Origin of the sequence: Pseudomonas sp. JL2, from assembly GCF_031570495.1 — a bacterium.
GTDB classification, from domain to species: Bacteria; Pseudomonadota; Gammaproteobacteria; order Pseudomonadales; family Pseudomonadaceae; genus Aquipseudomonas; species Aquipseudomonas rhizophila.
Genome location: NZ_JAKUDH010000025.1, coordinates 1 through 88164, shown reverse-complemented (window position 1 = coordinate 88164; position 88164 = coordinate 1). Strand labels below are relative to the sequence as shown.

General features: G+C 59.3%; 75 protein-coding genes, 2 tRNA genes and 2 pseudogenes. 38 read left to right on the top strand and 41 right to left on the bottom strand.

The genetic code is table 11. The features are described from left to right. Positions 1 to 79 (bottom strand): annotated as a pseudogene (locus MKS85_RS29075) (helix-turn-helix domain-containing protein); the annotation flags it as partial. Positions 80 to 613: 534 nt separating this feature from the next. On the opposite strand from MKS85_RS29075, the gene MKS85_RS24725 reads away from it, so the two are divergent. Next, positions 614 to 955, top strand: a complete 342-nt coding sequence (locus MKS85_RS24725; protein ID WP_139048866.1) for a DUF6124 family protein — start codon at positions 614 to 616, stop codon at positions 953 to 955. An 83-nt stretch (positions 956 to 1038) separates the two neighbouring features. Here MKS85_RS24725 and mdoH read toward each other — a convergent pair whose 3' ends face one another. The 17 genes from mdoH to hutC form a co-directional block, all read right to left on the bottom strand. Next, entirely contained in the window at positions 1039 to 3609 is a 2571-nt protein-coding gene (mdoH, locus tag MKS85_RS24720; protein ID WP_188251794.1) for a glucans biosynthesis glucosyltransferase MdoH, read from the bottom strand. After that, positions 3602 to 5341: a glucan biosynthesis protein G gene (locus tag MKS85_RS24715; protein WP_218277732.1), complete on the bottom strand. Its 1740-nt coding sequence runs from the start codon at positions 5339 to 5341 to the stop codon at positions 3602 to 3604. Before MKS85_RS24715 ends, mdoH begins: the two co-directional genes overlap by 8 nt. Positions 5342 to 5691: 350 nt before the next feature. Further along, a complete protein-coding gene (gene dtd, locus MKS85_RS24710; RefSeq protein ID WP_188251793.1) occupies positions 5692 to 6129 on the bottom strand; it encodes a D-aminoacyl-tRNA deacylase in 438 nt (145 codons plus the stop codon). Further along, positions 6126 to 7097, bottom strand: a complete 972-nt coding sequence (gene pip / locus MKS85_RS24705; RefSeq protein WP_092401505.1) for a prolyl aminopeptidase — start codon at positions 7095 to 7097, stop codon at positions 6126 to 6128. The genes dtd and pip overlap by 4 nt, the downstream gene beginning before the upstream one ends. A 105-nt stretch (positions 7098 to 7202) precedes the next feature. Further along, entirely contained in the window at positions 7203 to 8117 is a 915-nt protein-coding gene (locus MKS85_RS24700) for an alpha/beta hydrolase (RefSeq protein ID WP_188251792.1), read from the bottom strand. A 104-nt stretch (positions 8118 to 8221) separates the two neighbouring features. Beyond that, on the bottom strand, positions 8222 to 9169 hold the full coding sequence (locus MKS85_RS24695) for a choline ABC transporter substrate-binding protein (RefSeq protein ID WP_188251791.1): 948 nt from the start codon (positions 9167 to 9169) through the stop codon (positions 8222 to 8224). 208 nt (positions 9170 to 9377) lie between these two features. Next, positions 9378 to 10181 (bottom strand): N-formylglutamate deformylase, encoded by an 804-nt coding sequence (gene hutG / locus MKS85_RS24690; protein ID WP_188251790.1) that lies wholly within the window; start codon positions 10179 to 10181, stop codon positions 9378 to 9380. A gap of 11 nt (positions 10182 to 10192) precedes the next feature. After that, the gene (hutI, locus tag MKS85_RS24685; RefSeq protein WP_188251789.1) at positions 10193 to 11395 is read right to left on the bottom strand and encodes an imidazolonepropionase; all 1203 of its coding nucleotides are present in this window, start codon (positions 11393 to 11395) and stop codon (positions 10193 to 10195) included. A 126-nt stretch (positions 11396 to 11521) separates the two neighbouring features. Further along, on the bottom strand, positions 11522 to 13054 hold the full coding sequence (hutH, locus tag MKS85_RS24680) for a histidine ammonia-lyase (protein ID WP_047226936.1): 1533 nt from the start codon (positions 13052 to 13054) through the stop codon (positions 11522 to 11524). 115 nt (positions 13055 to 13169) lie between these two features. Next, positions 13170 to 14693: a histidine ammonia-lyase gene (gene hutH / locus MKS85_RS24675; RefSeq protein WP_188251788.1), complete on the bottom strand. Its 1524-nt coding sequence runs from the start codon at positions 14691 to 14693 to the stop codon at positions 13170 to 13172. Positions 14694 to 14863: 170 nt separating this feature from the next. Beyond that, positions 14864 to 15694, bottom strand: coding sequence for a glycine betaine/L-proline ABC transporter ATP-binding protein (locus tag MKS85_RS24670; RefSeq protein WP_052915294.1), 831 nt, complete (start codon positions 15692 to 15694; stop codon positions 14864 to 14866). Beyond that, positions 15691 to 16542, bottom strand: a complete 852-nt coding sequence (locus tag MKS85_RS24665) for a proline/glycine betaine ABC transporter permease (RefSeq protein WP_047226934.1) — start codon at positions 16540 to 16542, stop codon at positions 15691 to 15693. Before MKS85_RS24665 ends, MKS85_RS24670 begins: the two co-directional genes overlap by 4 nt. 70 nt (positions 16543 to 16612) lie before the next feature. Further along, positions 16613 to 17581 carry an ABC transporter substrate-binding protein gene (locus MKS85_RS24660; RefSeq protein ID WP_047226933.1) on the bottom strand — a complete coding sequence of 323 codons (969 nt, stop codon included), beginning with the start codon at positions 17579 to 17581 and terminating at the stop codon, positions 16613 to 16615. Between the two features lie 69 nt (positions 17582 to 17650). Continuing rightward, a complete protein-coding gene (locus MKS85_RS24655; RefSeq protein WP_188251787.1) occupies positions 17651 to 19117 on the bottom strand; it encodes a cytosine permease in 1467 nt (488 codons plus the stop codon). Between the two features lie 145 nt (positions 19118 to 19262). Next, positions 19263 to 20951, bottom strand: coding sequence for a urocanate hydratase (gene hutU / locus MKS85_RS24650; protein ID WP_047226931.1), 1689 nt, complete (start codon positions 20949 to 20951; stop codon positions 19263 to 19265). A gap of 430 nt (positions 20952 to 21381) precedes the next feature. Further along, positions 21382 to 21951 carry a HutD family protein gene (locus tag MKS85_RS24645; protein ID WP_139048869.1) on the bottom strand — a complete coding sequence of 190 codons (570 nt, stop codon included), beginning with the start codon at positions 21949 to 21951 and terminating at the stop codon, positions 21382 to 21384. After that, positions 21951 to 22661, bottom strand: a complete 711-nt coding sequence (hutC, locus tag MKS85_RS24640; protein WP_171061303.1) for a histidine utilization repressor — start codon at positions 22659 to 22661, stop codon at positions 21951 to 21953. Before hutC ends, MKS85_RS24645 begins: the two co-directional genes overlap by 1 nt. Positions 22662 to 22805: 144 nt before the next feature. Between hutC and MKS85_RS24635 the strand changes: the two genes are divergently transcribed. Then, positions 22806 to 24170, top strand: coding sequence for a formimidoylglutamate deiminase (locus MKS85_RS24635; protein ID WP_076383358.1), 1365 nt, complete (start codon positions 22806 to 22808; stop codon positions 24168 to 24170). Positions 24171 to 24284: 114 nt separating this feature from the next. Here the strand turns inward: MKS85_RS24635 and MKS85_RS24630 are convergent, their stop codons facing one another. After that, the gene (locus MKS85_RS24630; protein WP_047226927.1) at positions 24285 to 24854 is read right to left on the bottom strand and encodes a lipocalin family protein; all 570 of its coding nucleotides are present in this window, start codon (positions 24852 to 24854) and stop codon (positions 24285 to 24287) included. 31 nt (positions 24855 to 24885) lie between these two features. Further along, positions 24886 to 25140 (bottom strand): lipoprotein, encoded by a 255-nt coding sequence (locus MKS85_RS24625; RefSeq protein ID WP_047226926.1) that lies wholly within the window; start codon positions 25138 to 25140, stop codon positions 24886 to 24888. Between the two features lie 283 nt (positions 25141 to 25423). On the opposite strand from MKS85_RS24625, the gene MKS85_RS24620 reads away from it, so the two are divergent. Next, complete coding sequence (locus MKS85_RS24620; protein WP_223194484.1) at positions 25424 to 27316, top strand: methyl-accepting chemotaxis protein; 1893 nt, start codon at positions 25424 to 25426, stop codon at positions 27314 to 27316. 114 nt (positions 27317 to 27430) lie between these two features. On the opposite strand, the gene MKS85_RS24615 is transcribed toward MKS85_RS24620, so the two are convergent. From MKS85_RS24615 to MKS85_RS24595, 5 genes are all read right to left on the bottom strand, one after another. After that, positions 27431 to 28027, bottom strand: a complete 597-nt coding sequence (locus MKS85_RS24615) for a DUF924 family protein (RefSeq protein ID WP_188251785.1) — start codon at positions 28025 to 28027, stop codon at positions 27431 to 27433. Between the two features lie 3 nt (positions 28028 to 28030). Continuing rightward, positions 28031 to 29041, bottom strand: coding sequence for a class 1 fructose-bisphosphatase (locus MKS85_RS24610; RefSeq protein ID WP_047226923.1), 1011 nt, complete (start codon positions 29039 to 29041; stop codon positions 28031 to 28033). 251 nt (positions 29042 to 29292) lie between these two features. Beyond that, positions 29293 to 30660 (bottom strand): DUF3999 domain-containing protein, encoded by a 1368-nt coding sequence (locus MKS85_RS24605; RefSeq protein ID WP_139048855.1) that lies wholly within the window; start codon positions 30658 to 30660, stop codon positions 29293 to 29295. Next, on the bottom strand, positions 30657 to 34238 hold the full coding sequence (locus MKS85_RS24600) for a DUF2339 domain-containing protein (RefSeq protein WP_310663152.1): 3582 nt from the start codon (positions 34236 to 34238) through the stop codon (positions 30657 to 30659). The genes MKS85_RS24605 and MKS85_RS24600 overlap by 4 nt, the downstream gene beginning before the upstream one ends. 287 nt (positions 34239 to 34525) lie before the next feature. Next, positions 34526 to 36976, bottom strand: coding sequence for a glycogen/starch/alpha-glucan phosphorylase (locus tag MKS85_RS24595; protein WP_047226920.1), 2451 nt, complete (start codon positions 36974 to 36976; stop codon positions 34526 to 34528). A gap of 254 nt (positions 36977 to 37230) precedes the next feature. On the opposite strand from MKS85_RS24595, the gene MKS85_RS24590 reads away from it, so the two are divergent. After that, positions 37231 to 37668 carry a YkgJ family cysteine cluster protein gene (locus MKS85_RS24590; protein WP_047226919.1) on the top strand — a complete coding sequence of 146 codons (438 nt, stop codon included), beginning with the start codon at positions 37231 to 37233 and terminating at the stop codon, positions 37666 to 37668. Positions 37669 to 37892: 224 nt separating this feature from the next. Here the strand turns inward: MKS85_RS24590 and typA are convergent, their stop codons facing one another. Next, a complete protein-coding gene (gene typA, locus MKS85_RS24585) occupies positions 37893 to 39713 on the bottom strand; it encodes a translational GTPase TypA (protein WP_047226918.1) in 1821 nt (606 codons plus the stop codon). 138 nt (positions 39714 to 39851) lie between these two features. Beyond that, entirely contained in the window at positions 39852 to 41306 is a 1455-nt protein-coding gene (gene thiI / locus MKS85_RS24580) for a tRNA uracil 4-sulfurtransferase ThiI (protein WP_047226917.1), read from the bottom strand. 328 nt (positions 41307 to 41634) lie between these two features. Between thiI and glnA the strand changes: the two genes are divergently transcribed. The 6 genes from glnA (at position 41635) to ntrC (ending at position 47843) form a co-directional block, all read left to right on the top strand. Then, positions 41635 to 43041 carry a type I glutamate--ammonia ligase gene (gene glnA / locus MKS85_RS24575; protein WP_014336114.1) on the top strand — a complete coding sequence of 469 codons (1407 nt, stop codon included), beginning with the start codon at positions 41635 to 41637 and terminating at the stop codon, positions 43039 to 43041. 122 nt (positions 43042 to 43163) lie between these two features. Beyond that, positions 43164 to 43721 carry a chorismate mutase gene (locus tag MKS85_RS24570; RefSeq protein WP_173406453.1) on the top strand — a complete coding sequence of 186 codons (558 nt, stop codon included), beginning with the start codon at positions 43164 to 43166 and terminating at the stop codon, positions 43719 to 43721. 233 nt (positions 43722 to 43954) lie between these two features. Next, positions 43955 to 44473, top strand: coding sequence for a DUF4124 domain-containing protein (locus MKS85_RS24565; protein WP_047226964.1), 519 nt, complete (start codon positions 43955 to 43957; stop codon positions 44471 to 44473). Beyond that, positions 44470 to 45093, top strand: a complete 624-nt coding sequence (locus MKS85_RS24560; RefSeq protein WP_047226915.1) for a DUF4124 domain-containing protein — start codon at positions 44470 to 44472, stop codon at positions 45091 to 45093. Before MKS85_RS24565 ends, MKS85_RS24560 begins: the two co-directional genes overlap by 4 nt. A gap of 231 nt (positions 45094 to 45324) precedes the next feature. Continuing rightward, a complete protein-coding gene (glnL, locus tag MKS85_RS24555) occupies positions 45325 to 46410 on the top strand; it encodes a nitrogen regulation protein NR(II) (RefSeq protein ID WP_047226914.1) in 1086 nt (361 codons plus the stop codon). Next, on the top strand, positions 46407 to 47843 hold the full coding sequence (ntrC, locus tag MKS85_RS24550) for a nitrogen regulation protein NR(I) (RefSeq protein ID WP_047226913.1): 1437 nt from the start codon (positions 46407 to 46409) through the stop codon (positions 47841 to 47843). The genes glnL and ntrC overlap by 4 nt, the downstream gene beginning before the upstream one ends. Before the next feature lie 505 nt (positions 47844 to 48348). Here the strand turns inward: ntrC and MKS85_RS24545 are convergent. After that, positions 48349 to 48789, bottom strand: coding sequence for a hypothetical protein (locus MKS85_RS24545; RefSeq protein WP_188251783.1), 441 nt, complete (start codon positions 48787 to 48789; stop codon positions 48349 to 48351). Here MKS85_RS24545 and trmL point away from each other — a divergent pair. Beyond that, positions 48788 to 49243, top strand: coding sequence for a tRNA (uridine(34)/cytosine(34)/5-carboxymethylaminomethyluridine(34)-2'-O)-methyltransferase TrmL (trmL, locus tag MKS85_RS24540; protein WP_188251782.1), 456 nt, complete (start codon positions 48788 to 48790; stop codon positions 49241 to 49243). The two genes, MKS85_RS24545 and trmL, sit on opposite strands and share 2 nt — an antisense overlap. A 139-nt stretch (positions 49244 to 49382) precedes the next feature. On the opposite strand, the gene secB is transcribed toward trmL, so the two are convergent. The 3 genes from secB to MKS85_RS24525 are packed head-to-tail and all read right to left on the bottom strand — an operon-like array spanning position 49383 to position 50573. Further along, entirely contained in the window at positions 49383 to 49865 is a 483-nt protein-coding gene (gene secB, locus MKS85_RS24535; RefSeq protein ID WP_047226910.1) for a protein-export chaperone SecB, read from the bottom strand. Between the two features lie 38 nt (positions 49866 to 49903). After that, the gene (gene grxC, locus MKS85_RS24530) at positions 49904 to 50158 is read right to left on the bottom strand and encodes a glutaredoxin 3 (RefSeq protein WP_047226909.1); all 255 of its coding nucleotides are present in this window, start codon (positions 50156 to 50158) and stop codon (positions 49904 to 49906) included. Between the two features lies 1 nt (position 50159). Further along, positions 50160 to 50573, bottom strand: a complete 414-nt coding sequence (locus MKS85_RS24525) for a rhodanese-like domain-containing protein (RefSeq protein WP_047226908.1) — start codon at positions 50571 to 50573, stop codon at positions 50160 to 50162. Positions 50574 to 50725: 152 nt separating this feature from the next. Here MKS85_RS24525 and gpmI point away from each other — a divergent pair, with 152 nt between their 5' ends. From gpmI to MKS85_RS24505, 4 genes are all read left to right on the top strand, one after another. After that, positions 50726 to 52255 (top strand): 2,3-bisphosphoglycerate-independent phosphoglycerate mutase, encoded by a 1530-nt coding sequence (gene gpmI, locus MKS85_RS24520; protein WP_139048850.1) that lies wholly within the window; start codon positions 50726 to 50728, stop codon positions 52253 to 52255. Between the two features lie 227 nt (positions 52256 to 52482). Further along, positions 52483 to 53769, top strand: coding sequence for a murein hydrolase activator EnvC (locus tag MKS85_RS24515; protein WP_047226906.1), 1287 nt, complete (start codon positions 52483 to 52485; stop codon positions 53767 to 53769). A 32-nt stretch (positions 53770 to 53801) separates the two neighbouring features. Beyond that, positions 53802 to 55118 carry a S41 family peptidase gene (locus tag MKS85_RS24510; RefSeq protein WP_047226905.1) on the top strand — a complete coding sequence of 439 codons (1317 nt, stop codon included), beginning with the start codon at positions 53802 to 53804 and terminating at the stop codon, positions 55116 to 55118. Position 55119: 1 nt separating this feature from the next. Then, a complete protein-coding gene (locus MKS85_RS24505) occupies positions 55120 to 55902 on the top strand; it encodes a divergent polysaccharide deacetylase family protein (RefSeq protein WP_107323052.1) in 783 nt (260 codons plus the stop codon). Between the two features lie 352 nt (positions 55903 to 56254). Here the strand turns inward: MKS85_RS24505 and MKS85_RS24500 are convergent, their stop codons facing one another. Further along, positions 56255 to 57010, bottom strand: a complete 756-nt coding sequence (locus tag MKS85_RS24500; protein WP_076383350.1) for an ABC transporter substrate-binding protein — start codon at positions 57008 to 57010, stop codon at positions 56255 to 56257. Between the two features lie 216 nt (positions 57011 to 57226). Here MKS85_RS24500 and MKS85_RS24495 point away from each other — a divergent pair, with 216 nt between their 5' ends. Further along, a complete protein-coding gene (locus MKS85_RS24495; protein WP_310663151.1) occupies positions 57227 to 58744 on the top strand; it encodes a serine protease in 1518 nt (505 codons plus the stop codon). A gap of 24 nt (positions 58745 to 58768) precedes the next feature. Here the strand turns inward: MKS85_RS24495 and hisF are convergent, their stop codons facing one another. The 6 genes from hisF to MKS85_RS24465 all read right to left on the bottom strand — a co-directional run bounded on the left by hisF (position 58769) and on the right by MKS85_RS24465 (position 63806). After that, on the bottom strand, positions 58769 to 59539 hold the full coding sequence (gene hisF / locus MKS85_RS24490; protein ID WP_047226901.1) for an imidazole glycerol phosphate synthase subunit HisF: 771 nt from the start codon (positions 59537 to 59539) through the stop codon (positions 58769 to 58771). Between the two features lie 9 nt (positions 59540 to 59548). Next, entirely contained in the window at positions 59549 to 60286 is a 738-nt protein-coding gene (gene hisA, locus MKS85_RS24485; RefSeq protein WP_047226900.1) for a 1-(5-phosphoribosyl)-5-[(5-phosphoribosylamino)methylideneamino]imidazole-4-carboxamide isomerase, read from the bottom strand. Positions 60287 to 60385: 99 nt separating this feature from the next. Next, positions 60386 to 60640 (bottom strand): DUF2164 domain-containing protein, encoded by a 255-nt coding sequence (locus MKS85_RS24480; RefSeq protein WP_047226899.1) that lies wholly within the window; start codon positions 60638 to 60640, stop codon positions 60386 to 60388. Then, entirely contained in the window at positions 60640 to 61278 is a 639-nt protein-coding gene (hisH, locus tag MKS85_RS24475) for an imidazole glycerol phosphate synthase subunit HisH (RefSeq protein ID WP_047226898.1), read from the bottom strand. Before hisH ends, MKS85_RS24480 begins: the two co-directional genes overlap by 1 nt. Then, a complete protein-coding gene (gene hisB / locus MKS85_RS24470; RefSeq protein WP_003186751.1) occupies positions 61278 to 61871 on the bottom strand; it encodes an imidazoleglycerol-phosphate dehydratase HisB in 594 nt (197 codons plus the stop codon). Before hisB ends, hisH begins: the two co-directional genes overlap by 1 nt. A gap of 273 nt (positions 61872 to 62144) precedes the next feature. Continuing rightward, positions 62145 to 63806 carry an OFA family MFS transporter gene (locus MKS85_RS24465; protein ID WP_047226897.1) on the bottom strand — a complete coding sequence of 554 codons (1662 nt, stop codon included), beginning with the start codon at positions 63804 to 63806 and terminating at the stop codon, positions 62145 to 62147. A 261-nt stretch (positions 63807 to 64067) separates the two neighbouring features. Here MKS85_RS24465 and panM point away from each other — a divergent pair, with 261 nt between their 5' ends. From panM to MKS85_RS24355, 22 genes and pseudogenes are all read left to right on the top strand, one after another. Then, positions 64068 to 64466 carry an aspartate 1-decarboxylase autocleavage activator PanM gene (gene panM, locus MKS85_RS24460; protein ID WP_047226896.1) on the top strand — a complete coding sequence of 133 codons (399 nt, stop codon included), beginning with the start codon at positions 64068 to 64070 and terminating at the stop codon, positions 64464 to 64466. A gap of 139 nt (positions 64467 to 64605) precedes the next feature. Next, complete coding sequence (locus MKS85_RS24455) at positions 64606 to 66843, top strand: AsmA family protein (RefSeq protein ID WP_188251779.1); 2238 nt, start codon at positions 64606 to 64608, stop codon at positions 66841 to 66843. After that, positions 66840 to 67907 (top strand): A/G-specific adenine glycosylase, encoded by a 1068-nt coding sequence (gene mutY / locus MKS85_RS24450; RefSeq protein ID WP_047226894.1) that lies wholly within the window; start codon positions 66840 to 66842, stop codon positions 67905 to 67907. Before MKS85_RS24455 ends, mutY begins: the two co-directional genes overlap by 4 nt. Then, on the top strand, positions 67904 to 68176 hold the full coding sequence (locus MKS85_RS24445) for an oxidative damage protection protein (RefSeq protein WP_047226893.1): 273 nt from the start codon (positions 67904 to 67906) through the stop codon (positions 68174 to 68176). Before mutY ends, MKS85_RS24445 begins: the two co-directional genes overlap by 4 nt. A 102-nt stretch (positions 68177 to 68278) precedes the next feature. Further along, positions 68279 to 68354, top strand: a tRNA-Phe gene (locus MKS85_RS24440). Between the two features lie 193 nt (positions 68355 to 68547). Next, a complete protein-coding gene (locus MKS85_RS24435; protein ID WP_047226892.1) occupies positions 68548 to 68955 on the top strand; it encodes a hypothetical protein in 408 nt (135 codons plus the stop codon). Between the two features lie 209 nt (positions 68956 to 69164). Beyond that, positions 69165 to 69442, top strand: a pseudogene (locus MKS85_RS24430) (DUF1016 domain-containing protein); the annotation flags it as partial. A 94-nt stretch (positions 69443 to 69536) separates the two neighbouring features. Then, positions 69537 to 70142: a biliverdin-producing heme oxygenase gene (locus tag MKS85_RS24425; protein WP_188251778.1), complete on the top strand. Its 606-nt coding sequence runs from the start codon at positions 69537 to 69539 to the stop codon at positions 70140 to 70142. Continuing rightward, on the top strand, positions 70139 to 72373 hold the full coding sequence (locus MKS85_RS24420; RefSeq protein WP_310663150.1) for an ATP-binding protein: 2235 nt from the start codon (positions 70139 to 70141) through the stop codon (positions 72371 to 72373). The genes MKS85_RS24425 and MKS85_RS24420 overlap by 4 nt, the downstream gene beginning before the upstream one ends. Before the next feature lie 40 nt (positions 72374 to 72413). Beyond that, positions 72414 to 72860, top strand: coding sequence for a hypothetical protein (locus MKS85_RS24415; RefSeq protein ID WP_047226889.1), 447 nt, complete (start codon positions 72414 to 72416; stop codon positions 72858 to 72860). A 350-nt stretch (positions 72861 to 73210) separates the two neighbouring features. Continuing rightward, complete coding sequence (locus MKS85_RS24410) at positions 73211 to 73984, top strand: ABC transporter ATP-binding protein (RefSeq protein WP_188251776.1); 774 nt, start codon at positions 73211 to 73213, stop codon at positions 73982 to 73984. 13 nt (positions 73985 to 73997) lie between these two features. Next, entirely contained in the window at positions 73998 to 74765 is a 768-nt protein-coding gene (locus tag MKS85_RS24405) for an ABC transporter substrate-binding protein (protein ID WP_188251775.1), read from the top strand. 78 nt (positions 74766 to 74843) lie between these two features. Next, complete coding sequence (locus tag MKS85_RS24400; RefSeq protein WP_076383342.1) at positions 74844 to 75539, top strand: ABC transporter permease; 696 nt, start codon at positions 74844 to 74846, stop codon at positions 75537 to 75539. Then, positions 75536 to 76225: an ABC transporter permease gene (locus tag MKS85_RS24395; protein ID WP_047226885.1), complete on the top strand. Its 690-nt coding sequence runs from the start codon at positions 75536 to 75538 to the stop codon at positions 76223 to 76225. The genes MKS85_RS24400 and MKS85_RS24395 overlap by 4 nt, the downstream gene beginning before the upstream one ends. Next, positions 76206 to 77438 carry a methyltransferase gene (locus MKS85_RS24390; protein WP_188251774.1) on the top strand — a complete coding sequence of 411 codons (1233 nt, stop codon included), beginning with the start codon at positions 76206 to 76208 and terminating at the stop codon, positions 77436 to 77438. Before MKS85_RS24395 ends, MKS85_RS24390 begins: the two co-directional genes overlap by 20 nt. A gap of 331 nt (positions 77439 to 77769) precedes the next feature. After that, a complete protein-coding gene (locus tag MKS85_RS24385; protein WP_188251773.1) occupies positions 77770 to 78594 on the top strand; it encodes an FkbM family methyltransferase in 825 nt (274 codons plus the stop codon). A 75-nt stretch (positions 78595 to 78669) separates the two neighbouring features. Next, positions 78670 to 78745, top strand: a tRNA-Thr gene (locus tag MKS85_RS24380). Between the two features lie 172 nt (positions 78746 to 78917). Further along, positions 78918 to 80240, top strand: coding sequence for an integrase arm-type DNA-binding domain-containing protein (locus tag MKS85_RS24375; RefSeq protein ID WP_310663149.1), 1323 nt, complete (start codon positions 78918 to 78920; stop codon positions 80238 to 80240). A gap of 909 nt (positions 80241 to 81149) precedes the next feature. Continuing rightward, a complete protein-coding gene (locus tag MKS85_RS24370) occupies positions 81150 to 82130 on the top strand; it encodes an integrase domain-containing protein (protein ID WP_310663148.1) in 981 nt (326 codons plus the stop codon). Beyond that, positions 82127 to 82387 carry a hypothetical protein gene (locus tag MKS85_RS24365; protein WP_310663147.1) on the top strand — a complete coding sequence of 87 codons (261 nt, stop codon included), beginning with the start codon at positions 82127 to 82129 and terminating at the stop codon, positions 82385 to 82387. Before MKS85_RS24370 ends, MKS85_RS24365 begins: the two co-directional genes overlap by 4 nt. 185 nt (positions 82388 to 82572) lie before the next feature. After that, positions 82573 to 83277: a hypothetical protein gene (locus MKS85_RS24360; RefSeq protein WP_310663146.1), complete on the top strand. Its 705-nt coding sequence runs from the start codon at positions 82573 to 82575 to the stop codon at positions 83275 to 83277. Between the two features lie 100 nt (positions 83278 to 83377). Continuing rightward, positions 83378 to 84013, top strand: coding sequence for a hypothetical protein (locus MKS85_RS24355; RefSeq protein WP_310663145.1), 636 nt, complete (start codon positions 83378 to 83380; stop codon positions 84011 to 84013). Between the two features lie 584 nt (positions 84014 to 84597). Here the strand turns inward: MKS85_RS24355 and MKS85_RS24345 are convergent. Genes MKS85_RS24345 through MKS85_RS24335 form a run of 3 tightly spaced genes read right to left on the bottom strand, consistent with a single transcriptional unit; the run spans position 84598 to position 87769 of the window. After that, the gene (locus MKS85_RS24345; RefSeq protein ID WP_310663144.1) at positions 84598 to 84810 is read right to left on the bottom strand and encodes a KTSC domain-containing protein; all 213 of its coding nucleotides are present in this window, start codon (positions 84808 to 84810) and stop codon (positions 84598 to 84600) included. 15 nt (positions 84811 to 84825) lie between these two features. Next, a complete protein-coding gene (locus MKS85_RS24340; RefSeq protein WP_310663143.1) occupies positions 84826 to 86586 on the bottom strand; it encodes a helicase HerA-like domain-containing protein in 1761 nt (586 codons plus the stop codon). Beyond that, complete coding sequence (locus MKS85_RS24335) at positions 86576 to 87769, bottom strand: SIR2 family protein (RefSeq protein WP_310663142.1); 1194 nt, start codon at positions 87767 to 87769, stop codon at positions 86576 to 86578. Before MKS85_RS24335 ends, MKS85_RS24340 begins: the two co-directional genes overlap by 11 nt. Positions 87770 to 88164 lie beyond the last annotated feature (395 nt).

Here is an 88164-nt window from a genome sequence, read left to right as displayed (position 1 = left end):
TAAAGCTGTGCTTTTCAGACAGATACTCAGCGATGAACATCACTTTGAGGCCCATAGGTTTCAGCTCTCTCCAGGGCATGGTCAGATCCTCGCGAAATCGACCCTGCCAGTTAAAAACTGTTACCTATGTGCGTGAACTGATTTGTAACCCATGTGGGTGAGTCATACCCATAAAGCGTTTTGCTTACTTTTGCGCTTCTCAAAAGTGAGCCGCTGTAAGAGCGGAACCGTCAGCAGCCGTTACCTAAATAACGGATATACATACAAAAATACCTGCGCCCCACAATCCGTCATCCCAAGGCTACGGAGCCTTGCACCATTGCCTACAACTACGCCGGAATCCGCCGGCTTGTGCGCCTGGGGCCTGGGCTCTAACGTTTGCAGGCGCTGTCAGTTCAGCGATCGTGTTTAGCAGCCCGGACAATCCTAGACGTACGCTCCCACATGCGTGAGCAGGTTTCAGTGCCTGTACATTTATGTCATGGCGGTTGTGCGTGGGAGACCTACGGGTCTGCCGGGTTCTAGGGTCCCGGTCTGCTAACCCGCGTACAGCTGCCACCCTTCTCGTTTAGCAGCGATAGCTGGCGGCTCCACTACCCTAGGAGCGTCAACCATGTACAAGGTCACACCCAACCCACCAGCACCAGAAACCGACCCCAGGAAAATCCAGGAAGCCACCGATCGCGCGCTCGACTTCTACCTGAACCCCAAACAGACCAGCCCCGAAGACGAACAGCCACCGGGCCAGCTCTTCAAGGTAGTGGATGGCATCGACACCGAAAGCCTGCTCGCCAACCTCAGCGAAACCCTGGCTTCAGCCGATGCAATGGTCAGCGACCTGGCATTCGACCTGAAAGGCTCACGGCGCCATATCGCCCTTGGCATTCAGCAACTGATCGAGTTGAGTGGCTTGTTGGCGAGTCGAGTGCTGGATAAGGTCAATACACAACCCTGACCGCACCACGGGCAGTACTCACATACTCAAACAGCCCCCAACAAAAAGCCCCGCTTCCTTTCAGAAGCGGGGCTTTTTGCGTATCAGGCCAGTTGAGGCTGTGCGCTCATGGGCTGAAGCGGCAGTAGCGGTGCGTGAGGATCGGCCTTGACCGATGCACGCCACGCCGCCAGCCATTCGGTATGCCCCTCGCTCCAGACCTGCTCATGCAGGCGGGACAGGGCCACCGGGTCGCTCAGCAGCGCCAGTCGCTCGCTGTTGTTCAGGCCCGCCGGACCAACCTTGAGGGCATGACGAACCCGTTCGATCCGCAGCCATTCGATCGGCTCGGCCTGGCCGTGACGCGAGGTGGCCAGCGCAAAGGCCAGGGCGTTCTGTTGCGGATCGACCACTGCGCGGATGAAACCGTCGTTCAGCGCATGCCAACGGTTTTCATGAGTGTACTGGTCAGTCGACAGCAGTTCCTGTGGCGGTGCGTATTCCTCGGGGATCAGGAACAAGCTTTCATCCCGGGACTTCAAGCCAAGGCCCACTCGGCTGGAGATCACCGACACCGGGATCGACAGCATCAGCGAACCGACGATCGGCACCAACCACCACAAAAAGCTCGGGTTCAGCCAGATCACCAGCAAGGCCCAGAAGAAGCCCAGCAGGGTTTGCGGGCCGTGGCGCTTGACGGCTTCGCTCCAGGGCGTGGAGTCGTCGTCACGTTTGGGCGAGTTCCAGGTAGCGGCCCAACCCAGGAAGGCGGCGAGCACGAAGCGGGTGTGGAAAATCATCCGCACCGGCGCCAGCAGCATGGAGAACAACATCTCCAGCAGCATCGACATCGTTACTTTGAACTTGCCACCAAACTCTTTCGCGCCCTTGGCCCAGATCAGGATGATGCTCAGCAGCTTGGGCAGGAACAGCAACACGATGGTGGTGGAGAACAGCGCGATGGCTTTTTCCGGATGCCACTGCGGCCACAACGGGTACAACTGGCGTGGCTCGAGGAAATATTGCGGTTCCATCAGCGTGTTCACCGCCAGCAGCGCGGTGGATAGCACCAGGAAGAAGAACCACAGCGGTGCCGACAGATAGGACATCACGCCGGTCAGGAATACCGCGCGATGCACCGGATGCATGCCCTTGACCAGAAACAGCCGGAAGTTCATCAGGTTACCGTGGCACCAGCGACGGTCACGCTTGAGTTCGTCCAGCAGGTTCGGCGGCAACTCTTCATAGCTGCCCGGCAAGTCATAGGCAATCCAGACGCCCCAGCCGGCACGGCGCATCAGCGCTGCTTCAACGAAGTCGTGGGACAGGATGGCCCCGGCGAACGCCCCTTTACCAGGCAACGGCGCCAGGGCGCAGTGCTCGATGAACGGCTTCATGCGGATGATCGCGTTGTGACCCCAGTAGTGGGATTCCCCCAACTGCCAGAAGTGCAGGCCGGCGGTGAACAGCGGACCGTACACCCGAGTGGCGAATTGCTGCATGCGCGCATACAGCGTGTCCATGCCCGAGGCGCGTGGCGCGGTCTGGATGATGCCTGCATCCGGCGTGGCTTCCATCAAGCGCACCAGGCTGGTCAGGCACTCGCCGCTCATCACGCTGTCGGCGTCGAGCACGACCATGTACTTGTAGTCACTGCCCCAGCGACGGCAAAAGTCGTCGAGGTTACCGCTCTTGCGCTTGACGCGACGACGACGGCGGCGATAGAAAATCTTGCCAAAGCCCCCGGCTTCACGGCAGACGTCCAGCCAGGCTTGCTGCTCGGCGACACAGATATCGGTTTCGTTACTGTCGCTGAGTACGAAGAAGTCGAAACGATCCAGGTCCCCGGTGGCCGCAACCGACTCGAACGTGGCGCGCAAACCGGCGAACACTCGCGGCACGTCCTCGTTGCAGATCGGCATCACCAGCGCGGTGCGGGCGTCCTTGGGAATTGGCTCGTTGCCGGCACTGGCACCGGAGATGCGGTACTTGTCGTGACCGGTGAGCAGCTCGAGAAACCCCATCAGCGCCGTCCAGAAACCGGCCGATACCCAGCAGAACAGGATCCCGAACAGAATCAGGATGCTGGTCTGCAAAGCATAGGGCAGCACCTGGGTAGCGGTCTGCAACAGCGGCTGGTGCAGGACTTCGTCCAGGTCCACCAACGACCAGCCCTGGTACGGCATGATGCCCTTCATGTACCAGCCGGCGACGATGGTCTGGCCGAGCATCAGGATCAGCAGGATATAGCGACGGATCGAACCCACGGTGCGCCAGCGTGCGTGTGGCAGCACGCGCTCGTCCTTGGGTGGCTTCGGCGGGTTGGTGCGACCTGTCAGGCGACGCCAGGCGCGCACCAGGATATTGGTGCGCCACGGCTCCGGTACCACCTTGGTCCGACGAATCGGCGGCGTGGCTTTGAGACAGACACGCCCGCTGGCGTCGAGCGCCAGCATTTCGGCGTCTTCGAGTTCTTCGGCGGTGCTCAGGGTCAGCCGACGACCCACCGAGGCTTGCGCCGCCTCGGTGGGTGCATCGAAGGTCGACGACGAAAGGCGCTCGTGCAACTCGCTGAAAGACTTGCAGCCCGCCAGCTCGGCACGCTGCGCATCGGTCATGGGCAAATGGGCCAGATACTCGCTGAGCGTCTCTGGCTGTACTGGAGTATTACTCATCGGCTGGCAACTGATAGCTCCAGGTCTCGGTCAGGACTTGTTCAGTCGGTTCCGGTTCCTGCGGGGTTGGGGTCGACTCAGCGGCAGTGGACGCGTTGTCGGCCTTGGCTTCTTTTTCCTGCTCTTTTTCTTGCGCGGTTTCCTTATCGCTCTGCTGCCTGGCGACCTTGTCAGCCTTGGCAAGGGTCGTGGTCACCGCATGGGACGCGGCCGGCGCTTCAACCGGAACCAGCGGACGGACCAGCGCGGCGCGCAATTCAGTGGACTGTTTCGGGTCTTTGATCTTCAGTCGCAGGGTCAGGCGCCAGCCCTTGGTTTCAGGGTTGTAACGCACATTATTCTCGACGATCTCGCCGTTTTCGCCGACGCTCACCTGACTACGCACTTCGGCGTCTTCCGGCAGGGCTTGCAGGGAAGGACCTTCGAAGTCCACCAGATAAGCCACGCTGCCGTCCGGCTGACGGATCAGGTTGGACTGCTTCACGTCACCGGTCGAACGCAGGGTCTGCTTGACCCAGGCGCTGTCCGGCGAATGCAGGTTGGCTTCGTCGAGGGTCCAGTGCAGGCGATAGGCGAAGTCCAGCGGCTGACCTGGCTCAGGCAGCTTTTCCGGGCTCCAGAACGCCACGATGTTGTCGTTGGTTTCGTCAGCGGTCGGAATTTCAACCAGATCGACGGAACCCTTGCCCCAATCGCCTTTCGGTTCGATCCAGGCACTTGGACGCTTGTCGTAGCGGTCATCGAGGTCTTCGTAGTGGCTGAAGTCACGACCGCGTTGCAGCAGGCCGAAACCACGCGGGTTTTCTACCGAGAAGTTACTCACGGCCAGGTGTTTCGGGTTGTTCAACGGGCGCCAGATCCACTCGCCGTTGCCGGCATGGATCGACAAGCCGCTGGAGTCGTGCAGCTCTCGACGGTAGTTCAGGATCTTGGACGGCTGGTTGGCGCCGAACAGGAACATGCTGGTCAACGGAGCAATGCCCAGCTTGGTGACGCGATCTCGCAGGAACACGCGCGACTTCACGTCGACGACGGTGTCGGTGCCCGGACGCAGGATCATGCGATAGGCACCGGTAGCCCGTGGCGAATCCAGCAGGGCGAAGATCACCAGGTGCTTATCGGTCGGCTTCGGACGCTGGATCCAGAACTCGCGAAAGCGCGGGAATTCCTCACCCGATGGCAGGGCGGTATCGATGGCCAGGCCACGGGCGGACAAGCCATAAACCTGACCCTTGCCGATGACGCGGAAGTAGCTCGCGCCCAGCATGGTCATGATTTCGTCTTGCTTGTCGGCCTTGTTGATCGGGTACAGCACGCGAAAACCCGCGTAGCCCAGTTTCTCCGTGGACTTGGGATCGAACTTGACGTCACCGAAATCGAAGCGCGTCGGGTCATACTTGATTTCATCGACGGTGGTCGCGGTGATCTCGTTGATCTTCACCGGCGTGTCGAAATGCATGCCCTGGTGATAGAAGGACAGCCTGAACGGCGTCTTCTGATCGGCCCACTCGGCTTTTTCGGTGCGGAAACGGATTTTTTGATAGTCAGCGAATTTCATTTCGCGGAATTCGTTCGGCAGATTGCTGCGCGGGGCTTCGAATTTTTGCCCGGCCAGTTCTTGAGCCTTCGCCGATACATCATCCAGGCTGAATGCCCACAGTTGGCCCGCGCCAAACAGGCACAGCAGGGCCGAGCCCGCTACCAGAGCGTTTCTAAACCGTTTGGCAGTCATTTTTGGTGCATTACAGGGACTAACAATCACGAGCAACCCTCGCCGAAAACAGATCAAAAAACCAACGGCCAGATAAAGTATCTGCACGGTATCGGCACTGAAAAACCGCACCTGCAGGCCACTCTTGCCAAGTTGGCGAGCATTGTTCCGACTCCGATGGGACAAAATGATTCCCCAAACGGCCCAGGACAAGTCTCTACCTAAGTCAAATGGACCAGCGAACGCTGGTCCCCCGTAGCGCGCGATTATCTAGTAGCCCGCGTGACAACGCATCAGGGGTAACAAAGTATTTATCGAGAAAACTCCCTGTTTTGCCTCGAAACAGGACCGAAAAGATGTTTCAAACACTTTCAGACCTGTAACAGGAAGGTTACCGGGCCGTCGTTAACCAGATGCACCTGCATGTCGGCGCCGAATCTACCTGATGCCACAGTGCCATGCACCTGTTTCGCTTGGGTGAGCAGATAGTCAAAGAGTTCCTCGCCCAAGGCCGGAGGTGCGGCCGTCGAAAAGCTCGGGCGTAATCCGCTTTTGGTGTCCGCCGCCAGGGTGAACTGCGACACCAACAGCAAGCCACCACCGACATCTGCCAAGGACAGGTTCATCTTGCCATCAGCGTCGCTGAACACCCTGTAGTTCAGCAGCTTGTGCAGCAGCTTGTCGGCGCTGGCCCGGGTGTCCTCGGGCTCGACCGCTACCAGGACCAGCAGGCCTTGGTCCACCGCGCCAACGACTTCCCCAGCGACCTCGACCCGGGCGCCGCGGACCCGTTGCAACAGCCCCTTCATGCTTCTTCGGGCGGCAGGTCGAGCAGGCGCCGGGCCATTTGGGCGGCGGCGCGCACCAGCGCGTCGGTAATACCCGGCTCAGAAGCGGCGTGACCGGCGTCGCGGATCACCTGCAGTTCGCTGTTGGGCCAGTTCTGGTGCAGTTCCCAGGCATTGTCCAGCGGGCAGATCACGTCGTAGCGGCCGTGCACGATGACGCCCGGCAGATGGGCGATCTTGCCCATGTCACGGATCAACTGGTTGGGTTCGAGAAAAGCGTTGTTGGTGAAGTAATGACACTCGATCCGGGCAATCGACAACGCCCGCTGCGGCTCGGAGAAGCGATCGACCACCAGCGGGTTCGGACGCAGGGTCGCCGTGCGGCCTTCCCAGGTCGACCAGGCCTTGGCCGCGTGCATCTGGGCGATCTGGTCATTGCCTGTCAGGCGTTTGTGAAAGGCGCCGAGCAGGTCGTCGCGCTCGTCCAGGGGGATCGGCGCGATGTAGTCCTGCCAGTAATCGGGGAACAGGCGACTGGCGCCGGCCTGGTAGAACCACTCGATTTCCTGCGGACGGCAGAGAAAGATCCCACGCAGAATCAGGCCATGTACCCGCTCGGGATGGGTCTGGGCGTAAGCCAAGGCCAGGGTCGAGCCCCAAGAGCCGCCAAACAGCACCCATTTTTCGATGCCCAGATGTTTGCGGATGCGCTCCAGGTCTTCGACCAGATCCCAAGTGGTGTTGTTTTCAAGGCTGGCATGAGGGGTGGAGCGGCCACAGCCGCGCTGGTCGAAGGTAACGATGCGGTACAGGTTCGGATCGAAGTAGCGACGGCTCTGGGCATCGCAACCGGCACCCGGGCCACCGTGAATGAACACCACAGGCAGGCCTTCCGGGGAACCGCTTTCATCGACATAGAGCGTGTGGGTGTCATCGACAGCCAGATCGTGCCGGGCATGAGGTTTGATCTGCGGGTACAAAGTCTGCATTGCGCGCTCCGTAAGGGGTCGAGTCATCCCTGGGGGGACTTCTATTTAATCTGCCGTCCGGCATCATAAACCCGAATTACCCGAATGAGCATGTCCCCTGCGCAGTCAAAGCGTGTCAGCCAGATACGCAAGCAGTGTGCGATACATCTGATCGACCTCCGGCACTTGGCCCCGGCCACGTAAACAGCCGTGAACCAATCCTCCCCCGACATACAGCACAGCATCCACACCTGCGCTGTTCAGCCGCTCGCTGTAAAGGACACCATCGTCGCGCAACGGGTCCCATTGCGCCACGACGACCAGCGCTGGCGGCAGGCCGCTCAGGTCATCGGCGAGCAACGGCATGGCGAGGGAAGACGGTTGAGCGTCGCTCAGATAGAGGGCGTGATAACTGTCCAGATCGCTGCTGCTCAACAGTGGCGCATCGGCACATTCGCGCCGCGAGGGCAGATGGGCCGGGCCACCGAGGGCGGGATAAATCAGCACCTGACCCCGTGGCAGCGCTTGCCCGGCATCGCGCAAGGCCAGGCATAACGCGGCGGCGAGATTGCCTCCGGCGCTGTCACCGGCCACCAGCCGACGGCGAGGGTCGATGGTAAAGGGGGTGGCCGCCAGGTGATGCCACACGGCGAGGCAGTCTTCAAAGCCGGCGGGGAACGGATGCTCCGGCGCCAGTCGATAATCCACCGCCAGCACCAGCACGCCGAGGGTCGCGGCCAGTTCCATGCAGATGAAGTCGTGGGAGTCCAGGTCACCCACCACCCAGCCGCCACCGTGCAGATAAAGGATGCATGGCCAGCCTTCGGACGGCGGCTCGCTCCGAGGACAGTAAGCCCGCACGGCTACCCCGGCCAGCTCGAAATCCTCGACTGCCAGCGCGTCCGGGCATGGCGGGGTGAACGCCCGGCACATCTGGCTGTAGGCCTGACGCAGACCGGGGAGGCTGTTGTCCGGGGCATCGAAACTCAGGGTTTGGTCGATGAAGGCGGACATTGCCTGGGAGAGTGGATAAGTAGCCATGGAACGACGCCAACATAGAGGATCGGGATGGGCGCTGATTATGTGGCGAGGGGATCTAAGCCTTGCTCCTACAGATAAATCCCCTCGCCACGATCATCTAATCGTCAATTCTTGAGACTGGCCTGCACCGCCGCCACGCCATCCTTGCCGTCAAAACTGGTCACCCCGGCGAGCCAGCGCTGCAGATCCTCGGGGTGCTCACGCAGCCATTGCCGGGCGACGTCCTGGGGTGTCTTGCGCGCCATGATCGGCACCATCAACTGACTTTCCTGGGCGGCGGTGAAGGTGAGGTTTTCCAGCAAGCGGTTCACGTTCGGACAACGCTGGGCGTAGTCCGGCGCGGTGACGGTGGAGACCGTCGCGGCGCCTTCGTTCGGGCCGTAGACGTCTTCGCTGCCGGTCAGATAGGTGATGTTCATATTGATGTTCATCGGGTGCGGGGTCCAGCCGACGAACACCACGAACTCCTTGCGATTCACCGCCCGCTGCACCGCCGCCAGCATCCCGGCCTCACCGGACTCGATCAGCTTGAAGTCCTTGAGACCAAAGTGATTGGTTTCAATCATGGTCTTGATGGTGGTGTTGGCACCGCTGCCCGGCTCGATGCCGTAGATTTTTCCGCCGAGCTGCGCCTTGAACCGGGCGATGTCGGCGAAAGTCTTGATGCCCGCTGCGGCCACGTAATCCGGCACCGCCAGCGTAGCTTGGGCATCGGCAAGGCTTGGCTGGTCCAGGACTCTCACCTGGTTGGCCGCCAGGAACGGAGCGATGTTGTTGTCCATCGCCGGTTTCCAGTAGCCCAGGAAGATATCGAGGCGCTTGTCACGGATGCCGGCGAAGATGATCTGCTGCACGGCGCTGGTCTGTTTGCTTTCATAACCCAGCCCCGTGAGCAACACATCAGCCATGCCACTGGTGGCGATCACGTCGGTCCAGTTGACCACGCCCATGCGCACGGTCTGGCAGGACGCCGGCTCGGCGGCCATTGCCCCGCTGCTCAAGATGGCGGTACCGCAGAGGATCGACAGACAGCGTTTGAACAGTCTTTTCATCGGGAAGGTCTCGTGCGGCAGCGATTATTGTAGGTCGGTGTCTTGCTGCACCGTGACCGGAACATTACGCAGCGTCGAGGGGCTGAAGATGAACTGTGGCGACCCGGTTTTGCACGGTGGCGACCGTTCCCCCTGCGAGGCTCAAGGCCACATCTATCTGAGGGAGCAAGCCTTGCTCCCACACCCCCCTAGCCCCAGGAAACAGGCATTATTTCTTGTAGGCCTGCTGCCCCCACGCCAGCAAGCCTTCCAGCAATTCCCTGAGCACCACCTGGGTCGGTTCCGCCAGATCCGCACGGTAGTTGAACGGCTCGAACTCTTCCATGTAAGTGCTCTGGCACAGTTCCAGTTGCACCGCGTGGATGTCCTCGGCCGGGTTGCCGTAGTGCCGGGTGATATGTCCGCCCTTGAAACGTCCGTTGAGCACGTGGGTAAATTCGCCGTGGCGGGCGCAGATGGCTTCGAGCTGGTGGGCCAGCGCCGGGGCGCAACTGGCGCCGTTGAAGGTGCCGAGGTTGAAGTCCGGCAACTTGCCGTCGAACAGGTGTGGGATCACCGAACGGATCGAGTGGGCGTCGAACAGCAAGGCATAGCCGAATTCGGCCTTGAGCCGCGCCAGTTCCTGCCGCAGGGTCTGGTGGTAAGGCACCCAGATCTGTTGCAGATAAGTCGCCCGCTCCGCGCCGGACGGCTCCAGCCCCTGGCGAAACAACGGTACGCCATCGAACAGGATCGAAGGATACAAACCGGTGGTGGCACCGACGTACATCGGCTTGTCATCGTCGGGGCGGTTCAGATCGATCACGAACCGCGAATATTCAGCGGCCAGGGTGCTGGCGCCCAGTTCGGCGGCGAACTCGTAAAGCTTGGGAATATGCCAGTCGGTGTCCGGCAAGCTCTGGGCCTCAGGGATCAAACCAGCCTTCACCGCCGGGGTCAGGCGCAGGCCGGCGTGGGGCATGCTGATCAACAGCGGCACGCGCCCTTGCTTGAAATTCAGGACCTTCTCCACAACCGTTCTCCTTAATCGATTTCCACGCCGTGACGCACGACGCGTTTTTCCAGATCGCCACCCAGCCAGTACGACAGGTCGGCCGGGCGGTCGATGTGCCAGGCGACAAAGTCCGCGACTTTGCCGACTTCCAGCGAACCGTGAGTGGCAGCCATGCCCAAGGCCTGGGCCGCATGAATCGTTGCCCCCGCCAGGGCCTCCTCAGGGGTCATGCGAAAGCAGGTGCAGGCCATGTTCAACATCAAGCGCAACGACAGCGCCGGCGATGTGCCGGGGTTGAGGTCGCTGGCCACGGCGATCTTCACGCCGTGCTTGCGCAGGGCATCCATGGGCGGCAGCTGGGTTTCGCGCAGGAAATAAAATGCCCCGGGCAACAACACCGCCACCGTGCCGGATTCGGCCATGGCCCTGGCGTCGTCCTCGGTCATGAATTCCAGATGATCGGCCGACAGCGCCTGATAACGGGCCGCCAGGCTTGAACCGTGCAGCGACGACAATTGTTCAGCGTGCAGCTTCACCGGCAGGCCCAGTTGTTGGGCGGTGATAAACACCCGTTCGACCTGCGCCGGGGAAAACGCCAGGTACTCGCAAAATGCATCCACCGCATCCACCAACCCTTCGGCGGCGAGGGCTGGGAGCATTTCGGTGCAAATGTGCTCGATGTAGTCATCGGCGCGATCAGCGTATTCCGGTGGCAAGGCGTGGGCCGCCAGGCACGTGCTGCGCACGCTGACCGGCAGCTGTTCACCCAGGCGACGGATGACTCGCAGGATCTTGCGTTCGCTGGCCAGGTCCAGGCCGTAGCCGGATTTGATTTCCACCGTGGTCACGCCATCGCGCATCAGGCTTTTCAGGCGTTTGGCGGCGCTGTTGAACAGTTCATCTTCGCTGGCGGCCCGGGTAGCGCGCACGGTGCTGGCGATGCCCCCGCCGGCCGCTGCGATCTCGGCGTAGCTGACGCCCTGCAGGCGCTGTTCGAATTCACCGCTGCGGTTGCCGCCGAACACCGTGTGGGTGTGACAGTCGATCAGCCCAGGAGTGACCCAGGCGCCCTTGAGGTCGTTGACGGCCGGATAGTCACCGGCCGGCAGCTCGGCGCGCGGGCCGATCCATTGAATGTGCTCGCCCTGGGTGACAATGGCGGCGTCTTCGATGATCGAGTAGACGCCCTGGGCCATGGTGGCGGCGTGACAGTCTTGCCAGAGGGTTTTCATCCCGGTTTCCTCGTCGCGTTCAAAATCGAATCGCGAGCAAGCTCGCTCCCACAAGGGCCAGGGTGTATCCCAAATGAATGTTCAACCCCTACCCCTGTGGGAGCGAGCTTGCTCGCGATGAGGTCCTTACAGGCTCGGCAACAACTGCGCCGTGACCAGTTCATTCAGGCAACGACTGGCCAACAACTCGCTCGCCGCATTGATGTCCGGCGCGAAGAACCGGTCTTTTTCATAGAACGGCACTTCTGCGCGCAAGAGGGCGCGGGCCTGCTCCAGCTTGGCAGAGGTTTTCAAACCGCCGCGCAGATCCAGCCCCTGGCACGCCGCCAGCCATTCCACCGCCAGAATCCCCCGGGTGTTCTCGGCCATTTCCCACAGCCGCTTACCGGCGGCGGGGGCCATGGACACATGGTCTTCCTGGTTGGCCGAAGTCGGCAGGCTGTCCACCGAATGGGGATGGGACAACGCCTTGTTTTCGCTGGCCAGGGCAGCAGCGGTGACCTGGGCGATCATAAAGCCGGAGTTCACCCCGCCATTGGCCACCAGAAACGGCGGCAGTTGCGACATGTGCTTGTCCATCATCAGCGAAATACGCCGCTCACTCAGCGAACCGATTTCGGCGATTGCCAGGGCCATGTTGTCAGCGGCCATTGCCACCGGCTCGGCGTGGAAGTTGCCACCGGAAATCACGTCGCCCTCGGCGGCGAACACCAGCGGGTTATCCGATACGGCGTTGGCTTCGATCACCAGCACCTCAGCGGCCTGGCGGAACTGGGTCAGACAGGCGCCCATCACTTGTGGCTGGCAGCGCAGGGAATACGGGTCCTGGACCTTGTCGCAATTCTGGTGGGAAGCGGAGACTTCGCTGCGCTCGCCCAGCAGATCGCGATAAGCGGCGGCGGCATCGATCTGGCCTTTCTGGCCGCGCGCGGCGTGAATACGCGCATCGAATGGCGAACGCGAACCGAGCACCGCTTCTACCGTCAAGCTGCCCAGAGCCAGGGCGCCGGCGAACAGGTCTTCGCCTTCGAACAGGCCACGCAGGGCAAACGCAGTGGACACCTGGGTGCCGTTGAGCAGCGCCAGTCCTTCTTTGGCAGCCAGGGTCAGCGGCGCAAGGCCGGCCACTTTCAGCGCTTCGACAGCCGGCAACCATTCACCTTTGTAACGGGCCTTGCCTTCGCCCAACAGCACCAGGGACATGTGGGCCAGCGGCGCCAGATCACCCGAAGCGCCGACCGAGCCTTTCAACGGAATGTGTGGATAGACCTCGGCATTGATCAGCGCAATCAGCGCATCGATCACCTGCCGACGGATGCCGGAAAAACCCCGGCTCAGACTATTGACCTTGAGCACCATGACCAACCGCACCAGCGCATCGCTGATCGGCTCGCCCACGCCAGCGGCATGGGACAGCACCAGAGAGCGTTGCAGGTTTTCCAGGTCTTCACTGGCGATGCGGGTCGAGGCCAGCAGACCAAAACCGGTGTTGATGCCGTAGGCCGTGCGATTCTCGGCGAGAATCTGCTCCACGCAGGCGACGCTGGCCTCGATCTGCGCCGACGCGCTGGCGTCGAGGCTCAGGGTCACGGGTTGCTGATAGATGTCACGCAATTGAGCCAGGCTCAATTGGCCGGGAATCAGGTTTAAGGCAGTCATGTATTGCTCCTTTTGAGAGTTTTGTTTTCACCCGCCAGTCGCTCCGGAATGTTCCGTTATCCGTCACCCTCGCCTTTTGGGCGGTGGATGCCTTGGCACGCTGGCGGTTTTTTGATCAATTCAAATTCGGTAAAGCGTTGTGCAACACGGCTGGATCTTTAAGCAGCGCGGCAGCGCTGGCGATGTCCGGCGCCAGCCAGCGGTCCTGGTCGTAGGCCGGCACATGCTCACGCAGCAGTTTCCAGGCAACGTCGGTGCCGGCACCGAAGCGTTGCGTCTTGAGAAACTCAAAAGCCTGGGCGGCCAGCAGGTATTCGATGGCGAGGATCTGCGTGCAGTTTTCCAGCGCCCGGTGCAGCTTCAGGGCAGCGTTGGTGCCCATGCTCAGGTGATCTTCCTGCAAGCCCGAGGTGACAAAGTTGTCGAGCACCGCCGGCTGGGCCAGTTGGCGATTTTCCGCACACAGCGACGCGGCGACGTATTGCACGATCATCATCCCCGAATTCACCCCAGGGTTGGCCACCAGAAAGGCCGGCAGGCCGCTGACGTGGGGGTTGATCAAACGGTCGAGACGACGTTCGGCGATGGAGCCGATTTCGGCCATGGCAATCGCCAGCAGATCCGCCGCCAAAGCCACCGACTGACCGTGGGGGTTGGCCTGGGACATGACCCGAAAGCTCTCCGGCGTGCCCAGCAACAGCGGGTTATCGGTGCTGGCGTTGAGTTCGGTTTCGATCTGTTGCCGGGCATGGGCCAGTTGGTCGCGAGCGGCACCGTGGACCTGAGGAATCGAGCGGATGCTCAACGCATCCTGGGTGCGAATGCCCAGGCTCGAAGCGATGACTTCGCTGCCGTCCAACAGTGCTCGCAAGTTGACGCCGACCTGTTGCATGCCAGGGTGCGGCTTGAGGGCGATGACCTGGGCATCGAACGCCGCGATCTGCCCGCGCTGGGCCTCGAAGCTCATGGCGCCGATCACGTCGGCCCATTGCAGCAGCCGCGTCGCATCGGCCAGGGCCAGACAACTAAGGCCGGTCATGCACGGCGTGCCGTTGACCAGGCACAAACCGTCCTTGGCCCCCAGTTGCACCGGTTGCAAGCCCTCTGCGGCCAGAGCCTGTTGCGCCGAGACGATTTGCCCGCGATAGCTGACATTACCAACCCCCAACAACGCGATGCTGATATGGGCCATGTGGGTCAGGTAGCCCACCGAACCCTGGGACGGCACTTGCGGGGTGATGCCGCGATTGAGCAGCGCCAGCAGGGCTTCGACCACCCGGCGATGAATGCCGGACTTGCCCTGGCTGTAGTTGAGAATGGCCGCGCAGACAATCGCCCGGGTCTGTTCATCGGCCAGCGGCGCGCCAACGCCACAGGCATGGCTGAGCAGGGTGTTGCGCGACAGTTGGCTGAGCTGTTCGTCCTTGAGCGAGACATTGCACAGGGCACCCAGGCCGGTGTTGACGCCATAAGCGCGCTCGCCGCTTTCGACGATGCGCTGGACGATGGCCTGGGCATTGTCGATCCGCGCCCAGGCCTGGGCCGACAGCTCAAGCTCGGCACCGAAACGGGCGACGGCGACCACATCCTGCCAACGCAACGGAGCGTCGGCGATTACGATTTTTTCAGCCTGGGACATCTTCAACCTCATGCTTACAACTTGAACATTGATGCAGCTTTGCCGGCCCTATCGCGAGCAAGCTCGCTCCCACAGGGATTTCCTTTGGACACAGAATTTGTGAACAGGAGAGATCCCATTGTGGGAGCGAGCTTGCTCGCGATGGGGCCAGCCCAGCCACCACACATTCCTCAAACCACCGCCGCACGCCGCTGCACAAACCGATCAACATACTCATCCGCCGGAGAGTGCAGGATCTCTCGGGGTGTGCCGACCTGGATCAGCTTGCCATCCTTGAGAATCGCGATGCGGTTGCCGATGCGCACGGCTTCGTCTAGGTCGTGGGTGATGAACACGATGGTCTTGTGCAGGGTCTTTTGCAGTTCCAGCAACTGGTCCTGCATTTCCGCGCGGATCAGCGGGTCGAGGGCGCTGAAGGCTTCGTCCATCAGGATGATGTCGGTGTCCGCCGCCAAGGCACGGGCCAGGCCCACGCGCTGGCGCATGCCGCCGGAGAGCTGGTGCGGGTATTTGTTCTCGTAGCCCTTCAGGCCCACGGTGTTGATCCAGTGCAGCGCCCGCTCAGTGCAGACCTGCTTGCTCTCGCCACGCACTTTCAAGCCATAGGCGACGTTGTCCAGCACGCTCTTGTGGGGCAACAGGCCGAAGCTCTGGAACACCATGCTGATCTTGTGCCGGCGAAATTCGCGCAGAGCTTCCATGTCCAGTTGCAGGATGTCTTCGCCGTCCACCAGGATCGCGCCACTAGTAGGATCGATCAGCCGGTTGAAGTGGCGCACTAAAGTGGACTTGCCGGAGCCGGAAAGCCCCATGATTACGAAGATCTCACCGGTGCCAATGCTCAACGACAAGTCGTTCACACCGACCACGCAACCGGTTTCGGCCAGCACCTGGTCCTTGGTCTTGTTCTGGCGGATCAGCTCCAAAGCCTCCTTGGAGCGATTGCCGAAAATCTTGAAGACGTTCTTGACTTCGATCTTGCTGATGGCTGCGTTGTTCATTTGCTCACCTCATGCCGAGGACGACCATAGGCCTGGGTAATGCGGTCGATGACCACGGCGAGAATCACGATCGCCAGCCCGGCTTCCAGGCCGCGTCCGACGTTGAGGGTCTGGATGCCCACCAGCACATCTTCGCCCAGGCCACGGGCGCCGATCATCGAAGCGATGACGACCATCGACAGGGCCATCATGGTGGTCTGGTTGATCCCGGCCATGATGCTTGGCAGGGCCAGGGGCAGTTGCACGCCGAACAGCTGTTGCCAACGGTTGGCGCCGAAGGCATTGATGGCTTCCATCACTTCGCCGTCCACCTGGCGAATGCCCAGGTCGGTCAGGCGAATCAATGGCGGCGCGGCGTAGATCACCGTGGCGAAAATCGCCGGGACCTTGCCCAGGCCAAACAGCATCAATACCGGAATCAGGTACACGAAGCTTGGCATGGTCTGCATGATGTCCAACAACGGCATCAACACCGAACGCAGGCGATTGCTGCGGGCCGAGAGGATGCCCAGCGGAATGCCGATCAACACCGAAATAAATGTCGCCACCAGCATCAGGGCGAGGGTCTGCATCAGTTTGTCCCACAGGCCCACCGCGCCCACCAGGAACAGCAGGCCGACAATCACCGCCGTGGTCGCGACCTTGCGGGTGGCGTGCCAGGCAATGCCGCCGACGATGGCCAGCATCAACCACCAGGGTGCCATGCGCAGCAGGCCTTCGAGGTTGACGATGGCCCACAGCAAGGTGTCGGAAATGTGCCGGAACACATCGCCGTAGTTGGTCACTAGGGAGTCGACCCAACTGTTGACCCAGTCGGCGATGGAGAAGGTAAAGCTTTCGGGAAACATAAGAGACTCTCGATCAAGTGGATGCAGTGAACGTCCCGGCCAGCCCTAGGGTTGGCCGGGTGTATTCGACCTACAGAGCCGCGTCGATTTTCTTGGCCGCGTCTTCACTGACCCAGGCGTGCCAGACTTCAGGATGTTCCTTCAGGAAGATCTTCGCCAGTTTCGGCGACTCGATCCGCTCCTTGGCCATGCGCCCGAGGTTCTGGTTGAGGATATCGATGGGCAGGTTGACCTTTTCCAGCACGGCCACCAGTTCCGGCGCTTCGTCGTGGAAGGTCTTGGACAGGCCGACCTTGATGGTCACGCTTTTGTCCACGCCCGGTTTTTCTTCCAGTTTCACCAGGTCTACCTGACCCATGAGCGGGGTTGGCGACCAGTAGTAGAACAGGATCGGCTCGCCGCGCTTGTAGCTCGACAGCACCGCCGCATCCAGGGCCGGACCGGTCCCCGGGCGGAAGTTGGTGTAGGTTTTTTCCAGGCCATAGCTTTTCAGCATTTCGCTGTTGTCCAGCTCGCAGGTCCAGCCGGCCGGGCAGTTGTAGAAGCGGCCCTTGGATGGCTCTTCCTGGTCCTTGAACACAGCGGCGTACTGGCCCAGGTCGGCGATGTTCTTCAGGCCCGGCGCCTTGGCTTCAAGCTTGCGCTTGGCGTCGCCCTCGATCACATAGCGCGGCACGTACCAGCCTTCGATGGCACCCACCACCGGGGCGCCGACGCCGACAACCTTGCCTGCCTTCTCGGCCTTGTTCCAGACTTCACTGCGACCGACCCATTCTTCGGCGAACACCTGAATGTCGTTGCTGCTCAAGGCGTTCTCCATGGTGATGGAGTTGCCTGGCAGACTGTCGGTCTTGCAGCCGTAGCCTTTTTCCAGCACCACTTGCATGACGTCGGTCAGCAACATGCCGCTTTCCCAGTTCAGACCGGCGAATTTCACCGGCTTGCCCGACTCGCACCAACCCGCCGCTTGCGTGGCGCCGGCACTGGCCAGCAGGCCCATGCAAAGCAATGTGGTCAGCAGGGTCTTGTTCGATTTCATTATGTGACGCTCCTAATCAGTGAATTGGCTTACGGCAGTCAAGAGGCATCCAGCCCTGTCAACATCCCATCAGGCCGCTTGGATGCGACCCGCCCTGCTCGGTTGTGCGTCAACCGCGTCCTGCTCGACCGGCAGGATCAATTGATCGGGTACAGCGCTGTGCCACTTCCTGGCGGCGAGGTAATACAGCACCGCCGGAACCACCAGGCCGATGATCCAGGAAATATCCACACCACCCATGGCTTCCACCAGCGGACCGGTATAGAACTTGGTGGCGATGAACGGCAGTTGAACCAGTACACCGAAGACATAGACGCTGATACCAAGGGCATTCCAACGACCGTAGCGACCGTTCGGGTCGGCCAGCGCCGGCACGTCATAGCGCTCGCGAGTGATGCAGTAGTAGTCCACCAGATTGATCGCGCTCCAAGGCGTAAAGAACGCCAGCAAGAACAGGATGAAAGACTTGAACGCACCGAGGAACGAGTGCTGACCGAGCAGCGCGATCAGGGTCGCCGCGCCGACGATGACCAGCACGAAGCCTAGACGCTGCAAGCGCGTGACGTTCAGGTGACCCCGAAAACCACTGATGATGGTCGCAATGCACATGAAGCTGCCGTAGGAGTTCAGCGTGGAGATAGTGACCTTGCCAAAAGCGATGCTGAAGTACAGCAGCGCAGCGGTGGCACCGGTACCACCCAGGCCAACGATGTAGGCCACTTCGTGACCCGCGAACTGCCCATTGGCCGAGGCGGCGGCAAACACGCCAAGGATCATCGCCACCTGCGCGCCGATGACTGAACCTGCGCCTGCGGCAAAAAAGGTTTTCACCGAGGAAGTCTTGCTCGGCAGGTAACGCGAATAGTCCGCCACGTAGGGGCCGAAGGCGATCTGCCAGGAAGCCGCGAGCGACACCGCAAGCAGGAAACTGCTCCAGCTGAAATGGCGGATTTGCAGGAGTGCGCCAACGTCCGTCTGGCTCATCAGGCGAGCGAACAGGTAAACAAAGGCGATCACACCAATGACGCTGGCGACACGGCCAATGAGGTGAATCACCCGATAACCGAGCACCGTGACCAGCACGATGGTACTGGCGAAAATGAGGATGCCGACACTGTCGCTGACACCAAACAACTGGCCCAGCGCCTGGCCGGAAAGCACGGTTCCGGTTGCGGTGAAACCCAGGTACATCAGGCACACCAGCACGATCGGGATGGCCGCGCCGTACACACCAAACTGCACCCGGCTGGAGATCATCTGCGGCAGGCCAAGCTTGGGCCCTTGCGCGGCATGCAACGCCATGACGCCACCGCCGAGCAGTTGGCCGATCAGCAAACCGATCAACGACCAGAACACATCACCACCCAGCACCACCGCCAATGCGCCGGTGACAATGGCAGTGATTTGCAGGTTGGCACCCATCCAGAGGGTGAACTGGCTCAACAATCGGCCGTGTCTCTCCGCTTCCGGTATGTAGTCGATCGAGCGCTTCTCGATCAACGGCTTGCTGCTTGCGCGTGTGCGGGTGACGGCCATGGTTCAACCTCTGTGGATTGTCCTAGTTCGAGCGTTGCTTTTTTGTGGGAGCGAGCCTGCTCGCGATGGCGGCCTATCAGCCAACACAAGTGTTGAATGTGCCGCCCTCATCGCGAGCAAGCTCGCTCCCACATGGGCTCCGGGGTTACTTGCCGGTGATCATCGGCAGGTTCAGCCCCTGTTCCTTGGCGCAATCAATGGCGATCTGATAGCCAGCATCAGCATGGCGCATCACCCCAGTACCCGGATCGTTGTGCAGCACGCGGGCAATTCGCTCGGCCGCTTCGTCGGTGCCGTCGCAGACAATGACCATGCCCGAATGCTGGGAGAAGCCCATGCCGACGCCGCCGCCATGGTGCAGCGACACCCAGGTCGCGCCGCTGGCGGTGTTGAGCAAAGCGTTGAGCAACGGCCAATCGGACACGGCATCGGAACCGTCCTGCATGGCTTCGGTTTCGCGGTTGGGGCTGGCCACGGAACCGGAGTCCAGGTGGTCGCGACCGATCACGATAGGGGCCGACAATTCGCCGCTGCGCACCATTTCGTTGAACGCCAGGCCCAGCTTGGCACGCTGGCCCAGGCCGACCCAGCAGATACGCGCCGGCAGACCCTGGAAGCTGATGCGCTCGCGGGCCATGTCCAGCCAGTTGTGCAGATGGGCGTCGTCGGGGATCAGTTCCTTGACCTTGGCGTCGGTCTTGTAAATGTCCTGCGGGTCGCCCGACAGCGCAGCCCAGCGGAACGGGCCGATGCCACGGCAGAACAGCGGACGGATATACGCCGGTACGAACCCTGGGAAATCGAAGGCATTTTCGACGCCCTCTTCCTGGGCCATCTGACGGATGTTGTTGCCGTAGTCGAAGGTCGGCACGCCCATTTTCTGGAAGGCCAGCATGGCTTTGACGTGGACAGCCATCGACTGCTTGGCCGCTTTGACCACGGCAGCAGGCTCAGTCTTGGCGCGGGCGCGGTACTCGTCCCAAGTCCAGCCGGCCGGCAGGTAACCGTTGAGCGGGTCGTGGGCGCTGGTCTGGTCGGTGACCATGTCCGGACGCACACCGCGACGGACCATTTCCGGCAGGATTTCGGCGGCGTTGCCACAGAGCGCGATGGAGATCGCCTTGCCTTCTGCGGTGTATTTCTCGATACGGGCCAGGGCGTCGTCCAGATCAGTGGCCTGTTCGTCGACATAACGAGTCTTGAGGCGGAAATCGATGCTCACCTGCTGGCATTCGATGTTCAGCGAGCAAGCACCGGCCAGGGTCGCGGCCAACGGCTGCGCACCGCCCATGCCGCCCAGGCCGGCCGTGAGGACCCAGCGCCCCTTGAGGTTGGCGTCGTAATGCTGGCGACCGGCCTCGACGAAGGTCTCGTAGGTGCCTTGGACAATGCCCTGGCTGCCGATGTAGATCCAGCTGCCGGCGGTCATCTGGCCGTACATGGCCAGGCCCTTGGCGTCCAGTTCGTTGAAGTGTTCCCAACTGGCCCAGTGCGGCACCAGGTTGGAGTTGGCGATCAACACGCGAGGAGCGTTGCTGTGGGTTTTGAACACGCCCACCGGCTTGCCGGATTGCACCAGCAGGGTTTCGTCGTCGTTGAGGTTGGTCAGGCTTTCGACGATCTTGTCGTAGCACTCCCAGTTACGCGCCGCACGGCCGATGCCACCGTAAACCACCAGTTCCTTGGGGTTCTCGGCCACTTCGGGGTCGAGGTTGTTCATCAACATGCGCAGCGGCGCTTCGGTCAGCCAGCTCTTGGCGGTCAGGGTGTTACCGCGTGGGGCACGGATTTCAACGTCACGGTATTTTTCGGGTTTGCGGGTAGCGTCGGTCACAGCAAGAACTCCTCAGCGATCAATCCAGACCAGCCCAGGCAATGGGCGCGATTTCCAGGCACGTTACGTTGAGCAATGGCGACTCATACGCATACGTCTTTACTTGTATGTACAAGCATATGCAATCAGGCGGCCAACTTGATGAATGCGCGCCCAAGGAAAACGACGAGCATGGTAGTGAGTCCCGTAATTAAAGGGCTCTAGCGGAAAATGAAATTTCTGAAGGGGATTTTTGGTACTGGAAGGAAGGGCCAATAAAGCGTGGCGTTGCGCCACGCTGGGGCATTCGGTAACAAGTTGGTGCGCATGGAAGGAACATCGAACAGGCTTATTGTGGCGAGGGAGCTTGCTCCCGCTGGGGTGCGAAGCGGCCCTGTTTTTTGGGTCTGCTGCGCAAGCTCCCTCGCCACAATGGCCTACACGCCTGAGGTCAGTGGGCCGTCAGCTCGATCACGCAGCATTGACCGCGGGTGGATATTTCCAGCAAGCCGGTGTTACCGCTCAGTTGCCAACAGTCATAAAGGCCCAGATCGGCAATGGACTCGCCTGTCCTGATGCCGAGTTCGGTGTCCGCACTGAACACCAGGACGGTCCCCGCCTCACTGAAAAACCGTTGTTCGCCGGCCATCCACTGTAACCGTGCGCGGTAACGCTTTGGCGCGTAGATCAGGTTGAAGTCGCGAATCGCTCCGCCCAGCAAGGTGCACGTCACATGACTTTCGCCACTGAATGCAAACGGGTCCAGTGGGTGCAAAGACCGCGTAGCCTGACCATCAATCGTGAGCGTCATGCCGTCACCCTGCAAGACGCTGATGATTCGCTCGTAGCCGGCAAAGGTCGAAAAACCGCCCGACTCAGCAATATCGGCAATCGACAGGCGCCAGCCGAAACCGTCCAGGCCGGTACCCGCATCACGGGTAATTTCTTCGGTGCTGCCGCCGCCGTTTTTCCATGGCATGCGTGGATAATCGGCGGCGCGCAGAACTTTCATCTGCTTGATCATTTATGAAAGCGTCCTTCCAGACGATGACGGGAACCGGGGTGAATCAGGCGCGCGGCGGTTACCGGCTGACGCCCCGACCAGGTGCGGCGGCGAATCAACAGGCATGGCTCGCCCCGTTCGATCTGCAGCAGCTTGCACTCGCTCGCCTCAGCGAGAATCGCTTCAACCACGTGCTCGCCTTCGGTCAGCGGCGCAACCTGATTGAGGTAGGCGTAGGGCGTTTGCAGAGTGAAGTCCTGCTTGAGGTAGTCCGGGGCCACCAGGGCATTGACGAAACGGTCCTCAATTTGCACGGGGATGTCGTTTTCGAAATGAACGATCAGCGAATGGAATACCTTCTGGCCTTCGCGCATGTCCAGGGCCAGGGCGCGCTCGGAACCGGCGGCCTCTTCCTCCAGCGTGATGACCTTGCACGTATGGCGATGGCCTCGGGAGGCGATCTCGTCGGCAATGTTATGCACTTCGAACAACGCCGACTGGCTCTTGGGCTCGGCCACGAAGGTGCCGACGCCCTGCATGCGCACCAACAGGCCGTCGGCGGTCATCTCACGCAGGGCACGGTTGATGGTCATGCGGCTGAAACCCAGTTGGCTGACCAGTTCGCTTTCCGATGGCACGCGGTAATGCGGCGGCCAGTTTCCACTGTCGATCTGCTGGGTGATCATCTGTTTGACGCGGGCGTACAAGGGCGCCGGACTGTCGCCCATGTTTGCGGCCAGCGGCGGTTTGGCAGGCGGAGTCGGCACGGCGGTTCCTTGTTCTGCAAAAGAAGGGTGCTAGCTTGCCGGAGTTTACCGGGCAGGCAAACGTCTGTATATGTATATACAAATTACGCACGATGAGGTTGAACCATGTCCGCCTTCTTTGCCGAACGCGCGCTGCTGCCTAGTGGATGGGCCCATGATGTACGTTTTGAAGTCGACGCCAGCGGCGTCTTGACTCATATCCAGGCCGACTCCCAGGCAGACGGCGCCGAACGGCTGGGCGGGCCACTGTTGCCTGGTATGCCGAACCTGCACTCCCACGCCTTCCAGCGGGCCATGGCCGGGCTGGCGGAAGTGGCGGGCAACCCCAACGACAGTTTCTGGACCTGGCGCGACCTGATGTACCGCCTCGTCGGAAAAATCAGCCCCGATCAGCTCGGCATCATCGCCCGACAGCTATACATCGAAATGCTCAAGGCCGGTTACACCTCGGTCGCCGAATTCCATTATGTACACCACGACACCGACGGCACGCCTTACGCCGACCCGGCGGAACTGGCCCTGCGCATCAGCCAGGCGGCCAGCGCCGCCGGCATCGGCCTGACCTTGCTGCCGGTGCTCTACAGCCATTCCGGTTTCGGTGGCCAGGCCCCCAATGACGGGCAACGTCGATTCATCAACAGCACCGAAAACTACTTGAAGCTTCAGTCACGCTTGCAGCCGATCCTGGCCGGGCAACCAGCCCAGGCGCTGGGTTTGTGTTTCCACTCGCTGCGTGCCGTGACCCCCGGGCAAATCCAGGAAGTGCTGGCCGCCAGCGACCGCCATTGCCCGGTGCACATCCACATTGCCGAGCAGCAAAAGGAAGTCGACGACTGCCTGAGCTGGAGTGGCGCCCGACCGCTGCAATGGCTGTACGAAAACACCGAGGTGGATCAGCGCTGGTGCCTGGTCCACGCCACCCACGCCAATGCTCACGAAGTCAGCCTCATGGCCAGGAGCCAGGCGATTGCCGGCCTGTGCCTGACCACCGAAGCCAACCTGGGTGATGGGATTTTCCCGGCGGTGGATTTCCTCGCCCAGGGCGGACGTCTTGGGATCGGTTCCGACAGCCATGTGTCGTTGAGCGTGGTGGAAGAGCTGCGTTGGCTGGAATACGGCCAGCGTCTGCGAGATCAACGGCGCAACCGCTTGTATCGGGCCGATCAACCGATGGTCGGGCGCACCTTGTTCGATGCCGCGCTGCAAGGGGGTGCCCAGGCGTTGGGACAACCGGTCGGCGCCCTCGAAGTGGGCAAGCGCGCGGACTGGCTGGTGCTCGATGGCAACGATCCGTACCTGGCCACCGCAAACGGCGATGGGATTCTCAATCGCTGGCTGTTTGCCGGCGCAGATCGTCAGGTGCGGGATGTGATGGTTGGCGGGCAATGGGTCGTGCGTGACGGGCATCATGCCGGGGAGGAGGACAGTGCGCGGGCGTTTACTCAAGTCTTGCGCGAACTGTTGGGTTGACCACAAAACTGTGGGAGCGAGCCTGCTCGCGATGGCGGTCTATCAGTCAACATCTGTGTTGAATGTGACGACCTCATCGCGAGCAGGCTCGCTCCCACATTTGATCGGTGACTATCAATCCGAAGTCTTGGCCATCTGCCGATCCGATGCACGCCAGATCAACCGAGTCGTGTCGTAACCCTGCTGGCGCGCCTTGCTCAGCAGTTCTTCGCGCACAACGCCATTGACCGTCGGGGTTCGGGACAGCAACCACATGTAGCGACGACTCGGGTCACCGACGATGGCGGTCTTGTAATCATCGCTGACATACAGGACCCAGTATTGCCCCTTCGCCACACCCGGCACGATCCGCGAAAACCAGTTATCAAACTCGACCCAGAGCTTGTCGGTCTTGCCCGGCACTTGAGGCGTTGCAGTGCCCCTGGCTTCTTCCCACTGCCAGTCCGAGGTCAGGCAGCGGTTGAACACATCCACATTGCCGTCAGGCTTGAGGGTGTAGTGGGCTTCCGATTGCGCGCAGTTGCGCTGGAAGTACATCGGTAGACGGGCCAACTCGTACCAGGTCCCTTGGTAACGCTTGAGGTCGACGCTGTTGACAGTCTTTGGCGCCAACGGGTCTTCGCCAGAAGTGGCACAGCCAGCCAATACCAGGCCGGCAAAAAGCACTAACAATAACCGCATCATTATTTTTCTCCCGCGGGCCGGTGGCCCCGGTTTACTTCAGGCCTTGGCCGGAAAACATCAACACTTTGTCACCGGCGTACTGCACGCTGATAAAGCTCTTCTGGTCGCCCCAGGTGCAACTGGACATGCCGAGCGCGCCCGAACAATCGGTCGGTTTCCCCAACAACGCTTCGACTTCGGCCTTGGGCATGCCGGCAGACAGTTTCGAATAGTTTTCCTGGTTGACCTTGCTGCATGCCGTCAACAAGACGCACAAGGACAACAGGGCGATAGATCGCAGCGACATGGTGTAACTCCTGGAACGGAAGGGGGTGGCAGGGTGCCAACCAGAACCTTAGAAGAGAAAACCCCTATCTGGTTCCCCGACAGACCCAGTATTTGTTGGGCTTTGGGCCGGTGTTTCATGGATGAATCAACCCGTTTGTGACGCCGTCGTGTATTTCGTCGGGATTAGCCTGCACGCGCCTGATTCAAAGCGCTTTGGAGCCGATAAAAAGAGCAGCGCGATGCCAGGTGTTATGGCAAATTGACGCCCCTTCCTGACCAGCTCCTCTGCGGTAGCGTTCTTAATGACCAGAAACATGAAATTCAGCCACAAAATCCTGCTGGCTGCTGCGCTCGTGGTAGCCGTTGCATTCGCCTGCTTCATCCTGTTCAACGACTACCGTCAGCGCCAGGGCTTGCAAGCCAGCACCGAGACCTCCATGCAGGAGCTCGGCAGCCTGACCAGCCGCAACATTCAAACCTGGGTCGAAGGCCGCACCCAATTGCTGCAATCGTTGGCCCAGCAGATTGCCGTGGACGGCAGCAGTGCCGATAGTCTCAAGCGCGCCGTGGGCCTACCGGCCTACACCGGCAACTTCCAGCTCAGCTATTTCGGTGGCACCGACGGCGTGATGTTCTCGGTACCGGCCGGCAATCGTGCGGCCGACTACGATCCCCGCGCCCGTGGCTGGTACAAGGCCGCCAACAGCGCCCAACAAACCATCGTCACCGAACCCTACATCGCCGCCTCGTCGGGCAAACTGGTAATAACCGTCGCCACCCCGGTACAACATCAGAACCAGATGATCGGCGTGGCCGGTGCGGACATCGACCTGTCCAGCGTCAGCGCCATCATCAACTCGCTGAATTTTGGCGGCCACGGCCATGCGTTCATCGTCAGCGCCGACGGCAAGATCCTCATCCACCCCGACAGCAAGCGCGTGCTCAAGACCCTGGCCGAGGCCTACCCTGACGGTGCACTGCACGTCAGCCCAGGCATGAAAGAAGTCGAGCTCGACGGCAAGACTCAATACCTCTCCTTCACGCGGGTCAACGGCGTACCGGGGGCCGACTGGTACGTGGCGCTGGTGCTCGACAAGAACACTGCCCTGGCGATGCTCAGCGAGTTCCGTACTTCGGCGCTGATCGCCATGGTGATTGCCGTAGTATTCATCATCGCCCTGCTGGGCATGCTGATCCGCGTGCTGATGCAACCGCTGCTGACCATGGGCCGCGCCATGCATGACATCGCCGAAGGCGAAGGCGACCTGACACGCCGTCTGACCATCCATGGCCAGGACGAATTCGGCGCTCTGGGCACGTCCTTCAACCGTTTCGTGGAGCGTATTCACACGTCGATCCGCGAAGTGGCCTCGGCCACCGGTCTGGTCAACGAAGTCGCGCTGCGTGTGGTCAGCGCGTCCAACTCGTCGATGGTCAATTCCGATCAGCAGGCTTCACGCACCAGCAGCGTGGCCGCGGCGATCAACCAGCTCGGTGCCGCCGCCCAGGAAATCGCCCAGAACGCCGCCCTCGCCTCGCAACATTCCAGCGATGCCCGCAGCCTGGCCGAAGACGGTCAACACGTGGTGGATAAAACCATCACCGCCATGCAGCAGTTGTCCGCCAAGATCAGCGATTCGTGCGGCAACATCGAAACCCTGAACAGCAATACGGTGAACATCGGCCAGATCCTGGAGGTGATTACCAGCATTTCCCAGCAGACCAACCTGCTCGCCCTGAACGCCGCCATCGAAGCCGCCCGGGCCGGTGAAGCCGGTCGCGGCTTCGCGGTGGTGGCCGATGAAGTGCGCAACCTGGCTCATCGCACCCAGGATTCGGCGCAGCAGGTGCAGAAGATGATCGAGGAGCTGCAAGTCGGCGCCCGGGAAGCGGTCCTGACCATGACCGACAGCCAGCGCCAGAGCGAAAGCAGCGTCGGCATCGCCAACCAGGCCGGCGAACGCCTGGGCAGCGTGACCCAGCGCATCGGTGAAATCGACGGCATGAACCAGTCCGTGGCCACCGCCACAGAAGAGCAGACCGCCGTGGTGGAATCGATCAATGTCGACATCACCGAAATCAACACGCTGAACCAGGAAGGCGTGGAAAACCTGCAAGCGACATTGCGGGCCTGTGCCGACCTTGAACAGCAAGCGACGCGGTTGAAGCAGTTGGTGGGTAGTTTCCGAATCTAGTGCCCGGGCGGGCCCCATCGCGAGCAAGCTCGCTCCCACAGTAGATCTCTTTGCCACAAAGATCCCTGTGGGAGCGAGCTTGCTCGCGATGGCGGCATCAGCCTCACAGCAAAATCAGAACCTGGACCCAGGCCTGTTCAAAAACTCGACTTCCTCAGCCGTGGACTCACGCCCCAACACCGCATTGCGATGGGGGAAACGTCCAAACTGCGCAATGATCTTCTGATGCCGCTCGGCGTAATCCAGGTTGTCTTCGAACACCGCCCGATCCGCCTCGGGCTGCTCGCGGGTCAGTTCGATGAAACGGGACACCGCTTCATTCTGCACCGCCAGGTTTTCGCAATGTTCGAGCACCAAGTAGATGAACACCCGCTGGATAGGTTCGAGTTGCCGGTCGAAACCCGCCGCCATGCCCTGGGCCACCAGCGCTTGGGCACGCAGGTCACCGGAAAAAGCCTTGGGAGAGTCGCGAAAGATCATCCGCGGGAGCTGATCAAGCAGCAGCACCAGAGCCAGCCAGCCTTCGGGGCGTTGCGCCCAGTCGGTCAATCCGCCGGCCAGTGCCTGCTCGACCTGATCGCCGAAGCGCTCTTGCGCTTGGCGATCATGCCGTTTGCCGAACCACAGCTTGCCCTTGTCAGCGGCTATTTCGTCCGGCGATTTGGCTGAGCCAAACCACCAATCGAGCAACGGCTGCCAGGGCTGGGCCATGATTTATTCCTTGTGGTAGGCCGTGGCGCGGGCGACCTCTTCCTTCGAGCCAAGGAACACCGCCACACGCTGGTGCAGGCCTTCGGGCTGGATGTCGAGAATACGCTGGTGACCGTCAGTGGACGCACCGCCAGCCTGTTCCACCAGGAACGACATCGGGTTGGCTTCGTACATCAGACGCAGTTTGCCCGGCTTGGACGGCTCGCGGCTGTCGCGCGGGTACATGAACAGACCGCCACGGGTCAGGATGCGGTGTACGTCCGCGACCATCGCGGCGACCCAGCGCATGTTGTAGTTCTTTTTCAGCGGACCTTCTTCACCGGCCAGCAATTCGCCCACATAGCGTTGTACCGGGGCTTCCCAGTGACGCTGATTGGACATGTTGATGGCGAATTCCTGGGTGGTTTCAGGAATGGTGATGTCTTCGTGGGTCAGAACGAAGCTGCCCATCTCACGGTCCAGCGTGAAGCCTTTGACGCCGTCGCCCAGGGTCAGCACCAGCATGGTCTGCGGGCCATAAATGGCATAACCGGCGGCGACCTGTTCGGTGCCTGGCTGCAGGAAAGCCTTTTCATTCAAGGCTTCATTCTGGCTCAGGTATTCGTTCGGGCAACGCAATACCGAGAAGATGGTGCCCACTGGCGCGTTGATATCGATGTTCGACGAACCGTCCAGTGGGTCGAACACCAGCAGGTAAGCACCCTTGGGGTATTTGCCTGGGATCTGGTAGGCGTTGTCCATTTCCTCGGACGCCATGCCGGCCAGGTGGCCGCCCCATTCGTTGGCTTCGAGCAGGATTTCGTTAGAGAGCACGTCGAGCTTCTTCTGCACTTCGCCCTGCACGTTTTCGGTGCCCATGCTGCCCAGGACACCACCCAGGGCGCCTTTGGATACGGCGTGGCTGATCTCCTTGCATGCACGCGCCACCACTTCGATCAAAAAGCGCAGATCGGCAGGGGTGTTGTTGCTGCGGGTCTGCTCAATCAAATAGCGACTCAAGGTAACGCGGGACATGGACGGCTCCGAAGAATAGGGGGCGGAAAAACCTGCGCAGTTTAGCGCGAGTCGGGACTTAATTCCTCCTATGAGACGGGGAATGGAGGATTGAGTTCACGGGGTCGCGCCTCGCTTGGGTATTTCTGTTGTCGAGAGGACGCTATCGCGAGCAGGCTCGCTCCCACATTTGATCTTCTGCGGACACAGTTTTTGTATACGACATAAATCCAGTGTGGGAGCGAGCCTGCTCGCGATGGGTGCGCAGCACCTCAGTTTTTGACCGGCGGCTTACGCAGCAAGCTCAATGCCATCGCCGCAAGGACCAGTACGCTGATCAGCAACACCGCCCACAAGCCGATCTTCTTCCAGTTGGTCTCGATGGTCGCAGGCGTGGCGGCGGTAACCGGTGTCGAGGTGGCCGCACCGCTCAGCGTCGCCGTACCCAACGTCGCCAGGCGTGACGGCTTGTAATCGGGCACCAGCGTGGCCAGTGGCAGGCTGGCCGCTTTCGCCGTCGCATTGCCCAGCGCCAGGCTGTAGGGCCCCTCGCCCCGCGCCAGGAACACCACTTGGGTCGGGCGCACGGCAAAACGCAAGGCTGGCGCTTGGGCACCGAGGCCGCCGCCACGTTCGTCCACCGTCAGCTTCAATTGCTGCACGGTCTGCCCCGACAGCTGCAGTTGGTTCTGCAACACATCCTGACCGTTCTGGGTCAGGCGATACAGCAAGCCGCTGCCCAGCGATTGCCACGGCTGGCTGCTTTCACGCCGTCCGGCCAGGGTCACTGGTGCCAGGCTGTTGGCCTGGCTCAGTTCGACCTGCACCTGTTCGACATTCAACCCCATGGGCAACTGCCAGGTGTATTGCCCAGCCTTCATGGTGCTGCCGGCCAAAGGCTGCGACCAGACCAACGGCAACGGCAGGCTCTCGCGACTGCCGCTCTGCAACTGGGCCGAGGTCAACACCGGCGCCGATGATGGCGATTCCCATAACAACCGCAGATAACGCGCCGGCTGTCCTGGCAAGCTGACCTCATGCTGCTCCACCCGCTCATCAGCAAAGGTCAGCCGCGCCACCTGGCCTTCGCCCCACGCCTGCCAGTGTTGCAGGTCGTCACTGGCTTCGATGGTGAAGCGCTGGAAGCCGTCGCGCTCGCTGGTCCAGTCGAGGATCAACTGTTGCAAGGGCGCCTTGATCGCACTGGCATCCAGCAGCCAGCCGCGCAGTTCCTCCTCCCCCGCCTCGAGCCGGCTGGACGGTTGCACCTGCACCAGCGTGCCGTTGGCGCTCGATTGGACCCGTACGCTGGGCGCGCGCTCGTTGTCATCGGCGGCGTTGTACAACGGGAACCACTTCACGTCGGTGGTGCTGTGTTCCCGGCTCCGGGCCGTCTCGCGAACCAATGCGTAGGCCTGGGCCTGCCCGGCGGCGTTGAACACCCGCAGGTCGCTCAGATCGGTCTGGCGCGCTTGCAACTGAATCTCCAGGGGCAACGCCAGGCGATACCAGGGCCCCTCGCCGCTCAAGGCCAATGGCACCTGATGGGCAAAGTCCGCCGGCTGTTCCTGGGCCGTCACCGACAAGGCCACCCACAACCCCACCACGCCCAACCCGATGCGACTCAACTTGCGACTCAAGACGACACTCCCTCACTGACAGGTGTTGGCGGCTCGGTCCGCGAGCCCCCTTCCGGGCGTTTTGGCGGCAGCGGCGCGAAGTAGCCCACCACCAACAGCAATACGCCCACGCCGATAAACGACACGATCCGCGCCAGACCGCCACGGTTACTCAATTCGACAAAGAACAGCTTGGCCACCACCACGGCGATCAACGCCGCACCGATCAGCCACACCTCACGACGATGGCGCAGATGCCCACCGATCATCAGGCCCAGGGCAATCAGGGTCCAGACGATGGACAGCCCGGCCTGCACAAACATGGATTCGAGCAACGCATCCAGCTCGAACGGCACGCCGATCCAATGGTGGGCACTGCGCATCACCACGGCGGTGAAGAACGCGAACAGCGACACGCCGGCGATCAACTGGGCGACGTGTCCGGCATGACTCCATCGGATTGCCAGTTGCGCTAGCGCGCTGCGAGCACATACGTAGACGCCAAACAAGGCGAACAGCAAGCCCAGCTCCAACGGATTGAGCAGCGGCACATAGGGCAACGGCTCGGCGCTGCCGTCGCTGAAGGTGTTGGCCAGCCAGAACCAGCCCAGCATCAACAGGGCCAGGGGTGCCGCCGCGTACACACGATATTCGCGTGGATGGGCCGAGACCGGCCACGGCCAGGCCCGCGGCGCGGCCATCAGCACCAGGTACAGGCTCGGCAGAATCGCCCAACCCAGCCAGCGCCAGGCGTTGTACTGCTCGGACAACAGCAGCAGGCCGTAGCGCACCTCCAGCGCCAGCACACCGATCAGCAGCCAGCAACCGAGCACATGGGCGGTGCTGCGCGCCCGAGCCGGCAGCAGCGGCGCCAGACGTTTCAGGGAAAGCAAATGCACGGCGAACACGGCCAACCAGGCCAGCCAGCCGAAATCCGCCGCCGGGTGATAACGGCTATGCCCGGTCGCCACCAGCACACAGCCGGCCACAGGTATCAGCAAGGTGCATAGCAACCCCATCGCCGGCCATTTCAAACGCAGCGCCAGCAATGCCCACAGCGCCACACTGATTGCCGCGACGATCAGCATCAAATGACCTTGCAAGTGCTGCGGTGCAAAGCGCAGCACTTCGCTGCCCCACGCCAGCGCCCACCAGCCTGCCCCCCAGACCAGCAGCAACTCGGACAACCGCTGCAAGCTCAAGGCCTGGAACACCGCCGACGGATGACCACGCTGCAATCGCCACGCGCCCACCAGTGCCGCCAACCCCAGCACCAGCGGTGTCCAGAACCCGCTGTGAGCCAGGGGCCGCAGATCCTCGGCATTCAGCGGCCCGAGCAGCGCCGACCCGGCGGCAAGAAACGCCGCGCCGCCGATCAACTGCAACAACAGACCAAACACGAAACTCACGCGCTGCTTCAGGTACAGGCTCAGCCAGATGATCAGCAGGCCGCTGGCCGCCCATACACCGCTAGCCGTCTGCCAGGGCAGGACGAAGAGCACGGCGAGGTTGATCAGCACCAACCCTGCCAGCAGCACTACCGACAGCCCGCGCAGCAATCGGACATCGTTGCGCACCATGTCATCGCGGGCCGCCAGCAGCATGCCGCCAATCAGCGTCAGGCCGATCAGGGAGGCACTGAGCAAACCGCTCCAGCCAGCGCTGAACACCGCGGTCGAATCCCCTTCGGCCCCCTGCAAACGCAACAGGAACAGCGCACCGCCCAGCAACTGCACCGCGAACGCGGTAAACAGGAAGCTGCGCGATTGCAGGCGCAGGCCCGCCAAGAGCGTCGCCAGACCGGCCAGGGCCCAGGCGATGGCAGTGCCGTGAGTAAAGAAGAACAACGGCGCCAGCAGATAGAGAAAACTCAAGCCCAGCACTGCCAGCACCGGCAGGCCTTGGCGCTCCCAGCGTGTGGCGTGCTCAGGCGCGGTCTTGCGCAACTGGTAGAAACTGAACAGCAAGGCGCCACCCAGCATCAACGCCCCCAGCGGGGCGCCATCGATCAGGCTGCTGTCGCCCTGACGCAACTCGCTGACAAAAGCCAGCGCCGAGCCCAGTTGCAGCAGCAAGGCAAAAGCCCGAGCCAAAGGCCGCTGCTGACGCAGGCCCAGCCAGAAAATCCCCGCCCCTTCCACGGCCCATGCCGCCGCGGTCCACCGAGCATCGAGGCCCAGGGGAATCGCCAGGCTGGCAAAAATCACCCCCAAGGCCAGGCAGGTTTCGGCCAACAGGACGGCGCGCCCCCCCATCAATACCCGCGCCAGTCCCATGTAGATGATGCCCAGGGCCAGGGCGCTGAACGCTGCGGCGAACTCCAGATGCTGCACCAGCGCGAACTGCAGACCGAACCCCACCAGGGGCGGGCCGAACAGCAGGGTGCCGTCCACGTAGTCGCCCTTGCGGGCCGACCAGCGCAATAGCGCATCGCGGCCTTCGTCCTCGGGCCCGTCGCCCATTTCCAGCAGCTTGCGTCGGGTAAACAACAAGCCGATCGCCAGGTACATCAGGAAGAAAACAATCAGGAACGGCTCGGTGCTCCAGAGCAGTTCCGGCCCATAAGAGCGCAAGCCCCAGGCGAAACCGATGCCGAAGGTGCCGACAAAACCAATCAGGTTGAGCAGGCGCCAGGCCTTGAACCAGGCAATCGCCAGAATGCCGGCATTGAGCAGGATGAAGTAGCTGAACAGCGCGACATGGTTGCCGCTGCCGGTGGACGTCAGGATCGGCGCGGCAAAGCCGCCCAACGCTGCCACCGCAGCCAGGCCGAGGGCATTTTGGGTGACCGCCAGAATCGCCGAGAACACCGTGACCGCTACCAGCAAGCCCAGGGCCGCTTTCGAGTCGAGCAGTGGATGCAGGCGCATGGCGGCGAACACGGTCAGGTACAGCACGGCGATCCCGGTGCCCTGCAACATCAGCGCGTAGTTGCTGTTGCGCTGGCGCAACCACCAGCCCAGGCCTAGCAGGCCCAACGCACTGGCCGCGACGCCTGCATAACGCAACTCGATGGGCACGACCATGCCTTCAGTGGCATAGCGCAGCAGAAACGCCAGGCCGAGGAACAACAGCACCACCCCGACCCGCAATACGGTATTACCGCCAAACAGCCAGTTACGCGCCCCCGCGACGGCACGCTCGAACAGATTCGGACCACGAGGGGCAGCCGGTTCCGGCTGGACCGGTTTGGGGGCGGTCGGCGCAGACGTCCATACGTCGTCGGGCAACGGCTGACTGGCTTGTGTGGTCATCGCCGGAAGGGCTTCAAGGTCAGGCGGCAGTTCCCAGACCAGCTCCGGCTCAGGTGGGATTTCGGATTCCGGTGCCTGGGCCACGACGATCTCGGGCGATGGCGCCGGTTCGGAGGCTGCGACCGTGCTGCGCTCAAGCGCGATCAGCCGCTGCTCCAGTGCGCTCAAGGTGCGCTGGGCCGTTTGCAACTGGTTCTGCTGTTCGGCGGCGTGGGCACCGAGGCGACGCAGACCAATCCCCTGAGCGATGCCAAGGCCCAGCAACGCGCCTATCAGCGCATCGGCGAACGACTCATCCACCACCCAGCCAAATGCCAGGCCCAACAGCATCAAAATCCATTGCATGGTCGATATCCCTAAGCGGCCCTTTGCGGGCTTAACCGGGGTGAAGCGGTGCCTGGTTCAGTCTAGTGGAACCACACAAACCTTGTGGGAGCGAGCCTGCTCGCGATAGCGGTCCGTCAGTTACCAAACAGGTTGGCTGACACACCGTTATCGCGAGCAGGCTCGCTCCCACAATGGATTGCTGGCGCCTCAAGTACTAAACCGGCCACACAGCCCGGCGAAACTGGCGCTTAGTATATCGACCAAGCCCAACCACCGTTGGGCTTCGCTCACATTTCCTGCAACTGCTACTCCAGGGCTTTCCAGATGTCGGTGGCGTATTCCCGGATGGTCCGGTCGGAGGAAAACCAGCCCATGCGCGCGGTGTTGAGCACCGCCGAACGCCACCAGTGCTGGGCGTCGTGCCAACGCTCTTCGACCCTGGCCTGGGCATCCCAGTAAGAGTCGAAGTCGGCGCAGACCAGAAAGCGATCGTAATCCACCAGCGAATCGACAAGCCCGGTGTAACGCATCGGATCGTCCGGCGAAAACACCCCGCCGCGAATTGCCTGCAATACATCGTTGAGGCGATGGGACGCGGCAATGTCCGGCGCAGCACTGAACTCGCCGTTCTGCTTGCGGGCCTCCACCTGCTCGGCCGTCAGGCCGAAGATGAACATGTGCTCACCGCCCACGCGCTCATGCATCTCCACGTTGGCGCCGTCCATGGTGCCGATGGTCAGCGCACCGTTAAGACCGAACTTCATGTTACTGGTGCCTGACGCTTCAAAACCGGCCGTGGATATCTGCTCGGAAAGGTCCGCCGCCGGGATGATGCTCTCGGCCAGGCTGACGTTGTAGTTGGGCAGGAACACCACTTTGAGTAGGCCACGCACGGTCGGGTCGTTGTTCACCACACGGGCGATATCGTTGGTCAGCTTGATGATCAATTTGGCCTGGTGATAACTGGCGGCGGCCTTGCCAGCGAAGATTTTCACCCGTGGCACCCAGTCCACTTCCGGTTCGGCGCGGATCGCCTGGTACAGCGCCACCGTGTGCATCAGGTTGAGCAACTGGCGCTTGTATTCATGGATCCGTTTGACTTGCACGTCGAACATCGCCGCCGGGTTCACGGCAATCCCCAAACGCTCGTGAATCAGATGCGCCAAGGCCTTTTTGCTGTGCAGGCGCTGTTCGGCGAACTGTTTGCGGAACGCCGGTTGATCCGCGAACGGCTCCAGCTCGATCAGGCGTTCCTCGGGGTTGTCGAGCACGCTCGGGCCCAGGGCATCGACCATCATCGAGGTCAGTTCAGCGTTGGCCTGAAACAGCCAGCGGCGGAACGTGATGCCGTTGGTTTTGTTGTTGATCCGCTCGGGGTAGAGCTTGTGCAGCTCGGAGAACACCGTGCTGCGCATCAGTTGCGTGTGCAATCCGGACACACCGTTGACGCTGTGGGAACCGAGAAAGGCGAGGTTGCCCATGCGCACCCGGCGGCCATTGTCTTCTTCGATCAGCGACACCGCGCGCAGCACGTCGAAATCGTGCACCCCCTTGGACCGCAGAGCATCGATGTGCTGGGCGTTGATCAGGTAAATGATCTGCATGTGTCGGGGCAACATGCGCTCCATCAGCCCCACTGGCCAGGTTTCCAGGGCTTCGGGTAGCAGCGTGTGGTTGGTGTAGGAGAGCGTGTCCTGGGTGATCTGCCAGGCGGCATCCCAGGCCACGTCGTAGACGTCCACCAATTGGCGCATCAACTCGGCCACGGCGATCGACGGGTGAGTGTCGTTGAGCTGGATCGCCGCGTGGTCGCCCAAGGTCAATACCGAGGTGTGCATGTTGCGATGACGGCGCAACAAATCCTGCAGCGAGGCGGCGACGAAGAAATACTCCTGGCGCAGGCGCAATTCCTGGCCCGCCTCGGTGCTGTCGGCCGGGTACAGCACGCGGGAGATACTTTCGGCCCGGGCCACTTCCGCCACGGCACCCAAATGGTCGCCGGCGTTGAAGCGTTCCAGGTGCAGCTCTTCCATGGCGCGGGCGCGCCACAGACGCAGGGTGTTGACGCTGGCACCGCGCCAACCCACCACGGGCGTGTCATAGGCGATGGCTCGCACGGTTTCACCCGGAGACCAGACTTGCTTGGTATTGCCGGAGGCGTCGGTCACGGTCTCGACGCTGCCGCCGAAGCCGATCGGGTAAACCACTTCCGGCCGCTCGAACTCCCAGGGGTTGCCGAAATCCAGCCAGTGTTCGGTTTGCTCCTGCTGCCAGCCATCGACGATGGCCTGGCGAAACAGGCCGTGCTCGTAACGAATGCCGTAGCCATGGCCGGCAATGCCCAAGGTGGACATGCTTTCCATGAAACATGCCGCCAACCGGCCGAGGCCGCCGTTGCCCAACGCCGCATCGGGTTCGAGCAGGCGAATGCGCTCCAGATCCACGCCCAGTTCGGTCAGGGCTTCGCGCGCAGTGTCCAGCAGACCGAGGTTGCTCAGGCTGTCATAGAGCAAGCGGCCGATGAGAAACTCCAGGGAGAGGTAATAAACGCGCTTCTGGCCCTTGCGGTAAATCTGCCGCGTGTGGTCCATCCAGTGCTCGACCATATGGTCGCGGGCGGCCAGGGCAATGGCTTCGAACCAGTCGTGATCAAACGCATGATCCGGGTCCTTGCCGACGGCGTAAGTGAGTTTGGTCAACACGGCATCGCGAAATGCAGCCACTTCGGCTTCGCGAACAAGTGGTTCTTGAGTCATTGATGAGACCTCGAACGAGCATGAAATTGTCTGAGCCTAGACGGTCTGACAGGCACTACAGGCGCAGGTTCGTTGGTTTTTCCATGGCGACGGAGAATCGCCGCCAGGGAATTGCCGTATGGGCGAATGAATGCAGGGGCCGTGCCGGTCCTGGGAGAGTTTTACCGGGCTCGAAAAAAAACCGGCAGATGGTCGTTCAAAATTTCACCAGTCCCGGTATGATCGCGCGCCCTGATGCATGCTGGTAAACCTTGATGATGAAGCCCAACCTGATCGCCGCCGCGGAGATCGACCGAATCGATACCTGGGCCAAGTACTCCGCGCCAATGTGCGGTTCCTGCGTGTCGAGCTGCTGCACACTGCCGGTGGAGGTCAAGATCAAGGACCTGATCCGGATCGGTATCGTCGATGAATTCGAACTGGGCGACCCGCCGAAAAACATCGCCAAGCGCCTGCAAAAGGAAGGGATCGTCGAGCGCTATAACCAGAAATCCGAAATCTTCACGCTCCAGCGCATGAGCAACAACGATTGCCTGTATCTGGATCGCAAGAGCCGGTTGTGCACCATTTATGAGAAGCGCCCGGATACCTGCCGCAACCATCCGCGGGTCGGGCCGCGCCCGGGGTACTGCGCCTACAAGCCCAAGGAAGTGGAGCGCGAGCGTAATCCGCGGACGTTGGACAAATTCTGATCGAATGATGTTTTAGCTGCGCCTGGAACATCGCCATCGCGAGCAAGCTCGCTCCCACAGGGGATTTGCGGTGGATACAGATTTTGTGTCCGACCTGAATCCCTTGTGGGAGCGAGCTTGCTCGCGATGGTGCCCTGACAGCCACTACATAACTTCCAGGCATAAAAAAACGCCCCTGATCTCACAATCAGGGGCGTTTTTTTAGCCATTAACTAAGTCGAAACTCAGTTACCGCTTTTCTTGGCAGCGCGGGTACGCTCGCTTTCGCCAAGGATCTTCTTACGCAGGCGAATCGACTTAGGCGTCACTTCGCACAGTTCGTCTTCCTGCACGAACTCCAGCGCTTGCTCCAGGGTGAACTTGACAGGCGGAACCAATGCGATGGTTTCGTCTTTGCCCGAAGCACGCATGTTGTCGAGCTTCTTGCCTTTGGTCGGGTTCACGCCCAGGTCGTTGTCACGGCTGTTGAGGCCGACGATTTGACCTTCGTAGATGTCCTGGCCGTGCTCGACGAACAGCTTGCCGCGCGCTTGCAGGGTTTCCAGCGAGTAGGTCAGTGCCTTGCCGGTCGCAACCGATACCAGAACACCGTTCTGACGGCCGGACATGTCGCCGGACTTCATCACGTCATAACGATCGAAGATCGAAGTCAGGATGCCGCCACCGGAGGTCAGGGTCAGGAACTCGTTACGGAAACCGATCAGGCCACGGGCCGGGATGTTGTACTCAAGGCGCACACGGCCCTTGCCATCCGGAACCATGTTGGTCAGGTCGCCTTTGCGCAGGCCCATTTGTTCCATGATCGCGCCCTGGGATTCTTCCGGTAGGTCGATGGTCACGTTTTCGTACGGTTCGTGCTTGACGCCATCAACCATACGGATGATCACTTCAGGACGACCTACGCCCATTTCGAAGCCTTCGCGACGCATGGTTTCGATCAGAACCGAGAGGTGCAGCTCACCACGGCCGGAAACCTTGAACTTGTCGGCCGAGTCGCCTTCTTCAACGCGCAGTGCCACGTTGTAGAGCAGCTCCTTGTCCAGACGCTCCTTGATGTTACGGCTGGTCACGAACTTGCCTTCTTTACCGCAGAATGGCGAGTCGTTGACCTGGAAGGTCATGGAAACGGTTGGCTCATCGACGGTCAACGGCTTCATCGCTTCGACGTTCAGTGGGTCGCACAGAGTGTCGGAGATGAACAGTTGCTCGAAGCCGCTGATGCAGACGATGTCGCCGGCAGCTGCTTCTTCAACGTCGATACGGTGCAGGCCGTGGTGACCCATCAGCTTGAGAATACGACCGTTGCGCTTCTTGCCGTCGGCGTCGATAGCCACGACCGGCGTGTTCGGCTTGATGCGACCACGGGCGATACGGCCAACACCGATAACACCCAGGAAGCTGTTGTAGTCCAGGGCCGAGATTTGCATCTGGAACGGACCGTCACGGTCGACTTTCGGCGCAGGTACGTCGTCGACGATCGACTGGTACAGCGGGGTCATGTCTTCGGCCATGTTGGTGTGGTCCAGACCGGCAATACCGTTCAGGGCCGAGGCGTAGACGACTTTGAAGTCCAGCTGTTCTTCGGTGGCGCCCAGGTTGTCGAACAGGTCGAAAATCTGGTCCAGAACCCAGTCCGGACGCGCGCCTGGACGGTCAACCTTGTTGATGACCACGATCGGACGCAGGCCGGCTTCGAAAGCCTTCTTGGTCACGAAACGGGTTTGCGGCATAGGGCCGTCCTGGGCATCGACCAGCAGCAGCACGGAGTCGACCATCGACATTACGCGCTCTACTTCACCACCGAAGTCGGCGTGGCCCGGGGTGTCCACGATGTTGATGTGGTAGCCATTCCAGTTGATGGCGGTGTTTTTCGCCAGGATGGTAATACCGCGCTCTTTTTCCTGGTCGTTGGAGTCCATCACGCGCTCGTCGTTGAGCTCGTTGCGCTCCAGAGTGCCGGATTGACGCAAGAGTTTGTCTACCAGGGTGGTCTTACCATGGTCAACGTGAGCAATGATGGCGATGTTGCGTAGATTTTCGATCACTTGTGTATCTCGATCAGAGGATTCGGTGTGCTGACAGGTCGTGGCAGCGATTTACGTTGAGTCCGACAAAGCCGTTACAGCCTGTCGGCGGCGTCGGGGGGCCGGTGACGCAGGCCACAGGCAAACAGCCCCGGGCACTTAGCTCGGTCGATAAACGCGCACATTGGCATGCCCCTCACTGAGCAAATGGTGGGCATGCAGGCGACTCATCACGCCTTTGTCGCAATACAACAGGTACTGGCGAGTAGGGTCCAGTTCCTTGAAACGCGCGTTCACTGCATAGAACGGCATCGTTTGTACCTCGATACCGGCGATACTCAGCGGGTCGTCTTCAGCGTCGTCCGGGTGACGGATGTCGATGATGATCTGACCGGCCAGCGCTTCGCCGACTTCTTCAATCTGTATGTCCTGGCCCAATTCATCGATCACCCGATCGATTGGCACCAGCCTGGCGTTTTCGAGCGCACGCTCGAGCACCGCCATGTCGAATTCTTTCTCTTCATGCTCCACACGCCCGCGCTTGGCCGCAGTCTTCGGATTGACCGAGATGACCCCGCAGTATTCCGGCATGTGCCGGGCAAAATCGGCGGTGCCGATCTCGTTGGCCGTGTCGATGATGTCCTGCTTGTGGCTGGCGATCAGCGGGCGCAGCACCAGCTTTTCGGTCACGCAGTCGATCACTGACAGGTTCGGCAGCGTCTGGCTCGACACCTGGGAGATCGCCTCGCCGGTGACCAGCGCATCGATGTGCAGCCGATCGGCGATGCTGGATGCGGCACGCAACATCATACGCTTCAAAATGACGCCCATATGACTGTTATCGACTTTGCCGAGAATCTCGCCCAGGACTTCCTCGAACGGTACGCTCACAAATAACACGCGTTGGGAGCTGCCATACTTCTTCCAGATGAAGTGCGCCACTTCCATCACGCCCAGTTCATGGGCGCGCCCGCCAAGATTGAAGAAGCAGAAATGGCTCATCAGCCCGCGACGCATGATCTGGTAGGCCGCGACCGTGGAATCGAAACCGCCGGACATCAGCACCAGGGTCTGTTCCAGCGAACCCAGCGGATACCCGCCAATGCTGTCGTGCTGACTGTGGATCACGAACAACCGCTGGTCGCGAATTTCGATGCGCACTTCAATTTGCGGGTCTTTCAATGAAATTCCGGCGGCGCCACACTGCTTGCGCAACTGGCTGCCGACGTATCTCTCCACGTCCATCGAGCTGAACGGGTGTTTGCCGGCGCGCTTGCAGCGCACCGAGAAAATCTTGCCGGCCAGGGCATCACCATAATGCAGCTTGCACTTGGCGAGGATGTCGTCGAAATCCCCCAGCGGGTATTCGTCGACCTGCAGGAAATGCGCGATGCCCGGCATGCAGCTCAGGCGCTCGGTCATTTCCTTGAGAATCTTGGGTTCGCTGACGCGGGTTTCCAGCTCGAGGTTGTCCCACACGCCGTTCACCACCACAGCCGGGTCCAGATCGCGGAGCACGGCACGGATGTTCTTGGCCAACTGGCGGATGAAACGCATCCGTACCGGGCGGCTCTTGATGGTGATCTCGGGGAAGACTTTTACGATTAGTTTCATGAAAACAGCGCGCGAACGGCCAGCCGAAAAAGGGGGGCGCGGATTATAGCGGAAATTGCTCAAGGTTTAACCAGTTAATGTGCACTCGGTTTTCAACGCACCAAAACAGGTCATCCCTCGCAAGTTACGCCACATTGCAGTGCGCAATTGTTCGACAATCCGCGAATACAGGCTATAAAAGCGTGGATTTGGTGCAAAAAACCCATGCTGGGGCACTGGCATGCAAATTGCTCCCTTGTGAGGCAGGTTGCCTTGGCAGAGTATTCGCGCCGGCATCACCCATATCTAAGGGCACACCATTACCCGCCCGAAGCCACCCGGAGGACATATGTCGAAGTCGGTTCAACTCATCAAAGATCATGACGTCAAGTGGATTGATCTGCGCTTCACTGACACCAAAGGCACTCAACATCACGTGACCATGCCGGCCCGTGATGCGCTGGACGACGAATTCTTTGAAATCGGAAAGATGTTCGACGGTTCCTCCATCTCTGGCTGGAAAGGCATCGAAGCCTCCGACATGATCCTGATGCCGGACGACGAAACTGCCGTCCTGGACCCGTTCACCGAAGAGCCGACCCTGATCCTGGTCTGCGACATCATCGAACCTTCGACCATGCAAGGCTATGACCGCGACCCACGCGCCATCGCCCACCGTGCCGAGGAATACCTGAAGTCCACCGGTATCGGCGACACCGCTTTCTTCGGCCCTGAGCCTGAGTTCTTCATCTTCGACTCGGTCAAGTTCAAGTCCGACATCTCCGGCTCCATGTTCAAGATCTTCTCCGAACAAGGTTCGTGGATGTCCGATCAGGACGTGGAAGGCGGTAACAAAGGCCACCGTCCTGGTATCAAGGGCGGCTACTTCCCGGTTCCACCGTTCGACTTCGACCACGAGATCCGTACCTCCATGTGCAACGCACTGGAAGAGATGGGCCAGACCGTCGAAGTTCACCACCACGAAGTGGCGACTGCCGGCCAGAACGAAATCGGCGTGAAATTCAACACGCTGGTCAAGAAAGCTGACGAAGTCCAGACCCTGAAGTACTGCGTACACAACGTTGCTGATGCATACGGCCGCACCGCGACCTTCATGCCGAAGCCTCTGTACGGCGACAACGGTTCGGGCATGCACGTGCACATGTCGATCTCCAAAGACGGCAAGAACACCTTCGCTGGCGAAGGTTATGCCGGCCTGTCGGACACCGCTCTGTACTTCATCGGCGGTATCATCAAGCACGGTAAGGCCCTGAACGGCTTCACCAACCCGTCGACCAACTCCTACAAGCGTCTGGTACCAGGCTTCGAAGCACCGGTCATGCTGGCCTACTCGGCTCGTAACCGTTCCGCCTCGATCCGTATTCCTTACGTCAACAGCCCTAAGGCTCGCCGTATCGAAGCTCGCTTCCCGGATCCGGCTGCCAACCCGTACCTGGCCTTCGCTGCACTGATGATGGCCGGTCTGGACGGTATCCAGAACAAGATCCACCCTGGCGATGCCGCCGACAAAAACCTGTATGACCTGCCGCCTGAAGAGGCCAAGGAAATCCCACAGGTTTGTGGCAGCCTGAAAGAAGCCCTGGAAGAGCTGGACAAGGGCCGTGCGTTCCTGACCAAGGGCGGCGTATTCAGCGATGACTTCATCGACGCTTACATCGCACTGAAAAGCGAAGAAGAAATCAAGGTTCGCACCTTCGTACACCCACTGGAATATGAGCTGTACTACAGCTGCTGATCCGGTAGCGTCGCCCCACGGGGCGTGAATAAAAAGAGGCCTCCTTCGGGAGGCCTTTTTTATGGGCGCAGGTTACGTGCATGATTGTCTGCGCCCTCCACTATTCGAAGACGAGATCACCCATGACTTCGCGCGTTTCATTCTGCCTTGCTCTGTCTGCCGCGTTGTTGGGCACCGCCGCCCAGGCCGCCACCGCACCCACCACCCTCGCCCCACTGCTCGGCACCATAGGCGAGCGCCTGGCCATTGCCGATCAGGTCGCCCTGAGCAAGTGGGACAGCCGCAAACCGGTGGAAGATCGCCAGCGCGAACGCGAGGTGATCGCCGCTGCCGTCGCCCAGGCACCAGCTTACAAACTGAGCAGTGAAGCGGTAGAGGCGTTTTTCGCCGCACAAATAGAAGCCAACAAACTGGTGCAATACGCGCATCTGTCCGACTGGCAACTGCAAGGCAAAGCCCCGGACGCACCGCGCCCGGACCTGGTTAGGCAGATCCGCCCGCAGCTGGATCAACTGCAAAAACGCCTGCTGCAACAACTGGCCGACTTCAGCCCCTACCGCACCGACCCGCAATGCCCGCAATGGCTGGCCCAGGCCACCCATACCGTCAGTAACGACCCGTTGCGGCAAATGGCGCTGGTTCGGGCGACCGCAGAGCTGTGCGTCCTCACAAAATCCTGAGCCCACACATCTTTCCCCTGTGGGAGCGAGCCTGCTCGCGATGAGGCCAGCCCATCTACCACTTGTGTGACTGACACTCCGCCATCGCGAGCAGGCTCGCTCCCACAGGGGTCCAGTGTCGAACCTGGAGGCTGTGAACACCGCCCCCACAAGGGATGGCGTGCAACAACTTGGGCCAACCGCCTCCCCTGACCTATGCTGCAATCCAACACTTTCGGTTTTCGGTTGATTTTATGGGTCGTGGCTTTCCAGGAATGCTGTTGTTGCTGTTGGCGCTGCCAGCCGCCGCACAGATCTACAAATACACCGACGCCGACGGTAACACCGCCTATAGCAACCAGCCGCCCGATGGCATACCGGCCCAGGCAGTGGAGCTGCCGCCACTCAACAGTGTCGAACCCCAGCCCCCGACCAACCCGAACGCTGCTGCGCCCGCCGCGAACCGGGACGAGCCAGGCAACGCCTACGAAACTCTGGAGCTGACAGACATCCCCAGCGAAGAGGCCCTGCGCGCCAACAACGGCACCTTCACCGTTGGCGTCCTGGCTCGGCCGCGTCTGCAAAGCCCTCATCTGTTCAGGTTGTTGCTGGACGGCCAGCCCTATGGCCAGCCGAGCAACGTGCCGCGCCTGCAATTGGTGAATATCGATCGGGGCGAGCACAGCCTGGCGGTACAGGTCATCGACGGCGAACATCTTGTGCAACAGAGCGAAACCGTCATCTTCACCGTGCAACGGGTGCACCGCCCATGATCCGCTGGCTGCTCGTGCTGTGCCTGGCCGTGCTGCCAGGGCTGGGGGCAGCGCAGGTCTATACCTACATCGACGCCCAGGGCAATCGCGTCTTCACCGATCAACCGCGTCCCGGTAACGCACAGAAAGTGCAACTGCCGCCCGCCAACCGGATGGCGACACCGCCCTCTGGCGCAGCCTCGGCGTCGGCGCCTGAAAAAAAGCCCGATCCCATGTTCCGTTACGAAATGCTGCGACTGTTGATCCCTGAACCGGATGCCACGATACGCAGCACAGCGGGGGAACTGATCGTCACGGTCACCAGCGAACCCGGTTTGCAAAAAGGCCACCGCTACCGCCTGCTACTGGATGGCAACCCCACAGGCGAACCGGGACCCAGCCCAGTGTTCGCGCTGAGCAACATTGATCGGGGCAGCCATCATCTGGCGGTAGAGATTCTCGATGAGCAGGGCCGTATCGTCGAACGTACCGCCAACCAGCCCTTCCACATGCAGCGCATTTCCCTGGCGCAGAAACGCCGCATCAAACCCTGCGCCACCGCCGACTACGGCCAGCGTCCCGAATGCCCCCTCACCGACAAGCCCGCAGAAGAGCAAAGCAGCATCCTGCCGTTCTTCTAACACCCGCCCAGATGGCGCACTATATTGGTGCAAGTGTCTGCACCCTACTCAAATTCCAGCCCATTTTGGTTCGAAAGTACCCGAAAAAGCTGGCAGAACGCCACGCAATCGGGCGAAAAAGGTTCGTTTGAGGCTCTAAACGCTTCTTTTCGGAGCCTTGGTTTGGTTTTTGCATTTTCCTTGTATCGGCGCGTCATACGCGTGCTTGCTTACGCTCCAAAAGAGGTCCTGATGACCATTAGCGACGCACTACACCGCTTGCTACTCGATAACCTCACCACCGCAACCATCCTGCTCGATGCCGAACTGCGGCTCGAGTACATGAACCCGGCGGCAGAGATGCTGCTGGCCGTCAGCGGCCAGCGCAGCCACGGGCAGTTCATCAGCGAGCTGTTCACCGAATCGGCCGAGGCGCTCAACTCCTTGCGCCAGGCAGTGGAACAGGCGCACCCGTTCACCAAGCGCGAAGCGATGCTCACCGCCCTGACCGGCCAGACCCTGACCGTGGATTACGCGGTAACACCGATCCTGAACAACGGTGCCACGCTGTTGCTGCTGGAGGTGCATCCCCGTGATCGCCTGCTGCGCATCACCAAGGAAGAGGCTCAGTTGTCCAAGCAGGAAACCAGCAAGATGCTGGTGCGCGGCCTGGCCCATGAGATCAAGAACCCCCTCGGCGGGATTCGCGGCGCGGCGCAACTGTTGGCCCGGGAGCTGCCCGAAGAAAGTCTCAAGGACTACACCAACGTCATCATTGAAGAAGCCGACCGCTTGCGCAATCTGGTGGATCGCATGCTCGGCTCCAACAAGCTGCCGTCCCTGGCGATGTGCAACGTCCACGAAGTGCTGGAGCGCGTCAGCAGCCTGGTGGAAGCCGAGAGCCAGGGGTGCATCACCTTGGTGCGCGACTACGACCCGAGCATTCCCGATGTATTGATCGACCGCGAACAGATGATCCAGGCAGTGCTGAACATCGTACGCAACGCCATGCAGGCCATCAGCAGCCAGAACGAGCTGCGCCTGGGCCGCATTAGCCTGCGCACCCGCGCCATGCGCCAGTTCACCATCGGCCATGTGCGCCATCGCCTGGTGACCAAGATCGAAATCATCGACAACGGCCCGGGCATTCCCGCGGAGTTGCAGGAAACCATCTTCTTTCCCATGGTCAGCGGCCGCCCTGACGGTACCGGGCTGGGCCTGTCCATTACCCAAAACATCATCAGTCAGCATCAGGGCTTGATCGAATGTGAGAGCCATCCCGGCCACACCACCTTTTCGATCTTCCTGCCACTGGAACAAGGAGCCACATCGACATGAGCCGTAGTGAAACCGTGTGGATCGTCGATGACGACCGTTCTATCCGTTGGGTCCTGGAAAAAGCCTTGCAACAGGAAGGCATGACCACCCAGAGCTTCGACAGCGCCGACGGAGTGATGAGCCGCCTGGCCCGTCAGCAACCGGACGTCATCATCTCCGACATCCGCATGCCCGGCGCTAGCGGTCTGGACCTGCTGGCGCGGATTCGCGAGCAGCACCCACGGCTGCCGGTGATCATCATGACCGCCCATTCGGACCTGGACAGCGCTGTGGCGTCCTACCAGGGCGGCGCCTTCGAATACCTGCCCAAGCCCTTCGACGTCGATGAGGCCGTGTCACTGGTCAAGCGCGCCAACCAGCACGCCCAGGAGCAACAGGGTATGGAAGAGGTGCCAGCGCTGGCACGCACCCCGGAAATCATCGGTGAAGCGCCGGCAATGCAGGAAGTGTTTCGCGCCATTGGGCGTTTGAGCCACTCCAACATCACCGTGTTGATCAACGGCGAATCGGGCACCGGTAAAGAACTGGTCGCCCATGCCCTGCACCGCCACAGTCCACGGGCGGCCTCACCGTTCATTGCGCTGAACATGGCGGCGATTCCCAAGGACCTGATGGAGTCCGAGCTGTTCGGTCACGAGAAAGGCGCGTTCACCGGCGCCGCCAACCTGCGGCGCGGGCGCTTCGAACAAGCCGACGGCGGCACCTTGTTCCTCGACGAAATCGGCGACATGCCGGCTGACACCCAGACCCGGCTGTTGCGCGTGCTGGCGGACGGCGAGTTCTATCGGGTGGGCGGTCATACACCGGTCAAGGTCGATGTACGCATCATCGCCGCGACCCACCAGAACCTGGAAACCCTGGTCCACGCGGGCAAATTCCGCGAAGACTTGTTCCATCGCCTGAATGTGATCCGCATTCATATCCCGCGCCTGGCGGACCGTCGCGAAGACATCCCGACCCTGGCCCGGCACTTCCTCAGCCGCGCGGCCCAGGAGCTGGCGGTAGAGCCCAAACTGCTCAAGAGCGAAACCGAGGAATACCTCAAGAACCTGCCGTGGCCCGGCAACGTGCGCCAGCTGGAGAACACCTGCCGCTGGATCACGGTGATGGCGTCCGGTCGCGAAGTGCACATCAGCGATCTTCCACCGGAGCTGCTCAGCCTGCCGCAGGACTCGGCCCCGGTGACCAACTGGGAACAGGCCCTGCGCCAGTGGGCCGACCAGGCCCTGGCCCGCGGCCAATCGAACCTGCTGGACAGCGCCGTACCGAGTTTCGAACGCATCATGATCGAGACCGCCCTCAAGCACACCGCCGGCCGCCGTCGCGACGCCGCGGTGCTGCTGGGCTGGGGCCGCAATACCTTGACCCGCAAGATCAAGGAATTGGGGATGAAGGTTGATGGCGGGGATGATGATGAGGGGGATGAGGGCTGAGCAGCCTTTAGCCCTTCACTGATCTTGAAGGCCAATCGCGAGCAGGCTCGCTCCCACAAAGGTTTGCGGTGTCGCGACTATCTTGTGGGAGCGAGCCTGCTCGCGATGCTTTTGAAGGCTTGATGCACCGCATCGATGCACTGAGAACCGCAATGGCACATGCGGCCCCCCGTCAAAACCAATCAGCCCAACTCGAAGAAACCGCACAAACAAAAGCAAAAGCCCCGAAATACAGGGCCTTGCGCATCATCAGCAGATTTTTTGTGACAAGCCATTTAAAACTGGCACGCCCCCTGCAATAACTCAATCACTACCCAGTTTCGGGGACCTTGGTACAGGCAGGCCGGGGATTCCCCATTTTACATCGGGCTCATCGAGCCCACTGTTTTGGGGGCCTTGATACAGGCAGGTCAAGGTTTCCCTTCTTTACACCCGGGGCTGCGCGTTTAACGCAAGCCCCTCCCGTTTGGGGACCTTGGTACAGGCAGGCCGGGGTTTCCCTCTTTTATTGCTCCTGGAGACGGATCTCCAGCCGCCAGCGGTCATCAACCTCGCTGCCGGCCCACTCCCCCCGCAATGGACGCGCCGCCACCAGCGTCAGCAACAACCCTTTGTCACTCAAACGCACCCGCCAGTTCACGTCCTTGCCATTGAGTTTGAGCTGGCCCTTCTGCGGACGGCCCTCTGCCTGGAGCAACAGCGCCACTGAGCCGTCGATGATTTCCCCGTGCAGCTTGGGCTCGTTGTTGAACCAGGCCACCAGCGTCCCGTCGATCACTTCGACCTGTTGCAGCACGCTCGGCTCGGGCGTGGTCAGGCGACCGATCATCAGGCCGAACATCAGACCGAAGATCGCCAAAGATCCCATCACTCGAGGTAATAGCTTCGAACGCTGATCGGTTTGCGGCGTAGAATGCCGCCCATCTTTATCTGCGGAGCCGTGCATGTTTCACGTCATCCTTTTTCAACCGGAAATTCCGCCGAACACCGGCAACGTCATCAGGCTGTGCGCCAACAGCGGCTGCCACCTGCATCTGATCGAACCACTGGGCTTCGAGATGGACGACAAGCGCCTGCGCCGTGCCGGTCTCGACTACCACGAGTATGCCACCCTGCAACGTCACGCCGATCTCGCCAGCTGTCTGGAGAGCCTGGGGCATCCGCGCTTGTTTGCCTTCACCACCAAGGGGTCGCGGCCATTCCATGATGCCAGCTTCGTCGCGGGCGATGCGTTCCTGTTCGGCCCGGAAAGCCGTGGCCTGCCGGCCGAGGTACTGAACGCCCTGCCCGTCGACCAGCGTCTGCGCCTGCCGATGCGCGAAGGCTGTCGCAGCCTGAACCTGTCCAACACCGTGGCAGTGGCCGTTTACGAGGCCTGGCGGCAGAACGGTTTCCGGTAACCCTGGCCAGAAACTTCTGTGGGAGCGAGCCTGCTCGCGATAGCGCTGTACCAGTCAACTCAATACTGACTGATATGACGCTATCGCGAGCAGGCTCGCTCCCACAGGTTTATACCTTGTGCTACAGCCGCGATACCGCTTACTGAACGGTCGCGGCGCCTTCTTGCTGCATGCGCTGCAGTTCTTGCGCGTACAGGGCATCGAAGTTCACCGGGGCCAGCATCAGGGCCGGGAACGAACCGCGGGTCACCAGGCTGTCCAGGGTTTCGCGGGCGTACGGGAACAGGATGTTGGGGCAGAAGGCACCCAGGGTGTGGCTCATCGAAGCGGCATCCAGGTTCTTGATCAGGAAGATCCCGGCTTGCTGCACTTCGGCAATGAACGCCACTTCGTCACCGTTCTTCACGGTCACCGACAGGGTCAGCACCACTTCGTGGAAATCATCTTCCAGGGCTTTCTGGCGAGTGTTCAGGTCCAGGCCTACGCTCGGCTCCCACTGCTGGCGAAAGATCGCCGGGCTTTTCGGGGCTTCGAAGGACAGGTCACGCACATAAATACGCTGCAAGGAGAATTGCGGTGCGGTTTCTTCTTCGCTGGCAGCTGTGTTCTGTTGGTCAGTCATCGCAGATCCTTCTTACTTTCAGGTTCTTAGTGGGGAATTCAGGCCTTGAGCATCGCATCGAGCTTGCCGGCGCGATCCAGGGCAAACAGATCATCGCAACCGCCCACGTGGGTGCTGCCGATCCAGATCTGCGGCACGGAGGTACGTCCGGCCTTTTGAGTCATTTCGGCGCGCAGTTGCGGCTTGCCGTCGACCTTGATCTCTTCGAAAGCCACACCTTTGTTCTTGAGCAGGAACTTGGCTCGGGAGCAATAGGGGCAGTAATCGCTGGAATAGACAACAACGTGGGTCATATCACTTCACCAGGGGCAGATTGTCGGCTTTCCAGCTTGCAACGCCACCGGACAGTTTGGCGGCGGTAAAGCCGGACTTCATCAGCTCGCGGGCATGAGTGCCTGCGTGCTGGCCCTGAGCATCCACCAGGATCAGCGTCTTGGCCTTGTGTTTTTCCAGTTCACCGATACGAGCGATCAGTTTGTCCTGGGGAATGTTCACCGCGCCGACAATGTGACCAGCGGCGAAATCCTTGCTCGGGCGGATGTCTACCACCACGCCGGTGTCCTTGTTGACCAGTGCCGTCAGCTCGCCAGTACTGAGACTGCGACCGCCGCCCTGCATCGTATGGGCAACCAGCAACGCCAGCAGTACGACGAAGATACCGACGAGAAGGTAGTGGTTAGTGGCAAATTCAATCAGGTGAGCAACCATCGAAGGAGGTTCCAGGGCGTTAAAATGTCGGCCAGTATACACAGCACACAAGGCCGGCCAAACCCCGCCCGGCGGTGACGGCACCGGAACTTACCTTTAAACTGCCCGTCCCTTTTCCATCGCCTTCTTTTAATCAGCCACGAGTGGATTCCATGACTACCACGCCTAAACCTTTGGTCCTGATGATTCTCGACGGCTTCGGTCACAGTGACAGCCACGAATCCAATGCCGTGTACGCGGCCCGCAAGCCTGTGCTGGACCGTCTGTGGGCCACCGTGCCGAACGGCCTGATCTCCGGCAGCGGCATGGACGTCGGCCTGCCCGACGGACAGATGGGCAACTCCGAAGTCGGCCACATGAACCTCGGCGCGGGCCGCGTGGTGTATCAGGACTTCACCCGCGTGACCAAAGCGATCCGCGACGGCGAGTTCTTTGAAAACCCGACCATCTGCGCTGCTGTGGATAAAGCCGTGGCTGCTGGCAAAGCCGTGCACTTCATGGGCCTGCTGTCCGATGGCGGCGTGCACAGCCACCAGGACCACCTGATCGCCATGGCCGAACTGGCCTTCAAGCGCGGTGCCGAAAAAATCTACCTGCACGCGTTCCTCGATGGCCGCGACACGCCACCAAAAAGCGCCACTTCGTCGATCGAACTGCTCGACAGCACCTTCCAGGCTCTCGGCAAGGGTCGTATCGCCAGCATCGTCGGCCGTTACTACGCCATGGACCGCGATAACCGCTGGGACCGGGTGTCCCAGGCCTACAACCTGATCGTCGACGGCAACGCCGAGTTCAACGCCGCCACCGCCCAGGAAGGCCTGCAAGCCGCCTACGAGCGGGGTGAAAGCGACGAATTCGTCAAGGCCACCACCATCGGTGAGCCGGTCAAAGTCGAGGACGGCGATGCCGTGGTGTTCATGAACTTCCGCGCCGACCGTGCCCGCGAGCTGACCCGCGTGTTTGTCGAAGACGATTTCAAGGAGTTCGAACGCGCCCGTCAGCCGAAACTGGCCGGCTTCGTCATGCTGACCCAATACGCCGCCAGCATCCCCGCGCCGTCGGCCTTCGCCGCCGGCAGCCTGGAAAACGTGCTGGGCGACTACCTGGCGAAGAACGGCAAGACCCAATTGCGTATCGCTGAAACCGAGAAGTATGCCCACGTGACGTTTTTCTTCTCCGGTGGCCGTGAAGAGCCGTTCCCCGGCGAAGAACGCATCCTGATTCCGTCGCCGAAAGTCGCCACTTATGACCTGCAACCGGAGATGAGCGCACCGGAGGTCACCGACCGCATCGTCGATGCCATCGAGCACCAGCGCTACGACGTGATCGTGGTCAACTACGCCAACGGCGACATGGTCGGCCACAGCGGGGTGTTCGACGCCGCGGTCAAAGCGGTGGAATGCCTGGACACCTGCGTCGGGCGCATCGTCGAGGCGCTGGAAAAAGTCGGGGGTGAAGCGCTGATCACCGCCGACCATGGGAATGTCGAGCAGATGTCCGACGAGTCCACCGGCCAGGCCCACACCGCCCACACCACCGAGCCAGTGCCATTCATCTATGTCGGCAAGCGTGGCTTCAAGGTCCGCGATGGCGGCGTACTGGCTGACGTGGCGCCGACGATGCTGATGTTGCTGGGGATGGAGAAGCCGGCGGAGATGACCGGGACGTCGATCCTGGTCTGATTGATCCATCAATCACCGCAAACCCTGTGGGAGCGAGCTTGCTCGCGATAGCGATCTTCCAATCAACATCTTTGTTGAATGTGCTGGCGCCATCGCGAGCAAGCTCGCTCCCACATTGGTTTTTGGTGTTTTTTGGGCCAGTTATCACACAGCCCCAAATGGGCGTTTTTTTTGCAGCGTGGGGCGGGCATACTAGGCCGTCCCTTTCCCTGGTGTCGCCCGCCTCTATGCTTCGCGTTCTGATAGCCCTCGCTCTGACCTGCCTGCTCCAACCGGCCTTCGCTGACGAGCGCGCACAAACCCAACAGCAGTTGGACGCCACGCGTCAGGACATTGCCGAGCTGAAAAAGCTGCTGGGCAAGTTGCAGGAAGAGAAGTCCGGCGTGCAGAAAGATCTGCGCGGTACCGAGACCGAGATGGGCAAGCTGGAAAAGCAGGTCGACGCCCTGCAACAAGAGCTGAAGAAAAGTGAATCCGAGTTGCAGCGGCTCGATACGGAGAAAAAAAAACTCCAGAGCGCGCGCACTGAACAGCAAAAGCTGATCGCCATCCAGGCCCGCGCGGCCTACCAGAACGGTCGTCAGGAGTACCTCAAGCTGTTGCTCAACCAGCAGAACCCCGAGAAATTCGCTCGCACACTCACGTATTACGATTACCTGAGCCAGGCACGCCTGGAGCAACTCAAGAGCTTTAACGAAACCCTGCGCCAGCTGGCCAATGTCGAAAAAGAGATTGAATTGCAGCAGGCCCAGTTACTGGTGCAGAAAAGCAGCCTCGACACCCAGCGCGAAGAACTCGAGAAGGTTCGCAAGGAGCGTCAGGTCGCCCTGGCCAAGCTCAATGAGGACGTGAAGGCCCGCGACAGCAAGCTCAAGGCTCGCGAGCAGGACCAGGCTCAACTGGCAAAAGTCTTGAAGACCATCGAAGAAACCCTGGCACGCCAGGCTCGAGAGGCGGAAGAAGCGCGCCAGAAGGCGCTGATCGCCCAGCAGGAAGCCGAAAAAAAGCGCTTGCGTGAGGCCCAGGCCGACGCCAGCGATGCACCGCGAAAACCTGCCCGATCAAGCCCTGGCCCCCTGGTTTCGGCAGGGGGTGAAACCTTCGGCGGCGCCTTTGCTTCGGCACGGGGCAAACTTCCATGGCCGGTCAATGGTCGATTGCTTGCACGCTTCGGCCAAACCCGCGGCGATGATACCCGCACCAAATGGGACGGCGTGATGATCAGCGCCACTGCCGGCAGCCAGGTGCATGCCGTGCATGGCGGTCGTGTGGTGTTCGCCGACTGGCTGCGCGGCGCCGGCCTGCTGGTGATCCTGGATCACGGTAACGGCTATTTGAGCCTGTACGGCCATAATCAGACGCTGCTCAAGGCGGCCGGCGATGTAGTCAAGGCCGGCGAGTCCATCTCTACGGTTGGTAACAGTGGCGGGCAGGATACGCCAGCGCTGTATTTCGCTATTCGTCAGCAGGGTCGCCCCAGTGACCCGACCCAATGGTGTCGTGCGCAAGGATAAGCGCGCCCATCCAACTCAGGAGTTCGTTCGACATGCTGCATTTGTCCCGCCTCACCTCGCTGGCCCTGACGATCGCCCTGGTGATCGGTGCGCCCCTGGCGTTCGCCGCTGAACCGGCCCCCTCGTCGACCGCCGCTACGGCCGCGACCACCAAGGCCCCGCTGCCGCTGGACGAACTGCGCACCTTTGCCGAAGTCATGGACCGGATCAAGGCCGCTTACGTGGAACCGGTGGACGACAAGCTGCTGCTGGAGAACGCCATCAAGGGCATGCTCAGCAACCTTGACCCCCACTCGGCCTACCTGGGGCCGGAAGATTTCGCCGAGCTGCAGGAAAGCACCAGCGGCGAGTTCGGCGGCCTGGGCATCGAGGTCGGCAGCGAAGACGGCTTCGTCAAAGTGGTTTCGCCCATCGACGACACGCCTGCTTCCAAGGCCGGCATCCAGGCCGGTGACTTCATCGTCAAGATCAACGGCCAGCCGACTCGCGGCCAGAGCATGACCGAAGCCGTGGACAAGATGCGCGGCAAGATCGGCCAGAAGATTACCCTGACCCTGGTGCGCGATGGCGGCACGCCGTTCGACGTGACCTTGACCCGCGCGATCATCCAGGTCAAAAGCGTGAAGAGCCAGTTGCTGGAGTCGGGCTACGGCTACATCCGCATCACCCAGTTCCAGGTCAAGACCGGCGAAGAAGTCGCCAAGGCCCTGGCCAAGCTGCGCAAGGACAACGGCAAGAAGCTCAACGGCATGGTCCTGGACCTGCGTAACAACCCCGGCGGCGTGCTGCAATCGGCCGTGGAGGTGGTGGACCATTTCATCACCAAGGGCCTGATCGTCTACACCAAGGGCCGCATCGCCAATTCCGAGCTGCGCTTTTCGGCCACCGGCAACGACCTGAGCGAAGCCGTGCCGCTGGTGGTACTGATCAACGGTGGCAGCGCTTCGGCATCGGAAATCGTCGCCGGCGCCCTGCAGGACCAGAAACGCGGTGTCGTCATGGGCACCACCAGTTTTGGCAAAGGCTCGGTGCAGACCGTCTTGCCGCTCAACAATGACCGCGCCCTGAAGATCACTACTGCGCTGTACTACACCCCTAACGGCCGATCCATCCAGGCCCAGGGCATCGTCCCGGACATCGAGGTGCGCAAGGCCAAGATCACCAGCGAGCAGGACAGCGAGTACTTCAAGGAAGCTGACTTGCAGGGTCACTTGGGCAATGGCAACGGCGGCGCCGACAAACCGACCGGTTCCGGCGCCAAGGCCAAGCCCATGCCGCAGGATGATGACTATCAGTTGGCTCAGGCCCTGAGCCTGCTCAAAGGACTGAACATCACCTCCGGCCGCTGAGATGGGCCTGCGCTTCATCCTGGGCCTGGTGTGCTGCCTGGCTGGCGCGGCCTTTGCCGCGCCCGCCACACCGGCACCGGCACCGCACAAGGCCTACCTGAGCCTGATCATCGATGACCTGGGGCAGAACCTGCCTCGGGATCGCCGCGTGCTGGCCCTGCCCGGCCCGGTCACTGCGGCGATCATGCCCGATACGCCACACGCTGCCGAACTCGCCCGCGAAGCCCATCGCGCCGGCAAGGTCGTCATGCTGCACATGCCCATGGACCCGGCCACCGGGCCGTTCGCCTGGCATCCGGAACTGCCCCTTGAAGAGTTGGGAAAACGCCTCGACGCCGCATTCGCCGCCGTGCCCTTCACCAGCGGGATCAATAACCACATGGGCAGCCGCATGACTTCCCAGCCGCGGGCCATGGCGTGGTTGATGGCGAACTTGCAGCAGCGACACAAGTTCTTTGTCGACAGCCGCACCAGCGCCCAGACAGTCGCCGCCGCCGAGGCGCAAAAAATCGGCCTCGCCAGCGTGTCACGTGATGTGTTCCTGGACGATGAGCGCACCGAAGCGGCCATCGCCCATCAGCTTCAGGTCGCCATAGAGCTGGCTCGCCAGCAGGGCTCTGCGGTGATGATCGGCCATCCCTATCCGCAGACCCTGACCGTGCTCGAACGTGAACTGCCCAGGCTCAAGGCCCAGGGCATCGAATGGATCGACATCAAGTCGATGATCAGCTTGCGCAGCAATCGGGCGATGGCTGGGCATGGCAAAGATGGGGTTTATCGGTAGCGGTTGGGCTCGATCTCAAACCGCGGCGCCGCTATCGCGAGCAGGCTCGCTCCCACAGTGATCCATGGTGAACACATTATTTGCAGACACCCACAATACCTGTGGGAGCGAGCTTGCTCGCGATGACGGCTGTACATTCAACATCTCTTCAAGCTGACCCACCGCTTTCGCGAGCAAGCTCGCTCCCACAGTGATCCATGGTGAACACATTATTTGCAGACACCCACAATACCAGTGGGAGCGAGCTAGCTCGCGATGACGGCTGTACATTCCACATCTCTTCAAGCTGACCCACCGCTTTCGCGAGCAAGCTCGCTCCCACAGATTTGCGCATTCGGAACCGAATCGGCGATCAGAGATACCGCGCCATGATCGCGTCCACCGCACCTTCCTTGCGCAGTTCATCCAGGGCCGCTTGAAGGCGGGCGACCACGTCGTCGGGCACGTTTTTGTTCAACGCCAGGTACAACTCGGCACTGTTGAACCGTAGCACGGTCTTGAGATCGCTCACCCCTTCCTCACGCGCCAGATAGCGCCCGGCCGGATCCCCGGTGGCCCACAGATCGATTTGACCATTGACCAGCTTCCTGGCGTTGTCCTGATCGCGCAACACGACAATCGGGTTCAGCCCTTGCTTGGCCAAGGTCTCGGCAATCGCGTCACCCTTGTAAGCCCCGATCCTGTATTGACGCGCCTGCTCCAACGAGTCCAGGGAAATCTTGCTGTCAGCCTTGGCGAGCATGATCCAGTCGTCCGGGCCAATCGGGCCGACCCATTTGAAGAGCTTTTCACGCTCGGGCAATCGCGCCGTGACAAACACGCCGTACCCGGGATTATCCAGGGCCAGTTTATAAATTCGCTCCCACGGGAAACGCAGTGTCAGGCTGTAGCTGATATCGGCACGTTTGAATATCTCGCGGACAATATCCACCGCGATGCCATTGATGTTCTCGTCCTGAGCGAAGTTTTTGCCATTCTTGGCCATGTTGTAGGGCGGGAAGTTTTCCGTCAGCAACACCAGGCCGACGTCACGGCGATCTTGAGCTTGTGCCCCGTTGACGAACAACAAAGAGGCACTGGCAATAACCAAAAGAATGCGTCTGAACATGTCTGCTACCCGAATCCATGGCGTGCCCAAGAGTGCCTCGGGCCTGCGAGCATGTCCACAGCCCTTTGCTGCCCAGGCGGCTCAACGACTCAAAATATAAAACAGCACTCTCACCGTTGAGGTAACTATTTACCGCCAACCGTCGGCCCCTACCTGATTAATTGGAGAACACCGGCCACTGCCGGTTTTCATTCAACTAACCAAAGGTGTCACTCGATGAAATCGATCTCCTTTCTGCTGACCGGCCTGCTCTGCTCGCTGAGTTTGCAGGGTATCGCCCACAGCCAGGACTTTGGCGAAGGCATGCAAAATTTTACGGCCTCTAAGGTCCTTGAAAACGCGGATGGATCACACAACCACTGGCGGGGCGTCGGACGCCTGTTTATCGACGGCTCTTGTACCGCGACGCTCCTCGACACTCAGGATGCATCGGTACCCCAACCAACACCCGCCTATGTACTCACTTCAGGACACTGTATCGAAAAAGGCAACGGCAACATCGTGACGGATAAACCGGTCAGCGGGGTCATGCAGTTCGATTACTTCGCCGACACCGAATTATTCAAAACCTACGCGCTGAAAAAGGTGGCATGGCGCAGTATGCAAGGCGTTGATCTGGCGATCATAGAATTGGACGTCAGCCTTCAGAAACTCATTGAGGAAGGTATACAGCCCCTGGAACTGGCCCGGCAAAAGCCTGCCGACGGGACCGATGTGCTGATCGTGAGTGCCCCGCTGGGTTTCGACAACGCCACATTGCGCATGGCTGCCTGCACTTTGCAGCCTGCTCGGGAAATAGTGGAAGGCCCATGGGTATGGCGAAACAACGTGATGACACGCTGTCAGGATATAGCCGGCGGCAGTTCAGGGGGGCCGATTCTTGATCGTCACTCCAACGAGATAATAGGCGTAATAGGCACCGGTAACCTGGCGGCCGGTTTCGCTCCATGCGACGAACATGCACCCTGTACGCGGGTTGGGGATGTCTATAAGGCCATTCCCAAAAACGTTTATGGGAACCCGACGATCTTTCTCAACGGATGCTTTGTACAAGGCCACATTGCCAATGAGACAACTTCCTCTTGTCCGCTTTATCCAGCGTTTACCGTGAGTGCTGATGCCAACGAGCCCGCAAGGTACAAGAGGCTCAAAAAACGGGATGACGGGACGATGGAAATTCCGACATGGGATTACCATTTCTCCATCAGCACCGCTTTTTATCGCCACAAGACCGTGCGCACTGCGAAGGACTGCGAAAGTGGCCATTACTACAGCGACGCAATAAGTTCTAACGACGCGTTTATCAACAGCGAGATCGGCGCCCAGCCCGGTTTCTATTTCGTTTGCATTCTTGGCGTTGATTCCGCGACTCAAGGAGCGCAGGTCGGACTCATCAAGAATGGACTGTCCCTTGTGGTGGAAGTCCTCGATGACACGCCAACGGCACAGCCCGATTTGTCGATCAGTAGCGGAGTCGGCGTGGAGCTGGCACGCGGTAGCGAGTACCGGACCTACGCCGTCAAATTTGGCCCGCTGGACACCACAGATTGCTCAAGGGATGAGCAGTATCTGACCCACACCTACATGGATTTCTGGTTTCCGGATGCAGAACTGCCGCTGAAATTCTGCACAATCGCCTACGACAAATCAGGCCAGGCATCCGAGCCGAGGGTTGACGTACTGAGCCCTGCAACACGGGCGCAAAACGCAACCCCCCGTCGCCCCCTGAGGTGAGCATCGGGGCTCGGTTGTGCCAGCTTATCGAATGACGATTCCGCGCTGCGCCATGTAAGCCTTGGCTTCCGGCACGGTGTATTCGCCGAAGTGGAAAATGCTCGCCGCCAGTACCGCACTGGCATGGCCTTCAAGGATGCCATCGGCCAGGTGCTGCAGGTTGCCAACGCCGCCGGAGGCGATGACCGGAATGCCCAGGGCATCGCTGATGGCGCGGGTGACGCCCAGGTCGAAACCGTTTTTCATGCCGTCCTGGTCCATGCTGGTCAGCAGGATCTCACCGGCCCCCAGGCCTTCCATCTTCTTCGCCCATTCAACGGCGTCCAGGCCGGTGGGTTTGCGCCCACCATGGGTGAAGATTTCCCAGCGCGGGGTTTCGCCCGGGCCGGACACCTTCTTGGCATCGATGGCCACGACAATGCACTGCGAACCAAAACGCTGGGCCGCTTCGCCGACGAATTCCGGGTTGAACACCGCGGCGGTGTTGATCGACACCTTGTCCGCACCGGCGTTGAGCAGGTTGCGGATGTCCTGCACGGTGCGCACGCCACCGCCCACGGTCAGCGGGATGAACACCTGGCTGGCCATGCGCTCGACGGTATGCAGCGTGGTATCGCGGCCGTCGACGCTGGCCGTGATGTCGAGAAAGGTAATCTCGTCCGCGCCCTGCTCGTCATAGCGACGGGCGATTTCCACCGGGTCGCCGGCGTCGCGGATGTTCTCGAACTTGACGCCCTTGACCACCCGGCCGTTGTCCACGTCCAGGCAAGGGATGATGCGTTTGGCCAGCGCCATGGTCAGTCCTCAGCCTTTGTAGGAATCGCAGAAGGCCTGGGCCTCAGCGACATCCAGCGTGCCTTCGTAGATCGCGCGACCGGTGATCGCGCCGATGATGCCAGGCGCCTTGGCGTCGAGCAGCGCCTTGATGTCGCCCAGGTTATGGATGCCGCCGGAGGCGATCACCGGAATCTTCGTGGCGGCGGCCAGGGCGGCGGTGAACGGAACGTTGCAGCCCTGCATCATGCCGTCTTTGGCGATGTCGGTGTAGACGATGGCAGACACCCCATCGGCCTCGAAACGCTTGGCCAGGTCAATCACCTGCACGGTACTGACTTCAGCCCAACCGTCAGTGGCGACGAAACCGTCCTTGGCATCCAGGCCAACGATGACCTTGCCCGGGAAGGCGCGGCAAGCCTCAGCGACAAACGCCGGGTCTTTCACCGCCTTGGTGCCGATGATCACATAGCTCACGCCAGCCTTGACGTAGTGTTCGATGGTTTCCAGCGAGCGGATACCGCCGCCGATCTGGATCGGCAGGTTCGGGTAGCGCTTGGCAATGGCCGTGACCACTTCGCCGTTCACCGGCTGCCCTTCGAAGGCACCGTTCAGGTCAACCAGATGCAGGCGACGGCAGCCGCCCTCCACCCACTTGGCGGCCATGCTCACCGGATCATCGGAGAACACCGTGGAGTCTTCCATCCGGCCCTGACGCAGACGTACGCAAGCGCCGTCCTTGAGATCGATAGCGGGGATAATGAGCATGCTTTTCCTTCGTCAAAGAGCTGCAAGCTGCAAGCCATAAGCTGCAAGCACGCACGCGTTTCAATTCTTGCAGCTTTAAGCTTGAAGCTTGCGGCTGCTCTAATTCTTCTCAAGCGCCCACAAGTCGCTTTCGATGCTTTCGAACCTTTCTTTAAGGTGCGTCTGCACATCGAAAATCGCCCTGTTGTAATAGTGCGGAGCAATTTCGCGGGTAAACAGCTCAAGAATTTCCGCCGCTTCGAACGAACCCAGGTCCAGTTCAAAACGATCCTCCATGAACCGTTGGATCTTGAGGTTCGCCTCACTTTCCTGCTCGGGCGTGAGGGTGAGGATCGGCGGTTTCTTGCGGGCCATTACCAGCGCCCGTCCCACGCGGCGAAGTTCTGCAGCAACTGCAGGCCATGGGTATGGCTCTTCTCCGGATGGAACTGCACGGCGAAGCGCGAACCGTCGGCCAGGGCCGCGGCGAAGTCGACGCCATAGTGACCGCCGCCCACCACCTGCCGGGCGTTACCGGCCGCGATGTAGTAGCTGTGCACGAAGTAGAAGCGCGCCAGGTCCGGAATGTTGTGCCACAGCGGGTGATCCACCGTCTGCTTCACCTCGTTCCAGCCCATGTGCGGGACTTTCAGGTGCTCGCCGTCTTCGTGCAGATCCTTGCCGAAAAACTTCACCTGGCCTGGAAACATCGCGATGCAATCGACGCCGTCGTTCTCCTCGCTGCTCTCGAGCAAGGCCTGCATGCCCACGCAAATGCCAAGGAACGGACGATCCTGACTGACTTCATGCACAAGCGAATCGAAGCCCAGGCGACGGATCTCGGCCATGCAGTCACGAATCGCACCAACACCGGGAAAGACCACCCGGTCGGCTTCGCGAATCACGTCGGCATCGCTGGTGATCAGTACCTTGCCGGCGCCCACGTGCTCGAGGGCCTTGGCCACCGAGTGCAGGTTGCCCATGCCGTAATCGATAACCGCGACCGTCTGCATTACAGGACGCCCTTGGTGGAGGGCATTTGCCCGGCCATGCGGTCATCGAGCTCCACGGCCATGCGCAGCGCGCGGCCGAAAGCCTTGAACACGGTTTCGATCTGGTGGTGGGTGTTGTGCCCGCGCAGGTTGTCGATGTGCAGGGTCACATTGGCGTGGTTGACGAAGCCCTGGAAAAATTCCTGGAACAGGTCCACGTCGAAGCCGCCAACGGTGGCACGGGTGTACGGCACATGCATTTGCAGGCCCGGACGACCGGAGAAGTCGATGACCACACGCGACAGCGCCTCATCGAGCGGCACGTAGGCGTGGCCGTAGCGACGGATGCCTTTCTTGTCGCCGATGGCTTTGGTGAAGGCCTGCCCCAGGGTGATACCGACGTCTTCCACCGTGTGGTGGTCGTCGATGTGCAGGTCGCCCTTGCTGACGATATCCAGGTCGATCAGCCCATGACGGGCGATCTGGTCCAGCATGTGCTCAAGAAAAGGCACGCCGATATCAAACCGGGCCTTTCCGGTGCCATCCAGGTTGATCGAGGCTTTGATCTGGGTTTCCAGAGTGTCGCGCTCGACAGACGCCTTACGTTCGGCCATCACCAGCTCCGCAAAATCATTGGGCGAAAAAGGCAGCCATTATAGGGGCGCGAGCGGCAAACAGAAACACGGGAGGTGATATCCCTGACGGGTTGTCGGCGATAGACATGTCCGTACAAGCAATTGTGGCCATCACCCAAAACAAATGTGGGAGCGAGCCTGCTCGCGATAGCGGTGGATCAGCCGACAATGATGCTGGCTGACCCTCCCTCATCGCGAGCAGGCTCGCTCCCACAAGATTCGCCCTCACCCCAGCGGGTTCGGGCTAGCGCATTACTGGAACAACACCGCCGTCTTCTGCAGGGTTACCCAGACACCCCACGCCAACGGAATGCCCACCACCAACCAGGCGGCGATCGCCAAAGGCTTGGTGCCCGGCGCGGCTTTCCACTCCAGCGAAGTGGTGCTGTCAGCGCCCTTGTCATGGCCCAGCGCCTGTTCGGCGGCCAGTTCGGCGTCGGTCATGAAGTACTTGTCGGCGACCGGACGGACCATCAGGTTGCACAGGAAGCCCAGTACCAGCAGGCCGGCGAGGATGTACAAGGTGATGTCATAGGCCGCAGCGCGTTCAACGCCGATGCTCAGCTGATATTCACGCAGGTAGTTCACCAGTACCGGACCCAGCACGCCTGCTGCGGCCCAAGCGGTCAACAGCCGACCGTGGATCGCGCCGACCATTTGCGTACCGAACAGGTCCGCCAGGTAGGCCGGCACGGTGGCAAAACCGCCGCCGTACATCGACAGGATGATGCAGAACGCCGCCACGAACAGCGCGACGCTGCCCAGATGACCCAGGTTCGGGATCAGCGCGTACAGGGCAAAGCCCAGGGCGAAGAACACGAAGTAGGTGTTCTTGCGACCCAGGTAATCCGAGCAGGATGCCCAGAAGAACCGCCCACCGATGTTGAACAGGCTCAGCAGACCAGTGAAACCGGCCGCAATGGCCGCGATCTGACCCAGCTGCGCAGCATCCAACTGACCGAAAGGCAAGTCATTGCCGAGCAACTTGCCGCCGAACACTTCCTGCAACAGTGGCGATGCCATGCCGATGATGCCGATACCGGCGGATACGTTCAGGCACAGCACCAGCCATACCAGACGGAACTGCGGGGTTTTCCAGGCCACGTTCACGTGAACGTGACGATGGGTGATCATCGCGTTCGCAGCTTTCTTCGGTGCAGGGGTCCAGCCTTCAGGCTTCCAGCCGGTCGGCGGGACGCGGTACGACAGGGCGCCACCGACCATGAACACGAAGTAGATCGCGGCCATGACCAGGAAGCTTTGCCATACGCCCACTTCAGTCGGCGAAGAGAAATGGCTCATCAGCGCTGCAGCCAGCGGTGCACCTACCATCGCGCCGCCGCCGAAGCCCATGATCGCCATGCCGGTGGCCATGCCACGCTTGTCCGGGAACCACTTGATCAGCGTCGAAACCGGGGAGATGTAGCCCAGCCCCAAGCCGATACCACCGATTACCCCGGAGCCGACCCACATCAGCCATATCTGGTGAGTGTAGATACCCAGCGCGGAAATCAGCAGACCGCCGCACCAGCACAAGGCCGATACAACGCCAGCCTTACGTGGCCCGGCGTGTTCCAGCCAGCCGCCCCAGATGGCTGCCGAGCAACCCAGGAAGATGAAGAACAGGGTGTAGATCCAGCCGAGCATCGAGATCGGCCAGTCACATTGGGATGAAAAGACTTGTGCGATGAAGCTCATGTCCGGTGCACAGGCTACAGGCTTGGTGACGCCCAGTGCCTTGGACAACGGCAACCAGAACACCGAAAAGCCGTAGGCCATGCCGATGCAAAGGTGGATGGCCAGTGCGGCCGGTGGAACCAGCCACCGGTTGAATCCGGGCTTGGCGATAATGCGTTCCTTGGAGAGGAACGCAGGCTGGGCGGCAAAGCCGTCCGCCGTGATGCTCGTGCTCATTATGTATCCCCCAGTTATTGGTATGGCTCGCCAGCCATGCATCACCCTCAGCCTTATTGCACGCAAAGCGCGACTGTATTTTCTGGTGAAGCTTCATTTTGGTGCGACATTGAGTCGCAGAAGGACGGGCGAACGGGTAAAGGTTACCATTTGCTTATGACAGAAAAGCCAAAGTGCTATCACCTTTTTTACATCTTCTGTCTTATCGCGCCATTGCACGTTTTCTGTAGGGCGTGAATCGTTTATTTTTCAGGAATTTATATGCCCATCGTTGTCGAGCAGTTGAATGACGCCACCTGTCGGGACCGGCAGGACCTGCACAAAATCTACCAGGATGCCCCGGCCTGGCTGTTCGAGCCGTTCACTGACGGCACACAATTGATACACAAATGCCTGGAGGACGGCGCGTTGATCGCAGCCCGCTTCAATGACCGGTTGCTCGGTGCCGCACGGCTGCAACGGCACCAGGACGTCTGGCACTTGTCCCAAATGTGCGTGCGAAACGTCACCCGTCGTCGTGGGGTGGCGGAACGATTGGTCAGCGAAGCCCGGAAAATGGCTACGCAACACGGTGCCGAACTGAAGCTCTTGGCCCCATCCGGTCATCTGGAAGCCCAGGCGCTGGCGGCCAAATTGAAACTGGCACTGGAGCAGGCCTAGATCCGGGAGCTCAGCGCGGCCCTCGCCACGGTTCCATGGCCCACAGGCCTGTCAGAAAGAACGATCACCCAACGCGCCACTAGGTCAGGGCGTTATACTCCCAGGCTAAATTTTGAACTCAACCTACAAGGACTCGCCCATGAAAGCGTTCGGCAAAATCCTGGGTCTGGTACTTCTCGGGCTGTTGCTGGTCATTGTGGCCTTGGGCTTTGCCCTGACCCACCTCTTCGATCCCAACGACTATAAAGAAGAGATCCGCCAGATAGCCCGCGACAAGGCCCACATTGAGCTGACCCTCAATGGCGACATCGGCTGGAGCCTTTTCCCGTGGCTGGGTCTGGAGTTGCACGAAGCCAGTGTCGCCACCCTGGCAAACCCGACACAACCGTTCGCCGACCTGCAGATGCTCGGCCTTTCCGTGCGCGTGATTCCACTGCTGCGCCGCGAAGTGCAGATGAGCGACGTGCGCGTCGAAGGCCTGAACCTGCGACTCAACCGTGACAAGAACGGCCACGGCAATTGGGAAGACATCGGCAAGGCACCCGCCTCTAAAACCACGGCAAACGCCCCGGCACCGGCCGAACAGCCTGCCCCTGGGGACAGCCCCCCGGCGCAGAAACCGGCCCAGCCAACCCGCCTGGACATCGACAGCCTGACCGTGAACAACGCCCGGGTCGAATACACCGACGAGCAGGCCGGCCGGCAGTTCACCGCCGAAAGCATCCAACTGAGCACTGGCCCGATCCATGATTCCACCAACATTCCGGTCACTCTCACCGCATTCCTGGCCAGCAACCAGCCAGCCGTGCGGGTGCGCACCGAGGTCACGGGCGAGCTGCGCTTCGAGCGCGCCTTGCAGCGCTACAAGTTCGAAGACCTGAAGCTGTCCGGCGAAGCCACGGGCGACCCTTTGCAAGGCAAGACCGTGACGTTCGCGGCACACGGGCAGCTACTCCTGGATAAAGCGGCGAACGTCGCCGAATGGACCGGCATCAAGCTTTCCATCAATCAACTGCGGGCGTTGGGCGAACTGAAGGTCAATGATCTGGACAAGACCCCGCAACTGAGCGGCGGCATGTCGATCGCCCAATTCGACCTGGCGAAATTCGTCGACGGCGTCGGTCAGAAACTGCCGGCCATGGCCGAAGGCAGCTTGAGCAAAGTCGAACTGGTCACCCGTATTGCGGCCACGCCGACCAGCGCCGAATTCAATAGCATCAACCTGAAAATCGACGACAGCACCTTCAGCGGTCGTATCGCCGTGGAAGACTTTGCCAAGCAGTCACTGCGTGCGCAGCTCAAGGCCGATACCTTCAACGTTGACCGCTACCTGCCGCCAAAATCCGCCGAGGCCGACAGTTCCAAGGCGGCCCGAGAGGCGGAGGTCAGCAACACCGAAGCCAGTGCCATGGCGGGCGCCGGCAGCACACCGTTGCCGAGCGCGCCCACCCAGGGCGCTTGGAGCAACGACCGGCTGTTTCCGGTCGAACGCCTGGGCAAACTGGACCTGGATGCCGACCTGACCTTCGGCCAACTGACCCTCGATAAACTGCCGATCCAGAATGCCGCCCTCAAGGCCACCGGCCAGGGCGGCCTGCTGACCCTGGAAAACCTGCGGGGCGATTTGTATAACGGCAACTTCGAAGTCAAAGGCACGCTGGACGTGCGCCAGCCCACGCCGCAGTTGAGCCTGCAAACCCGCATCAACCGGGTACCGGCCGAGAAAATCATCGAAAGCCAGGGCAAGAATCCGCCCGTCAAAGGCCTGGTGACACTCAACAGCGCCGTGACCGCCAGCGGCAACAGCCAAAAGGCCCTGATCGACAGCCTCAACGGTACTGCCGGGTTCGTCATCAACGACGGTGTCCTGCTCAATGCCAACCTCGAGCAGCAATTGTGCCGAGGCATCGCCACCCTCAATCGTAAAACCCTCAGTGGCGAGCCCCGGGGCAAGGACACCCCGTTCGAGCAACTCAACGGCAATCTCACCTTCCGCAGCGGCGTGGCCAGCAACCCGGACCTGAAGGTCCGTATCCCTGGCATGACCGTCAACGGCAACGGCGATATCGACCTGCGTGTGCTGGGCATGGACTACCGCGTCGGCATCATCATCGAAGGCGACAAGAGCGACATGCCCGACCCAGCTTGCCAGGTCAACGAACGTTACGTCGATGTCGAATGGCCGTTACGCTGCCGCGGTCCGCTGGAGCTGGGCGCGAAGGCATGCCGGCTGGACAACGAGGGTCTGGGCAAAGTCGCCGCGAAACTGGCCGGCGACCGCCTCGGCGACAAGCTCAATGAGAAGATCGACGAGAAGCTCGGCGACAAGGTCAGCCCCGAGCTGAAGGACGCGCTCAAGGGGTTGTTCAAGCGATGACAGCCGAGCAGTTTTCCAGCGCCGTACTGGACTGGTTCGACCGCCACGGGCGCCACGACTTGCCTTGGCAGCAAGACATCACTGCGTATCGGGTGTGGGTCTCGGAAATCATGCTGCAGCAGACCCAGGTCAGCACCGTGCTCAATTATTTCGACCGGTTCATGGCCTCGCTGCCCACCGTGCAAGCCCTGGCCGCCGCGCCGGAAGACGAAGTGCTGCACCTGTGGACCGGCCTGGGCTACTACACCCGCGCCCGTAATCTGCAGAAAACCGCGAAGATCGTAGTCGACCAATATGGCGGTGAATTCCCCCGCGACGTGGAAAAACTCACCGAATTACCGGGGATCGGCCTGTCCACAGCCGGCGCCATCGCCAGCATCAGCATGGGCCTGCGGGCACCGATCCTCGATGGCAACGTCAAGCGGGTGCTGGCGCGCTTCACCGCCCAGGAAGGTTACCCGGGCGAACCGAAGGTCGCGAAGCAACTGTGGGCGACTGCCGAGCGCTTCACGCCTCAAGACCGGGTCAACGCCTACACCCAGGCGATGATGGACCTGGGCGCCACGCTCTGTACCCGCAGCAAACCCAGCTGCCTGCTTTGCCCGCTTAAAAAAGGCTGCCAAGCCCACATGCTCGGCCTGGAGACCCGCTACCCGATCCCCAAGCCACGCAAGGATGTGCCCAAAAAACGCACCTTGATGCCGATGCTGGCCAACCGCGAAGGCGCGATTCTGCTTTATCGTCGCCCCTCCACGGGCCTGTGGGGCGGTTTATGGAGCCTGCCGGAACTCGACGACCTCGACGACCTGCAACACCTGGCCCTGCAACACTCGCTGGAGCTGGGCAATCATCAGCAGATGCCGAGCCTGGTACACACTTTCAGCCACTTTCAGTTGGCGATCGAACCCTGGCTGGTCCGGGTCCGGGAAACCGGCCATCACGTGGCCGAGGCCGACTGGCTCTGGTATAACCTCGCCACCCCGCCGCGCCTGGGCCTCGCCGCCCCGGTCAAGACCTTGCTCGAACGCGCGGCCGCCGTATTGAACGCAGGAGAGTTGCAATGATCCGCACCGTGATGTGCCGCAAGTACAAAGAACAACTGGAAGGCCTGGAGCGCGCGCCGTTCCCGGGCGTCAAAGGCCAGGACATCTACGACAATGTCTCGGCCAAGGCCTGGGCGGACTGGCAAAAACACCAGACCCTGCTGATCAACGAAAAACGCCTGAACATGATGAACGCCGAAGACCGCAAATACCTTCAAGGCGAAATGGAAAAGTTCTTTTCCGGCGAAGAATACGCCAAGGCCGAAGGCTACGTGCCGCCGTCCGAATAGGCCACCCAGAACCGGGGCGGATCGTAAGCGACGGTAATAATTAAATATTTTTTGATAACGTGCTTGACGACCCCCTGAAAAACCCGTTTAATGCGCCCCGTTGCCCAGATAGCTCAGTCGGTAGAGCAGGGGATTGAAAATCCCCGTGTCGGCGGTTCGATTCCGTCTCTGGGCACCAAATACCGAAAACCCCGATCAAGAAATTGATCGGGGTTTTTTATTGCCTGGGATTTACGGGAGCTGTGACGGCGCGTCGAGCTCTTCAACCTCATTGGGTGCCACATTGTTTGTGGTGGATTGAGATTCGAAGTGGTTGCCCTGAAGCTGTAGGATAGATCGCCTTATTTTCATGCCAGGAGTCTGCCCCCCCCATGTCATCGGCAAACAAACAGCAGAAACGAAACCAGCGCGCCAAGGCGAAAGCCAAGAAGAACCGCATTCAGCGTGCTGCTGCGCCGAACGATTTCCTGGACCCGAACGATGAGCGCATCGATCTGGAATCCGTGGACCTGACGGAGCTGTTCCAAATCATGAGCTCAGCTGAAAAGGTCAGCCAGAAGGCGATGTGCGAAGCGTTCCTGGCCTATCCATTGTTGACGCTGGTGCTGGAACAGGAAGGTGAGGACGAAGCGACCGACTTCATCATTACTGCATTGATCGAATACCGTCGCCTGACCAAAGGCGTCGATGAGCAGACCGCACTGGATTGGGTGGAGAGTGAGCAGTTCCAGGCCGATTATGTCGCCGCGTCCAAGGCGCTAGCCCAAGATCCGATCTGATGATCGTCCTCCTTATGAGGACGTCGGCAGTGGATGACGCCATCCCGGGATAGCTCCTACAAGCCAGGGTCAGCCAAGATCAGGCGGCGTCAAACCCGTCCTGCAAGAATCGGACGGCTTTCCTCCCACCTAATCAGACTCGCCCTGCATCATCGAAACGTCGTCCAGAGCATCCTTTTGGTCCGCCCATTCTCACGGCTGACATTTCGATGACCTCACTTCTCCCCCTAGACGACCCAAAGCTTGCTCCTCTGATTAATGAGCTAGGTGAACTGATCCGCCAGGCTCGCCAGAAGGTGCTGCGTGCCGTCGATACACTTCAGGCTCAGACCTGCTGGCAGATCGGGCGGCACATCATCGAATTCGAACAGGGAGGAGCATTTGGAACGCAGTGCGTTCCGAATTGAGCTGGCCCCATTACCGCACACTTCTGCGGGTAGAAGACCCAAACGCCCGTCATTGGTACCTGACGACGGGCAAATTGAAAGCCGACAGCTGATGACCGCTCGAAGGTAAAAAATCTGTGTAAGATTGATGCGCTTTTTTTCCAGCAACGCTCCAGTCAACGAGCTCTATCCCGCATGTCACCGGCCGCGCCTCCCCCTTCTCTGATTCAGGCATTGCGGACCGAAACCGCTGAGCTGCACGTCGCCCTGGAAAAACGCTTGCCGTTTTTCTCCGAACAGTTGGACCTCGACCTGTACCGGCGCCTGATGGCCGCCTACTACGGTTTTTATAAACCGCTGGAACAGCGACTTCATGTACTGACGCTGACACCGACGGGGTTGGACCAATCCCTGCGGATCAAGCTTCCCGTACTGCAGGCGGATCTCACGGCATTGGGCCTGGATGACCACGCTATCGAGGCACTGCCCACCTGCCGGGACCTGCCGCAGATCGATTCCCGTGCCGCCGCCCTGGGAGTTTCCTATGTGCTGGAAGGTGCAACTCTCGGGGGGCAGATCCTGCGGCGCAGAGTCGCCGAACAGCTCGGTCTTGATGCCTCCAGCGGCGCGGCGTTTCTCAATGTGTATGGCGAACTCACCGGTCGGCGCTGGAAGGACTTCCTTCAGTATTTGGGCGACAGGAACCTTGGCTACGCCCAAACGCTCGAAGTCACACGTGCCGCCAAAGCGACGTTTACTCATTTTGAACACTGGCTGGACAGCCAAAAGGTATTGTTATGACCCCGGAAAACCAGGAAGCCTTCGAAGAACTGCTGGCCAATTGTGCAGACGAACCGATTCGCTTCCCCGGGGCCATCCAGCCTCATGGCGTGCTACTGATGCTGTCCGAACCCGACTTCGTCATCCGACAGGTCAGCGCCAACGTATTGCAATTGATGGGGCACGATTCTCACGATCTCCCCGGCCAGACGCTGGACGCACTGTTCGGGCAGCAGCAGGCCCAAGCCGTCCTCAAGGCCTGTCGCGCCGATGCGGACGGGGACAACGCGCCCGTGGAGATTGTCGTGAACCAGTTGCGTTTTGACGCCCTGGTCCACCGCCATCAAGGCGCCCTGATCGTCGAACTGGAACAGCACCTGAGCGACTACCGTCCCGAAGGTGTCAGCGGCGAAGCCAACCTGGGGCGCATGCTGCAACGCCTGCAAAGCGCGAAAAGCCTTCAGGCTCTGTACGAAATCAGCGTTCGGGAAATTCAGGCCATGACCGGTTACGACCGGGTGCTGATCTATCGCTTCGAAGAAGAAGGCCACGGCCAGGTGATCGCCGAGGCCAGCGCGCCGTCGATGGAGCTCTACAAAGGCCTGTTTTTTCCGGCATCGGATATCCCTGAACAGGCCCGGGAGCTGTATCGCACCAACTGGCTGCGGATCATCCCCAACGCTGACTACACGCCGGTACCGCTGGTCCCGCAGTTGCGTCCCGACACTCAGACACCCCTGGACCTGAGCTTTTCCACCCTGCGTAGCGTCTCGCCGATCCACCGCCAATACATGAAAAACATGGGTGTGCTGTCGTCCATGAGCATTTCCCTGATGGAAGGCGACCGACTGTGGGGCCTGATCAGTTGCGGCAACCGTCACCCCCTGCTCGTGCCCCATGAAATGCGCATGGCCTGCCAGACCATCGGCCAAGTGCTGTCGCTGCAGATCAGCGCCATGGAAGCACTGGAGCTGACCCGCCAACGGGACGCCAAGCTTGACGACCTCAAGGTTCTCGCCACGGCCATGGCCGAGTCCAGCGACAATGTCTTTGACGGCTTGTCCCGCGAACCCCAAAGGCTGATGGACCTGACCGGCGCCACCGGCGTCGCGATCCTCGAGGACAACAAGCTGCACCGCCATGGCCAGTGCCCGAAAGCGGAGCAGATCCGCGAGCTGCATAAATGGATGCTGGAGACCGACCAGCCCGTTTTCTCCCACCACAACCTGAGCAGCGTTTTCGCTCCAGCCCAGGCCTATCAGGACGTGGCGAGCGGTGTGCTGGCGATCCACCTGCCCAAGCCTGTGGAAAATGGCGTGCTGTGGTTCCGCCCCGAGGTGAAGCAAACCATCCAGTGGAGCGGCGACCCGCAAAAACCTCTGGACCTGGAAAGCAGCGAGACAGGTTTGCGCCTGCGACCGCGAACGTCTTTCGAAATCTGGAAAGTCGAAATGGCCGGCATCAGTACCAAGTGGACCCACGGCGATCTGTTTGCCGCCAACGACCTGCGCCGCTCAGCGCTGGAAAACGATCTGGCCCGGCAAGTCCACAAGGAGCGTCAGGCGGTGCAGGCGCGTGATGAGCTGGTGGCGGTGGTGTCCCATGACCTGCGCAACCCGATGACGGTCATATCCATGCTCTGCGGCATGATGCAAAAGTCCTTCAGCTCCGACGGCTCCCATAGCTCCAAGCGAATTGCTTCAGCCATCGACACCATGCAACAGGCCGCCAGCCGCATGAACGTTCTGCTCGAAGACCTGCTGGACACTTCGCGCATCGACGCCGGGCGCTACACCATCCATCCCCAGCCGCTGGACGTCAGCCAGATATTCGAAGACGCCTGCTCGCTGCTGACGCCGCTGGCAACCGCCAAGGCCATCGATATTTCGTTCCACGCCGAACCCAATCTCAAGATCAATGCCGACCCCGAGCGGTTGTTCCAGGTGCTGTCGAACCTGATCGGAAACGCCATCAAGTTCACCCCCCAGCAAGGTAGCGTGGGCATCAGCGCGATGTCGGTGGGTGACGAGATCGTGTTCAGCGTTCGTGATACCGGCGAAGGAATCAAACCGGAGCAGTTGCCTCACGTGTTTGACCGCTACTGGACAGTCAAGGAAGGCAACCCGAACGGCACCGGACTGGGTTTGTATATTTCCAAGGGGATTGTCCAGGCCCATGGCGGTAAACTGCACGCCGAAAGCCAGCCAGGCAAGGGCAGCGAATTCAGCTTTACCGTGCCGAAAATCAACTGAGCCGGGCATCGCCCCCTAACAAACTGGAAACCGAAGCCCAATGGCCTCACTGAACAAACAGCAAAAACGCGCCAAGCGTGCCAAAGACAAAGCCAAGCAAATCCGCATGAGCGGGCGTAAATCCATCCCCATGTATGGCGACCCGGCCCACGCCACCGCCCAGCCACCGGTCTATGTGCTCGAGCTGTTCGCCAAGCTACGCGAAGCCGAGGCCATCAGCCGTAGCGAAATGCTCGACACGCTGCTCGCGTCCCTGAGCGTGATGATCAGCGAACGCCCCGGCCTGCTGGACCTGAAAAACGCCGAGAACGAAAGCATGGCCGCCACCAACCTGGCCGCGGACATGCTGGTCGACTACCGCATGTGGGCCGACGACATGGATCGCGAGACGGCCCAGCGCTGGCTCAGCACCCCGGAGTTCATCAAGGACTTCAGCGAGGCGCTGGATCGTTATCGTCAGTTGATGGAAGAGCCCGCCAGCGAATAGAACGCGATCAGCCTCACGGAGAAGAAGACAGCCAGCTAAAACTTCCTATGGACGATAAAAACGCACAACGGCAACACTCATCCGATTAACCCTTCCAACCCCCAGCCAAAGCTGGCACCATCGCGCCTTTTTTTACGCGACTCCCCGGGATTTTTACCGGTAAACAGAGTTCGAACGGCCGTTCGGTTGTTGATGGCGCGACAGTCTGCTGCGCCGATGCGACAACCTGCCGCACATTCGCGGTTTACCACCCGTAGCGCTGTTGGCTGCCATTCGGACGCTATGCTAGCTTGGCCGCCTCGCCAGGAAGGCCGCCAACAGCAAGGGAGCACACACCATGAGGACCGCACATGGCCCAGGCCACGCCCGCGCTTGAAATCCGCAACCTGCACAAACGCTACGGAAAGCTGGAGGTGCTCAAAGGCGTCTCGCTGACCGCCCGCGACGGCGATGTGATCTCGATCCTGGGTTCCTCCGGTTCCGGCAAGTCCACATTCCTGCGCTGCATCAACCTGCTGGAAAATCCCAACCAGGGCCAGATCCTGGTGGCCGGCGAAGAACTCAAGCTCAAGGCCGCGAAAAACGGTGAACTGGTGGCCGCCGATGGCAAACAGATCAACCGCATGCGCAGCGAAATCGGTTTTGTGTTTCAAAACTTTAACCTCTGGCCGCACATGAGCGTGCTCGACAACATCATCGAAGCCCCGCGCCGGGTGCTCGGCCAGAGCAAGGCCGAGGCCGTGGAAGTGGCCGAGGCCTTGCTGGCCAAGGTCGGCATCGCCGACAAGCGTCATGCCTACCCTGCCGAGCTTTCCGGTGGTCAGCAGCAGCGCGCCGCCATCGCCCGCACTCTGGCGATGCAGCCTAAAGTGATTCTGTTCGACGAACCCACCTCTGCCCTTGACCCGGAAATGGTCCAGGAAGTACTTAGTGTGATCCGCGCCCTGACCGAAGAAGGCCGCACCATGCTGCTGGTGACTCACGAAATGGGCTTCGCCCGTCAGGTTTCCAGCGAAGTGGTGTTCCTTCATCAAGGCTTGGTCGAGGAGCAAGGATCGCCACAGCAGGTCTTCGAAAACCCGCTTTCGGCGCGCTGCAAACAATTCATGTCCAGCAACCGCTAACGGAGCAGTACATATGCAGACCTACAAGAAATTCCTCCTGGCCGCTGCCGCCAGTCTGGTCTTCTCGGCCAGCGCCATGGCCGCTGAGAAACTGAAGATGGGCATCGAAGCGGCCTACCCGCCGTTCAATAACAAAGATGCCAGTGGCAACGTGGTCGGCTTCGACAAGGACATTGGCGACGCCCTGTGCGCCAAGATGAAAGTCGAATGCAGCGTGGTGACCTCCGACTGGGACGGCATCATTCCGGCCCTGAACGCCAAGAAGTTCGACTTCCTGATCTCCTCGCTGTCGATTACCGAGGAACGCAAGCAGGCCGTGGACTTCACCGAACCGTACTACTCCAACAAGCTGCAATTCATCGCACCGAAGGCCACCGAAGACTTCAAGACCGACAAGGCCTACCTGAGCGGCAAGACCATTGGCGCACAACGCGCCACGCTGGCCGGCACCTGGCTGGAAGACCGCAACATGGAAGATGACTACAACGTAAAGGTCACGCTCTACGATACCCAGGAAAACGCTTACCTGGACCTGCTCTCGGGCCGCGTTGACGCCATCCTGGCGGACAAATACGTGCAATACGAATGGCTCAAGAGCAAAGACGGCGCCGCCTTCGAATTCAAAGGCGACCCGGTGGTAGAAAGCGACAAGATCGGTATCGCGGTGCGCAAGGGTGACGACGAACTGCGCAACAAGCTGAACGCCGCGCTCAAGGAAATCGTTGCCGACGGCACCTATAAAAAGATCAACGACAAGTACTTCCCGTTCAGCATCTATTGATACTGACGTGCCTGGCCGGCGCCGCTTCATTGCGACGCCGGCCCTTAGCAAAGCCTGCCGCGATATGAACACACACCCATGATGATCGATCTCTACGGATTCGGCCCGGCGCTCGCCGCTGGCGCGCTGATGACCGTCAAACTGGCGCTCTCGGCCCTCTGCCTGGGGCTGGTGCTCGGCTTGCTCGGCGCCTTGGCCAAGACTTCCCCGTACAAGCCGCTGCAATGGCTGGGCGGCACTTATTCGACACTGGTTCGCGGCATCCCCGAATTGCTCTGGGTGCTGCTGATCTACTTCGGCACCGTCAATCTCATGCGTGCCCTGGGCGAATACTTCGGTAACCCGGACCTTTCCCTCAACGCCTTCGCCGCTGGCGTCATCGCCCTGGGCCTGTGCTTTGGCGCCTACGCCACGGAAGTATTTCGCGGCGCGATCCTGGCCATTCCCAAGGGCCATCGCGAAGCTGGCGTGGCGCTGGGGTTGTCCAAGTGGCGGATCTTCACTCGACTGATCATGCCGCAGATGTGGCGCATCGCCCTGCCCGGGCTGGGCAACCTGTTCATGATCCTGATGAAAGACACCGCGCTGGTGTCGGTGATCGGCCTGGAAGAAATCATGCGGCACGCGCAAATCGGCGTGACCGTGTCCAAGCAACCGTTCACCTTCTATATGGTGGCCGCGTTCATGTACCTGGGCCTTACCGTGCTGGCCATGATCGGCATGCATTTTCTGGAACGACGTGCCGCCCGCGGCTTTGCCAGGAGCACCCAATGAACTGGGAAGTCATCATCAAGTGGCTGCCGAAACTGGCACAAGGCGCGACACTGACCCTGGAGCTGGTCGCCATCGCCGTGATCGCCGGTCTGCTGCTGGCGATTCCGCTGGGCATCGCCCGCTCCTCACGCCTGTGGTACGTGCGGGCGTTACCCTACGCCTACATTTTCTTTTTCCGTGGCACGCCGTTATTGGTTCAGCTGTTCCTGGTCTACTACGGTCTGGCGCAGTTCGACGCCGTGCGCAGCAGTTCGCTGTGGCCCTATCTGCGGGATCCGTTCTGGTGCGCCACGGCCACCATGACCCTGCACACCGCCGCCTACATCGCCGAGATCCTGCGCGGCGCGATCCAGGCCATCCCTCGTGGTGAAATCGAAGCCGCGCGAGCCCTGGGCATGTCCCGACCCAAGGCGTTGTTCTACATCATCCTGCCTCGCGCCGCGCGCATCGGCCTGCCGGCCTACAGCAACGAAGTGATCCTGATGCTCAAGGCCAGCGCCCTGGCGAGCACCGTGACCCTGCTGGAGCTGACCGGTATGGCCCGGACCATCATTGCTCGGACCTACCTGCCGGTGGAAATCTTCTTCGCGGCCGGCATGTTCTACCTGCTGATGGCGTTCGTGCTGGTGCAGGGCTTCAAACAGCTGGAGCGCTGGTTGCGCGTCGATGCCTGCCAAGGACGCTGACAGCGGCGTGTTGACGGGCGAGGCGTTACTCGCCCGTTTCACCGCGCTGGATGCTTTTCTCACAACGCACCAGGCATTGTGGAAACCGCGTCCGTTCACCCATCTGCAACTGCCATGGGAACGGTCCTACCCTGAGCTGGCCCAATGGCTACGGCAGCGTTCGCTGGAACACGCAGAAAACGACCATCACCAACCCTGGCTGATTCAACATGCACCCGCGCCATTTCCAGAACTGGCGGGCATTTCCCATGCGTTGAGCGTCGTCGCAGAACTGCCGGGCAAAGAGCTCGAAACCGCCGCCCATCGCCTCAGCGTCGACGTGCCAGGGCGCAAATGGCAGCAAATCGAAGCCTTCGCCAGCCGCCTGCACTTCGCTACCAAACCGACCCACTGGCTCGATTGGTGCGCCGGCAAAGGTCATCTTGGCCGACGCTTGCTGCAGGCTGAACAACAACTGACTTGCCTGGAATACGACCCAGCCCTGGTCGCCAGCGGCCAGCAACTGAGCCAACGCCACCGTCTGCCCGCCACGCACTTGCAGCAAGACGTGCTGGCGGCAGAGGCAGGCCTGGCGATCCGCCCTGAACACACACCGGTAGCCCTGCACGCCTGCGGCGACCTGCATGTGCGCCTGATGCAATTGGCGAGCGCCGCTGGTTGCACGCAACTGGCAATCGCCCCGTGCTGCTACAACCGCATCAGTGCTGAACGTTATCAACCACTGTCCGACGCGGCCAAGGGTTCGGTCCTACAGCTAACGCTCGATGATCTCAGCCTGCCACTGACCGAAACCGTCACCGCCGGCGCCCGCATCCGGCGGCAACGGGACCAGTCCATGGCTCGGCGCCTGAGCTTTGACCTGCTGCAACGACAGATCCGGGGCCGCGACGAGTATCTGCCTACCCCCTCGCTCCCCAGCGCCTGGCTGGAAAAATCCTTCATCGAGTACTGCACCGATCTGGCAGCCCTGAAAGACTTATCCACAGTCGGCTCGCCTGACTGGTCGGCACTGGAAGCGGCCGGTCATCAACGTCTGGCCCAAGTGCGCAACCTGGAATTGGTCCGCGGCCTTTTCCGGCGGCCTCTTGAGCTGTGGCTGGTGCTGGATCGGGCCCTTTTCCTCAGCCAAAAAAACTACCACGTCCGCCTCGGCATCTTCTGCGAAACGCCCCTCACGCCGCGAAATCTGATGCTGCTGGCCGAACGTCGCTGACATGAAACAGCCTGTGGATAACTCTGTTGATGAAATTGTCTTGGATCCAATTAATCCGCGATTTTCTGCTGGAAGCGAGGCTGGTCATTTTTTGTTCATATGGATAAAAAACCATTAAAACAGGCATTTGCGAGCAAACGAGAAAGCTGTCACAAAATCGCAAGATGGCAGTCGCCCCACCCCGCCCGTTGTGCATAAGCGTTCAAGCAAAACGACATAACCGCCGAACTCAGTGCTCCCACACGCCAGCAATTGCGCCCATCGCGCCTGTGCAGTACAACAGCCTTTCGTATCGTGATTGACACAATGCCGACACACACAAGGACTGGCCGTGACGTTCATTTCCTACGCACAGAACTTCGAAGACATACGCCTGTGGCGCGCCCTTCAATCGGTGGAAAACGGCTTTTATCTGGACGTAGGCGCCAATCATCCAACAGATGATTCCGTGACCCGGGCGTTCTACGATCACGGCTGGCACGGGATCAACATCGAACCGGTGCAGGCCTACTACGACGCTCTCTGCCAAGAACGGCCAAACGACATCAACCTGCAATGCGTAGCCGGCGAAAACGCCGACAGCCTGACCTTCTACACCATCGCCGACACGGGCCTGTCCACCGTCGAAGCCAGCGTCGCCCAACAGCACCGCGACGCGGGCATGAAGGTAAGCAAGCAGACCGTCCAGTCCCGCACCCTGACTTCGATCTGCGAGCAATACGCCCAGGACCGCCCCATCCACTTTCTGAAAATCGACGTCGAAGGCCACGAAGAAACCGTGTTGCGCGGCATGGACTTCACCCGCTGGCGCCCCTGGATCATCCTCATCGAAACCCCATGGGCCCGCGACCAGACCTGGGAAACCCTCGTCACCGACGCCGGCTACCACTCCATCCTGTTCGACGGCCTCAACACCTTTTACCTCGCCGAAGAACACCTGGCGCTCAAACCCGCTTTCGACATCCCCCCGTGCAACCTCGACGGATTCCAGTTCTGCAAAGGCCACAAATTCAGCCACCCCCTGAGCGAACCCGACCAGCAACTCACCGCCGCCCTGCAACGCGCCGAACGGGCCGAAGCCCAACTCCATGCCGTGCAAAACAGCCGTACCTGGCGAACCTTGCAGAAAGTGCGCAACCTCGTGCGCCGCGCCTGAGCCGAGGTCCTGCAAAAATAGTCAGAATTCAGGGGTTTACAGAACGCACCCAATCGCTATAATCGTCGCCCACACGCCGGTATAGCTCAGTTGGTAGAGCAACTGACTTGTAATCAGTAGGTCCCGGGTTCGACTCCTGGTGCCGGCACCATACAAGGTTCCAGAGAAGGCTTTCAAAATCTCTGGAACCCCCGAAAAACCCGCCTTCTGGCGGGTTTTTTCGTTTTAGCGTTCCATCGGTTTCCGTCAGAAACTGGTGGATTCCAACCGTTTTAAGGGTAGAGTTTGGGATACAGGTCACTTCGATAAAAGGGAGTACCCTTATGTCGCGCACCACAGCTCCGCTCTCCGACGCAGCTTGCCGCTTGGCAAAACCTACAGACCGCGCCTACAAGCTTTTCGACGGCGATGGTCTCTACCTCCTAGTCCAACCCAATGGCCGCAAAGGCTGGCGGCTCCGTTACGTCAAACCTGATGGACGCGAAGGACTGACCTCGTTCGGCAACTACCCCGTCATTGGCCTCGCCGATGCGCGCCGCAAGCGCTTGGAAGTTAAGCGAATGCTGGCGGATGGCGTTGACCCTATAGAGACCAAGCACCAAGCCAAGGCGGAAGCCGTAATCAAAGGCAGAACCTTTGAAAGCGTTGCGCTCGACTGGCATACGGAAATGTCGGCCAAGTGGGCACCAGGCCATTCCAAGACAGTGATGAGCCGCCTCAAAACCCACGTATTCCCGCTGATCGGCGCAAGCGCCATTGTTGATCTCGACACCCATGACCTTATGCAGCCCTTGGAAGCGATCAAGAAGCGCGGAACGATCGACGTTGCTTTAAGGGTACAAAATTACCTGCAGAGCATCATGCGCGAGGCAAAGCGCCTCCGGCTTATCACCATAAACCCTGCTTACGATCTCGAAGGCTCGATCAAAGCCCCGCGGGTGGTACATCGCCCCGCTCTACCCTTATCGCGACTGCCGGAACTGCAGGAGCGGATCGACACCTATAAAGGCCGGGCACTTACCCGCTTGACGGTGATGCTGTCGCTGCATGTGTTTGTACGATCCAGCGAACTGCGTTTCGCACGCTGGAGCGAGTTCGACCTCAAACGGGGCACCTGGGAGATACCGGACACTCGACCCGCGTTGGAGGGAGTACCCTTTTCCACAAGGGGTACGAAGATGGCAGGGGATATCCATTTAGTACCCTTATCGCCGCAAGCGGTGACCCTGCTTGAACAGATCCACGCCCTCACCGGTAAATTCGCATTGGTCTTCGCAGGGGATGCCAAACCCTGGAAGCCCATGTCCGAAAATACCGTGAACAACGCGCTTCGGACGATGGGATACGACACCAAAACCGATATCTGCGGGCATGGATTTCGTTCGATGGCCTGCAGCGCACTGATCGAGTCAGGATTGTGGTCGGAGACAGCCATTGAACGGCAGATGAGCCACAAGGAGCGCAACAACGTCCGCGCCGCTTACATCCACAAGGCCGAGTTCATCGAGGAGCGCAGGCTGATCATGAACTGGTGGAGCCGGTATCTGGAGGCCAACCGGCAGGAGCATGTCACTCCACACGAATTCGCAAACCAGACCGGAGCGAACGTCACTCGCCTAAAAGCAAAACGTGGCGCAGCCGAGTAAGCGCTCGGTCTTCATATCTCAGTGATCCGCTTGTCCACGCGGGTCCATCCAAACAGGGCTGCAAAGCCGCCCAGCTTGGATGGACCTCACTTAAAAAATCTAAAGCCCACGCAACTGTCTGTGGAAAACCACAGATTTCCACCGGTGGATAATTTCATCCACAGCCGCAGAACTCCCAAAAATTCGAGCTTGACCCGAATTATCCACAGGCGTAGAAAAGATCTGGCAAATCGCTGTCGCTGACAGCAACCCAGGTAGCCAGAACCTTTAAGGCTACGCCACACCGTGGTGGTTCTCCCAAAGTGCGATTAGCGTCCGGCGGCTCGCACGGTCACAGCGATGTGATGGATGCCTACTTTTACCAGTGTGCCCACTGCGGCAACTCATCCCCTTTCATAGCTGCCCTGCAGCAACCTAGCCACTTGGCCATTTCCTTGCGCCAACCTGCGCCCGTCTCTTTCTTCCGGAAAGAGACGGGCGCTCCTACCGCTGCTGCAGCCCAACTCGTACAAGGCATTGCGGCATTTCCCCTCGTGACAATCGGCGTGACAAACACCGAAGTCACCAGCAACAGCGACGCAGATGATGGTGCCGCAGCCCAGGGAATGGACTGCACCTGACTGACAGTCAGGCATGCACCGGTCATCGCATCACTGCCTTCACCCGACTCAGGATCTCGCGGCACGGGTCTCGTCAGCCAGCGCAGCCTCCACCCGCCCACTTCCTCGGAAGTGTTCAGGAGGCCAGATCACGAGATGCCCAAGCTCCCGGTCGTAAGGAGCCGCCAGTCCCGCGTTAGTGGACAACCCTCACAGGCCGCAGGGGCCTTGATCCCTGATAACACTCAACATTCTTGGCGGGATGACGTGGGGAAAGCTTCAAAGATTTGGCTTCGACAGGAATCTGATCATGGCACTGGTAGGTAAACGTGACGGGCGCAATTTTGGCTATGGCCGGCAACTGAGTTATGCCGGGCCACAGGCGCTACGTGATCTGTTTGGCGGCGGGCATTACGGGACGGTCAAAGCACACAGTGATCGGTGGCTGCCGTTTGTACGCTGGTGTCGGTCGGAGGATGGCCCGGGAATTAATGACGCACGGCAGATTGATCGGCAGACCTTGCTGGATTATGCGGAGCATCTGCGTCACCTGGTTGAGCGCAGCGATCTCGCCATCGCCACTGCGCAAAACCGATTGTCCAGCGTCAATCGGACCCTGGCAGCGCTTCGCGGTGATCAGTATGTGAAAGTACCGAGTCCGAGCAAGGCGCTAGGAATGCGGCGCACCAGTGTTCGTCGTTCGGTGCCGCAAGGCCAAGACCGCGAACATGTGAAGAGGGTCGTAGAGGTGCTTTGCGCACACCAGCCGCCGCGTGCCGCGGCCATCGCTCAATTAGCGCGAGCCACCGGCATGCGCTTACGTGAGGCCATTTTGGCCGACCTTCCGCGCTTAAAACGTGAGGCCGAACAATACGGCAAGATCAACATCCAGGATGGCACCAAGGGGGGCCGCTCAGGTGCCTCGGCACCTCGCTGGATCAGGGCGGATGATCATATTCGCGAGGCGCTGAGATTCGCCGAACAGGTCTCACCCGACGGTAGCCGCAACCTACTTGCACCGAACGAAAGCTACCTCGATTTCCAACGGGGAATCGTCCGTCCTGCACGGGACATCCTCCATCAGTACAACCTCAAAGGCTTCCACGAATTGCGGGTAGCCTATGCGTGCGAACGCTATGAGCAAATCACCCACCATCCCGCCCCCATCAACGGTGGCCATTGCTATCAGCTCGACCGACGTCTCGATCAGGAAGCCCGAGTACAAATCAGCTATGAGCTGGGGCACAACCGTATCGTCGTGGTGGCCGCTTACATTGGTGGTCGGGTATGAGCAAGGTATTCGATATGGAACTATTCCTGTCAGGCGTCCTGACCGGATCGCACACCACGCGCCAACGCCACCTGCGTCAGGCGAAGGCCATCCAAGCAGCAATCACTGATCGCTGGCAACGGGACAATCCATGGACTTGGCAGAGAAAACACCTTGCGTGGTTTTTGAATCACCACCTAAGCCAGCACACTGAATCGACGCGCTATTACTATTTGCTGACCATGCAATTACTCACTCATCGCTTAGGAAAATCCTGACAGTTCAGCCGCTAGACGAAGGTCAGAAACGGCCAGGAACCGTCAGTGGACACTATACTGGCAAAACGATAGCCTACAGCTAGAAATGCTCGAAAGGGATCGAATCGCCTATGTCGTATTTGGATGCGACATAGCATCTCGCCCAATATAAGTTAGGGTACGTCAATACAGTACATGGATGAAACATGATCGATCTCGGAGCCACAGATTTTTATATTGACGTACCGAGCCTGCCACGGCATGAGCTCGAAAAATATTCGACTAAGTTGTTCGATGAGTGGGAGGCATATGTAGAACAAGTATTAAAAATCCCAGATTATGCACTTGCGCTTGAAGTTGAAGAAGGCTCAATAAAAGGTGGGGCTAAAATTGCAGCAGCGCTTTACGCACTTTATATGGGTATAGGCCAATATGGCTCGTTCATATCGGGAGTTCAAACAATACAAGGCCAAATAAGCTCAATAGGCGATTTTCTGGCTACTCACGCGACTACGCCTTTCTCGTCCAATGAAGTCAAACCAATAATCAAAAAACATAGTGGTTCTTTAGGCGAGTTACAACGATTATTCTTTAAAGTTCAGCAAGGAAAAATTACGGCTGAGCAAGCAATGCTTGAGGCTGAAGTCATATTCGGCGACGAAGCGAAATCCGAGCCAGATTTCATGAATGAAATGAAAAATTCATTTGAAAACACGCCTCTACTAGCAAAGCAATTAACGTTACCTCTAAATACTTTTGAGCAAGACGTGTTTCTACAAATCAGCAATAAAAAGCGCCAACCACGCTCACCGCGCCCTAAGCCAGAACCACCTATTGGCCAACAATTTCGCGTAGAGGTTTGGCGCGACTCAAAAAAAGAAAAAAGAAAGGTACGTGTAATACAATTGTGAAACATCAGCCCCCTAGCCTCTGGTTAAAATCGCTCGCTGGGACGGGCTAAAATCCGCTCACTAACCAGACGTCAAGTCACCACAATCCCGAGTTATAAATATGAATGAAAGCCAAAAAACAGAAGCCATTCTAAGAGATATTGATGAGTTATTCGTTTTCATCCACGATCTTATTGATGAGCAAAAACTGAATCTAGACGACCAGTATCAACGAATAAATTACACATATTTTAAAATGTTTTGCTGCCACCTCGAGTCAATTTGTATATTAACAGCTAACAACCACTTTAGCTCAGCCATTTTGCTAATGAGAACAGTTCTGGAGCTATTTGTAAAAAGCTTCTATTTTGAGTTTGTTGAAAAAGAAAAGGATTCCTGTGTAGAGGATTTTCTAGATGGAAAAAAGGATTTCCCAAACTTTTTTCTAATGACCAAAGCACTTGAAGAATATACTCATGTTTCATTTGGTGATTTTAAAGAATCATTCAAGCAGTTCACCAAAAGCGGCTTGGCAAGCTACGAAAAATTTTCATTATTCTCCCACGGCAGAGGTGAAATATTAAAGGCATTCTACAAGCACAATAAAATCTCCTACACTACTGAACAAGTTTCAGATGTGCTACTAACAGCAAAAGGACTTTTTGAACAACTATCCTTGTTGTTATTTTTCACCCAAAATAAACCTCATGACGTTGGGCTTCTGCTTAAAAAAATAAAATACCTAACAACTCGCTGAAGCACCGCGCGCTTTGTGCGCCGTACAGTTTTTAACTCGCGGCTTTGTGTTTTTTTTGCGTAAGAATAATCCACAAAACCACAACTTAAAAACTGCCGCTTAGCTCGGCGCTATAACCCCAGTCTAAGCCAGGAAGCGAGGTAACCTGAATGTCCATTGGTGGAAGACGCTCCGCCGTTTTTCACCCAACTCGAACTTTGGAGCTGCGTAGCGGGAATAGGGGTCAGACCTCGCTTTCAATTAAATATCGAAAATCGTGGTCGGACCCTGTTTTTCCGAGCCATTCAAGCGGCGATTTCTGAACGCTGGCATCGAGACAATCCGTGGAGTTGGCAGTAAAAGCACCTCGTCTGGTTTCTCAAACAACATGTGAACCGATACGCTGCGTCAACGCGTTATTACTACCTGTTAACTGTACGTTTGCTCGTTTTCCGATTAGGCAAACCCTGGCAGTTCAACATAAACTTAACATCTATAACAAATCGTGATGAGACACCCCGTAAATAACAGCGAAAAGCTGCCAATTACAACTGACAGCTCTCGGTCAAGATTTATACCTAGCAGATTTTTATAAAAACTCCAAATCAACCAACTTGAGCTTCTCGGTAATGCCCTTTTATAGAACTGTGAAAAAATTTTCCATGTGATTCTGCCGCATCAAACTCGTACCAACTTGAAAGCGGAAAGTCATAATAGTTCCAAATCACTCCACTGTTGAATTCAATCTCTAAAGTAGAGTTCGAATCCTCGTAGCCAATACTTCTAATCATGCTGGATGATACGCTTCTACGTTCCATGTGAATTTCCATTGTTTAAAGTTTTTGCTCACGTATTTTTGTCACTACCGCCTTGTAATTTTCTCCATCAGGAGGAAAATCATGAGTCCAGCATTCAATCAGTTTTGGATCTTCACTAGTCGGACGCGGGTAATTTAACTTTAGTCGAACTCTGGATGGGATTTTTATAGCTTCTCCAGATATCACAGCCTCTCCAACGCGCAATGATGCCAGGAGCTCCATTAAGCTATTAAGATTATCAGGAGCCGCAGATTTCACTATGGACTGATCACTTGAGTTTGTGAGTCTAAGAGCTATCAAAGTTCCGATTTGAGAAAGAATTGTTTCAGATAATTCAGATGGCCGCTGTGAAATCACAAGTGCCCCTACACCAAACTTCCTCCCTTCTTTGAAAACTTTTTCAACGGCCGCTTTCGAATAACTACTTTTATCATTTTTTCCTAAATACGTATGAGCTTCTTCAAACGCTAATAGGAGAGGTCTTTGCTTACCCGTATATGGCTCTCGACGCCCCCAAAACATGCTGTCGTAAACAAATCTTGTGATCAATCCAATCGTTATATCTAAGACTTCAAACGGTACACCGCTGAGATCCAAAATTGTTAAGCGCTGCGGGCAGCCTATCCAATCTGCTAGTAAATCATGCAAATCTTTCGGTGAGTCAGCAGTCTTATAATCCCCAGGATCAAACAAAAAGTCGTATCGGGAGTCTTTCAGGCGAGAAAGTAGTTTCTTCTCATATGAATAGTACTCCATATGTTTCGACTTATAAGGTGCCGCATTATTCATTGCATACGCTTCGAATGATGCCGGAATCAATTGTTCCGCATCACCAGGTGCAAGTTGTTGAGCAGTATTTTTCAACTGTTCATCTTTTACACTCGTCGAAAAAGAGGCATTGATACTCCAATTCATCTCGTACCATAGACGTCGAGCACTGAAGGGAATTGGGGAGTCCGCAGTTATAAGATCACGATTGACTACACCTGATTTTAAATTAACATTCTCCCGCTTTAACTCAGTTACGAGATCGCGCAGCAAACGATATTCAATTTTTTGTTCATCACGATAATCCGCCCCCACCAAAAAATAAGCGAGCTCTTCAAATGTCATGAGCCAAAACGGGATAACCAATGGCTCAACGACTTCATTAATTCGAAGTACTTTGGAGTTAGGAAAAGCTGAAGCGTACTCTCCATGCGGATCTACCAACATGACTCTTGAGCCAACATAGCCATCCAAAATGGATTTTAGAATACTTACAGTTGCGTTTGACTTCCCGCTTCCTGTGGACCCCAAAATACCGCAATGCCGTAGAACCAAATTATGCGCATCTACGTAGACACCTAAGTTGTCGGACGAGGAGTGCTTTCCTATTTCAATGGAGCCAGCATCTTTTTCTCCGTAAATCTCAAACAAATCTTGCTCAATAACTAAATGTACTTCGTCATCTATTGTCGGATAGGTACCAACTCCTTTCTCAAACTCTCCGTCGCCAATTTTTTCGCCGATAAGTTGAACAGAAAGAAATTTCGAGCTATTACGATTTTCGCCCTCATCATCGTCTGCAAATGGCCTATCACTTACTGCTGCAACGATAGCGTAAATAGTGATATTTCCCATCGGCATTTTTATAAACGTACCAATCTGCCCGATCTTATACAATCGTCCGTTTATTATTGGAGCAGCCGAGGGGATTTCGGATGACACCTCTACTTCTACAGTGCTTGAGTCAACACGAATGACCTTACCCAAAAATGTCGAATCAGTTTTCATCTATAGACACCTCAATTTCGCTACGGCGTCCTGAGTTGCCTACCAGAAACTCCACCAGATGATTGAAATCACCTAGCAATAACTTATTGCTACCTTCGTGCCAAAAACTATCGCTACTCTCTTTGTTTTTGAGCTCCGCCTTATCAAAATGCCATGCCCCTAATGTTCCATTAATGATTGCGGTAGTCGGCCCAAATACCGATAGATTTAAATACCCCGCTGAAAGAGCGTGTAGTTTTTCAACTTCGCTATCAGCATAAAAAAACACCACCACACTGAGCCGATTATTTTGACGCAAACAATTGAAAATAATCTCATTAATATGCTGATCTAAAAATGAGTACCCGCTAAAAACAAAAAGAAGCTCACTGCTCAATAGATAATTTTTAAGTCGATCAAAATAAACCAGAAAGGGCTGTCTACGAGATGAATCATATTTTTCTTTTGAAGGATAAATAACTATCTCATTTTTTTCTTCTTCTATTTTTTCAACTTTTCCGAGACGCACAATTTTGTGTGACTTCAGATTTGCAGCTTTCTTCCAAAACCAACTAAGAGAACCATGAATTTTCCATAGGCGGATCCAATTTTGAGTTAGGTCGCTTCTTCGAACGAGTTTCTCAACACTTTCCTGCCAAAAAAATGGCTCATAAGAACCAACAAAACCATCGAAATATGGCGCTCTAATAGCTTCAAGCGATTTTTCTATAACCAAGTCGTAATTTGTAGTAAAAACCTCTTTTGAAAAGTCTCGACTTTGCATGTTCATCCATGCAAAAAATTTCTTTGTGATTGTGAGGTCCGCGCCCAGCTCTTTTTCTGTAATTAGATTATAAATACTTTTACATATTTCCACATCTAAATCACGAGCATTTACGCCTGTAACTCCAAGAAAATCTCTATCGGCTCGCTCTTCAGTAATTTCACGTATACGTCTTATTTGATTAAGAATATCTTCAATACTGATTGTCTCTGCCGGTTTCGACAAATCAGCTTTAATAATATTAAAAAGCTCTAGCAGTTCGACGCTTAAAGATTTTTCGACCTGAACAGTTAATTGCGAGATATTTGGCAGTCCTAATGCACAGGAAGTACCTGCCCCCATAAAAAATCCGAGGTTTTTAGCGTATGACAGCTGGCTTTTAAGCTCGCGAATTTCTTTCAGTACATTTATTTCTTCCATTTCCCACTTCCTATGGTGATACCTCGACGCATCGCTATCCGGCAGTGCAGCTGTACTAGTGGCTTTATAGCACCATTTCTTATCGAACGAGGCTCATCTAGCGAAGAATGTCGAAACTCTGTTAGTGAAAAGTCGGAATAAAAGCGCGACAACCAAGCCAAAACCGTCAGCTTCGGGTGTATCTGAGGATACAAATAGAGGTAGAGATAGTTTTTTAGTTAAAAATTAACCTTTAATTTCAATAACAAATGTTCTGATTCGATTCCTGGTGCCGCACCATACAAAACAAAGCCCTCGCAGAAATGCGAGGGCTTTGTTGTTTCTGCACGCCCACTTTCTGTCCAGATACTGAATTCTGTGGGAGCGAGCCTGCTCGCGATGAGGCCATCACCGCC

Excerpts from the sequence above, each read along its gene's own strand:
- MKS85_RS24725 (WP_139048866.1), top strand. The coding sequence starts at position 614 with ATGTACAAGGTCACACCCAACCCACCAGCACCAGAAACCGACCCCAGG.
- mdoH (WP_188251794.1), bottom strand. The coding sequence starts at position 3,609 with ATGAGTAATACTCCAGTACAGCCAGAGACGCTCAGCGAGTATCTGGCC.
- MKS85_RS24715 (WP_218277732.1), bottom strand. The coding sequence starts at position 5,341 with ATGACTGCCAAACGGTTTAGAAACGCTCTGGTAGCGGGCTCGGCCCTG.
- dtd (WP_188251793.1), bottom strand. The coding sequence starts at position 6,129 with ATGAAGGGGCTGTTGCAACGGGTCCGCGGCGCCCGGGTCGAGGTCGCT.
- pip (WP_092401505.1), bottom strand. The coding sequence starts at position 7,097 with ATGCAGACTTTGTACCCGCAGATCAAACCTCATGCCCGGCACGATCTG.
- MKS85_RS24700 (WP_188251792.1), bottom strand. The coding sequence starts at position 8,117 with ATGGCTACTTATCCACTCTCCCAGGCAATGTCCGCCTTCATCGACCAA.
- MKS85_RS24695 (WP_188251791.1), bottom strand. The coding sequence starts at position 9,169 with ATGAAAAGACTGTTCAAACGCTGTCTGTCGATCCTCTGCGGTACCGCC.
- hutI (WP_188251789.1), bottom strand. The coding sequence starts at position 11,395 with ATGAAAACCCTCTGGCAAGACTGTCACGCCGCCACCATGGCCCAGGGC.
- hutH (WP_047226936.1), bottom strand. The coding sequence starts at position 13,054 with ATGACTGCCTTAAACCTGATTCCCGGCCAATTGAGCCTGGCTCAATTG.
- hutH (WP_188251788.1), bottom strand. The coding sequence starts at position 14,693 with ATGTCCCAGGCTGAAAAAATCGTAATCGCCGACGCTCCGTTGCGTTGG.
- MKS85_RS24670 (WP_052915294.1), bottom strand. The coding sequence starts at position 15,694 with ATGAACAACGCAGCCATCAGCAAGATCGAAGTCAAGAACGTCTTCAAG.
- MKS85_RS24665 (WP_047226934.1), bottom strand. The coding sequence starts at position 16,542 with ATGTTTCCCGAAAGCTTTACCTTCTCCATCGCCGACTGGGTCAACAGT.
- MKS85_RS24660 (WP_047226933.1), bottom strand. The coding sequence starts at position 17,581 with ATGAAATCGAACAAGACCCTGCTGACCACATTGCTTTGCATGGGCCTG.
- MKS85_RS24655 (WP_188251787.1), bottom strand. The coding sequence starts at position 19,117 with ATGGCCGTCACCCGCACACGCGCAAGCAGCAAGCCGTTGATCGAGAAG.
- hutC (WP_171061303.1), bottom strand. The coding sequence starts at position 22,661 with ATGGGCGACAGTCCGGCGCCCTTGTACGCCCGCGTCAAACAGATGATC.
- MKS85_RS24635 (WP_076383358.1), top strand. The coding sequence starts at position 22,806 with ATGTCCGCCTTCTTTGCCGAACGCGCGCTGCTGCCTAGTGGATGGGCC.
- MKS85_RS24630 (WP_047226927.1), bottom strand. The coding sequence starts at position 24,854 with ATGATGCGGTTATTGTTAGTGCTTTTTGCCGGCCTGGTATTGGCTGGC.
- MKS85_RS24625 (WP_047226926.1), bottom strand. The coding sequence starts at position 25,140 with ATGTCGCTGCGATCTATCGCCCTGTTGTCCTTGTGCGTCTTGTTGACG.
- MKS85_RS24620 (WP_223194484.1), top strand. The coding sequence starts at position 25,424 with ATGACCAGAAACATGAAATTCAGCCACAAAATCCTGCTGGCTGCTGCG.
- MKS85_RS24615 (WP_188251785.1), bottom strand. The coding sequence starts at position 28,027 with ATGGCCCAGCCCTGGCAGCCGTTGCTCGATTGGTGGTTTGGCTCAGCC.
- MKS85_RS24610 (WP_047226923.1), bottom strand. The coding sequence starts at position 29,041 with ATGTCCCGCGTTACCTTGAGTCGCTATTTGATTGAGCAGACCCGCAGC.
- MKS85_RS24600 (WP_310663152.1), bottom strand. The coding sequence starts at position 34,238 with ATGCAATGGATTTTGATGCTGTTGGGCCTGGCATTTGGCTGGGTGGTG.
- MKS85_RS24595 (WP_047226920.1), bottom strand. The coding sequence starts at position 36,976 with ATGACTCAAGAACCACTTGTTCGCGAAGCCGAAGTGGCTGCATTTCGC.
- MKS85_RS24590 (WP_047226919.1), top strand. The coding sequence starts at position 37,231 with ATGATGAAGCCCAACCTGATCGCCGCCGCGGAGATCGACCGAATCGAT.
- thiI (WP_047226917.1), bottom strand. The coding sequence starts at position 41,306 with ATGAAACTAATCGTAAAAGTCTTCCCCGAGATCACCATCAAGAGCCGC.
- glnA (WP_014336114.1), top strand. The coding sequence starts at position 41,635 with ATGTCGAAGTCGGTTCAACTCATCAAAGATCATGACGTCAAGTGGATT.
- MKS85_RS24570 (WP_173406453.1), top strand. The coding sequence starts at position 43,164 with ATGACTTCGCGCGTTTCATTCTGCCTTGCTCTGTCTGCCGCGTTGTTG.
- MKS85_RS24565 (WP_047226964.1), top strand. The coding sequence starts at position 43,955 with ATGGGTCGTGGCTTTCCAGGAATGCTGTTGTTGCTGTTGGCGCTGCCA.
- MKS85_RS24560 (WP_047226915.1), top strand. The coding sequence starts at position 44,470 with ATGATCCGCTGGCTGCTCGTGCTGTGCCTGGCCGTGCTGCCAGGGCTG.
- glnL (WP_047226914.1), top strand. The coding sequence starts at position 45,325 with ATGACCATTAGCGACGCACTACACCGCTTGCTACTCGATAACCTCACC.
- ntrC (WP_047226913.1), top strand. The coding sequence starts at position 46,407 with ATGAGCCGTAGTGAAACCGTGTGGATCGTCGATGACGACCGTTCTATC.
- trmL (WP_188251782.1), top strand. The coding sequence starts at position 48,788 with ATGTTTCACGTCATCCTTTTTCAACCGGAAATTCCGCCGAACACCGGC.
- MKS85_RS24545 (WP_188251783.1), bottom strand. The coding sequence starts at position 48,789 with ATGCACGGCTCCGCAGATAAAGATGGGCGGCATTCTACGCCGCAAACC.
- secB (WP_047226910.1), bottom strand. The coding sequence starts at position 49,865 with ATGACTGACCAACAGAACACAGCTGCCAGCGAAGAAGAAACCGCACCG.
- grxC (WP_047226909.1), bottom strand. The coding sequence starts at position 50,158 with ATGACCCACGTTGTTGTCTATTCCAGCGATTACTGCCCCTATTGCTCC.
- MKS85_RS24525 (WP_047226908.1), bottom strand. The coding sequence starts at position 50,573 with ATGGTTGCTCACCTGATTGAATTTGCCACTAACCACTACCTTCTCGTC.
- gpmI (WP_139048850.1), top strand. The coding sequence starts at position 50,726 with ATGACTACCACGCCTAAACCTTTGGTCCTGATGATTCTCGACGGCTTC.
- MKS85_RS24515 (WP_047226906.1), top strand. The coding sequence starts at position 52,483 with ATGCTTCGCGTTCTGATAGCCCTCGCTCTGACCTGCCTGCTCCAACCG.
- MKS85_RS24510 (WP_047226905.1), top strand. The coding sequence starts at position 53,802 with ATGCTGCATTTGTCCCGCCTCACCTCGCTGGCCCTGACGATCGCCCTG.
- MKS85_RS24505 (WP_107323052.1), top strand. The coding sequence starts at position 55,120 with ATGGGCCTGCGCTTCATCCTGGGCCTGGTGTGCTGCCTGGCTGGCGCG.
- MKS85_RS24500 (WP_076383350.1), bottom strand. The coding sequence starts at position 57,010 with ATGTTCAGACGCATTCTTTTGGTTATTGCCAGTGCCTCTTTGTTGTTC.
- MKS85_RS24495 (WP_310663151.1), top strand. The coding sequence starts at position 57,227 with ATGAAATCGATCTCCTTTCTGCTGACCGGCCTGCTCTGCTCGCTGAGT.
- hisF (WP_047226901.1), bottom strand. The coding sequence starts at position 59,539 with ATGGCGCTGGCCAAACGCATCATCCCTTGCCTGGACGTGGACAACGGC.
- hisA (WP_047226900.1), bottom strand. The coding sequence starts at position 60,286 with ATGCTCATTATCCCCGCTATCGATCTCAAGGACGGCGCTTGCGTACGT.
- MKS85_RS24480 (WP_047226899.1), bottom strand. The coding sequence starts at position 60,640 with ATGGCCCGCAAGAAACCGCCGATCCTCACCCTCACGCCCGAGCAGGAA.
- hisH (WP_047226898.1), bottom strand. The coding sequence starts at position 61,278 with ATGCAGACGGTCGCGGTTATCGATTACGGCATGGGCAACCTGCACTCG.
- hisB (WP_003186751.1), bottom strand. The coding sequence starts at position 61,871 with ATGGCCGAACGTAAGGCGTCTGTCGAGCGCGACACTCTGGAAACCCAG.
- MKS85_RS24465 (WP_047226897.1), bottom strand. The coding sequence starts at position 63,806 with ATGAGCACGAGCATCACGGCGGACGGCTTTGCCGCCCAGCCTGCGTTC.
- panM (WP_047226896.1), top strand. The coding sequence starts at position 64,068 with ATGCCCATCGTTGTCGAGCAGTTGAATGACGCCACCTGTCGGGACCGG.
- MKS85_RS24455 (WP_188251779.1), top strand. The coding sequence starts at position 64,606 with ATGAAAGCGTTCGGCAAAATCCTGGGTCTGGTACTTCTCGGGCTGTTG.
- mutY (WP_047226894.1), top strand. The coding sequence starts at position 66,840 with ATGACAGCCGAGCAGTTTTCCAGCGCCGTACTGGACTGGTTCGACCGC.
- MKS85_RS24445 (WP_047226893.1), top strand. The coding sequence starts at position 67,904 with ATGATCCGCACCGTGATGTGCCGCAAGTACAAAGAACAACTGGAAGGC.
- MKS85_RS24435 (WP_047226892.1), top strand. The coding sequence starts at position 68,548 with ATGTCATCGGCAAACAAACAGCAGAAACGAAACCAGCGCGCCAAGGCG.
- MKS85_RS24425 (WP_188251778.1), top strand. The coding sequence starts at position 69,537 with ATGTCACCGGCCGCGCCTCCCCCTTCTCTGATTCAGGCATTGCGGACC.
- MKS85_RS24420 (WP_310663150.1), top strand. The coding sequence starts at position 70,139 with ATGACCCCGGAAAACCAGGAAGCCTTCGAAGAACTGCTGGCCAATTGT.
- MKS85_RS24415 (WP_047226889.1), top strand. The coding sequence starts at position 72,414 with ATGGCCTCACTGAACAAACAGCAAAAACGCGCCAAGCGTGCCAAAGAC.
- MKS85_RS24410 (WP_188251776.1), top strand. The coding sequence starts at position 73,211 with ATGGCCCAGGCCACGCCCGCGCTTGAAATCCGCAACCTGCACAAACGC.
- MKS85_RS24405 (WP_188251775.1), top strand. The coding sequence starts at position 73,998 with ATGCAGACCTACAAGAAATTCCTCCTGGCCGCTGCCGCCAGTCTGGTC.
- MKS85_RS24400 (WP_076383342.1), top strand. The coding sequence starts at position 74,844 with ATGATGATCGATCTCTACGGATTCGGCCCGGCGCTCGCCGCTGGCGCG.
- MKS85_RS24395 (WP_047226885.1), top strand. The coding sequence starts at position 75,536 with ATGAACTGGGAAGTCATCATCAAGTGGCTGCCGAAACTGGCACAAGGC.
- MKS85_RS24390 (WP_188251774.1), top strand. The coding sequence starts at position 76,206 with ATGCCTGCCAAGGACGCTGACAGCGGCGTGTTGACGGGCGAGGCGTTA.
- MKS85_RS24375 (WP_310663149.1), top strand. The coding sequence starts at position 78,918 with ATGTCGCGCACCACAGCTCCGCTCTCCGACGCAGCTTGCCGCTTGGCA.
- MKS85_RS24370 (WP_310663148.1), top strand. The coding sequence starts at position 81,150 with ATGGCACTGGTAGGTAAACGTGACGGGCGCAATTTTGGCTATGGCCGG.
- MKS85_RS24365 (WP_310663147.1), top strand. The coding sequence starts at position 82,127 with ATGAGCAAGGTATTCGATATGGAACTATTCCTGTCAGGCGTCCTGACC.
- MKS85_RS24360 (WP_310663146.1), top strand. The coding sequence starts at position 82,573 with ATGATCGATCTCGGAGCCACAGATTTTTATATTGACGTACCGAGCCTG.
- MKS85_RS24355 (WP_310663145.1), top strand. The coding sequence starts at position 83,378 with ATGAATGAAAGCCAAAAAACAGAAGCCATTCTAAGAGATATTGATGAG.
- MKS85_RS24345 (WP_310663144.1), bottom strand. The coding sequence starts at position 84,810 with ATGGAACGTAGAAGCGTATCATCCAGCATGATTAGAAGTATTGGCTAC.
- MKS85_RS24340 (WP_310663143.1), bottom strand. The coding sequence starts at position 86,586 with ATGAAAACTGATTCGACATTTTTGGGTAAGGTCATTCGTGTTGACTCA.
- MKS85_RS24335 (WP_310663142.1), bottom strand. The coding sequence starts at position 87,769 with ATGGAAGAAATAAATGTACTGAAAGAAATTCGCGAGCTTAAAAGCCAG.